Source organism: Actinocorallia sp. A-T 12471 (assembly GCF_033875155.1).
In the GTDB taxonomy this organism is placed as follows: domain Bacteria; phylum Actinomycetota; class Actinomycetes; order Streptosporangiales; family Streptosporangiaceae; genus Actinocorallia.
The window spans coordinates 168,330-267,437 of record NZ_JAWZTE010000013.1 but is presented as its reverse complement, the minus strand read 5'-3'; the positions used below and the strand labels follow the sequence as shown (position 1 = coordinate 267,437).

Below are 99,108 nucleotides of genomic sequence, written 5' to 3'. Positions count from 1 at the left end.
CTCTAGCCGCTCTAGCCGCTCTAGCCGCTCTAGCCGCTCTAGCCGCTCTAGCCGCCCTAGCCGCCCTAGCCGCCCTAGCCGCCCTAGCCGCCCTAGCGTTTCCATTCGCCATAGCAGACCTAGGGGCTCCTAGCACCTCTAGCAGCGCTAGATCCCCTAGCCCCACCAAGGCTCTTACCGGCGCTAGGGGCCCTAGCGTCCCCCGGCGGCCCTGACAAGCCGAGCGTCCCCTAGCGGGCCGAGAAGCCCCTAGGGATCTAGCATCGCTGAGGTCCTAGAGGTCCTAGAGGTCCTAGAGGTCCTAGAGGTCCTAGAGGTCCTAGAGGTCCTAGAGGTCCTAGAGGTCCTAGAGGTCCTAGAGGTTCCGGGCGGCCCCTCGGTATTCCTATTGGGTCTAGCAGGCCCAGCGACCCTAGCGGTGCTAGGGGTTCTATCGACTGTCGCAGACCTAGTGGGCCCAGGAAACCTGGCGGGGCTAGAGGCGCTTTCGAGACTCGCAGTCCTATCGATATGCGAAGTCCTAGCGGGCTTTGAGTTGCTAGTGGGCCTCGCAGTCCTAGCGGGTTTAGAGGGTCTAGTGAGTCTTGGGGTTGCCGGGTGGCGGTGGGGTGGGGGTGTGTTGGGTGTGGTTGGTGGGGGGGGCGAGGGGGCGGGGGCCTGGCGGCGAGGGGGCGGCCGCGGGCGGCCCCAATCCGCCCTGGGCGGCCCCGGGCGGCCCAATCCGGCCCGGGCGGCCCCCGGGCGGATTGGGGGACGCGGGGGTGGGGGTGGGGTTAGGGGGTGAGGAGGCGGGATAGCCAGCGGGCTCGGGCGGCTCGGGCGTCGCGGGACAAGGTGGTGTGGGGGGCGATGCCGTCGAAGCCGTGGAAGCCGCCGGGCCAGACGTGCAGTTCGGCGACGCCGCCGGCCTGCCAGATGCGTGAGGCGTAGGCGACGTCCTCGTCGCGGAAGGTTTCGGCGGAGCCGACGTCGATGAACGCCGGGGGCAGGCCGGACAGGTCGGTCGCGCGGGCCGGGGCCGCGTAGGGGGAGACGTCGGGGCCGCCGCGCGCGTCGCCGAGCAGGGCGGTCCAGCCCGCCTCGTTCGAGGCGCGGTCCCAGACGCCGAGCCCGGCCATCTGGTGCGACGAGGGCGTGTCGTTGCGGTCGTCGATCATCGGGCACATCAGGAGCTGTCCGACGAGCGCGGGCCCGCCCCGGTCGCGGGCGAGCAGCGCGAGCGCAGCGGCGAGCCCGCCGCCCGCGCTCGCCCCGCCGACGATCACCCGCGCGGGGTCGACGCCGAGCTCCTCGGCGTGCTCCACGGCCCAGACGAGGCCCGCGTAGCAGTCCTCGACGGGCCCGGGGTGCCGGGTGCCCGGCGCGAGCCGGTACTCCACCGACACGACAGCCGCGCCGACGCCCTCGGCGAGCTCGAGAGTGTCGGGGAGCCCGACCTTGTTGTCGCCGATGACCATGCCGCCGCCGTGCGTGTGGTAGATCAGCGGGTACGGCGCCTCGACGCGGGTGGGCAGGCAGATCAGCAGCGCGATGTCGGGCGCGCCCTCGGGCCCGGGGACGAACCGCTCCTCGATCGTGTAGGCCCCGTCGCGCGAGAACGACTCGGGCGACGGCTGCTCGACGGCGGCCGCGAACGAGTCCTTGAGCTTGTCGAGGTCGGCGAAGGCGTCCGGCGGGAGCGCCTCGTTCATCACGCGGAGCACGGGCGCGAGCTCGGCGTCGAAGGGCGGCGGCGGTCCGACCGGCGTGCCGGACGCGGAATGTGCTGTAGTCATCGTCGACTCCCAGGGGTGGTGTGACCGGAGTCACCATGGTCGCCGTGCGACGGCCTGAAGTGCGCCCGCCGCGCGGCGGATTCTACCCGCCATCTGGCGGGTCACCCCTCCCCGCCGGACGCCGCCCGCCGTTTGGCGGCGATTCGCGCGGGGATGGTCGAAGGAGAGAACTCGGGGGAGGAACCGTGGCGTCGCAGCACATGCCCCAGCCGGGGGCGACACACCCCCCGTCGACCAACGGAAAAGCCCCACACTCGCGCCCCGACGACGTCACCCGGCACGCCGCCCGCCCAGGCAAGCCCGCCATCCCCGACGACGTCGCCCGCCCGGTCGAACCCGTCGTCCTCGATGACGTCGCCCGCCCCCTCGCCCGCCCGGGTGAGCCCGTGATCCTCGACGGTGTCGCCGGGCACGCCGCGCGCTCGGGCGAGTCCGTCGTCCTCGACGGCGTCGCCCGCCCCCTCGCGCGCCCAGGCGAGCCCGTCATTCCCGACGGCGTTGCCCGGCACGCCGCGCGCCCGGTCCAGCCCGTCGTCCGCGACGCCGCGCGCTTGGGCGAGCCTGTCGTTCTTGACGGAGCGGTCCCGCCGAGGGGGCACGAACTTGGGCAGGGGACCGTGGTCGTTAACCGGGAGCTGGCCGACACCACGGGCCCGCACGCGCGCTCCCGCAGGCACCTGGAGATCGCCCTTCCGGAAGGATCTTCCTACCAGCCGGGAGACTACCTGGCGGTTCTCCCTCGCAACCCTCCGGAGGTCGTGGACCGCGCGCTGGCCGCCTTCGGCCTCGCCCGAGACGCCCCCTTCACCCTGCACGGCATCCCCCTCACCGCGGCCGACCTGCTCACCGCCCACGTGGCCCTGACCGAGCCCGCGACCCCCGCCCGCGTCGAGCGCCTCGCGGTCACGACCCACGCCGTCCTCGCGGCGGCCGAGTCGAGCGGTCGCGCCATGGTCGAGGGGATCAGAGGTGGGAGGGGGGTTACGGTGCTTGAGCTTGTGGAGAGGTTTCCGGGGGTGGATTTTGCGGGGTTTTTGGGGCTGCATGGGGCGCTTGTGGCGCGGAGGTATTCGATCTCGTCGTCGCCGCGGTGGGATCCGGGGCGGGTGTCGTTGACGGTGGCGGTGGTGCGGGATGCGGCGGGGGCGTTCGGGGGGTCGGCTTCGACGTACCTTGCCGGCGTTGTGCCGGGGGAGGCGGTGCGGGTCGGCGTTGTGCGGTCGGGGAAGGCGTTCCATCCGCCGGAGTCCCTTGCGACGCCGATGGTGATGGTCTGCGCGGGTACCGGTGTCGCGCCGTTCCGCGGTTTCCTCCAGGATCGTGCCCTGCGCGCCGCGCGCGAGGGCGTGACGCCCGCGCCGTCACTGCTGTTCTTCGGCTGCGACCACCCCGACGTCGACTTCCTCTACCGCGACGAGTTCGCCGCGTGGGCCGCCGCCGGGATCGTCGAGGTGCGCCCGGCCTTCTCCGCCGCGCCGCGCGACGGCGTCCGCTATGTCCAGGATCGGGTCTGGCGCGACCGCGTGGACGTCATGAACCTCCTGCGCCGCGACGCGGTCTTCTACGTCTGCGGCGACGGCCGCCGCATGGCCCCCGCCGTCGCCGACACGTGCGCCCGCGTCTACGCCGAGGGGACGGGCGCGACGCCCGGCGAGGCCGAGGAGTGGCTGGCGCTGCGCCTCCACCACGGCCGCTACCGCAGCGACGCCTACCTCTGAGCGCGGCATACCCGGCACAATGACCGGAGCCGACCGAGGAGGACAGCAGTGAGCCAGGGCTGGACGCCGCCGTCGTTCTCCTACCGGACCTTCGCCGCGTTCTTCGAGGACCTGGCCGGGCGCGGCGCGCTGCCCGCGCGGCTCGATCTCAGCGCCGTCGCCGGGTATCCGCCGTCGGTCGGCCCGCAGCTGCTCGACCTGCTCGAGCGGATGGGCCTGCTCGACGCCGACGGCACGGTCGCGCCAGGCCCGATGCGCGCGGTCGTCTCCGGACGCACCAAGCGCAGAGACTTCCTACGGGCATGGGCACGCGAGGCGTACGCCGAGCAGCTACGCCTTGTGGAGGCGGGTGCGCCAGAAGAGGAGCTGCACGCGAGCTTCGCCGCGTTCGGCTACCGCTCGCACAAGGTGCCGCGCGCGGTCCGGTTCTTCCACGAGCTGCGCGCCGACCTCGGCCCGCTCACCCGCGTCCGCCCATGATCGGCCCGGGGACGGGCAGGTCGGCGCGTGCCACGTCCTCGGCGGGCCAGTTCACCGACGGTGCGGACAGGCCGTGCGCGTGCCAGTCGTGCACCGAGGAGGTCGGGACGGTCAGCCGGCAGGTCCGGTGGGCGGCCGCCTGGTCGTAGCGCGGCCCGTCGAGGGCGACGCGACGGGTCCAGCCGCGCCCGAGCGCGTCCCTGCACCAGACGGGGTCGCCCGCCGCCACCTGGGGGAGCGGTCCGGTGAACGCGAGGAGTTCCGGCCGGGTCCGGTCGCGTGCCGACGGGCCCGAGCGCGCGGACGGACCCCGCATCGCACCCCCGTCACGTCGTCGCACGCCGGTGCCTGCGCGGGCCGTGTCAAGGGGGCCCGGGCGTGGCAAGGCGAACCTATCTACTACAAGTATGTAGTAGATCATCGGACATGTCGACTGTGCCAGACTTGCGCCACCCCCGGCCGAGAAGGTGAGCATGTTCGACCACTTCGCGTACTCAGTTCTCGTCGCGCCCGCCCTCGTGCTGCTCGGCGCGTGGCTGCTCGCCGACCGGCTGAAACCCGCGGTGGCCGTCAAGGTGTTCGCGTGGTCGGCGGTCACCGCCGCGGCGTGCGCGACGGTGAACGTGCTCGCGTTCGTGCTCAAGGCGGTCTCGGAGCTGTCGGCGGTCGCGGCCTGGGGCGGCTGGTCGGCCGAGGTCGTCAAGGCCGACACCGCGCACGTGCCGTGGGCGACCGGGCTGTCCGTCGTCTGGTTCGCGGTCAGCTCCGTCGCGGTGCTCGTCGGCTGGCGGCGCTACCGCGCGTCGCTGCGCGCGGCGTGGGAGGAGATCGACCACATCGAGGGCCACCTCGAACCCGGCGACCTCGAACCCGCTGACGCCGACGTCGTCGTGCTGCCCGACGACCGCGTCGACGCGTTCGCGCTCCCCGGCAAGTCCGGCGACGAAGGCAGGGTCGTGGTCACGACGGGCCTGCGCGACGCCCTCGCCGCGCCCCAGTTCGCCGCGGTCCTCGCGCATGAGCGCGCCCACCTCGACGGCGGCCACCACCAGCTCGTCTGGTTCACCCGCCTTTCCGCCTACGCGAACCCGCTGCTGTGGCCGCTCGTGCGCCGGGTGTCCTACCTGGTCGAGCGGGCCGCCGACGAGGAGGCCGCGCGCGCCACCGGCAGCCGTGGCGACGTCGCGCGGGCCATCGCGCACGCGGCGCTCGCGGTCAAGGAGACCGGCGCCGGCCCGCGCCCGCCCGGGCTGCTCGCGATGAGTTCGCCGCCCGGGGTGGTGCCGCGCAGGATGGCCGCGATGACCGGCCCCGAGGTGCGCCGCCGCTGGCTGCTCGGCGTGCCGGTGGTGCTCGCCGCGAGCACGATCGTGTGGACCGGCGAGTGCGCCTACGACCTGTACGAGCTGCTCGCCTACTCCTCCGACGAGAACGACTGACGGCCCGGGCACCCCGCCCCCCCCGTCCCTGAAGACCCCCGGTGCCGCACCGGGGGTCTTTCCGTGTGCCCGCCGCGCCCGGAAACGCGGTCGCCGACAGAGCCGGACGGCCCCGGCGCGCCGGTGTTTCCGTCCGGTTTCCTGGCGGGTTGACAGCCGCCGCGCATCCACTACAAGCTTGTAGGAGTTTAGCTTAGCCTTACCTAACCGGCCTGCTCCGTGGCCCGCACGGAGACGGAAACCGGCTGCTTCGCCATGCCGGAAATCCGGTCGTCCCGCCCCCCAGGAGGCACACCCATGTCCACCAACCCCTTCGACGACGAGAACGGCACGTTCCTCGTCCTGGTCAACGCCGAAGGCCAGCACTCGCTCTGGCCGGTGTTCGCCGGGACCCCCGAGGGCTGGACCGCCGCGCACGGCCCCGACACGCGCGCGGCATGCCTGGAGTACGTCGAGCGGAACTGGACGAACATGCGGCCCGCGAGCCTCGTCGCCGCGATGGCCGAGGACCGGACGGCCTGACCCGTCCCGCGCCGCCCGCACCGTTGTCGAAGGCTGAGGTCCCCATGTCCCTGACCCCCTCTCCGTCACCCGATCCGCTCGCCGTCGCGGCCGCGCTCGCCAGGCGCGCGGCAGGGCCGTACGTGGTCTACGAACGGCACGGCGTCTGGACGTTCGCGACCGACGCCGTCGCCGAACTGCGCCTCGACCGGGAGCGCGTGACGCTCGTCCACGGCGCCGCGGTGCGCACCGAGAAGACCGGCCCGCACCCGCTCCGCCAGGTCGCCGCGCTGCTCGCCGAACTCGGCGCGGACCTGCCGTGGCGCAGCGCCTACGGCTGGGCCGCGTTCGAACTCGCCCACCTGCTGCACGGCGAGCCCGCCGCGGCCGGCCCGGACACGCTGCTGCACCTGCTCGTCCCCGGCCGCGAGATCACCCTCCGCCCCGACGGGTCGGCCGCCGTGTCCGACGCGTCAGCGCGGGCCGAGTACGCCGCCGCGCTCGCCGCGCCCGCGCCGCCCGCCGCCGCGCCGCGCGACCCCGCGGTCTTCCGCGACGTCGCCGCCGACGCCTACAAGGACGCCGTGTCCCGGGCCGTCGCCGACATCAACGCGGGCCTCCTGGAGAAGGTCATCCTCTCCCGCGTCGTGCCGGTCCCCGGCGAGATCGACCTCCCGGCCACCTACCCGGCGGGACGGCGCGGCAACGACCCGGCCCGCTCGTTCCTGCTCGACCTCGGCGGCGTCCGCGCCGCAGGATTCAGCCCAGAGACGGTCGTGGAGGTGAAGCCCGACGGGGCCGTCTCCACCCAGCCGCTCGCGGGCACCCGCAGCCTCGTCGGCGACCCGGACACCGACCTCGCGCACCGCCGCGACCTGCTCACCGACCCCAAGGAGGTCTTCGAGCACGCCATCTCCGTCCGGCTCGCCCAGGACGAGCTGCGCGCGCTGTGCAAGGACGGCTCCCTGCACGTCGCGGAGTTCCTCGACGTCAAGGAGCGCGGCAGCGTCCAGCATCTCGCGTCGCGGGTGTCGGGCGTGCTCGCCGACGGCGTCGGCCCGTGGGACGCGTTCGCCGCGCTGTTCCCCGCCGTCACCGCCTCGGGCATCCCCAAGCCGCCCGCGCTCGACCTCATCGCCCGCCAGGAGAGCGAGCCGCGCGGCCTGTACAGCGGCGCGGTCATCGCGCTCGACGCGCACGGCGGCCTTGACGCCGCGCTCGTGCTGCGCTCGGTCTACGCCCGCGACGGCCGCACCTGGCTGCGCGCGGGCGCGGGCGTCGTCGCGATGTCGACGCCGGAGCGCGAGCTCGAGGAGACCAACGAGAAGCTGCTCAGCGTCTCGCGCTTCCTGGTCCCGGCCGCCGCGCAGGGCCCCGACCTTTCCGCCGACTCCCTGCGCGCGCTCGCGGCCCGCCTCACCGAGGAGGAGCCCGAGGACATCGCCCTCGAGGACAACCTGTTCGAACTCGGCCTCGACTCGATCGCGCTGATGAAGCTCGTCGGGACCTGGCGGCAGGCGGGCGTCGAGGTGAGCTTCGCCGACCTGGCCGAGCGGCCGACGCTCGACGCCTGGACCAAGCTGCTCGGCGCGCGCCCGCCCGCCGCCGCGCCGGAACCCGTCGCCGCCTCCAACGGCTCATATGACGGCACCTTCCCGCTCGCCGTCCTCCAGCACGCCTACTGGGTGGGCAGGGGCGCGGGCCAGCGGCTCGGCGGCGTCGCCGCCCACCTGTACACCGAGTTCGACGGCGCGGACGTCGACCCCGACCGGCTGCGCGCCGCGATCGGCCTGCTGGTCGAGCGGCACCCGATGCTGCGGGTCGTGGTCACCGACAACGGCCGCCAGCGCGTCGCGCCGGTCTCGGGCTGGCGCGGGCTCACCGTCCTCGACCTGCGCGACGCCCCCGACGACGAGCGCGCCGCACGGCTGGAAGAGCTGCGCGACGGGTGCTCGCACCAGACGCTCGACATCGAGGCGGGCGAGGTCTTCTCGACCGCGCTGACCCTGCTGCCGGGCGGGCGGACGAGGCTGCACCTCGACGTCGACATGGTCGCCGCCGACGCCGTCAGCTACCGGGTCATGCTCGCCGACCTCGCCCGCTTCTACGCCGACCCCGACGCGGGCATCCCGCCGCTCGCCTACGACTACCGCTCCTACCGCGCCGCCCGTCCCGCCGCGCGCGCCGAGGCCGCCCGCCGCGCCGCCGCCTGGTGGCGCGACAGGCTCCCGACGCTGCCCGGCGCGCCCGACCTGCCGCGTGCCCTGCGCGCGCCGGACGGGCCGCCGCGCGTGACACGTCGCGCGGTCACCCTGACCTCGGGGGAGAAGGCCGCGCTGGAGAACGCGGCGCGCGCCCACGGCGTCACGCCCGCCATGGCCGTGGCCAGCGCGTTCGCCGAGGTGGTCGGCGCGTGGAGCGCCGAGCCGCGCTTCCTGCTGAACGTGCCGCTGTTCGACCGCGAGCCGGTCCACCCCGACGTCGCGGGCCTGGTCGGCGACTTCACCAGCTCGGTCCTGCTGGAGATCGACCTGAGCGCGCCCGAGGCGTTCGTGGACCGGGCGCGACGGGTCCAGGCGCGGATGCACGCCGACGCCGCGCACGCCGACTACACCGGCGTCGAGGTGCTGCGCGACCTCACCCGTCTGCACGGCGAGCAGGTCATCGCCCCCGTGGTGTTCACCAGCGCGCTGGGACTCGGGGAACTCTTCGACGGGAACGTGCGCGGCGCGTTCGGCGAACCGGCCTGGATCGTCTCTCAGGGCCCGCAGGTGCTGCTCGACGCGCAGATCACCGAGCTGAACGGCGGCCTGCTCGTCAACTGGGACTCCCGGGAGGACGAGCTCGCCGACGACGTGGTCGACGCCATGTTCGCCGCGTTCACCGGCCTTGTCCGTCGCCTCGCCGCCGACCCCTACGCCTGGCGCGAGCCCGCCGGGGGGTTCCTGCCGGACGGGCAGCGCGAGCGCCGCGCCGCCGTCAACGCGACGGACCGGCCGCGCTCGGGCGCGCTGCTGCACGACGGGTTCTTCGCCCACGCGGCCGCCGCGCCCGAAGCACCGGCCCTGCTGGGCGACGAGACAGTCTCCTACGGGGAACTCGCTGACCGGGCGCTGCGCGTCGCGGGGGCGCTGGTCGCGCGCGGGGTGCGGCCCGGCGAGCCCGTCGCGGTGACGCTGCCGAAGGGGACCGACCAGGTCGCCGCGGTCCTCGGGACGCTGGCGGCGGGGGCGTCGTATGTGCCGATCGGCGTTGAGCAGCCCGAGGCGCGCGTCGCAAGGGTCGCGGCGCGCACCGGCCACCGCGTGGTCCTCGCCGAGTCCGGCGACGGCCTCGTGCTGCCGGTGGCCGAGGCGCTGACGGCCGAGCCGCTCGCCGCGCCCGTCGCCGTCCCGGAGGAGGCCACCGCCTACATCCTGTTCACCTCGGGCTCGACCGGCGAGCCGAAGGGCGTCGAGGTGCCGCACCGCGCGGCGATGGCGACCATCGAGGACCTCATCGACAGGTTCACGCTCGGCCCCGCCGACCGCACCCTCGGATTGTCGGCGCTCGACTTCGACCTGTCGGTCTTCGATCTCTTCGCCCCGCTGTCCGTCGGCGGCGCGGTGGTGCCCGTCGCCGAGGACCGACGTGACGCCGCGCGCTGGGGCGCGCTCGTCGCCGCGCACGGCGTCACGGTGCTCAACTGCGTGCCCGCGCTGCTCGACATGCTCCTCGCCTCGGGAACACCGCTAGGGCCGACGTTGCGCGCGGTGCTGCTCGGCGGCGACAGGGTCGGCGTGGACCTTCCCGCGAGGCTCGCCGCCGCGGCGCCGGACTGCCGGTTCACCGCGCTCGGCGGCACGACCGAGACCGCCATCCACTCGACGTTCCTCGAAGTGACCGGGCCCGTCCCCGCCGACTGGCACTCGGTCCCGTACGGGGTGCCGCTGGCCAACGTGCGCTGCCGGGTCGTGGACGCCGTCGGCGCGGACCGGCCCGACTGGGTCGCCGGGGAGCTGTGGATCGGCGGCGCGGGCGTCGCGCACGGCTACCGGGGCGACCCCGAGCGGACCGCCGACAGGTTCGTGGCGCACGAGGGCGGCCGCTGGTACCGGACCGGCGACCTGGCCCGCTACCGGCCCGACGGGTGCCTTGAGTTCCTCGGCCGCCGCGACGACCAGGTGAAGATCAGGGGCTACCGGATCGAGCTCGGCGAGGTCGAGGCCGCGCTGGCCGCCGACCCCGAGGCCGCCGCCGCGGCTGCCGCGATCGTCGGGACGGGCGGCGCGCCGGTGCTCGGCGCGGCGGTCGTGCCGGTGCCTGACGCGCCCGACGGCGTCGCCGCGCGGATCGCCGCCCGGGCCCGCGAGCTGCTGCCGCCGCACATGAACCCGAGCCGGATCGTCGCGCTCGACGCGCTGCCGCTCACCCCGAACCGGAAGGTCGACCGCAAGGCGGTCGCCGCCGCGCTCGAGGCCGAAAGCGGCGAGGCCCACGGCCCGGCACCCTCGGGGGCGCTGGAAGAGGTCATCGCGCTGGTCTGGCGGCAGACCCTCGGCCTGGACAGGCTCGGCGCGCGCGAGGAGTTCTTCGCGGTCGGCGGCGACTCGGTGCTGGCCACCGCCATCATCGCCCGGCTGCGCGACATGCTCGACACCGCGTCCCTGTCGGTCCGCGCGCTGTTCGGCGCGCCGACCGTCGCGGGCCTGGCCGCCGCGCTCGTCCGCGACCAGGCCCGGCCCGGACGGCTCGAGGAGATCGCCGAGCTGGTCTGGGAGATCGAGTCGCTGAGTGACGCCGAGGTCGCGGCGCTCATGGACGAGGAGGACGCGGCGTGAGCGGCCTGCTGGAAGGAGCCGCCCCCTGGCCCGAGGAAGCCGCGCGGGCCTACCGCGCGGCGGGGGTGTGGCGCGGCGAGACCCTGGGCGACCTGCTCGCCGCCTGGGCCAAGCGGTCCGGCGACGCCGTCGCGATCGTCTCCGGCGCGGACCGGGTCAGCTACCGGGAACTTGACCTGCGGGCCTCGCGGACGGCGGCCGGGCTGCTCGCGCTCGGCGTCAGGCCGGGCGACAGGTTCGTGGTGCAGCTCCCGAACACCGCCGAGTTCGTGACCCTGCTGTTCGGGATGCTGCGGATCGGCGCGGTCCCCGTCATGGCGCTGCCCGCGCACCGCCGCACCGAGATCCTGCACCTCGCCGAGCTGTCCCAGGCCGTCGGGTATGTCACCGCCGACGCCCGGGAGGGATTCGACTACCGGGACCTCGCCGCCGAGGCCGTCGCGGCGGTGCCGAGCCTCAGGCATGTGCTCGTGCTCGGCGACCCCGGCCCTTACACCGCGCTCGCCGACGTCTCCGCCGACCCGGCCGCGCTCGCCGACGCCGCGCCCGTCGCGGCCTCGGACGTCGCGGTGCTGCTCATCTCCGGCGGCACGACCGGACGGCCCAAGCTCATCCCGCGCACCCACGACGACTACGCCTACAACGCCCGCGCCAGCGCCGAGGTGTGCGGGCTCACCGAGGCCGACCGCTACCTCGTCGCGCTGCCCGTCGCGCACAACTTCCCGCTCGCCTGCCCCGGCGTGCTCGGTGCGCTCGGCGTCGGCGGCACCGTCGTCATGACCGAGAGCCCGAGCCCGGACGCGGCGTTCCCGCTGATCGAGCGGGAACGCGTCACCGTCAGCGCGCTGGTGCCGCCGCTCGCCCGGCTGTGGGCGGACGCCGCCGCGTACGCGTCGCACGATCTGGCGAGCCTGCGGCTGCTCCAGGTCGGCGGGGCCAAGTGCGACGCCGACCTCGCCCGACGGCTGCCCGGCGCGCTCGGCTGCGCGCTCCAGCAGGTGTTCGGCATGGCCGAGGGGCTGCTGAACTTCACCCGCGCCGACGACGACCCAGAGACCGTCGCGACGACCCAGGGCCGCCCGCTCAGCCCGCACGACGAGGTGCGCGTGGTGGACGACGACGGCGACGACGTCGCGTCCGGCGCGATCGGGGAGCTCCTCACGCGCGGCCCGTACACGCTGCGCGGCTACTACCGGGCCGACGCCTACAACACCACCGCCTTCACCCCCGACGGGTTCTTCCGCACCGGCGACCTGGTCCGCCGCACCCCGACCGGCCACCTTGTGGTCGAGGGACGCGTCAAGGACGTCGTCAACCGGGGCGGTGAGAAGGTCCCGGCGACCGAGCTGGAAGACCTCATCCTCGCCCACCCGGCCGTCGGGCTCGCCGCGGTGATCGGGCTGCCCGACGACGACCTGGGCGAGCGGCTGTGCGCCGTCGTCGTCCCGGCCGCCGGAGCCGAGCGGCCGCCCAAGCTGAAGGAACTGAAGGCCCATCTGACGGCGCTCGGCGTGGCCAGGTTCAAGCTGCCCGACCGGCTCGTCGTGCTGCCGGAACTGCCGCTCACCGCTGTCGGCAAGATCAGCAAGCGGGACCTCGTGGCCCGCCTCACCAGCGAGGAAGGGCCCCGTCCGTGAGCACCAAGGACCCCGCGGCGCTGCGCCGCGCGCTGCTGCGCCGCCGTCTCGCCGAACGCGACCTCGCCGACGCGCCAGCGCCCGTCGCGGCGGCGGCGTCGGCGTCGGCGTCGGCCGGAGGAGTGCTGCCCGTCTCCGGAGGGCAGCACCGCATGTGGTCGCTCCAGCAGCTCGACCCGGGCACCACCGGCTACAACGTCAGGATCGCGCTCGACCTCGCCGGGCCGCTCGACGCCGACGCGCTCGTCGCGGCAGTCCACGGCGTGGTCGCCCGGCACGACATCCTGCGGACCACCTACCGGATGGGGGAGGACGGCGGCGTCGTCCAGGTGGTCCACGCCGAGCTGCCGCCCGTGGTCGATCACCGCGACGCGACGCCCGAGACCGTCGGGGAACTCTGCACGGCCCTGGCCGCCGCGCCCTTCGACCTCGCCAACGAATCGCCGCTCAGGATCGGCCTCTACCGGACCGGCGCGGACACCGCCACGTTCCTCGTCGTCGCCCACCACATCGCCTGGGACGACGCCTCCTCCGCGGTCTTCTACGGCGACCTCCTCGCCCTCTACCGGGGCGCGGACCTCCCGCCCGCGCGCCAGTTCGCCGACGTGTCCCGCACCCTCCCCACCCCGGACGCCGCCGCCGGCCTCGCCTTCTGGCGCAGCGCACTCGAACCGCTGCCGGAACCCCTGATCCTGCCCGGCCTCGCCGAGGCCCGGAACACGGGCCAGGAAAGACCCGGCTCCACGCAACCCGAGTTCCCCGCCGAACCCACCGGTGCCCGGGACACGGGCCCGGAAGGCTTCGCCGGGCGGCCCGGGTCCCGGGCCGGAGTCACCGGAATCGAGCGGGAGGGTGCGGATCAGGCGCGGGGGCTGCGGCCCGGTGCGGCCGCGCGGGTGCGCGGGCTTGCGCGGGCGCGGGGGACGACGGTCTTCATGGTGCTGCTCGCGGCCGTCACCGAGCTGCTGCACCGGCACTCGGGCGCGCGTGACGTGGTCGTCGGCGCGCCGGTCGTCAACCGCGACGTTCCCGGCGGCGACGAGGTCATCGGCTACCTCGGCAACACCATTCCGCTCCGGATGACCGTCGAGCCGGACGACACCTTCGGCACGCTCCTCGCCCGCGCCAAGGCGGTCTGCGTCGGCGCGTACGCCTACCAGGACCTCGACCTCGACGAGGTCGCCCGGGCCGTCGACCCCGACCGGACCCGCGCCGCGTCCGGGTTGTTCTCGGTCGTGCTGTCGCTGCGCGCGCCGGTCCTCGACCCGTTCCGCGCGGCGGGCCTTTCCGCGGTCCGCCGTCATGTGCCGGGCGACGACGTCAGGTTCGACCTGACCGTCGCGGTCGAGACCGACGGCGACGACATGTCCGTCGAGGCCAACCACCGGCGGCACGCCGCCGACGCCGTCACCGGAATGCTCGCCCACTTCGACGCGCTGCTCGACGCCCTGCTCGCCGACCCCGACCTGCCGCTGCGCGAGGTCGAGGCGCTGCCCGAGCGGGCGAGGCTGCTCGGCGAGTTCAACGCCACGGGGGACTTCCCGGTCGAGGAGCGGCTGTTCCCCGAGCTGTTCGCGGTGCGCCGAGCGGCCGCGCCCGCCGCCGTCGCGGTCGTGGACGGCGGCGTCGAGACCACCTACGCCGCGCTCGACGCGGCCGCCAACCGGCTCGCCCGGCTGCTCGTCGCGCACGGCGCGGGCCCGGAGACCGTCGTGGCGCTCGGCGTGCCGCGCTCGGCCGCGATGGTCGAGGCGGTGCTCGCCGTCGCCAAGGCGGGTGCCGCTTATGTGCCCGTGGACCCGGCCTACCCGGCCGAGCGGATCGCGCACATGCTGTCCGACGCGCGGCCCGCCCTGCTCGTCACGACCTCAGAGGCCGCCGCGACGCTCCCGCAGGGCCCGCCCGTCCTGCTGCTCGACGCGCCCGAGACCCGGGCGCGCCTCGCCGAGCTGTCCGACGCGGACCTCACCGACGCCGACCGGACCGCCCCCCTGCGGCCCGACCACCCGGCGTACGTCATCTACACCTCGGGCTCGACCGGCACGCCCAAGGGCGTCGTCGTCTCCCAGCGCGCGCTGAGCGCGCACCTCGGGTGGGCGCTGCGCCGCTTCCCCGGCCTCGCCGGACACACCCTCGTGCACTCGTCGCTGTCCTTCGACTTCACCGTCACCCCGCTCCAGGGCACCCTCGCGGCGGGCGGGACCGTCGAGCCGTGCGCGCCCGAAGAACTCGGCGACGCGACGGGCGCGGCGACCTTCCTGAAGATCACGCCGAGCCACCTTCCGCTGCTGCCTTCGGTGCGGTTCGCCGACTCGGGGCCGCGCACCCTCGTCATCGCGGGCGAGGAGCTGCGCGGGGAGGCCCTCGCCGCGTGGCGTCCGCCTGCCGGGCTCGACGTGATCAACGAGTACGGGCCAACCGAGACGACAGTCGGATGCCTGCTGCATCCAGTTTCGCCCGATGTGGGGGCGGGGTCGGTGCCGGTGGGCTCGCCCGTGGACAACACGGTGTGCCACGTGCTCGATGACGCGTTGCGGCTCGTGCCCGTCGGGGCTCCCGGCGAGCTGTACGTCGGCGGGGTGCAGCTCGCGCGCGGGTACCTCGACCGGCCGGGGCAGAGCGCCGCCCGGTTCGTCGCCGACCCGTTCGGGCCTCCGGGCGCGCGGCTGTACCGGACGGGGGACCTTGTGCGGCGGCTGCCGTCGGGGGCGCTTGAGTTCCTGGGCCGCGCCGACGACCAGGTGAAGGTGAGGGGCTTCCGGATCGAGCCGGGCGAGATCCAGGCCGTGCTGGTCGGGCACCCGTCGGTGGCCCAGGCCGTCGTGGCGGCGCGCGATGACGGACCTTCCGGGAGGTATCTCGCGGCTTACGTGGTCGCGGCGGAAGGGGTCGTTCCGGACGCCGAGACGCTGCGCGGGCACGTCGCCGCGGCGCTGCCCGAGCACTGTGTGCCCGCGACCGTGACGGTGCTCGACGCGCTGCCGCTCTCCCCGTCGGGGAAGGCGGACAGGCGGGCGCTGCCCAGGCCGTCGTTCGGGGAGGCGGAACCCGGCGACGCCCCGGCCCGCGAACCCGCGACGACCGCCGAAGCAACGCTCGCCAAGCTGTTCGCCGACGTGCTCGGCCGCCCCTCGGTCGGCCTTGACGAGTCGTTCTTCGCGCTCGGCGGCGACAGCATCGTCGCGATCCGACTCGTCGGACGGGCCCGCAAGGCGGGGCTGAAGATCACCCCGAGGGAGGTGTTCGCGCACCGGACCGTCACCGACCTCGCCCGGGTCGCGGTCCCGCTCGACGCCGCGCCGTCCGTCCCGGCCGCCGACGCCTCGGGGGTAGGGCCCGTCGCGGCGACGCCGATCGTCCGCGCGTTCGCCGAGCGCGGCCCGCTCGGGGACGCGCACCACATGTGGGTGCTGCTGGACCTGCCCGAGCGGCTTGACGCCGCCGCGCTCGAACGGGCCGTCCAGGCCGTCCTCGACCGTCACGACGCGTTGCGCGCGAGGCTCGACAGGTCGGGGCAGTTCGGCGGGACCCTTGAGTTCCGGCCTGCCGGAACCGTCGCCGCGTCGGGGGTGCTGCGCCGGGTGGGCGATCCTTCCGGCGACGCCGTCGCACGGGAGCGTGCCGCCGCCGTGGCCGGGCTCGCGCCCGCCGACGGGCGGGTGTTCGAGGCTGTCTGGCTCGACGGCGACGCCTCGGCGCTGCTGCTCGTCGCCCACCACCTCGTGGTGGACGGCGTGTCGTGGCGCGTCCTTGTCGAGGACCTCGCCGCCGCCTACCGGGACGCGGCAGCGGGCCGCGCGCCCGCGCTCGCACCCGTCACGACATCGTTCCGCACCTGGGCCGACGGGCTCGTCGCCCAAGCGGCCGCCCGCTCGCCCGAACTCCCTGCCTGGCGGGCGATCCTCGACGGGCCCGACCCGTCGCTCGGGTCACGCCGCGCCGACCCGGCCCGCGACACCTGGTCCACCGTCCGGACCACCACGGTTCGGCTGTCGGCCGCGACCACCGAGGCGGTACTGGGCGACGTACCCGCCGCGTTCTTCGCGGGCGTTGACGACGTCCTGCTTTCCGGACTTGCCCTCGCCCTCGCTGAGAGCGGGTCTCCCTCGACCGCCGTCCTCCTCGAAGGGCACGGAAGGAGGGAGGCCGCGGTGCCCGGCGCGGACGTCTCGCGGACCGTCGGCTGGTTCACCGCGCAGCATCCCGTCCGGCTTGACGCCTCGGGCCTCGACGTCGCCGACGCGCTCGCCGGGGGACCCGCCGCCGGAGCCCTGGTGAAGCGGGTAAAGGAGCACCTGCGCTCGCTGCCGGACCACGGCATCGGCTACGGCATGCTCCGGTACCTCGACCCCGACGGCCAGGCCGCGCTCGGGCCCTTGCCTGAGCCGCGCGTCGGCTTCAACTACCTCGGCCGCTTCGACGCCCCCGACGGCGGCTGGCGGATCGCCCGCGACGGACTCGGCGCCGCCTACACGCCCGACATGTCACCACCCGCCGGTCTTGTCGTGAACGCGGTCACCGAGGACACCCCCGACGGGCCGCGCCTGACCGCGCACTTCATGTACGCGTCCGGCGTGTTCACCGACGCCGAGGCCGCGGCGCTCGCGTCCGGTTGGACCCGCGCGCTTGAGGCGCTCGCCTTGCACGCCTCCGGCGCGGGCGCGGGCGGGCGGACCCCGTCGGACCTGCCCCTGATCTCCCTGAACCAGAACCAGCTCGACGCCCTCGAGGCCAAGTGGAGGAAAGCATGACCGCAGGAGGATCGCCGATCGAGGACATCCTGCCGCTGTCACCCCTCCAGAAGGGGCTGCTGTTCCACTCGGTCCTCGACGACGGCGCGGCCGGGGTCGACGTGTACGTCGCGCAGCTCGTCGTGGACTTCGCCGGGCCGTTCGACGCCGCGCGCATGCGCCGCGCGGTGAACGCCCTGGTCGCCCGGCACACCGCGCTGCGCAGCGCCTTCGTGCTGGATGTCGGCGACCCCGTCCAGCTTGTGCTGCGTTCGGTTGAGGTGCCGTGGATCGAGCTCGATGTGAGCGGCCCCGACGCCGAGGAGGCCGCCGACGCATTCGTCGCGGAGGACCGGGCGCGGAAGTTCGACCTCGGGGAACCGCCGCTGCTGCGCGCGGCAGTGCTGCGGCTCGGGCCCGACGCGCACCGCCTCGTCCTCGCCAACCACCACATCGTCATGGACGGCTGGTCGACGCCGCTGCTCATGCGCGACCTTTTCGCCCTTTACGCCGCCGACGGCGGTGACCCCGGCCTGCCGCACGCCGCGCCCTACCGCGACCACCTCGCCTGGCTCGCCGGACGCGACCGCGCCGCCGCCCTCACCGCGTGGAAGAGCGCGCTTGACGGCGTCGAGGAACCGACGCTGCTCGCCCCTTCCGTCCGGGACACGCCGGCCGTGCTGCCCGCCGAGCACGTCGAGACGCTTCCGGCGTCGCTCGGGGGCGCGCTCGCTGGCGTGGCCCGTTCCCTCGGCGTCACCGTGAACACCCTCGTGCAGGTCGCGTGGGGGCTGCTCACCGCCCGGCTGACCGGCCGCGACGACGTCGTCTTCGGCGCGACGGTCGCGGGACGGCCCGCCGACCTGCCGGGGGTCGAGGCGATGGTCGGGCTGTTCATCAACACGCTGCCCGTCCGGGTGCGGCTGCGGCCCGCCGAGTCGCTGGCGGATCTCGCCGTGCGCGTCCAGGCCGAGCAGGCCGACCTGCTGGACCACCAGCACGTCGGCCTCGCCGAGCTCCAGCAGGCCGCGGGCTTCGGCTCGGGCGAGCTGTTCGACTCCCTCGTGGTGTTCGAGTCCTTCCCGTTCGACTCCGCCGCGATCGATGCGGCGCTCAGCGCGGGCGGCCTCCGCGTGACGGGCGTGCGCCGCCCGATCTCGACCCACTACCCGCTGACCCTCATGGTGATGCCGTCGGCCGACGGGCTCGAGGTCACCCTCAAGTACCGGCCTGACCTGTACTCGGCCGCCGAGGCGGGAGACCTCGTCGCACGCTTCCGGCGTGTGCTCGCCGCGCTCATCGCCGACCCGTCCGCCCCCACCGCCGCAGCCGACCCCCTGACCGAGGCCGAGTCCGCCGCTCTCATCGCCCGCGCGCTGGCGGACACCACACTCGACGCCCCCGAGACAACGCTCACCGCAGCTTTCGAGGCAGTCGCCGACCGCACCCCCGACGCCGTCGCGATCGTGGACGGCGACACCACCCTCACCTACGCCGAACTCGACGCCCGCGCCAACGCCCTCTCCGCCCGCCTCGCCGCCCTCGGCGCGGGCCCCGACCACCTCGTCGCACTCCTCCTGCCCCGCTCAGCCGACCTCGTCGTCGCGGCCCTCGCCACCCTCAAAACCGGCGCCGCCTACCTCCCCATCGACCCCGCCTACCCCACCGACCGCATCACCTCCACCCTCCAAGACGCCACCCCCACCGCCCTCATCACCCCCGAAAACTTCATCCTCCCCACCCTCACCCCCACGTCCCCCGAAGGCCACCCACACCCAACCCCCGCCCCAACGCCCCTCGCGCCCCCTGCGGCCCTCGCCGCAGGCCGCGCGGAGCCCGCCGACGCCTCCGCGCCGCCCGCCCCCGCCCCCGGAGGCCGCGCGGCCGATGCGCCGGAAGATCTCGCGCGGCCCGTCGCGGCACCTGTAGGCGGCCCGCACCCCACCGCCCCCGCGCCCCTCGCGCCGCCCGCCGACGCGGCCGCAGGCCGCGCGGAGTCCGCCGATGCGCGCGGAGGTCTTGCGGTCCCCGCTGCCGCGCCGGTTCGTATCGGGCCTGACGCCGGGAGTTCGGCCGTCAGGCTTGGGCGGCGGGGCAGGGCTGATGCGGCCGCGTACGTGATCTATACCTCGGGGTCGACTGGGACGCCGAAGGGGGTTGTCGTGTCCCATCGGGCTGTCAGCGCGCTTATGGAAGCCGCTCGGGCGCGGTTCGCGTTCGGGGCCGATGACGTGTGGACGCTTTTTCACTCGTTCGCGTTCGACTTCTCGGTGTGGGAGACGTGGGGGCCGCTGCTGCACGGCGGTCGGCTTGTCGTCGTCTCGCACGGCGACTCCTGGTCGCCCGCTGATTTCCTCGGGCTGCTGTCGCGGCACGGGGTGACCGTGCTCAACCAGACGCCGTCGGCGTTCTTCCAGCTCGACGCGGCCGACGCCGACCAGCCCGGCACCCCGCTCGCGCTGCGGACCGTCGTGTTCGGCGGCGAGGCGCTCGACCCCGCGCGGCTCGCCGACTGGCACGCGCGCCGTCCGGACGGGCCGCGCCTTGTCAACATGTACGGGATCACCGAGACGACAGTTCACGTCACCTACCGCGCGCTTGACGAGGCGGCCTTGGCGTCGCCGTCGAGCGTCATAGGGCGGGGGCTGCCAGGGTTCGGCGTGCACGTGCTCGACGGCGCGCTGCGGCCCGTCCTGGACGGGGTGCCCGGCGAGCTGTACCTGAGCGGGCCGCAGCTCGCGCGCGGCTACCTCGGGCGTCCGGGGCTGACCGCCGCCCGGTTCGTCGCCGACCCGTTCGGCGCGCCCGGCTCCCGCCTCTACCGGACGGGCGACCGCGCGCGCTGGACCGCGTCCGGAGAGCTGGAGTACCTGGGCCGCGCCGACGACCAGGTGAAGATCCGGGGCTTCCGGATCGAGCTCGGCGAGATCGAGGCGGCCCTCGCGGCGGTCCCCGACGTGACCGGCGCGGCGGTTGCCGTCCGGACCGGGCCGTCCGGCCGCGCGCTCGCCGGGTACTACACCGGCAAGGCCGACCCGCGCGACGTGCGGGCCGCGCTCGCCGCGCGGCTGCCCGAGCACATGGTCCCCGCCTCGCTGACGCCCCTCGACGCCTTCCCGCTGACCGCGAACGGCAAGCTCGACCGTCGCGCGCTTCCCGAACCCGCCCAAAACGCCGTCGCGGGCCGTGCGCCCGCCGACGAGACCGAGCGGCTGATCGCCGGGCTCTTCGCCGAGCTGCTCGGGCACGCGTCGGTCGGCGCGGACGCCTCGTTCTTCGACCTCGGCGGCGACAGCATCGTGTCGATCCAGCTCGTCGCCAGGGCCCGCGCGGCGGGGCTCAGCCTCACCCCGCGCCAGGTGTTCGAGCTGCGCACGGTCGCCGAGATCGCCGCGGTCGCCCGGCCCGTCGCGCAGACCGCGCCGGTCGAGGCGGCGACGGGTGAGACGCCGCTGACGCCGATCATGCGGGCGTTCCTCGAGCGCGGCGGGCCGTTCGAGCGGTTCTCCCAGGCGGTCCTCGTGCCCGTCGCGCCCGGCACGCCCGCCGACGTGGTCGAGGCGGCGCTCCAGGCCGTGCTCGACCGGCACGACATGCTGCGCGCCGTCTTCCCCGACGGGTCCGACCACCTCGTGGTCCGGCCGGCCGGTGCCGTCGAGGCCGCGAGCGTCCTGCGGAGGGTTCCGCTGCCCGCCTCCGACGCCGCCGCGATCCTTCGCCGCGAGCACGCCGACGCCGTCGCCGGGCTCGCCCGCGCCGAGGGCGTCATGGTGCGGGCGACCTGGCTCGACGGCGGCGCCGCGCCCGGCGGCCTGCTGCTCACCTGCCACCACTCGGTCACCGACGGGTTCTCCTGCCGCATCCTCGCCGACGACCTCGCCGCGGCCCTCGCGGCACCCGGCGAGCCGCTGCCCGAGGTGCCGACGTCCTTCCGCGCGTGGGCGCTCGGCCTCGCCGAGGCAGCCGCGGCCCGCGCGGACGAGGCCGACCTGTGGCGCGCGATCGTCGCGGACGGCGATCCCGTGCTCGGCGCGCGCGCCTTCGACCCGCGCCGCGACACCCGCGCGACGGTCAGGACCGTCGCGGTCACCCTCCCGGCCGACCTGTCGGCGGCGGTCGTCGGCGACGTCGCCGCGGCGTTCCACGCCGGCCCGGACGACGTGCTGCTCGCCGCGCTCGGCCTTGCCGTGCGGCGCTGGCGTGCCGCGCGCGGCGCGGACGTCCCTTCGGCGCTGGTGAACATCGAGGCGCACGGCAGGGAACAGCACCTCGTCCCCGACGCCGACCTCTCCCGGACCGTCGGCTGGTTCACCACCCAGTACCCCGCCCGCCTCGACGCGTCCGGAATCGACCTCGACGCCGCCTTCGCCGGCGGCCCCGACGCCGCCGTCATGGTGAAGCGCGTCAAGGAACACCTGCGCGCGCTGCCCGACCGCGGCGCGGGCTACGGCCTCGTCCGCTTCCTCAACGACGCCCCCGGACCCTGGCCCGAACCCCAGATCCTCGTCAACTACGTAGGCCGCGTCACCCCCACCGACTCCGACCCCCTCGGCTTCGCCGCCCTCTCCTTCGGCGGCGTAGCCCCCGCCGCCGACCCCGCCCTCCCCGCAGGCGCAGCCCTAGTCCTCAACATCGCCGCCACCGACACCCCTTCCCACCCACACCCCGAGCCCACAGCACAGGCTTCCGCAGCGCCCGACCGAGAGGTCCTCGAGCCGTCATCCGGGCCCGCAGCGCAGGCCGCTGAGGGCCAGGCCGAGGTTTCCGGGCGGTCGTCCGAGCCCGCAGCACGGGCTTCCGACCGCGCGGTCCCCGAATCGTCATCCGAGCCCGGCACGCGGGCTGCTGAGGCCCTGGTCCCCGGGTCGTCACCGGAGCTCGGGGTGCGGGCCGGTCAGGGTCGGGCCCCAATTTCCGGGCGGTCGTCCGAGCCCGCAGCGCGCGCTGCTGAGGGCCAGGCCGTTTCTTCCGAGCCCCGGGAGTGGGGTCCTGAGGGGCAGGGGCGTGGGCGGTCTGGGACGGAGCTTGTGGTTCGGGCGCAGTTTGCTGAGGCGCTGTTCACGGAGGACGAGGTTGTTGAGCTCGTCGGGCTGTGGCGTGCGGCGCTCGGGGCGGTCGTGCGGGCGGTGCGGGATGGGGGTGGGGGCGGGCGTACGCCGTCTGATCTGGCGCTTGTGCGTGCTGAGCAGGCCGATGTGGAGCGTTGGGAGGCGGTTTATCCCACTCTGTCGGATGTGCTGCCGTTGTCGCCGTTGCAGGAGGGGTTGCTGTTCCATGCGCGGTTCGACGCGGAGGCCGCCGATCTGTACGCGGTCCAGCTCGTCGTCGACCTTCGGGGGCCGCTGGACTTCGCGCGCTTGCGGGGCGCGGCCCGGGCGCTTCTTGACCGGCATCCCGTGTTGCGGACGGCGTTCGCCGACACCGGGGCGGGCGATCCCGTCCAGATCGTGGTTGACGGGGTCGAGCCGAGCCTGCTGCGGCGTGATCTCGCGCCCGCCGACCTCCCGGCGTTCCTCGACGCCGACCGGCGCGCGCCCTTCGACCTGTCCCGCCCGCCGCTCCTGCGGCTGACCCTGCTGCGGCTCGGTGACGACGACCACAGGCTCGTCGTCACCAACCACCACCTCGTGCTCGACGGCTGGTCCACGCCCCTCATCGTCCGCGACCTGTTCGCCCTGTACGAGAGCGCGGACGTGCCGTCGGCGCGGCCGCGTCCGTACCGGGACTTCCTTGCCTGGCTCGCCCGCCGCGACCGGGCCGAGGCGCGCGCGGCCTGGGCCGACGTGCTCGACGGCGTCGCCGGGCCGACCCTCGTCGCGGGCCCGTCGGCGGGGGAGGAGGAGCCGGCCGAGGCGGTGGCGGCGCTCCCCGCCGAACTGACCGCTCAGCTCGACCGCGCCGCGCGCTCCACCGGCGTCACCCTGAACACCCTGCTGAACGCCGCGTGGGGAGTCGTCGTCGGCGGGCTGACCGGCAGCTCCGACGTGGTGTTCGGCGTGACGGTCTCCGGCCGCCCGCCCGAACTCGCGGGGGCGCAGGACATGGTCGGCCTGTTCGTGAACACCGTGCCGGTCCGCGTCCGCTGGTCGCCCGCCGACACCGTCGCCGCGCTGCTGCACAGGCTGCACGACGCGCACACCCGGGTCCTCGACCACCAGTACCTCGGCCTCACCGAGATCCAGGAGGCGGCCGGCGCGGACGGACCCCTCTTCGACACCCTGATGGTCCTCGAATCGTTCCCGCTCGAGACGTCGGGGCTGCTCGACCCGGCCCGCTCGGGCGGCCTGCGCGCGGTCCCCGGCTGGTCGCGCGGCTCGACCCACTACCCGCTGTCCCTCACCGCGCTTCCCGACGGCGACGTCCTCCGGATCAAGATCGAGTACCGCGCGGACGCGTTCCCCCGCGCGGCCGCCGAATCCCTGCTCGCCAGGGTCCACACGGTCCTCGCCTCCTTCGCGGCCGACCCCGACGCCTCTCTTTCCCGCCTTAACGCCCTATCCCAGGACGAACGTGCGCTCGTCGCCTCGTGGAGCGCCGCATCCGCCGCCCCCTCGGGAAGCGGGACGATCACCGCGTTGTGGGATGAACAGGTCGCGTGGTCGGCGGACGCCGTGGCGGTCTCCGGGGAGGGCGGGCCCGTCACGTTCGGCCTGCTCGACGCGCGCGCTGCCGGGCTCGCGGCCCGGCTCGGCGACCTCGGCGCGGGACGCGAAAGCCGGGTCGCGCTCGCGCTGCCGCGCTCGGCCGACGCGTTCGCCGCGATGCTCGCGGTCTGGAAGACCGGCGCGGCGACAGTCCCGCTCGATCCCGCGCACCCGCCGGCGAGGATCGCCGCGATCCTCGGCGCGGCGAGGCCCGATCTCGTCCTCACCACCGCCGACCTCGCCGCGCGGCTGCCCGCCGACGCCCCCGGCACCCGTGTCCTCCTCGACGACCCGGCCTCGTGGACCGGCGAGTCACGTCCGGCGGGGCCCGCGAGCCCGGACGCCGCCGCCTACGTCGTCTTCACGTCGGGCTCGACGGGGACGCCGAAGGGCGTCGTCGCGACGCACGGGGGAGTGGCGAACCTGGTCCGCGCCCACCGGGCGGCCCTCATGGACCCGGCGACGGCGCGGCTCGGCCGTCCGCTGCGGGTGCTCAACATGCTCTCGCTCGCCTTCGACGGCTCGGTCGACGCCCTCACCTGGATGCTGTCCGGCCACGAGATGCACGTCCTGCCCGACGCCCTCATGGGCGACGCCGAAGGGGTCGTGCGGCTGGTCAGGGAGCGGGCGATCGACCTTGTTGACGCGGCCCCGTCGTTCCTTGACGTGCTGCTCGCCGAAGGGCTGCTGACGGGTCCGTGGCGGCCGTCGGTGGTCGTCACCGGCTCCGAGGCGGTCGGGCCCGCGCTGTGGCGCGCGCTGGCCGAGGCGGATGTGACGGCGGTGAACTTCTACGGCCCGACCGAGACGACGGTCGACGCGACCTGGACCAAGATCACCGGAGTTTCCCCGCATATCGGGTGTCCCGTGGCTGGTCTGTCCGGTTACGTGCTGGATGCGGCGCTCACCCCGGTCCCGCCGGGCTGCCCGGGCGAGCTGTATGTGGCGGGCCCGGGTCTGGCGCGCGGCTACCTTGACCGTCCCGGGGAGACCGCCGCGCGCTTCGTCGCGGACCCCTTCGGCAGCGGAGGCCGCCTCTACCGGACAGGCGACCTAGCGCGCTGGACTCCGGATGGAACCCTTGAGTTCCTGGGCCGCTCCGACGACCAGGTGAAGATCCGTGGTTTCCGCGTGGAACCCGCCGAGGTCGAGGCGGCGCTGACCGCGCTGCCCGGCGTCGCACAGGCCGCCGTGGTCGTCCGCACCGACACCGGCCGCGCCCGCCTCGTCGCCTACGCCGTCCCCGACCCCGCGTCGGCCGCCCTCGATCCGGAGTCGCTGCGGAAGAACCTGCGAGCGCGCGTGCCCGACCACCTCGTGCCCGAGGCCGTCGTGCTGCTCGATGCCCTGCCGCTGTCCCCGCACGGCAAACTCGACCGGCGCGCCCTACCCGCACCCGCCGCACAGCACGGAACCGGAGGAAAGCCCCGAACCGCGACCGAAAAACTCGTCGCCGACCTCTTCACCGACGTACTCGGCCTCACCGACATCGGCCTCACCGACAACTTCTTCACCCTCGGCGGCCACTCCCTCCTGGCCACCCGCCTCACCTCCCGACTACGCGCCGCCCTCGGCCACGACATCTCCATCCGCGCAATCTTCGACACCCCGACCATCACCACCCTCGCCACCCACCTGGACACCCTCACCCCCAACACCAACCGCACCACCCCCCTCACCCCACCCGCCGCCACCACCCACCGTGCCGCGCACCCTGCCGCGCTCGCGGCCGACGCGGACCGTGGCGCGCACCTCGACTCGGTTGCCGTCGCCGCCGACCTCGTCGCGCACCCCAACCCGCTCGCGGCCGATGCCGACCGTGCCGCGCTTCTTGACGCGCTCGCCGCCGACTCCGACCGTGCCGTAGGCCCCGACGCCCTCGCGGCTGGTGCCGACCGTGGCGCGCACCTCGACGCGCTCGCGGCCGACGCCGGCGATGCCGCGCACCCTGACCCGCTCGCGGCCGGTGCCGCAGGGGTCGCGCGCCCTGCCGCGCTCGCGGCCGACGCGGACCGTGCCGCGCACCGCGACCCCCTCGCGGCCGATGCCGACCGTGCCGCGCTTCTTGACGCGCTCGCCGCCGACTCCGACCGTGCCGCAGACCCTGACGCCCTCGCGGCTGGTGTCGACCGTGCCGCGCACCTCGACGCGCTCGCGGCCGACGTCGGCGATGCCGCGCACTCTGGTGCCGACGGGGTCGCGAGCCCTGTGGCGCTCGCTGCCGAAGCCGACCGGCTTGCGGGACGGAAGCGTGGGCGGGGGGAGGCTCGGGGCCGTTCGGCCGGGGCGGGGGTTCGGGCTGGGCTTGTGCGGGGGGAGTGGACGGCGGGGCCGCCTGCGTCGTCGGCGCAGCGGAGGTTGTGGTTCCTTGATCGGCTTGAGGGGCCGTCCGCGACCTACAATCTGCCGTTCGCGGCCCGGCTCAGTGGGCCGCTCGATTCCGAGGCGCTGCGCGCGGCGTTCGGCGACGTTGTCGCGAGGCATGAGAGCCTGCGCACGGTTTTTCCCGATATGGGCGGTGTGCCGGTTCAGCGGGTGCTTCCCGAGGTTGACGTGCCGTTCACGGTCGCCGACACGACCGAGGACGCGGTGGGCGGGGAGGTTCGGGCGTTCTGTGCGCGGCCATTCGACCTCGGGGCCGAGCCGCCGCTTCGGGTGCTGCTGTTGCGGCTCTCGGCCGAGGAGCATGTGCTGGCGTTCAGCGTCCACCACATCGCGGGGGACGAGGGGTCGACCGGGCCGCTGCTGCGCGACCTGTCGGACGCGTACGCGGCGCGGCTGTCCGGCGCGGCCCCGGACTTCGCCGAGCTGCCCGTCCAGTATGTCGACTATGCCCTGTGGCAACAGCGCCTGCTCGGCGACCCGGACGCCCCGACCGCGCTCGCCGAGCGCCAGCTCGCCCACTGGAAGGACGCCCTCGACGGGCTGCCCGAGCAGATAGCCCTTCCCGTTGACCGTCCGCGCGGGGCGGTCTCGGGCGGTGCGGGGCGTGTGCGGGCGGAGGTGCCCGCGGCGACGCGCGCGGCGCTGCGTCCGCTGCTCGCCGAGACCGGGGCGAGCGACGCGATGCTCGCGCACGCCGCGGTCGCCGCGCTGCTGCACCGGCTCGGCGCGGGTGACGACGTCCCGCTCGGCGCGCTCATCTCCGGCCGGACGGAACCCGCGCTCGAACCCCTCGTCGGCTTCTTCGTCAACACAGTGGTGCTGCGCGCCGACCTGTCCGGCGACCCGACCCCGCGCGAGCTGCTGCGCAGGGTCCGCGCGGCCGCGCTCGACGCCTACGCGCACGCCGACGTCCCGTTCGAGTCGGTGGTCGAGGCGGTCAACCCCGCGCGCGCGACGGGCCGCCACCCGCTGTTCCAGGTCCTTGTCGACCACTGGACCCCGTCCGGCGACGAACCCGGCCTCACCGGCCTGTCCGTCAGCGCGCTGGAACCCCCGGCCCCGGACGCCGCGAAGTTCGACCTCGCCTTCGGCTTCACCGCCGACCCGGGCTCCGGCGCGCTGCGCGTCTCCGCCGAGTACGCCGCGTCCCTGTTCGACCGCACGACCGTCGCGGGCCTCCTCGAGAGGCTCGCCCGCCTCCTCGCCGCGATGGCCGAGCACCCGGACACCCCGCTGCGCGACCTCGACGTCCTGTCAGACGACGAACGCAGCACCCTCCTGCACACGTGGAGCGGCGCGGCCGACCAGCGCGCGGCGACCGGCACCCTGACGGACCTGTGGGCGGAACGCGTCAGCGCGGCCCCGGACGCCGAGGCCCTGCACGACGCCGACGGCCCGGTCACCTACGCCGAAGCCGACGCCCGCGCAACACATCTCGCCGCCCACCTCGCCTCCCTCGGCGCGGGCCCCGAGGAACGCGTCGCCGTCGCCCTCCCGCGCTCGGCGGACGCCGTCATCGCCATGCTCGCCGTCTGGAAGACCGGCGCCGCGACCGTCCCCCTCGACCCCGCCCACCCCACCGACCGCCTCACCACGATCCTCACCGAATCAAACCCCCGCGCCATCATCACCACCCCCACCCTCGCCACCCCCCTCACCCAAGACGACATCCCCACCCTCCTCCTCAACACCGCCGCCAGAACGACCAACGCACCGGTCGCCGACGGCATACCGGTCGTCCGCCTTGACGCCCCGGCCACGAGTGCCAGCGCGGCGCTCGGCGACGACGTGCCCGACGTCCGCGTTGACGCCCCGGCTAGCCCGCCTAGTCCGCCTAGCCCAGCTAGCGCGGCTAGCCCGGCTAGCCCGGCTAGCGCGGCGGTCGGCGACGGCGTGCCCGTCGTCCGCGTTGACGCCCCGGCTAGCCCGCCTAGTCCGCCTAGTCCGCCTAGTCCGCCTAGTCCGCCTAGTCCGCCTAGCCCGGCTAGTGCGGCTAGTGCGGCTAGCGCGGCGGTCGGCGACGGCGCGCCCATCGTCCGCCTTGACGGCGAGGCAAGGGCGGCCAGCGCGGCGGGCGCTGACGGCGTGCCCGTCGTCCGCGTTGACGCCCCGGCTAGCCCGCCTATCCCGGCTAGCCCGCCTATCTCGGCTAGCGCAGCTATCCTGGCTATACTGCCTAGTCTCGATAGCGCGCCTAGCGCCGCTAGCGCCGCTAGCGCGGCGGGCGGCGATGGTGTGTCTGGTGTTGGGCTTGGTGGGGCGGGGGTGGTGGGGCCTGGGGCGGCGGCCTATGTGGTGTTCACGTCGGGGTCGACGGGGCGGCCGAAGGGGGTTGTGGCGGCGCATGGTGGGGTTGCGAGCCTTGCTGTCGCGCATCGTGCCGCGTTCATGGAACCGGAGAGGGTGCGGCTTGGGCGTTCGTTGCGGGTGTTGAACATGTTGTCCCTTGCGTTCGACGGGTCGGTGGACTCGCTGCTGTGGATGCTCGCCGGGCACCGGATGGACGTCCTGCCCGACGCGCTCATGGGCGATGTCACCGGGATCGTCGCGTATGTCCGCGATCATCGGATCGATGTGGTGGACGCGTCGCCGTCACTGCTGGAACAGCTCATCGCCGAAGGGCTGCTGACGGGTCCGTGGCGGCCCTCGGTGGTCGTCACGGGCTCCGAAGCGGTCGGTACTGCGCTGTGGCGCGCCCTCGCCGAGGCGGATGTGACAGCGGTGAACTTCTACGGCCCGACCGAGACGACGGTCGACGCCACCTGGGCCCACATCACCGGCGAAGCACCGCACATCGGACGTCCCGTAGCCGGACTTGCCTCCTACGTGCTCGACGCGAGGCTGCACCCGGTCCCCGTCGGCGTCCCCGGCGAGCTGTACGTCGCGGGCGCGGGCCTGGCGCGCGGCTACCTCGACCGTCCGGGCGAGACCGCCGCCCGCTTCGTCGCCGACCCCTTCGGCACCGGAGGCCGCCTCTACCGCACAGGCGACCTAGCGCGCTGGACGCCGCAAGGAACCCTCGAGTTCCTGGGCCGCTCCGACGATCAGGTGAAGATCCGCGGCTTCCGCGTGGAACCCGCCGAGGTCGAGGCAGCCCTGACCGCATTGCCGGAGGTCGCCCAGTCCGTCGTCCTCGCCGGTAAGGACGGCGATTCCGTGCGCCTCGTCGGCTATGTCGTGCCCGCACCCGGGACGACCCCCGACCCGGCGACGCTCCGCGCGGCCCTCCGGCCGATCCTGCCCGCGCACCTCGTCCCGTCGGCGGTCGTCGTCCTCGACGCCCTCCCGCACACCCCGCACGGCAAGCTCGACCGTAACGCCCTGCCCGCCCCGTCCTTCACCGGCGGCGGCACCGCCCCGCGCACCCCGTCAGAAGAACTCGTCGCCAGCCTGTTCACCGAGGTCCTCGACGTCACCGCCCCCGGCGCCGACGACTCCTTCTTCGACCTCGGCGGCCACTCCCTGCTCGCGGCAAGGCTGCTGGCGAGGCTGCGCGCCGAGACCGGCCGCACCCTCCCGCTGCGCACGGTCTTCGACGACCCCACGGTCTCCGGCCTCGCCGCCGCGCTCGACGCCGCGACCCCCCAGCCCGTGACCGTCCCGCTCGAACCACGCCCCAGGCCCGCACGGCTCCCGCTGTCCCCGGCCCAGGCCCGGCTGTGGTTCCTGCACCGGCTGGAAGGCCCGTCCGGCACCTATAACGTGCCGTTCGCGGCACGGCTGCGCGGCCCGCTCGACGTCGCCGCCCTCACCGAGGCCCTGGCCGACATGGCGGCCCGCCACGAGACCCTGCGCACCGTCTTCCCGGACGACGACGGCACCCCCTACCAGCACATCCTCCCGCCAGGACCGGTAGCCGCGCCGGTCACCGACATCCCCGAGGAGGAGATCGAGCCCCGCGCGTCGGAGATCGCCGCCCGGCCCTTCGACCTCGAACACACCCCGCCGCTGCGCGCCGAACTCCTGCGCGTAGCCCCCGAAGACCATGTCCTGGTCCTCGTCGTCCACCACATCGCGGGCGACGACTGGTCCACCGGCCCCCTGCTCGCCGACCTGTCCGCCGCCTACCGCGCGCGGCTGTCCGGCGCGGCCCCCGGCTGGGACCCGCTGCCCGTCCAGTACGCCGACTACACCCTCTGGCAGGACGCGGCCCTCGGCTCGGTCGACGACCCGGACAGCGCCCTCACCGCGCACCTCGCGCACTGGAGGTCGGCCCTCGCCGGGATGCCGGAAGAACTCGCGCTGCCCGCCGACCGGACGAGGCGCGGCGGCCCGGGCGGGCTCGTCGCCTTCCCAGTGCCCGCCGAGACCGTCGCGGGACTGCGCGCGCTCGCGCGGGAGTCGGGGGCGAGCGAGTTCATGGTCGTCCAGGCCGCCGTGAGCGCCCTGCTGCACCGGCTCGGCGCGGGCACGGACATCCCCCTTGGAGCGCTCAACGCGGGCCGTGACGACGCCGCGCTGCACGACCTCGTCGGCTTCTTCGTCAACACCGTGGTCCTGCGCACTGACGTCTCCGGCGACCCGACCGCGCGCGGCCTGCTCGCCCGCGTCCGGGAGACCGCGCTCGCCGCCTACGCGCACGCCGCCGCCCCGTTCGACCGGGTCGTGGAGGCGGTCAACCCGCCGCGCGCGGCGGGCCGCCACCCGCTGTTCCAGACGATGGTCGACTTCAGGACCGCCGCGCCCGCCGCACCCGGCCTGCCCGACGTCGAGGTGACGGTGCTGTCCGGCGCAGCCGCCGCTGGCGCGAAGTTCGACCTCGCCGTCAACTTCGGCCCGCTGCCCGACGGCTCCTACGACGGCACCATCGAGTACGACGGCGGCATGTTCGACCACGCGACGGTCACCACCCTCGCCGCGCGGCTCGGCCGCGTCCTTGACGCGTTCGCCGCCGACCCCGACGTCCGCGTCTCCCGGATCGACGTGCTCGACCCGGCCGAACGCCGCCGTCTCGTCGCCGACTGGAACGCCACGGCAGCGCCCGTCCCGGACGCCACGGTCCCCGGCCTGTTCGCCGCGCGGGCCGCCGCGACCCCCGACGCCCCGGCCGTGGTGGACGGCGACCGCGTCCTCACCTACGCCGAACTCGACAGCCGGGCCGACGACGTCGCCGCGGCCCTCCTCGCGCGCGGCGTCGGCGCGGAGGACATCGTGGGCGTCCACCTCGACAGGTCAGCCGAGCTCGTCGCGGTGCTGCTCGGCGTCCAGCGGACCGGCGCGGCGTTCGTCCCGCTGGAACCGGCGTGGCCCGACCGCCGCTACGCCGACGTCCACGCCACCGCGCGGCTGCGCGCGGTCGTCAGCGCCACCGGCGAGGGCCTGCCGGAAGGCGTCCCCGTGCTCCGCACCGACGAGATCGGCAAGGCCGCCGCCCCCGTCGTCCCCGCGCCCCTGCACGGCGACGGCCTCGCCTACGTCATCTACACCTCGGGCTCCACCGGGACCCCGAAGGGCGCGATGATCTGCCACCGCGCGATCGCGGCGCGCCTGCTCTGGCAGGAGCGCATGCTCGGGTTCGGGCCCGGCGACGCCGCCCTGTTCAAGGCCCCGCTCGGCTTCGACATCTCGGTGAACGAGATCTTCCTGCCGCTGGTGACCGGCGCGACGGTCGTCGTCGCCGAGCCGGGCGGGGAACGCGACGTGGAGTACCTGCTCGACCTGATCGTCAGGCACCGGGTGAGCTTCACCTACCTCGTCGCGTCGATGCTCGACATGCTCCTCCAGCTCGACGGGATCGGCGCGGCGGTCCCCACGCTCAAGCACGTCTGGTGCGGCGGCGAGGCCCTGACCCCCGACCTGTTCGCCAGGTTCCGCGCGACCCTCGACGCCGTCATGTACCACGGGTACGGCCCCGCCGAGGCGACGATCGGCGTCAGCCACCAGTTCTATCGGGACGGCGAGGAACGCCACGGCATCAGCATCGGCCGGCCCAACCCCAACACCCGCATCCACGTGCTCGACGCGGCGCTCAACCCGGTGCCGGTCGGCGTCCAGGGTGAGCTGTACACCGGGGGCCTGCCGCTCGGCCGCGGCTATGTGGGCGATCCGGGACAAACTGCCGCGAAGTTCGTCGCCGACCCCTGGACGCCCGGCGAGCGCCTGTACCGGACCGGCGACCTGGCCCGCTGGGCCCCGGACGGCACCCTCGAATTCCTCGGCAGGGCCGACCATCAGGTGAAGATCCGGGGGATGCGGGTCGAGCTGCAGGAGATCGAGGCCGCGCTCGGCGAGCACCCGGCGGTCCGCCAGGCCGTCGTGGTCGTGCTCCGCAACGCGGCGGGGGCCGACAGGCTCGTCGGCTACGTCGTCGCGCGGTCCGGCGCGGAGTTCGACCCGGCCGAGTTGCGGTCGTGGGCGGGCGGACGGCTGCCCGAGCACATGGTGCCCTCGGTGCTCGTGCCGCTGCCCGCGTTCCCGCTGATGCCGTCGGGCAAGGTCGACCGGCGCGCGCTGCCCGAGCCGGAGACCGAGACGACGTCGCGCGCGGCGGGCACCGAGACCGAGCAGCTGGTCTGCGGCGTCGTCGCCGACCTGCTCGGCCTCGACAAGGCGGGGCCCGACGACGCGTTCTTCGCGCTCGGCGGCGACAGCATCGTCTCGATCCGCCTCGTCGCCCTGCTGCGCGCGGCGGGCCTGACCGCCTCACCGCGCGACGTGTTCGAGCACCGCACCCTCGGCGACCTGGCCGCCGCGCTCGCCGCCCGCCCGCGCCGCGCGACCCGCGCCACGAAGACGCTGCCCGCGACGGGCCGGGTCCCGCTCACCCCGCTCATGCGCGAGGTCATGGCCCGCGACGGCCTGCGCGCCCGCTTCGCGCAGACCGCCGTCCTGGAGACCCCGGACGACCTCGACCCAGCCCGCCTCGTCGCGGCCCTCGCCGTCCTGCTGAAGCGGCACGACGCGCTGCGCGCGGTGGTCACGCCCGACGGCGACGGCTGGGCCATGGAGATCCCCGTAGAAGCCCCCGAAGCCGCCTCGCTGCTCCGGCGGGTGGAGGCGGGCGCGTGGGGGACCCCCGAGGCGATCGCCCTCGTCGAGCGGGAGACCGCCGACGCCGTGGGACGGCTCGACCCGGCCCGCGGCGTGCTGCTCCAGGCCGTCTGGTTCGACGGGGGAGCCCACGGCGGACGCCTCGCGCTCGCCGTCCACCACCTCGCGGTCGACGGCGTCTCGTGGGGCGTGCTCGTGCCCGACCTCGCCGCCGCCTACGGGACAGGACCCGACCTCGGCCCGGCCGGGACCCCGTTCCGGCACTGGGCGCTCGGCCTCGTGGAGGCGGCCGCGCGGCCCGCGCGGGTCGCGGAGCTGCCGCTGTGGAAGGCGATGACGGAGGCCGACAGCGCACAGCTCGGCGCGCGGCCGCTCGATCCCGCGATCGACGTCGGCGCGACGCTCGACACCGTACGCGTCGCGGTCCCCGGCGCGACGGCCCGCGCGGTCCTCACCGACGTGCCCGAGGCGTTCTACGCGGGCCCGGACGACGTCATGCTCACCGCCCTTGCCCTTGCCGTCGCCGCGCGCACCGGACGTCCGGCGGTGCGGGTCGCGCTCGAAGGGCACGGCCGCGAGGAGAACGCGGTCCCGGGCGCTGACGTGTCGAGGACCGTCGGCTGGTTCACCGCCAAGTACCCGGTCGCGCTCGATCTAGCCTCCGTCGACGTGCACGACGCGCTCGCGGGCGGGCCGGACGCGGGCCGCGCCGTCAAGGCGGTGAAGGAGACCCTGCGGTCGGTGCCGGACCGCGGCCTCGGCTACGGGTTGCTGCGCCACCTCAACCCCGAGACCGCGCCCGACCTCGCGGCCGCCCCCGAACCGCCGATCCTCGTCAACTACCTGGGCAGGTTCGGCGGAAGCGCGGCAAGCGGCCCCTGGACCCAGTCGGCGGAGTTCGCGGCCCTCACCGGAACCGACGACCCGACGGCCCCGGCCGCCGCGCCGCTGGAGGTAACGATCCTCGCCGAGGACACCGACGACGGGCCGGTCCTGCGCGCCTCATGGACCTACCCCTCCGGGCTGTTCGCGCGCTGGGAGGTCGAGGCGCTCGCCGAGGCGTGGACCGTCGCGCTCGACGGGCTCGCCGCGCACGTCTCCGGCGACGGGCCCGTCGGCGGGCACACCCCGTCGGACATGGCGCTGGTCTCCCTCGACCAGGACCTTCTTGACTCCTTCGACGAAAGGTGGCGCACCCCGTGAGCAGGTCGAACGTCGAGGAGGTCCTTCCGCTCGCCCCCCTCCAGGAGGGCCTGCTGTTCCACGCGCTCACCGCCGCCGAGGCGGGCGGCGCGGCCGACCCGTACACCGTGCAGACCGTCGTGGACCTGGCCGGACCGCTGGACAGGGCACGGTTGCGCCGTGCAGCCGAGGCGCTGATCGAGCGGCACGCGGGACTGCGCGCCGCGTTCGTCACCGGCCCCGCGGGCGCGGTCCAGGTGGTGCTGCGGCGGGTCGCGGTGCCGTGGCGGGAGTGCGACGACCCCGCCGAGGCCGCCGCGCGGATCGCGGTCGAGCGGGCCCGCCCGTTCACGATGGACGAGCCGCCGCTGATCCGGTTCCTGCTCGCCCGCACCGGGCCCGCCGCGCACCGGCTCGCGGTCACCAGCCACCACATCCTGCTCGACGGCTGGTCGGGCCCGCTGCTGCTGCGCGACATGTTCCTGCTGTACGCGGGGGAGAACCCGCCGCGCCCGCGCCCGCACCGCGACCACCTCGCCTGGCTGAAGGCGCGGGACCGCGACGCCTCACGCGCGGCGTGGCGCGCGGCGCTAGACGGGCTCGCCGAACCCGTCATGCTCGTGCCCGAGGCCGCCGACCTTTCGTCCGGGCGGCCCGCCGAGGCGGTGCCCGTCCCGCTCGACGCGCGGACCGCGCACGGCGTCGCGGAGCTCGCGCGGGAGCACGGCGTCACCGTCGCGACGGTCATCCGGGCGGCGTGGGCGGTCGTGCTGGCCCGGCTGACCGGCCGGGCGGACACGGTGTTCGGCACGACGGTGTCCGGCCGTCCCGCCGACCTGCCGGGCGCGGACACGATGCTCGGCCTGTTCGTCAACACGGTCCCGGTGCGGATCACGCTCGACCCGTGGGAGACCGTCGGCGAACTCCTCGACAGGGTGCGCCGCGAACACGCCGCGACGGCCGACCACGAGTACCTGGGCCTCGCCGAGATCCAGTCCCTGACCGGCCTCGACCGCCTCTTCGACACCCTCCTCGTCGTCGAGTCCTACCCCGTGGACGAGGCCGAGATCGCCCACGTCCGCGCCACCGCGGGCGTCACCGTCACCGCCGTCGACACCCGCGACGCCACCCACTACCCCCTCAGCCTCCTGGCCCTTCCCGGCGATCCCCTCACCCTCACCCTCGAACACCGCCCCGACCTCCTCCCCACCTCCCGCGCCACCGAGGCCGCCACCCTCCTCGGGGACGTCCTCACCACCATGACCACATCCCCAACCGCCCTAGTCGCCTCCCTCGCCCGAGACGAAATCCCGACCGCCCCCACCCCGGCAGCCGCCTCCGCGCGGAACGCGACCGCGCCCTTGGAAGGGCCCACATGGGACCCGGTGGCCGCGTCCGTGCAGAACGCGTCCGCGCCGTCGCCCGCGTCGGGCCCGCTGGCCGCGTTCGTGCAGGACGTGACCGCGCCCTTGGAAGGGCCCACATGGGACCCGGTGGCCGCGTCCGTGCAGAACGCGTCCGCGCCGTCGCCCGCGTCGGGCCCGCTGGCCGCGTTCGTGCAGGACGTGAACACGCCCTTGGAAGGGCTCACACGGGGCCCGGTGGCCGCGTCCGCGCCGTCGTCCGCGTCGGGCGCGGTGGCCGGGTCCGCGCTGGGCGCGGGCGTGCTGTCGTCGGGCGGTGGGTTCGGGCAGGGGGGTTGGCAGGGGGTTGTGGAGTTGTGGCGGGGGAGGGTCGCGGGTGCGCCGGAGGCGCGGGCGTTGTCCGGGGAAGGGCCGGGGGCGCTGACGCTCGCGGAAGCGGATGAGCGGGCGGAGAGGCTTGCGCGGCATCTTGTGGCGTGTGGGGCGGGGGCTGAGGGGCGGGTGGCTGTGGTGTTGCCGCGTACGCCTGATGCGGTTGTGGCGCTGCTCGCGGTGTGGAAGGCAGGGGCCGTCGCGGTGCCGATCGATCCGGCGCATCCGGTGGGGCGGGTCGCCGATGTTCTCGCGCAGGCGCGGCCCGTGCTCGTGCTGACCACCGGGAGGCTGGCGGCGGGGCCGCTCGGCGAGGCGTTCGGCGCGCTGCCCGAGGCGCGGATGGACGAGCCGGACTCCTGGACGGGGCGGGAAGCCGCGCGCGGGCCCGTCGGTCCAGACTCGGCCGCTTATGTCATGTTCACGTCGGGTTCGACCGGGCGGCCCAAGGGCGTCGTCGCGACGCACCGCGCGCTGGCGAACCTCGCCGAGGCGCACCGGACCGCCCTCGTGGAACCCCTCGCCGCGTACCTGGGCCGCAGCCCGCGGGTGCTGCACCTGACGTCGTTCGCGTTCGACGCGTCCCTCGACCCCCTCGCCTGGCTGCTCGCCGGCGCCGAGGTCAGCATCCTGCCCGACGCGCTCATGGGCGATCCCGCCCGCGTCGTCGCCGAGACCGCCGCCCACGCGATCGACTTCCTGGAGACCACCCCCTCCTTCGCCGACCTGCTGCTCGCCGAAGGCATCCTCGCCGACCCGGAACCCGCCGACCTGCGGGAGCACAGCCCGGCACACGGGTCCCCGAGCGCCCGGGTGCCGGGCGGGCTCGCCGCCCTCGCCGTCGGCGCGGAGCCCGTGCCCCCGGACCTGTGGGCGCGGCTCAGCGCGCTGGACGGCCGCGCGGTGAACCTCTACGGGCCGACCGAGGCGACCGTCGACGCGACATGGACGCCGATCCGCGCCGACGCCGCCCCGCACATCGGACGGCCCCTCGCGGGCGTCGCCGTCCGCGTCCTCGACGGCTTCCTCCGCGAAGTCCCCGAGGGCGTCCCCGGCGAGCTGTACCTCGCGGGCGCGGGCCTGGCCCGCGGCTACCTCGACCGCCCGGGCGAGACCGCCGCCCGTTTTGTCCCCGACCCCCGGGGCTCGGGAACGCGCATGTACCGGACGGGCGACGTCGTCCGCCGCACCCCGGCCGGGACCCTCGAGTACCTGGGCCGCGCCGACGACCAGGTGAAGATCCGCGGCCACCGGGTCGAGCCCGGCGAGGCGCGGGCCGCCCTGGCCGCGCTGCCCGGCGTCGGTAACGCCGCGGTCGTAGCGCGCGCTGACGGCGGCGTCACCCGCCTCGTCGGCTACCTCACCCCGGCCCCGGGGGCGCGGCCCGACCCCGACGCGCTCCTCGCCGCCCTGCGCACGAGGCTGCCCGACCACCTGATCCCGGCCGCGCTCGTCGTCCTCGACGCGCTCCCGGTCACCCCGAACGGCAAGCTCGACCGCGCGGCCCTGCCCGCGCCCGCGTTCGCCGCCGCCGCGCCGCGCGAACCCGCGACCCCGACCGAGAAGGCCCTGTGCGCGATGTTCGCCGACCTCCTCGGCCTGCCCTCGGTCGGCCCGGACGACGCCTTCTTCGCGCTCGGCGGCCACTCGCTCCTCGCCGCCCGCCTCGCCGCCAGGGTCCGCCGCGACCTCAACGCCGACCTGCCGGTCCGCGCGGTGTTCCACGCCCCGACCCCCGCCGCGCTCGCCGACGTCGTCGAAGGCAGGGTCCCCGCCGACCCCGCCTCGGCCCTCGCCACGGTGCTCCCGCTACGGCGTGGCGAAGGCGTCCCGCTGTTCTGCGTGCATCCGGCGCTCGGCCTCGGCTGGCCGTACGCGGGCCTGCTCCCGCACCTCGGCCCGGACCGTCCGCTCTACGCCCTCCAGGCCACCGAGGCAGCAGGTCCGCAGACCCTCCAGGGGGTCGCCGCGCGCTACGCCGCGGCGATAGCCGACGAGGTGCCTGAGGGTCCCGTCCATCTGCTCGGCTGGTCCCTCGGCGCACCCCTCGCCCACGCCGTAGCGCGCGCGCTTGGCCGCGCCGGACGCGACGTGCCCGTCCTCATCCTCCTCGACGGCTACCCGGGCGTAGGCGAGCCCGACGGCACCACCCCCGAGGAGTTCCTCGCCGCCCTCCGCGCACGCCTAGGCGGCCTCCTCGCGGGCCTGCCTGACGCCAGGGTGCGCGCGGTCGCCGCGAGCCTCCACGCCACCGCGAACCTCGACACCGCCGACGTCGAGGGCGTCTTCCCCGGCCGTGCCGTGCTCATCCAGGCGAGCCCCGACGACCCCGCCCACCCCGTGGACCCGTCCCTCTGGACGCCCTACCTTGCCGAACCCCCACAGATCGCCCGCGTGGACGTCCCCCACGCGGACCTCATGACCCCGGCTGCGCTCGACGCCGTCGGCCCCCTGGTCGCCGCCGCGCTGCGGTCCGGCGACACCCTCTCCCCTGAGATGAAAGGCACCACCCAGTGAGCGACGTGACAGGCCGCTTCGGCGGCTCCCCCCTCACCCGCAGATCCTTCCTCCTCACGCTGTCGGCCGCGGCGCTCACCGCGGCCTGCGGCGGTGGGGAGGACACCCCCGAGACCACGCCGTCGGGCGGGGCGGCCGCGGGCTTCCCGGTGACGATCAACGGCAAGGAGGGCAAGACCGTCCTGCAGTCCGCGCCGAGCCGGGTCGTCAGCGTCGGGTTCCTGCGCGACACCGACGAGGCCGTCTCGCTCGGCGTCGTGCCGGTCGCGGTCACCCCCGCGATCAACTTCCCGTCGGGCCTGCCGCCGTGGGTCGAGGCGAAGCTCGGCGGCAAGGCCCCCGAGCAGCTCGCCTACGAGGACAGCCTCCCGTTCGAGAAGATCGCGGCCCTCACGCCCGACCTCATCCTCGCGACGGACAGCTACGGCCTCGCCGACGACTTCGCCGACCTGTCGGCGATCGCCCCGACCCTGTCGTACGAGAAGGACGTCGCCGAGGACTCCTGGCAGACCCGGGCGACCCGCATCGGCCAGGCGCTCGGCAAGGGCGACGAGGCGGCCCAGCTCGTCAAGGACGTCTCGGACCGCATCACCAAGGTGAAGGAGGACAACAAGGCGCTGTTCGCGGGCAAGACGTTCACCTTCAGCCTGCTCAACGCCGAAGGCTCCCTCGCCACCGTCACCCTGGCCGAGGACGCGTCCGCGAAGTTCCTGTCGGAGCTGGGCCTGACCCTGTCGGACAAGGTGACGAAGCTGCCGCAGGCCGGCCCGGCCGGGCGCGCGGTCGTCTCGCCGGAGCGCACCGACGTGCTCGACGCCGACATCGTGCTGTTCTCGTTCCGCAACGAGGACGAGCGCAAGAAGGTCGAGGGCGACCGGCTCTTCCAGGGCCTGGACGCCGTCAAGCGCGGCGCTTACGTCCCGCTCGACGTCGGGACCGCGCTGTCGATGGCGTTCCCGTCGACGCTGAGCATCCCGTACGCGCTCGACAAGATCGTGCCGCAGCTCGTGGCCGCCGCGGGCAAGGTCTGACCGCACCCGAACACCGCCGCCCGTCCCGCGCGCGGGGCGGGCGGCCCGGAGGACCCATGACGTTCACCACAACACTTCCCCTCGTCGTGGAGGGGACCGGACCCGTCGCCGCGCCGTTGCGCGAGCACCGCGCGAGGCTGCGGGCCGGTCTTGTCGAGCACGGGGCGCTGCTGCTGCGCGGCTTCGACGTCGGCGGCCCCGACGGGCTCGCCGACGCGGTCCGCGCGCTCGCGGGCGAACCGCTCACCTACACCGAGCAGTCGTCGCCGCGCAGCGTCATCAAGGGCAACGTCTACACCTCGACGTCGTACCCTCGGCAGGCGGAGATCCCGCTCCACAACGAGATGTCCTACCAGGCGGTCTGGCCGCTGACGCTGTTCTTCCACTGTGTGGAGCCGCCGCACACCCAGGGCGCGACCCCGCTGTCGGACGTCCGCCGCGTCTACGAGCTGATCGACCCCGACGTGCGCGCGGAGTTCGAGCGCCGCCGCTGGCGCGTCGTGCGGACCTACGGCGACGACGTCGGCCTGCGCTGGCGCACGGTCTTCGGCGCGGAGACCCGCGCGGAGGTCGAGGCGCAGTGCGCGCGCGGCGGCATCACCGCCGAGTGGACCGGCGACGACGGCCTGCGCACCACCGCCGTCCGCGACGCGGTCCACCGCCACCCGGTGACCGGCCTGCCCGTCTGGTTCAACCACATCGTGATCTTCCACGAGAGCAGCCTCGACGCCGACGTCCGCGAGGCCCTGCACGACGCCTACGGCCCCGACGGCTTCCCCCACAACACCTTCTACGGCGACGGCGGCACGATCCCCGACGACGTCGTCGCCCACCTGCGGCACTGCTACCGGGCCGCCTCGACCCGCTTCGACTACCGGCGTGACGACCTGCTGGTCGTCGACAACATGTCCGTGGCGCACGGCCGCGAGCCCTTCACCGGCCCGCGCGAGATCGCCGTCGCCATGGCGGAACCCTCAGGGGAGGGCTGAGCCGGACCCGCGCGTCCGACCCCCGCGACACGAGTACCCCGGTGCCGTCTCCCGGGCCCGTCAGGGCCGTCGGGGCGGTGCCGGGCCGGTGTTCGCGTGCCGGGTCGGACGCGGGGTCCGCTCGGGTCAGGCGGGGCGGTGGGCCGACCAGGCTTGCCACAGGCCCGCGTAGCGGCCGCCGAGCGCGACGAGTTCGTCGTGCGCGCCGCGTTCCACGATCGCGCCGGAGTCGAGGACGAGGATGAGGTCGGCGTCGCGGGCCTGGCTGAGCCGGTGCGCGACGGTGACCGACGTCCGTCCTTCCAGGACCCGGGCGGCGGCGGCTTCGAGCTCGCGTGAGCCGCTGCTCCCCGCCTCGGCGGTCGCCTCGTCCAGCACCGCGATCGCCGGGTCCGCCAGGACGAGCCTGGCGAGCGCGAGGTGCTGTGCGTGCGCGGCGTCGACGGGGTGCGCGCCCTCGCCGACCTCGGTGTCGAGGCCGTCGGGCAGCGCCTTGGCCCACGCGGCGAGGCCCGCGACCTCGAGCGCGTCCCACAGGTCGCGCTCGGCCGCGTCGGGCGCGGCGAGGCGCAGGTCCTCGGCGAGGGTCCCGGCGAACACGTGGACCTCCTGGGTGACCAGCGCGACCGTCGCGCGCAGCCGCGCCGCGTCGAGTTCCCCGGTCGGGACGCCGCCGAGCCGGACGGTCCCGGCGTCGGGCGGGTGCACCCCGGCGATCAGCTTGGCGAGGGTGGTCTTGCCGCCGCCGCTCGCGCCGACCAGCGCCACCGAGCCGCCCGCAGGGACGGTGAAGGACACGTCCTTCAGCACGTCGTGGCCCTCGACGTAGGCGTAGCGCAGCCCGGACACCTCGATCGTGCCCTCGGCGGGCGTCGCGACCGTGTCGGGAAGGCCGTCCTCGGGCAGGTCGGTGACGCCGACGAGCCGCGCGAGGCTCGCGGTCGCCGACTGGAGCACGTCGAGCAGGAACAGCACGGCGTTGATCGGGTTGAACGCGCCGGCGAAGTACAGCGCCGCCGCGCTTGCCGCGCCGATCGAGATCGCGTTCGCGTCGACAAGGACAAAACCGGTGATCAGCACCGCCGAAAGGCCGAGCAGCTCGGCGGCGTTGAGGCGGCCGAAGAAGCGGGTCTGGAGCAGGGTGACGGTCACGACCGCGGTGATCGACCTGTCGACCCGTCGCCCGACGAGCCCGACGTGCGCGTCGGCGAGGCCGAACGCGCGCACCGCGCCGGCGCCGCTGAGCGTGTCGAGGAGCTGCTGTTGCTCCCCGCCCGCCGCCGCCCTCTGCTCGGCGTAGATGGGCGAGGCACGCCGCACGTACCAGCGCGCGGTGTACGCCTGGATAGGCACGGCGATGAGGGCGGCGAGCCCGAACCGCCAGTCGAGCGCGGTGAGCCCGACGAGGGTCAGCGCGAGGATCAGCGCGGCCTGGGCGAACTCAGGGACGGCCTCGCGAACCGCCTCGCCGACCATCGCGATGTCCTCGGTGATGCGCGAGGTGAGGTCGCCCGACCCGCCGCGCTCGATCCGCTCGAGCGGCAGCCCGAGGGCGCGCGCGACGAAGTCCTCGCGGATCGCGGCGAGCACCTGCTCGCCGAGGCGCGCGACGGCCCACAGCCCGGCGAACGCCAGCGCGCCCTGGCCGAGCGCGGCGGCGGCCAGCAGCGCGACGGGCGTGGTCATCGCGCCCGCCGAGCCGGTGACGGCGAGGTCGATGATCCAGCCGAGCAGCGGCGCGGCGACGAGGCTGAGCGCCGCCGCGCCGACCAGGCACGCCGTCGCGAGCGCGACCCTGCCCCGGTGCGGGCGCAGCAGCCCGAGGATGACCGCGCGGGTGCGCGCCGGGTCGGCGATCGGCAGCAGCGCGGGTTCGGGGGCGGTCGTGCTCATGTGAGGACCAGTTCGCGGTAGTCGGGGCGGGTGTCGAGGAGGTCGCCGTGCGGCCCGGCCGCCGCGACCGTCCCGTCCTTGACGAGCAGGACGCGGTCGGCGGCGGCCAGCAGCGCAGGGCTCGAGGTGACGATGATCGTGGTGCGGCGCGCGCGCAGCGCCCGCAGGCCGTCGCCGATGCCCGCCTCGGTGACGGTGTCGACCGCGTTGGTCGGGTCGTGCAGCACAAGCACGGGCGGGTCGGCGTGCAGCGCGCGGGCGAGCGCGACGCGCTGGCGCTGCCCGCCCGACAGGGAGTTGCCGCGTTCGGCGACCGCGGTGGCGAGGCCGTCGGGCAGGGCCGAGGCGACCTCGTCGGCGCGCGCGGCCCGGACGGCGGCGGTGATGTCGCCGCCGCGTCCGGCGTCGATGTTGGCGGCGACGGTGCCCTCGAACAGCGCGGCGCCCTGCGGGACGGCCAGGATCGCGGTGCGCAGCGCGTCGGGCGCGAGGTCGGCGAGGGGACGGCCGTCGAGCGTGACGTCGCCCGCGTCGGGGTCGGCCTGGCGGCCGAGGTAGCGCACGAGCGCGCTCGCGGCGGCCGGGTCGGCGCAGCAGACCGCGACGGTCTCGCCGGGCGCGACGGTGAAGTCCGCGCCCGCGAGGCCGCCTCCGGTGAGCCCGCGCACGGCGACCTCACCGGCGACGGGCGAGACCGGCGCGCCCTCGCCGCCCGGGGTGGCGGGCTCGGCGTGCAGCACGCCGCCGATCCGGCCCGCCGACGCGCGTCCGGCCGCCAGCGCGGCGGTGATGTCGCCGAACACGCCGAGCGGCCCGACGAGGAACTGGGCGAGCCCGACCGCCGACACCAGCTCACCGACCGAGATGGTGCCCGAGGCGGCCATCCGGCCGCCGACGAGCGCGATCAGCGCGAGGAACAGCCCGTTCAGCGTGACGACCGCGCCGGAGTAGACGGCCTGGACGCGGGTCGTGGCGAGCGTCGCGTCGAGCGAGTCGCGGCTGACCGCCCGGTATCTGGCGAGGCCCGCGCGCTCAGCGCCGAGCCCCTTGAGCACCCGGACGCCGCGCACGAGGTCGACCGCGACGGCGGCGGCACGCGCCGCGCGCTCCTGCTGCTCGACCGTGCGCCGCTCGAGCGGCGCGCTCAGCCGGTTCACCAGGAAGAGCAGCGGGGGAGTGCCGAGCAGGATGAGCAGGCCGAGCGGCACCGACACCACGAGCAGCCAGATCCCGGCGACGAGCATGCCCGCGATCGCCGCGACAAGGTGCGGCAGCCGGAAGTTGATCATCGCGGTGCGGCGCACGTCGGCGGTGGCGATGCTGACGAGCGCGCCCGGCAGGTCGGCGCGGCGGCTGCCGCGCGGGTGCAGGGAGCGCGCGGCGACGGCGAGCTTCAGGTCGCGGTCGGCGCGCACGGCGGCCTGGGTGCCGACGCGCATGCCGAACCGCCACGAGAACGACAGCACCGCGAAGTCCACCGCGAGCACGCCCAGCCACAGCAGCAGCGCGCCGACGTCGCGGGGCCCGGTCGCCCGGTCGATGACGACGCCGATGAGCACGGGTACGAGCGCCTCACCCGCCTGGTGTCCGGCGAACAGCGCGGCCGCGCCGAGCACGCGCCAGCGCTGCGCGGAGATCGACGCGCCGAGCACCGACGCCTTGGACGCGCGCACGCTCGCCGCGCTCATGCGGGACACCATCGGGTCACGCTCAGCCTCCCGAAGGAATCCTTAAACTATTGTTAGCCTTACCTTAGTCAACTACAGGGATGTAGGAGAAAGCGGGTCGGGTGTGACAGGACGGACCAGTGCGGCGGTCTTCGCCGCGCCCCCAGCCGACCCGTCAGTCCATCGGGCCGCGCGCGCGTCGGCCCTCGCCGCGGGCCTGCTCGGCGCGGTCGTGCTCCTCGTCGCGCTGTGCGCGCTGAGCCTCGCGGTCGGCGCGCGCGACCTGCCGCTGCACACCGTGTGGGACGCGCTGCGCGCCGACGACGGGAGCGAGGCCGCCCACATCGTCCGGCATCTGCGGCTGCCGCGCACGCTCCTTGCCGTGCTCGTCGGCGCCGGCCTGGGCCTCGCGGGAGCGCTGATGCAGGCGCTCACCCGCAACCCGCTCGCCGACCCCGGCCTGCTCGGCGTCGAGATCGGCGCGGCGATGGCGGTGGTCGTCGCGATCTCCCTGCTCGGCATCACCCAGGCGTGGGTGTACGTGTGGTTCGCGCTCGCCGGCTCGGCCGTCGCGTCGGTCGTGGTGTACCTGCTCGGCGCGAGCGGCCGCGCGGTCAACCCCGAGCGCATGGTCCTCGCCGGAGCGGCCGTCTCCGCCGCCCTCACCGCGTGCGTCGCGGCGCTGCTGCTCCTCGACGGCCAGGCGTTCGACAAGTACCGCTTCTGGGTCGTCGGGTCGCTCGCGGGCCGTGAACTGTCCCTGCTGTGGGAGGTCGGCCCGTTCATCGCGAGCGGCGCGCTCATCGCGTTCGGCCTCGGCCGCGGCCTCAACGCGCTCGCGCTCGGCGAGGAGACCGGCAAGGCGCTCGGCGTCCCGGCGGGGCAGGTCCGCGTGGCCGGGGCGCTCGCGGTGACGCTGCTGTGCGGCGGCGCGACCGCGATCGCCGGGCCGATCGGATTCGTCGGCCTCGCCGTCCCGCACATGGCGCGCCTGGTCACCGGCCCCGACAACCGCTGGGTGCTGCCCTACTCCGCGGTGCTCGCCGCGCTGCTCATCGTCGCCGCCGACGTCCTCGGAAGGATCGTGGCGGCCCCCACGGAAGTTGAGGTCGGGGTGGTCATGGCGTTCCTCGGCGCGCCCGTGTTCATCGCGCTGTGCCGCCGTCGCAGGATCGCGCAGCTGTGACCGGCACGACGGCGAAGACCGCGCGCCCGTCCGGCCGGATGCCCGGATTGACCGTCCGGGTCGCCTCCGGGCGGCTGTCGGGCCGCCTGTCCCCCCGCGCGGTCGCGACGGGCCTGCTCCTGCTCGCGCTGCTGCTGGCCGCCTCGGTCGCCGCGCTGATGACGGGCGACTACCCGGCCACCCCGGCCGACGTCGTCCGCACCGTGCTCGGCGAGGGACCGCCCGGCCTCGAACTCATCGTCGGACGGTTCCGGCTGCCCCGCCTGCTTGTCGCGATCGGCGTCGGCGCGGCGCTCGGCACCGCGGGCGCGATCTTCCAGAGCGTGTCGCGCAACCCGCTCGGCAGCCCCGAGATCATCGGGTTCACCACCGGCGCGGCCACCGGCGCGCTGCTCGCCCTGCTGGTGTTCCCCTCGCTCGCGCTGGGCGCGCCGACCGGCGCGGTGCTCGGCGGCCTCGTCACCGCCGTCGCCGTCTACAGCCTCGCCTTCCGGCGCGGGATGCGCGGCGACCGGCTCGTCCTCGTCGGCATCGGCGTCAACGCGGTGCTCATGGCCGCGAACTCGTTCCTGCTCAGCCGTGCCTCGCTCCAGCAGGCGCAGGACGCCCAGATGTGGCTGATCGGCAGCGTCAGCGGACGCGGCTGGGACGAGGTCGGACCCCTGTGGATCCCCCTCATCGTCCTGCTCGCCGCGACGGTCGCGCTCGGGCGCGGCACGGCGGCCATGGAGATGGGCGACGAGGCGGCGACCGCGCTCGGCGTGCCCGTCGAACGGACGAGGCTCGCCCTCGTGGCCTGCGGCGTCGGCCTCACCGCGACGGCCGTGGCGGCGGCGGGGCCGATCGTGTTCGTCGCTCTCGCCGCGCCCCAGATCGCCCGCCGCGTCGCCCGGCGCGGCGCGCCGCCGCCGATGCTGTCGGCGCTCACCGGCGCGCTGCTGACCGTGGTGGCCGACCTCGTCGGGCAGCGGCTGTTCGCGCCGGTCCAGCTGCCCGTGGGCGTCGCCACGGGCGCGGTCGGCGGGCTCTACCTCGCCTGGCTGCTCAGCCGGGAATGGCGCAAGGGAGGATGACGGTGACGACCACGGTGCCGACCGCCAAGGAGGCGGCGCAGCCAGACGCCCGGTTGCGCGCGCAGAACGTGACCCTCGCCTACGACGAGCGCGTCGTCGCGCGCGAACTCGGCCTCGACGTCCGCGACGGGTCGTTCACCGTGATCATCGGCCCGAACGCGTGCGGCAAGTCGACCCTGCTCAAGGCGCTGGCCCGCATCACCCGTCCGTCGGCGGGCGCGGTCCTGCTCGACGGCGCGGCGATCGCGGCGCTGCCGACCCGCAAGGTGGCCCGCGAGATCGGGCTGCTGCCGCAGACCTCGACCGCGCCGAGCGGCATCATCGTCGCCGACCTCGTCGCGCGCGGCCGCTACCCGCACCAGCGGATGCTGCGCCAGTGGTCGGCCGACGACGAGCGCGCCACGCTCGACGCGATGCGCAGGACCGGCGTCGCCGGTCTCGCCGACAGGTTCGTGGACGAGCTGTCCGGCGGCCAGCGCCAGCGGGTGTGGCTGGCGATGGTGCTCGCCCAGGGCACCCCGATCGTGCTCCTCGACGAGCCCACCACGTTCCTCGACGTCGCCCACCAGATCGAGGTGCTCGACCTGTGCGCCGACCTGCACGAGGAGGGCGGCAGCACGCTCGTGCTCGTGCTGCACGACATTAACCAGGCGTGCCGCTACGCCACCGACCTCGTCGTCATGAGCGAGGGAAGGGTGGTGGCGCAGGGCGCGCCGCACGACGTCGTCACCGCCGACCTCGTGCGCGAGGTCTTCGGGCTGCCGTGCCGGGTGCTGCCCGACCCCGAGACCGGCACCCCGATGGTGGTGCCGCTCGCGAGGGCGGGCCGCGCGGCTCAGGTCAGGTAGCCGCCCATCCTGGTGAAGTGGTCGGCGGCGGCGAGCTCCACGCCGTCCTCGGTGCGGACCCGCTCGACCAGCAGGCCCCGGCTGCGGCCGCGCCGCGCCTCGGCCCCGGCGACGATGACGACGCCGTCGCCCTCGCGGATGAAGATCCGGCCCGGCGTGCCGCCGTACACCCCCTGCGAGACCGACGCCTTGACGATCCTGAGCCGCTTGCCGTTGTGGTGGCAGTACGCGTTCGGATACGGGTCGTACTGGGCCCGGACGAGACGGTCGAGCTCTTCCGCGCTCCAGGTCCAGTCGATGTGGCAGTCCCGGTCGGCGCGCTTGTGGAAGAAGCTCGCCTGGGAGCGGTCCTGCTTGGTCCAGTCGGTGCGGCCGGTGGCGATGAGGTCGAGCGCGTCGAGGGTGATCGGCCCGAACAGCGCGAGGGTCTTGTGGAACAGGTCGGCGGAGGTGTCGCGGTCGCCGACGGGCACCGCGCGCTGCAGGACGATGTCCCCGGCGTCGAGTTCGGCGTCCATCATGTGCGCGGTGACGCCGACCTCCTTCTCGCCGTTGATGAGGGCCCAGATGAGCGGGGAGAAGCCCGCGTACTTGGGCAGCAGCGAGTCGTGCACGTTGAGGGTGCCGAGGCGCGGCAGGTCGAACACCGACGCGGGGATCCAGGTCCGCCAGTTCGTCGCGACGATGACGTCGGCGTCGGCCTCCTTGAGCCTGGCGAGCAGTTCCTCGTCGTCGGGCCGCTCGCGCAGCAGGACCGGGACGTCGTGCGCGGCGGCGAGGTCGGCGACGGAGTCGCCCCAGACCTTCTCGTAGGCCCCCTCGCCGGGCGGATGGGTGACGACGAGGACGACCTCGTGCCGCTCGAGCAGCGCCTCGAGCGTCCGGTGGCCCCAGGTCTGGTAGCCGAACATCACCACCCGCATCAAATGTCTCCTTCTCGGGGTGCGCGCAGGCGCGGGTGCGCCAGGTAAGGTTAGGCTACACTTATTTACTACACCCGTGTAGTAGATGAAGGAGGGGCGGCGGAGGTCAGGCCGTGGCGTCTCCCGGGGTCTCGGGGTCCCTGGCGTCGAGGTCGTCGAGCATGCGGCGCAGCAGCCGCTCGTCGGAGTCGGACAGCGAGCCGAGGAAGCGGGTCAGCACGACCTCGCGGTCGGGCCGCTCGTCAAGGAGCTGGTGCATGCGCCGGACGGCGAGGCCGGTCTCGTCGGCGACCGGGCGGTAGGCGAACGCGCGGCCGCGCCGCTCGCGCTCCAGCACGCCCTTGCCCTCCAGGCGGACGAGGATCGTGAGCACCGTCGTGTAGGCGAGCGCGCCGCCGAGCGCCTCGCGGACCTCGCGCGGCGTCAGCGCGTGGCCGGCCGCCTGCAGCGCCTCCATGATCTCGCGCTCCAGATCACCGGGCGCCCTTCTTCCGCCGCCCATGCGCACCTCCCGCACCGCATCCGATCGCAGCAGTTTTCCACGCCGGCCCCCCTGCTTCGACCGTACGGGCGGGGCCCAGGCGGTGTGATCTGCGGCTCGTTCGGCCGGGCGGCGCGCCCGGCGCGCCGAACACGCGTCCGTTGGCGGAAACGACTTCCCCCGCCGAATCGTTGTCCCGGTGAGCATCCCGACCGCTGCGTCCGGTGGACGGGCCCATCGGACGAGGCGCACCCCCCGAATCTCCTATTACAAATGTAGTAGTAGCCTGGCGCCATCGTCCCCGACAGGAAGGCGGACCCGGCAATGGCGCTGTGGGACCGGATCAAGCAGTCCACCCAGACGATGCAGGACCAGCTCGTCACCAAGAAGAACGAGCTGAAGAGCGGAGCCTTCCGCGACGCGAGCATGGCGATGTGCGCGCTCGTCGCGGCCGCTGACGGCAGCGTCGACCCGAGCGAGCGGCAGCGGGTCGCCGCGCTCATCACGGGCAACGACGTGCTGTCCAACTTCCCCGCCGACGACCTGCGCCGCAGGTTCGAGGACAACTGCGCCCGCCTGGCCGCGGACTTCGCGTTCGGCAAGGTGACCGTCCTGCAGGAGGTCGGCAAGGCGCGCAAGAAGCCCGCCGAGGCGCGCGCGGTGATCCAGATCGGCATCGTCATCGGCGGCGCGGACGGCGACTTCGACGCAGCCGAGCGGGCCGTCGTGCGCGAGGCGTGCTTCGCGCTCGGCCTCGACCCCGCGGAGTTCGACGTCTGAGCGGCGTCGCGCACGCACACCCAGCACACCCGAGCAGCACACCCGAGCAGTACAACCGAAAGGTGGCAGTACATGGCCGTGTCGATGGTCAAGGGTCAGCGGATCTCGCTGGAGAAGCCGGGGGGCGGCGGCCTCACCCGGGTCCGGATGGGCCTGGGCTGGGACGCCGTCAAGAAGAAGGGCTTCTTCGGCTCGCGCGAGCAGGAGATCGACCTTGACGCGACGGTCGTGGTGTTCGCCGGCGACCAGGTCGCCGACGTCGTCTACTTCGGCCAGCTCACCAGCCGTGACGGCTCGATCCGGCACACCGGCGACAACCGGACCGGCGCGGGCGACGGCGACGACGAGACTGTCATGGTCGACCTGTCCCGCCTGCCCGTCCACGTGACGTCGCTGGTGTTCGTCGTCAACTCCTTCCAGGGCCAGACCTTCAACGAGGTCGACAACGCCTTCTGCCGTCTCGTCGACGACGTCGGCGGCGCGGAGCTCGCCCGCTACACCCTCACCGGCGGCGGCGCGCACACCGCGATGGTGATGGCCCGCATCTACCGCAACGGCGACGCGTGGAAGATGAACGCGATCGGCGAGCCCGCGATGGGCCGCACCTTCCAGGAGATCCTGCCGACCCTGTCGGCGCACGCCTGACCGGCTTGGCGGCGGCTCCCCTTCCCCGGAGCCGCCGCACGGCGGGCCTTGATCAGCGCGGTGACGGCACGGGCGCGGGGGCGTCCTCCGGCGTCCAGCCGGGCGGCGCGAACACATACCCGAGCTTGGCGCGCAGGCCGCGCGCGCCGCGCACGTCACGGATGATGTTGCCGTACTCGTGGTACTGGAGTTTCAGCAGGTTGTAGGTCCCGACGGGCTTGGTGAGCCCGTACTTCGGCCGGTGCAGTTCCTCCTGGAAGGTGCCGAACATCCGGTCCCAGATGATGAGGATGCCGCCGTAGTTCTTGTCCAGGTACTCGGGGTCGCTGCCGTGGTGGACGCGGTGGTGTGAGGGCGTGTTGAACACGTACTCGACGGGACGCGGCAGTTTCCCGACGGTCTCGGTGTGCGTGAAGAACTGGTAGATCAGGTTGATCATGAACGCCACGTAGATCGTCCAGGGCGCGAAGCCGAGCAGCGGCAGCGGAATCCAGAACAGCGCCTCCGACCAGGGGTTCCACTTCTGCCGGAGCGCGGTGCCGAAGTTGAAGTACTCGCTCGAGTGGTGGGCCTGGTGCGCGGCCCAGCCGATGCGCACGCGGTGGGAGAAGCGGTGGTTGACGTACCAGGCGAGGTCCACCGCGAGCAGGAGCAGCGCCCAGCTCCACCAGGTGTCGGTGGGGATGTGCCAGGGCGCGAGGTAGGTCCACAGGTACACGTACAGGACGAGGCTCGTGAGCTTGAGCACGAGTGACGACACGAGCGAGCCCGCGCCCATGCTGATGCTGGTGCGGGCGTCCTTCACCAGGTAGCCGGTCGTCTCCGCGCGGTCCCGGTCGCGCAGCGCCAGCGCCTCGACGGCGATCGACACCACGAACACGGGGATGGCGTAGAGCAGGGGTGTGTTGATCTGGTCCCAGATCGCCGACGGCATCGCGCCTCCAAGATTGACCGATGGGTAATTTACCCTTGGGTCAATTCAAGGTCAACGGGTGGCCCCTGCGCGGACGCGCGGGGATCTAGGACAGGACGGTCAGCAGCCGCCTGCTGCGCTCGGTCATCGCCGCCGCCGACTCCTCCGGATGCCGCAGCCACCAGTCCACCAGCGAGCTGACCACGCCCATCCACACGGCGGTGAGCGCGGACACGTCGCCGGGGTCGGTCATGCCGCGACCTTCGAGGAACGCGCCGACGCCGAACTCGGCCTGCTCGGCGATCCGCCGCCGCGCCGCGCGGGCGGCGTCGGCGGCCTGGCCCTCCTCGGGGTGCGAGGCGTCGAACACCACGCGCCACGCGTAGGGCCGCAGCTCAAGGGTGGTGAACACCGCGGTCAGGGTGCGTTCGGCCCGCACGAGCGACGACGCGTGGCCGCCGATCGTCGCGGCGACCTCGTCGATCGCGTCGCCCAGCGCGTCCGAGGAACGCTTGACGCACAGCGTGTACAGGGCGTCCTTGGAGCCGAAGTAGGCGTACACGAGCGGTTTGGACACCCCCGCGCCCGCCGCCACGGTCGCCGGGGACAGGCCCGCGTAGCCGACCCGCGCGATCTCCGCCGAAGCGACCTCGAGGATCTGCTCCTCACGGGCCGCGCGCGGCACCCCCTTGGTCCCCGCGCTCCCCACCCGGTCCACCCCCGCCCTCACCTGTCCGGACCCGCCCCGACGGGCAACTTACCAAAGGGTCAATTCCGGCGGGCGGCTCCGGGCGTCCATAGACTGCGGGAGGCAGGCGTCGGGGGCAAGCGTCGGGGGAAGGGAGGGGGAGCGGTGTCGGGGGATCCGGAGGTCGGGACCAAATCCGTGCTCGGCAAGGTCGCCGCTGTGCTTTACGCGTTCACCGCCGACGACCACGGCGTCAGCCTCGCCGAACTCGGCAGGCGGACCGGCATCGCCAAGGGCACCCTGCACCGGATCGTCGGGGAGATGGTCGACGTCCGCCTCCTGGAACGCGCCGGGCGCGGCTACCGGCTGAGCGGGCAGGTCTTCCAGCTCGGCATGCGCGCCTCGGTCGAGCGCGGGCTCGTGGAGGTCGCGACCCCGTTCATGGAGGACCTGTACGAGCGGACCCATGAGACGGTCCACCTCGGCGTGCTGGAGGGTGCGGAGGTCGTCTACGTGTCCAAGCTCGGCGGGCACCGGCAGGCCACGTCGCCGTCGCGGATCGGCGGGCGGATGCCCGCGCACTGCACCGCGATCGGCAAGGCCCTGCTGGCGTTCGCCCAGCCGGAGACCTTGACCGCTGTCCTCGACGGCGAACTCGTCAGGCGCACCCCGAGGACGATCACCGCGCCCGGGCTGCTGCGCCGCCAGGTCGAGCGGATCGCCGAGACCGGGGTGGCCTTCGAGTACGAGGAGTCGGCCGTGGGGATCGTGTGCGTCGCCGCGCCCGTCCTCGACCCCTATGACCGGCCCGTCGCGGCCGTCAGCGTCACCGGGCCCGTCGCGCGGTTCCGGCCCGAGGCGCACCAGGCGTCGGTGAAGGCCGCCGCCGCGGGCATCGCGGGGACGCTCGCGCGGCGCGCCGCGCTGATCGCCGACCGCGACTGAAGGGCCCGGCCAGCGGGGCGTGCGCGAAAAGGGTTCCGCTGAGTGGAACATCAAGGTGCCACGGGGGCGGTGCGGTCGGTGATCGTGGAGTCATCCCACCTACCCGAGGACCGTGATGACGCACGACGCCACCCCGACCGGCAAGGACCGCGAAGCCGCGGTCACCGCAGCCGCGGCGCGCCTCGCCGCAGCCCAGGACGAGCTCGTCCCCTGCGCGCCAGTACGCGACCTGCTCGGCACGACCGACCTCGCGCTGGCCTACGCCGTCCAGCAGCGGCTCGCCGACGGCCGCACCGCCAAGGGCGCCGTCGTGTCCGGCCGCAAGATCGGCCTGACCTCCCCGGCCGTGCAGAAGCAGCTGGGGGTCGACCAGCCGGACTTCGGCGTGCTGTTCGCCGACATGGACGTCTCCGGCACGGAGATCGCCACCGGCGGGCTGCTCCAGCCGAAGGTCGAGGCCGAGGTCGCGTTCGTGCTGAAGGCCGACCTCGACGGCGAGGTCAACGGCCCCGACGAGGTCCGCCACGCCGTCGACTACGCGGTCGCCGCCCTGGAGATCGTCGACAGCCGCGTCGCGAACTGGGACATCACCATCACCGACACCATCGCCGACAACGGCTCAAGCGCGCTGTACGTCCTCGGGGACAAGCGGCTCGCCCTTGACGACTTCGCGCCGATCGACGTCGTCATGGAGCTGTACGCCGACGACGCCCTGGCCTCCCAGGGCACCGGCGCGGCGTGCCTCGGCGACCCGCTGGCGGCCCTCGCCTGGCTCGCCCGCACCGCCCGCGACCTCGGCGAGCCGCTGCGCGCCGGCCAGGTGATCCTGTCCGGCGCGCTCGGCCCGATGGTCCCCGTCACCCCCGGCAGCGTGATCCGCGCCGAGCTTTCCGCGCTCGGCACCGTCACCGCGGCCTTCGCCAAGTAAGGAGACCCGATGAGCACCGAAGTGAAGAAGCTGAAGGTCGCGGTGATCGGCTCCGGCAACATCGGAACCGACCTGATGATCAAGGTGATCCGGCTGTCGAAGACCCTGGAGATGGGCGCGATGGTCGGCATCGACCCCGACTCCGACGGCCTCGCCCGCGCCCGCCGCCTCAAGGTCCCCACGACCCACGAGGGCGTCGACGGCCTCATCGCGATGGACGGGTTCGCCGACATCGACATCGTCTTCGACGCCACCTCCGCCAAGGCCCACCTCGCCAACGCCGAGGCCCTGAAGCCGTACGGCAAGAAGCTCGTGGACCTCACCCCCGCCGCGATCGGCCCGTACGTCGTCCCGGTCGTGAACCTCGAGGAGCACCTCGAGGCCGACGCCGACAACGTCAACATGGTGACGTGCGGCGGCCAGGCCACCATCCCGATCGTGCACGCGATCTCCCGGGTGACGCCCGTCGCCTACGCCGAGATCGTCGCGTCGATCTCGTCGCGCTCGGCGGGCCCCGGCACCCGGGCCAACATCGACGAGTTCACCGAGACCACGTCGAAGGCGATCGAGCAGGTCGGCGGCGCGGGGCGCGGCAAGGCGATCATCATCCTCAACCCGGCCGAGCCGCCCATGATCATGCGGGACACGGTGTTCGCGCTCATCGGCGACGCCGACCAGGGCGAGATCCGCGCGTCGGTCGAGAAGATCGTCGGCGAGGTCGCCGAGTACGTCCCCGGCTACCGGCTGAAGCAGGAGGTCCAGTTCACGCCGATCGCCGCCGACGAGCCCGTGCACACCCTGCTGCCCGAGGGCGCGCCGCCCGTCACCACCAAGGTCCAGGTGTTCCTCGAGGTCGAGGGCGCGGCCCACTACCTGCCCGCTTACGCCGGCAACCTCGACATCATGACCTCCGCCGCCCTGCGCGCCGCCGAGCGGTTCGCGGAGGTCGCGCGATGAGCACGGAGAACGCGAAGATGGCCCCGAAGCTGTACATCCAGGACGTCACCCTGCGGGACGGCATGCACGCCGTCCGGCACCGGATCGACCCCGAGAACGTCGCGAAGATCGTCGCCGCGCTCGACGCGGCGGGCGTCGACGCCATCGAGGTCGCGCACGGCGACGGCCTCGCGGGCGGCAGCGTCAACTACGGCCCAGGCTCGCACACCGACTGGGAGTGGATCGAGGCCGCCGCCGCGAACATCTCCCGCGCGAAGCTGACGACGCTGCTGCTGCCGGGCATCGGCACGATCGAGGAGCTGAAGCACGCCTACTCCCTGGGCGTCCGCTCGATCCGGATCGCGACGCACTGCACCGAGGCCGACATCTCCGCCCAGCACATCGCGGCGGCCCGCGACCTCGGCATGGACGTGTCGGGCTTCCTCATGATGAGCCACATGGCCCCCGCCGAGAAGCTCGCCGAACAGGCCAAGCTCATGGAGTCCTACGGCGCGCACTGCGTCTATGTGACGGACTCCGGCGGCCGCCTCACCATGGACGGCGTCCGCGACCGGGTCCGCGCCTACAAGCGGGTGCTGAACCCGGAGACCGAGATCGGCATCCACGCCCACCAGAACCTGTCGCTGTCGGTCGCGAACTCGGTCGTCGCGGTCGAGGAGGGCGTCACCCGGGTCGACGCGTCGCTGGCCGGGCACGGCGCGGGCGCGGGCAACGCCCCGATCGAGCCGTTCATCGCGGTGGCGAACCTCCAGGGCTGGCAGCACGGCTGTGACCTGTTCGCCCTCCAGGACGCCGCCGACGACCTCGTCCGGCCGTTGCAGGACCGTCCGGTCCAGGTGGACCGCGAGACGCTGACGCTCGGTTACGCGGGCGTCTACTCGAGCTTCCTCCGGCACGCGGAGGCCGCCTCGGCGCGCTTCGGCATCGACGTCCGGACCATCCTTGTCGAGGTCGGCCGCCGCAACCTGGTCGGCGGCCAAGAGGACATGATCATCGACATCGCGCTCGACCTGAAGGCGCAGGCCGCCGGGGCCTGAGCTCAGTCCGGCTTTCCGACGGGCCCCCGGGGATCTCCCCCGGGGGCCCTTTGAGATGCCGACGGAAGGCCGGGCGGGGCGGGCCTGGCAAACCGTAGGATGTCTCCTGAGTGTTCCTGGATGATGCGGCCGCAAAGTGGCGATTATCCTGGAAGATGCGGGAAGGAGACGGTCTTGGCGGGTGGCGTGCGGATCGGTGGGGAGGTGCGTGCTCCCGGGGTGCTGCGGACCGCTGACCTCAGGGCGCTGCCCCAGCACACGTCAGACCTTGTGTTCTCCTGCGGGAACAAGGGGGAGCGGCCGCACACGTTCAGCGGGCCGCTGCTGCGCGACGTCGTCGCCGCGGCCGACCCCGAGCACGCGTACGGGGACCGGCTGAACCGGCTGCGCTATCTGGTGTCCGTCGAGGCGTCCGACGGGCATCGCGTCGTCCTGTCGTGGGGTGAGCTCGATCCGGACTTCGGTGCGGTGCCCGTCCTGCTCGCGCTCGTCCGCGACGGCGTCGCGCTGGACGACGAGGGCCCGCAGCTGGCCGTGCCGGGGGACCGGTGCGGGGCGCGGAGCCTCAGCGGCCTCACCGCGCTGACCCTGCGCGCGGAACGGTGACGGCGTTCGTGCGCTGCGCGACCCCCGCCGGCGACCCGCTGGGCCGCGTCGAGTACTCAGGACCCGGGCTCGCCGCCGTCCACCCGGCCGCGGGCTCCTCGCTGAGCGTCGTGCAGGCCGTGCCCGGTGAGCCCGTGGCGCTGCTGCGCGACGGGTTCCGCGTCGGCGAGCTGACAGCCGAGCCGCCCGGGTTCACCAGCCGTGTGTTCACCGCGCGCCTCGCCGACGCGGAGCCGTGGACGGTCAAGGCCGACGTCTTCGCCACCCGCTACGTCATCAGCGTGGGGGACCGTCGGCTCGGCGTCGTCCGGCACGGGCTCGCGCGGCGCACCGCAGTGTTCGACCTCGTCGCCGACGCGGACGCCGAGCTGTGCGTCGCGGTCTTCGCCGCGGCGCGGGCGCACCGGAGCGCGTCGTCGGCCTTCGCGCCGTCCTGACGCCGCTCAGGCGGTGCGGGTGGCGCGCCAGGACTCGGCGAGGGCGCGGATCTCGGTGCGGGTGAGCGAGCGGCCCCGGTTGTAGCTCGCCTGGAACTCCTCGGCGGGCAGACCCTCGCGGACCATGGCGGCCTGGCGCGGCGCGTCGAGCGGGTCCATCTCGACGGGGGAGAAGCCGACGCGTGAGCCGTGATGGTCGGCCGCGCCGAGCAGCGTGGCCCCGTCGGCAGGGCGGCCCGCCATGGTGAGCGCGGCGGCGAGGGTGTGCACCGCGACGACCCACGAGGTGACGTCGCCGTTTTCGTCGAGCCGCAGCAGCATGTCCCAGCCGCTGGTGAGGGCGAGTTCCGGCGAGCCGAGATCGAGGTCGATCTTGGCGAGCAGCCATAGCGACGAGCAGTGGATGAACACATATCCGGTCTTGCCCGCCACCTCGACGGACTCGGCGAGATGCGCGCGCGCCTCGGTGATCAGCCCGGCGAACCGCAGCAGCATCCCGACGATCATCAGTCCCTCGGCGACGAGCCAGTCGGCCCGCAGCTCACGCGCCTGCTCAAGGCCCGCGCGGGCCAGGTCGAGGAAGTCGGTCGCGCCGCACAGCGCGTCGAACAGGGCGCGGTGCAGCATCGCCTCGGCGATGACCTCGGGGTCGTCAAGGGCGTGGCCCGCCCGGATGGCGTCGTCGGCGGCGCGGCGCGCGTTCGGGAAGTCGCCCGCGAGATACGACAACCGCGCCTCGGCGAGCAACGTCGGGGCCCGCAGATCGGGTCCGGCCGACGGGCTGAGCTGGATCGCCGACTTGATCCAGCCGAGCCCCTCGGCGACGATGCCCTGCGCGTACCAGAACCAGCTGAGCTGCCCCGACAGCCGCAGCGCGTAGTCGCCGTCGCCGACCAGTAGCGCCGACGTCAGCGCGAACCTGTGCTCGGGCTGCTGCGCGTGCAGCCTGCGCACGACCGCCGCCGACCTGTGCCCGCGCAGCTGCGGCGCGGCGGCCTCGGCCTCGCCGAGCACCCACGCCCGGTGCGCGGCCTGCACGTCGGGGTCGAGCCGTCCGCCGGTGAACTCGCGGATCGTCTCCAGCAGCCGGTAGCGGCGCGGCGCGGTGCCCGCCTCGACGGTGACGAGCGACTTGCGGACGAGCGCGCTCAGCTCCGGCAGGACCTGACGGCCGCAGATCGCGGCGGCGGCGTCGAGGTCGAAGGCGGAGGCGAAGACGCCGAGCCGGTGCAGGACCTTCTGCTCGGCGGGGGTCAGCCTGTCGTAGCTCCACTCGACCGTGGCGCGCAGCGTGCGGTGCCGGTTGGGGCCAGGGCCGTCGCGCAGGACGGCGAACCTGTCGTCCAGCGCCTCGGCGATCTGCCGCACCGAAAGGACACGGCACTGGGCGGCGGCGAGCTCGATCGCCAGCGGCAGCCCGTCGAGCTCCCGGCACAGCGCGCGCAGATGGAGGTCCTCCTCGGCGGACGGCTCCCAGCCCGGCAGCGCCGCGGCGGCCCGCGCGACGAACAGCTCGCGGCCCTCGTCGGCGGGCAGCGGCCGCACCTCGTAGACGGCCTCGCCGGGCAGGTTCAGCGTCTCGCGGCTGGTGGCGAGGACCCGCAGGCCGCCCGCGCGGGTCAGCAGCGCCCCGACCGCCGCGCGTACCTCGGCGACGAGATGTTCGCAGTTGTCGAGCACGAGCAGGAGTTCACGGTCGCCGAGCACGTCGCCGAGCCGTTCGGGGGTGGTCGCCCCGGTGATGCCGAGGACGCCCGCGAGGGTCGCGGCGAGCAGCGTCGGGTCCTCGAGCTCGGCGAGCTCCACCAGCCACGGTCCGTCGGCGTCGGGGCGGGCCCTCGCCGTCTCCAGCGCGAGGCGGGTCTTGCCGATGCCGCCGGGGCCCGTCAGGGTGACCAGGCGGTGCTCGGCAAGCAGCGCTTCGACCTTGGCGGGCTCGCCCGCCCGCCCGACGAACCGGGACAGCGCGTGCGGCAGGTTGCGGCCGCGCGGCGTCGCAGGGGCGGCGGGCTCCGCGCCGACCTGCTCCTCCTGGGCGAGGATCGCGGCCTCAAGGCGGCGCAGCGCGGGGCCGGGGTCGATGCCGAGCTCCTCGGCGAGGACCGCCCGCGCCCTGCGCAGCGCGGCGAGGGCGTCGCCCTGGCGTCCGGCCCGGTACAGGGCGGTCGCCAGCAACTCCCAGCCGCGTTCGCTGAGCGGGTTCTCCAGGGTGTGCTTGTCGAGGTCGCCGATGAGCGCGCCGTGCCCGCCCAGCGCAAGCCGGGCCTCGTACAGGTGTTCGGTGGCGGTCAGTCGCAGTCCCTCAAGACGGGCCCGCTCCGGCGCGGCGAAGGGCAGGTCGCCGAACTCCGCGTAAGGCTCGCCCCGCCACAGCGCGAGCGCCTCGCGCAGCACCGGGACCGCCTTGGCGGCCTCTCCCGCCGCCAGGAGGTCGGCGCCCTCGGTGGCCCGCGCGGCGAACGTCTCGGCGTCGACCTCGGCGGACCCGGGCCGCAGCAGATAGCCGTTGCCCTCCCGGACGATCAGGCGGGCCGCCTCGCCCGAGGCCCTTCCGGGCTCGAGGATTCTGCGCAGGACCGACACGTACGACTTGAGCGTCCCGCTGCCCGGGGGGTCGCCGTCGCCCCACACGTCGGCGAGCAGGCGTTCCTCGGAGACGGCGCGGCCGCCCGCCGCGACGAGCACCGCGAGCACGGCGCGCTGCCGCAGGCCGCCGAGCGCCACTCGCCGCCCGTCGACGCTCGCCGTCATCGGCCCGAGGACCCCGATCCCCACAAGCACGCGCAGCCCCCGCCTCAGCCCGACCGAACCTCCCAAGAATGCCACCGGAGAACTCCCCCAGTCCAGCTCAAAGGCGGCATTGCGGGTCAGCCCGTCGCGACGAGCCGGCGCGTCTCGGCCTCGGGCGCGGGCCGCCGCCCGACGGGTTCGGCGAGCAGCGCCGACGCCGTCGCCGCGAGCAGGACGAGCATGATCGCCGCCACGACGGGAAGGGTCAGCGGCTGGGCGAGGAACAGCGCGCCGACGAGCGCGGCGGCGGCGGGCTCCAGCGCGAGCAGCACGCTGAAGGTCCGCTTCGGCAGCCGGGACAGCGCGGCGAGCTCCGCGACATAGGGGATCGCCGACGCCATGACCGCGATGAGCACCCCGAAGGCGAGGATCGCGGGATCGAGCAGGGCGGTGCCCGCGCTCACCGCGCCGAACGGCAGGGTGATCACCGCCGCGACGCCCATGGCCGCCGCGAGGCCGCCGGGGCCCGTCCCCGTCGCGGCCATCCGCGAGCCCGCGACGACGTACGCGGCCCAGAACAGCCCGGCGAGGAGCGCGAACGCGACGCCCGCCCGGTCGAGCTGGCCCGTCGGCGGGTGCTGGACGCCGAGCAGGACGACGCCCGCGACGGCCGCCGCGACCGGCAGCAGGTCGCGGCCGCGCCGGGACAGCAGCGCGGCGAGCGCGAGCGGCCCGACGAACTGGATCGTGACCGCGGTGCCGAGCGGGATACGGGCGATGGCCTCGTAGAAGAACCCGTTCATCCCGGCCATCGTGACGCCGAGCAGCAGCGCCGACCGCACCCGGTGCCCGTCCCAGCGGCGCACGTCGGGACGGGTGACGGCGAGCAGGAGCAGCGAGGCGAGCGCGAGCCGCAGCGCGGTGGTCCCGGCCGGGCCGACGCGCGGGAACAGCGAGGCCGACACCGCCGCGCCCGCCTGGAGCGACATGACCGACGTCAGCATCAGCGCGACGCCGACGGCTGCGCCGCCACGGGACGGGTGCGCGGGGAGGTTCACGGCTCTGCTTCCTGTCATGGGTACCGGACTGTGGTGCCGCCATCGTCCGATGCCGCGTTAGTTCAGGTCCAGCGCATGTTTCTGCGCTATATCGTTAAGCTGAACTGATGAATGGAGGGGCGGCGTGCTCGACCTGCACAGGCTGCGGCTGCTGCGCGAACTGCGCCTGCGCGGGACGCTCGCGGCGGTCGCCGAGGCGCTGTCCTACAGCCCGTCGGCGATCTCACAGCAGCTCGCCCAGCTGGAGTCCGAGACCGGCGTAGTGCTGCTGGAACGGGTCGGCCGCAGGGTCAGGCTGACCGAGCAGGCCGAGATCCTCGTCCGGCACACCGAGAAGGTCCTCGGCCAGCTCGAACTCGCCGAGGCCGAGCTCGCCGCGTCCCTGCGGGAGATCACCGGGCAGATCAGGGTCGCGGTCTTCCAGACCGCAGCGCTCGCCCTCGTCCCCGCGGCGGTGTCGGCCCTGGCCGTCGCCCATCCGGGGCTGCGCGCCCGGGTCCGCCAGCTCGACCCCGAACAGGCGCTGCCCGCGCTCCAGGCCCGTGACTTCGACCTCGTCGTGGGGGAGGACTACCCCGAGGAGCCGCAGCCGAGACTGCCCGGCCTGACCCTGCGCCCGCTGGACCGCGACCCGCTGCGCCTGGCCGTCCCCGACTCCTTCGCCGCCGACGGCCTCGCCGACCTCGCCGACGCGCCCTGGGCGATGGAACCCGTCGGGACCGCCCCGCGCCGCTGGGCGCAGGGCGTGTGCCGCAGCGCCGGGTTCGAGCCGGACGTGCGGTTCGAGTCGACCGACATGCTGCTGCACGCGCGGCTCGTGGAGACCGGGCACGCCGCCTCGATCCTGCCCGACCTGCTGTGGGCGTCGATCCCCGGGCCGCCCCGGCTGCTCGCCCTGCCCGGCGCGCCTGCCCGCACGATCTTCACCGCCGTCCGCGAGGGCGCGGAGCGGCACCCTGCCGTCACGGCCTTCCGCGCGGCGCTCGCGGACTCCCTTGCCGCCCTGCGCGGCGCGCTGACGCTCGACGGAGCGTGAGCGCCTAGACTTCTCCCCGCGACGGCCCCCGCCGGGGGCGGCGGGCACGAGGGGGACCGCGACCATGCGCCGTCCCGCCCGCATCCAGGACGTGGCGGCCGCCGCAGGGGTCTCGGTGTCCACGGTGTCCAACGTGCTGAACCGGCCCGAGCGGGTGAACGCGCGGACCGTGGAGCGGGTCCTGGCCGTCGTCGCCGAACTCGACTACGTGCCGCACCCCGGCGCGGCCGGGCTGCGCGCCGCCCACGCCCGCTCGATCGGCCTCGTCCTGCCCGACATAGCCAACTCCTTCTACGCGCGCATCGCCCGGGGCGCTGCCGACGCCGCCTACCGGCAGGGGTACGCGCTGTCGCTGTGCCACAGCGGCGACGACCCAGAGCGGGAACGCGAGTACTTCTCGATGCTCGTCGCGCAGCGGGCAAGCGGCGTCGTCGTGGTGCCGCTCGGCGCGGACACCGGACGGCTCGAGCGGCTGCGCCGCAGGGGAGTGCCGCTCGTCCTGGCCGACCGGACCATGCCGACCGCCGAAGGCTGCTCGGTGTCCGTCGACGACGTCGCGGGCGGCGACCTGGCCGTCACCCACCTGCTGGAGACCGGCGCGCGCTCGGTCCTCGTGGTGAACGGGCCGCGTGAGATCCGCCAGTGCGCCGACCGTCACCAGGGCGCGCGCCGGGCCGCCCGCCGCGTCCGGGGCGCGGTCCTCGAGCAGGTCGTGACGGCCCGGATGACGGTCGAGCACGGCTACGAGGCGGGCATGCGGCTCACGGACATCCCGGACGGGATCTTCTGCACCAACGACTTCCTCGCCGTCGGCGTGCTGCGCGCGCTGACCGAGCGCGGGATCGCCGTCCCCGGCGACGTCCGCCTCGTCGGCTACGGCGACCTCGACGCCGCCGGCGTCGCCGCCCTCACCACGATCCGCCAGCCCGTCGAGGACCTCGGCTCCGCCGCGATCGACCTCCTCCTTGACGAGGTCGAAGCGGGCCCCGACCACACCCACGAGTCCCGCGTCTTCGCCCCCACCCTCATCACCCGCACCAGCACCCCCTGACCCCGCACTCCCCGCCCCCAGCGACCTCCGCCCCGCCGACACCGGCCCGCCCCGCCCAGTCCAGCCCGCGCCTCCCTGCCCCGCCCAGCCCCGCGCCGCCCCGCGCCGCCCCGGGTCGCCGAAGGCGTGCCCCATTCAGAAAACGTTTTACATCGCGCTATCGAAGCCATGAGCAGGTCGTTGTCCACGGTCGAGCGTGTTTAGCGGACTCGGCGGCCGGGATCTCGTAGCGTCTTGATCACCCGAGGTGCCATGTGCGTCGAGATCTACCCTTGTAGCCCAGCTCTTGGGTTGTAAAAACGTTCTACATCGCCTAACGTCGCTCACGCCGGGGCGGCGTGTCCGAAAAGTCGGGTTCTGCTGGTCCGGTGGCCGCCCCGCACGCACGAAAGGGAACAGTCTCGATGAGTTCTCCCGCCCGCACCTCAGTCCTCGACCTCCTCGCCCCCGTCAACCGGCGCAAGACCCGGATCGGGCTCGTCGCGGGCGGGCTCGGCACGTACTGGCCGCAGTTCCCCGGCCTGCTGCCGCAGCTCCAGGAGAGCTCGCGGTACGTGGCCGAGCGGTTCAAGGAGATGGACGCCGAGGTGACCGACGTCGGGTTCATCTCCGACGCGCAGGAGGGCGCGGCCGCCGCCGAGCAGCTCCGCAAGGCCGACTGCGACCTGATCGTGCTGTTCCTGACCACGTACCTGACGTCCTCGATGGTCCTGCCGATCGCGCAGCGCTCGAACACGCCGGTCCTGGTGATCGACCTCCAGCCGACCGAGAAGATGGACCACACCGCGTTCGACACCGGCGCGTGGCTCGCCTACTGCGGCCAGTGCCCGGTCCCCGAGGTCGGCAACGTGTTCCGGCGCGCGGGCGTCCCGTTCCGCTCGGTGTCGGGCTGGCTGCGGCAGGAGTCGGCGTGGGAGCGGATCGGCCAGTGGATCCGCGCCGCGCACGTGCGGGCCGCGCTCCGGCACGCCCGCCACGGCCTGATGGGCCACCTGTACCCGGGCATGCTCGACGTCTCCACCGACCTGACGCTGCTGCCCGCGACCTTCGGCTCGCACGTCGAGGTGCTGGAGTTCGACGACCTGCGCCACCGCGTCGAGAAGGTCACCGAGGCCGAGACCAGGGCCCGCATGGACCTCGCCCGCCAGATCTTCACCCTTGACGACACCGTCGTGGAGGAGGACTTCGCGTGGGGCGCGACGGTCTCGGTGGCCCTCGACCGCCTTGTCGAGGATTTCGAGATCGACACCCTCGCCTACTACCACCGCGGCCTCGACGGCGAGCAGCACGAACGGCTCGGCGCGGGCATGATCCTCGGCGCGTCACTGCTGACCGCGCGCGGCGTCCCGGCGACCGGCGAGTACGAGCTGCGCACGACGGTCGCCCAGCTCGCCTCGCAGAGCGTCGGCGCGGGCGGCTCCTTCACCGAGATCCAGGCGCTGAACTTCGCCGACGGGGTCGTGGAGATGGGCCACGACGGGCCCGCCCACCTGGCCGTCAGCGCCCGTGACCCGCTGCTGCGCGGCCTGGGCGTCTACCACGGCAAGCGCGGCTGGGGCGTCAGCGTCGAGTTCGACGTGCAGCACGGCCCGGTCACCCTGCTCGGCCTCGGCCAGGACGCCGACGGCACCCTGTCGTTCATCGCCTCCGAGGGCACGGTCATCCCCGGCCCGCTGCTGGAGATCGGCAACACCACGAGCCGCGTCGACTTCGGCCGCGACCCCGGCGAGTGGGTCGACGCCTGGTCGGCCACCGGCGTCGGCCACCACTGGTCCCTGTCGGTCGGCCACCGCGCCGCCGACTACCGCGCCGCCGCCGACCTCCTCGGCATCCCCTACCGCCACGTCTGATCACGTCGGGCCGCATCCGGATCGCCTCTCCATTGAAGATCGTTCTAGGATGCGGCCCCATGTCCGACCCCTCACCCCCCGGCCGCCGCCTTCTCCGCGCGGTCTCCATCACCCTCGGCGTGTCCCTTCTGGCAGCCGGCATCGCGGCCCTGGCCTACGACCTCACCCGCGCCCCCACCCCCGCCGAGAGCAAGCGGGCGACCGAGCGCGAACTCCACGACCGCTGGCGACGCCTCGACGCGGGCGTCCTGTTCCCCGCCGAGGTCAATTACGGAGCCGACGGCTCGGACGCCCGCGTCGCGCGCCGGGTCGGCATAGCCGAGCCCGCGACCTGCCGCGACGCGCTCGACCCGAAGGCCGCCGACCTGCTCGCCCCCTTCGGCTGCGAAACGGTACTGCGCGCCACATATGTGGACGCCTCGGGAACCGAGGTCGTCACCGTGGGCGTCGCGCCCCTGCGTGACTTGGACGCCGCGCGGCAGCTCGTGCTGGAACTCAGCGCGGCCGGTGGGTCGGGCCTGCGCGCGGTTTCCTTCCCCGGCACGGTTGCCGCGTCCTTCACCGACGCCCGGCGGCAAGCCTCCGCGGTGAGCGTCGCGGGACGGCACCTCCTCTTCCAGACCGGCGGCTGGCTCGACGACCGTCCCGCGCTGGACGGCACCGCCGTCATTACCCGGTTCGACCACGGCGCGGCAGTCCGCGACGGCATCAACGACCTGCTCGTCTGGTCCGCCGACGACGTGTGCAAGGCGGAGGGGTTCAAGTGCTGACCCGTCTCCTGCTCGCGGCCGCGCTCGCCGCCGCACCGCTCGCGCCCCTGCCCGCCCACGCCGCCGAGTCCGTCGAACAGCGGCTGACGGCGTCCTTCGCAGCCGCCCGCCGCGTCACCGACGGCTCGGGGATCACCGTCGCGGTCGTGGACAGCGGGGTGAGCGGCGCGGTGCCCTCACTGCGCGGCCGCCTCCTCCCGGGAAAGAACCTGGTGAAGGACGCGCCGAAGGTCGGCATGTTCGGCACGCTGATGGCCTCGCGCGTCGTCTCCCTCGCCCCTGGCGTGCGGATATTGCCGGTGAGCGCCAAGTGTGGCCTCACGCTCACCGGCAAGGAAGTCGAATGTCGGCACAGGGTCGCCGAGGGCATCGTGTGGGCTGCCGAGAACGGGGCGCAGGTGATCATCACCACCCTCGCCGTCAGGGACCAGCCCGGAGCCCTGGTAGAGGCGGTCGCGCGGGCGCAGCGCGGCGGCGCGGTCATCGTCGCGCCCAACCTGCGCATCTCCTCCGCCACACCCGGTGCGCCGCCCCCGAAGGTTTACGACTGGCGGGCCTACCCTGCGGCGTTTCCCGGCGTCATCGGCGTGGCGCTCACCCGCGCCGACGGCACCGCCGACGCCATCTCGGCCCCCACCGGCGCGTCCCTGGTCGCCGCCCCCGCCCACTCGCAGCGGGTGGAAGGACCGGACGGCATGTGGACCTTCTACGGGACCCCTCCGGCCGTCGCGTCGGTCGGCGCGGCGGCGGCGCTCGTCCGCGCCGCCCACCCCGACCTGTCTCCGCAGCAGGTGGTCCGTGCCCTGACCACCTCAGCGAGGCACCCGAAGCACGGTTACGACACTTCCGTGGGCTTCGGCCTCATCGACCCGGCGAAGGCCCTGAAGGCCGCCGCCTCCCCTGCCCCGTCCGCCGCGCCGACGAGCACCGAGGGCGCGAACCCCGCCGAGCCCTTCGGCGAGCCGCTGCCCGACCTCGACGTCGTCGTGCACTCGCGCCCCCTCGTGGCCGGGGGATCGGCCGCGGTCGTCGCCGGGGCCGTCCTCGTGCTGCTCCCGCTCATCCTGCGCGCACGCGGAAGGAAGAAGCGGCCGGTCCAGGAGCCCGAGCCACAGGAGGCCCCCGTGTGAGGCCCCCGCCCGCCGCCGTGAGCCCCGGCGGCGGGCCTACGCCGCGTCGGCAGGGCCGACGGGGGTGACGGGCTCACCCCGGCCGGGGCGGCGAGGGTCGGGTCCGGGGGTGATACTTGGCGGGTCGGGGTGAGGAGGAGTCGGGTGAGGGTCGGGCGGACGCAGGAGGAGATGCGGCAGCGGCATCTGTCCGAGGTGTTGCGGCGGGTCCACGCCGAGGGGCCGTTGACGCGGGCCGCGCTGGGGGAGCGGCTCGGGCTGAACCGCAGCACGATCATGAGCCTGATCGCCGACCTCGCCGGGGCCGGGCTCGTCAGCGAGGAGAAGCCCGCCGAGACGGGCAGGGCCGGTCGGCCGTCGCTGGTCGTCACGCCGGAGCCCGAGCGGATCTACGGGCTCGCGTTCGACGTCGCCGTCGACGGGGTCACCGCCGCCCGGGTCGGGCTCGGCGGCCGCATCCTCGCGCGGCGTGCCGCGCCGAGGCCGCGCGCCGTCCTCGACCTTGACGACGTCGTGGCGGTCCTCGCCGAGTTCGGCAGGGACCTCGCGGCCGACGCCGGACCGGACGCGGTGTGCGTGGGGGTCGGCGCGTCCTACTGCGGCATGGTCCGCCCGGACGGAACGGTCCGCTACGGGCCGTTCCTCGGCTGGGCGGATCAGCCGTTCGGCCAGGACCTGGCCGCGCGGCTCGGCCTCGGCCTGCCGGTCGAGGTCGGCAACGAGGCGCACCTGGGCGCGGTCGCCGAGCACACCAGGGGCGCGGGCACCGGCCTTGACGACCTCATCTACCTGCACGGCGACGTCGGCGTCGGCGGCGGGATCATCGTCGGCGGCAAGCTGCTCGACGGCGCGGGCGGCTACGGCTGCGAGGTCGGCCACATGGTGGTGAACCCGTTCGACGGGCGGCGCTGCCTGTGCGGGTCGCGCGGCTGCCTTGAGGCGGAGGTCGGCGAAGAGGCCCTGCTCGACTACGCGGGACGCGCCCACGACCTCGTCGGACGTGACGGCATCCGCGAGGTCGTCGCCCTCGCCGAGGCGGGGGACGCCCGCGCGGCCGAGGCGGTCGACCGGATCGGCGACTGGCTCGGCGTCGGCGTCGTCAACCTCATCAACCTGTTCAACCCGGCGGTCGTCGTCTTCGGCGGCATGCTCCGCGACCTGTTCGACGGGACCTCCCCGCGCGTCCGCGCAAGGATCGAGGCGCACGTGCTCCCGGTCTCCCGCGAGCGCGTCCGCCTCGCCACCGCCGCGCTCGGCGACGACACGACCCTCGTCGGCGCCGCCGAGCTGGCCTTCGCCGAGTTGCTGACCGACCCGCTGACCACCCTCGAGGCCCGCACCGCGCAGGCCGCGCGGCTCAGCCGACGGGCCTGAGCCCCGGCGCGCGCCGCCAGGGGGCGAGGGCCGCGACGACGAGCGCCCCGCCCATGAGGGTGAAGCCGCCACCGCCGCCGAGCAGCGCGTCGCGCAGCAGCAACGTCGTCGACGAGCTGGTCAGATCGAGCGGGAACAGCAGGTCGGCGAGCCAGAGCTCGCCGGTCATGTGCAGGATCTCCCGGACGCCGAGCATGAGGATCGGCAGCCCGGCCACCAGCGCCGCCGTGCGCGGCAGCCGCCGCGACGACGCGAGGTAGCCGAGGACGACCCCGGCCGCCGTGAGCAGCAGGGCCCCCGCCACGTCGCCGAGCGGCACCGCGCCGAGGAACAGCCCCCACGCGACGACGAGCCCGACAAGGCCCACGGGGATACCGGCCCACCAGCGCAGCGTCCGGACCGGCCGGGCGCGCAGCGCGGTGAGCGCCCCGGCCGTCAGCGCCGCGCCGAGCAGCAGGTAGACGCCGCCGTCGAGCAGGAGCCGCGCGCCGAGGTCGGAGTCGCCGAGGCCCATCTCGCCCGCGCCGTTCGCCGGCGGGTACTCCGCGATGGCCCGCGAGGTGTCGGGGAACAGCTGCGCGGTGAGTCCCGCGCCCGCGATCGGCAGCCCGACAAGGAGCCCGAGGACGGGGGAGAGCCGCCCGGCCGCCAGTACGAGCCCCACGACGACGGCGGCCACGAGGAACATGAACAGCGCGTCCCATTCCCACGGGTGTGTGCTGATCTGTCCGGCGACGGAGCCGACGTCGAAGTGCTCGATGTCCGCGCCGCTCGGGAGGGCCTGCGGCGTCATCTTCCGGTAGAGGTTGAGTTGTCCGCGCGCGGGCGCGTACCAGGCGAGGACGAGGGCGGGCAGCGCGAGCGCCACCGCGACGAGATGACGGACCAAGGCTTCCTCCACGGGGCGAAACCCCCGCAGGCTACGGGCCGTCCCGCCCGTCCGCACGGGACCGGGGTCCCCTCCGGCCCGGGAGCCGTCCGGCCTGCGCGGGGGCGCTTTTGTGACGCGCCAGGGATGCTGACCGGGGGAAACGGCCCGGGAGGTGGGCGGGGCCCACTAGGCTCGTTGCGAACAAACGAGCGAAAGGGTGAAAGAGCACAGTGGCTACCAAGACCATCGTGGTGGACGACGTCGACGGGTACGACGGTGAGGACGTCGCCCGGAGAGAGTTCGAGCTTGGCGGCTCGAAGTACGCCATCGATCTCGGCGACGCCAACCACAAGGTGCTCACCGACCTGCTGGCGTCCCTCGCCCCCTTCGTGGAGCGGGCCGCCGAGGTCAAGCAGGCGGGCCGGTCGCGCAGGTCGGCCGCCGAGGCCGCGCCGCGCCTGCAGGGCTACACCAACACCGACGTGCGCGAGTGGGCGGTCGCCCAGGGCATCGAGGTGAGCGTCCGCGGCAAGATCGCCGACGAGGTGTACGAGCAGTTCGTCGTCGCGCACCCCGACGCCAGGCCCGACCAGGGCTGATCACGGGCCTGACGGTCCCCGAGGCGGCACGGAGCTTCCGTGCCGCCTCGTCGCGTCTCAGCCCGCGAGCCAGGCGGCGATCCCGGCGAGCGCGCCGTCCTTGACGGCGTCGGGCGCGGCGCTCGCGGTGACCGAGGTACGGGCGCAGGCGGCGAGGGCGGCGTCGTCAAGCCCGAGCCCGGACCGCGCCACCTCGTACTCGGCGAGCAGCCCCGGCCCGAACAGCGTCGGGTCGTCGGCGTTGATCGAGCAGGCGACGCCCGCCGCGAGCAGGCCGGGCAGCGGATGGTCGGCCAGCGACGGGAACACCCCGAGCAGCACGTTCGAGGTCGGGCAGACGTCGAGGCACACCCCGCGCGCGGCGATCTCCGCGACGAGCGCCGGGTCCTCGACCGACCGGACGCCGTGCTGGACCCGGTCCGCGCCGAGCACGTCGAGCGCCTCGCGCACCGACTGCGCCCCGACGAGTTCGCCGGCGTGCGGGACGGCCAACAGCCCCGCCTCCTTCGCCAGCGCGAAGGGCTCGCCGAACCAGGCGGCGGGGAAGCCGCGCTCCTCGGCGTGCAGGCCGAGCCCGACGACGCCGCGCCCGGCGAACTTCACCGCGGTCGTGGCCATCGCCATGGCGTGTTCTGGCCCCGCGGTCCGGTCGATCGCGACGATCACCCCGGCCCACAGCCCGTGCCGCGCGGCGGCCTCGGCGGCGTACCCGCAGATCGCCTCCACGGCCGCCTCCGCCGACCCGTACATGTCCTCGTACCAGGTCGGCGTGGTGGCCAGCTCGATCGCGACTGCCCCGTCGGCGGCGGCGTCCGCGACGGCCTCGGCGACGACCCTGGCCAGCCGCTCGGGGGAGTCGATCAGCGCGGCGAGCGCCAGATAGGACTCGATGAACTCGGTGAAGTCGGCGAACTCGATCGTGGTGGGCACCGGCACGCCGGACGCGGCGGCGAACTCCGCGAGGGTGCCGGGCCGTACCGTCGCCTCAAGGTGGATGTGCAGGTGCGCTTTCGGCAGCGCGCGCAGGTCGCGGCTCACAGGGGTCTCCTTCGTTCGTTCTTGGGTTCATGGGTTCAGGGGATGCGCACGGGCAGGGACACGACCGCCGTCAGCGCCTCGGTGACGTGCCACACGGGCGGCCCTTCGGCGCGCAGCCCGGGGAAGCGCTCGGCGAGGTAGCCGACCGCCTCCTCGATCTCGACCTGCGCGAGTCCCGCCCCGATGCAGTAGTGCGGCCCGCCGCCGAACACCAGCGACCGGCGCTGGTCGGCGCGCGCCGGGTCGAACACGTCGGGATCGGCGAACACCCGCTCGTCGTGGTGGCCCGACAGCACCGAACACCTGATCCACACGCCCCGCTCGAGCGCGAGCCCGTCGATCACGGTGTCGCGCACCGCGTGCCGGTTCACGAACCCCACCCGCGGACTCACCCGCTCCGCCTCCACCGCCGCCCGCGCCGCAAGCGCCGGATCAGCCGCCACCACCCCCCACAGCCCCCCGACCTCCCCCGACTCCGTCGGGGTGGGGTCGGTGAGGAGGTGGGCGAGGGTGGTGGCGAGTTGGCCTGTGGTGTTGTCGGTGCTGGCGGCGAGCAGTTCGACGGTCAGCGCGACGAGTTCGGCGTCTTCAAGCCGTCCTCCGTCGTGGTGGGCGAGCAGGGAGGACAGCAGGTCAGCGCCCGGGGCGGCCCGGCGTTCGGCGAGCTGCCCGGTGACGTAGTCGTGCAGCTCCTCCCCGGCGGCGATGACGCCGTCGCGGTGGGCGGGGTCCTGGTCGAACAGCCGGATGACGGCGTCGGAGCGGGCGCACAGGTCGGCGGCGTCGGCGTCGGGCGCGCCGATCATCCTGGCGAACACCACACCGGGCAGCGGCGCGCACAGCAGCGGCACGAGGTCCACGACGGCGCCGGGCGCGGGGTCGCCGACGAGCGCGGCGCACACGTCGCGGATGACGGGCCGCCACGCGGCGAGCCGGGCGGGGGAGAAGTGCGCGGCGGCGGCCCCGCGCAGCCGGGTGTGGTCGGGCCCGTTCGCGCCGAGCATCCCGCCGGCCATGTGCGCGCCGACGGCGGTGCCCGCGAGCCCGGCGGCCTCCACGACCCTGCCTATGTCGGGCACGAGCGCGCGGTCGGTGAGGAACCTCCACACCTGCTCGTGCCGGATGATCTCCACCCCGCGACGGCTGCGGAACGCCCAGTCGCGCGCGCGGTGCTCGGCGAGGAAGGCGAGGGGGTCGGCGGTGAACCTGGGGTCGTCCACGTCCATCCACGGAAGGTCGGCGACGGTCCTGACCGTCGCCGCCGCTGCGGATTCTTCTGTCATCTGCTCCACGACAACAAAAAACACCGGCATTGTGTCGGAAACCGTCCCCGATTGTTTCGTGGAAGTAAACGTGATCGAGCTGTGCCAGCATGGGCGCGTGGACGAGACCGACGCACGCCTCACCGCAGCCCTCGCCCGCGACGGCCGCGCCTCGTTCCGCGACCTCGCCGAGGCCGCGGGCGTCTCGCCGACTGCCGCGCGCGCCCGCGTCGCCAGGCTGCTCGGCGATGGCACGGTCCGGGTCGTCGCCAAGGCCCACCCCGCCGCGCTCGGCCAGCCCGTCGTCTACCTGGTGACGCTGCGCTCGCGCACCGGCGAGTTCCCGCCCGTGGACGAGGTCGCCGAGCTCGACGGCTCCGCCTGGATCGCCCGGGTCACCACGGCCCCCGAACTCGTCTTCCAGATGGCCGTCCCGAGCCTTGACGACCTCTACGCCCACCTGCGCGCGCTTGAGGCGCTGCCCTGGGCCGAGACCGCGCACAGCACCCTGTACCTGCGGCTGCACGCCGGCACGGGCCCGGGCGGCGCGGCGCACACCGACCCGGGGCCGTGGCGGGTCGCCTCCACCCGCCCGCTCGACGCCGCCGACCGCGCCCTGGTCGGCCTGCTGCGCGCCGACGGCCGCGCCGCCTACACCGCCCTCGCCTCGGCCGTCGGCCTGTCGGTAGCGGCGACGCGCCAGCGGGTCCTGCGCCTGCTGGAGACTGGCGCGATCCGCCTCACCACCCTCGTGGGCCGCGCGGACGGCACCGGCGAGCAGGCGATCGTCACGCTGCGCGCCGACGGCCACCGCAGGCGCGGCGTGATCGAGGCGCTGACCGCCCTGCCGGGCGTCGACTACATCGGCGAGACCACAGGCCCGCACGACCTGCACTGCTCCCTGGTCGCCCCGACCCTGCCCGCCCTCGCCGCCCTGACGGCCACCGCGACGTCCCTGCCCGGCGTCCTGGCCCACACCGTCGAGCCGATCCGGGTCCTGCGCCACCGTTTGGCCTGGACCACCCACCCCGTCGAGGAGGACCTCGCCCCCTGAGGGAACCTTACTGCGTAAAGGCGGCGGGCCGGTTCGTCCGGGTTTGCCGAGAGCGGACCGGGGATCTCGCGCGTCATGTCCCGTCCCGGGTACGCCTGGCGGAGTGGACGCCGAGCGGCGTCACGAGGAGGGGAGCGCCCAGATGTCGGAGTGGACCAAGGACGAACTGCGCACGATCGGCGACGCGGAGGAACTGCACATCCAGTCGCAGCACGCCGACGGATCACTGAGCCGTCCCACGACCATCTGGGTCGTCCGCGACGGCGACGAACTGTACGTCAGGGCCGTCAACGGGCCCGACGGCAAGTGGTACCAGGGCGCGCAGGAACGCCACGAGGGGCACATCGAGGCCGACGGCGTCGGCAGGGACGTCGAGTTCGAGGAGGCCGACCACGCCGTCGACGCCAAGATCGACGCCGAGTACCGGGCCAAGTACCGCGGCTACTCCGACGACATCGTCGGCACCGTCGTCACCGACAAGGCCAAGGCCGCCACCCTCAAACTCGTCCCGCACTGAGCGCACGCCGGCGGTCGTCGCACGCCCCGTCGGACACGGTAAGATCGGACCCTGGGCCGAGAGGCGCTGCAACGGGCGAGAAGCGCCCGCCACGCTCGACCTGGATCACGACAGCAAGGGCGCCTCCCGACAAGCAGGGAGGACACCCGGGATGACGGCATCGGCGACCCAGACGCGCGCGGAGCGCACGCGGCGGCTGCGGGAGATCCTTGACGAGCGGATCGCCGTCCTCGACGGCGCGTGGGGCTCGATGCTCCAGAACGCCGCGCTCAAGCCCGAGGACTACCGCAGCGCCAGGTTCGCCGACCACCCGATGGACGTCACCGGCGACCCCGACCTGCTGAACATCACCCGCCCGGACGTCATCCTCGACATCCACCGCCAGTACCTCGCGGCGGGCGCGGACATCACCACCACCAACACCTTCACCGCGACGAGCATCGCCCAGGCCGACTACGGCCTTGAGGCGTACGTCCGCGAGATGAACGTGCAGGGGGCGCGGCTTGCCCGTCAGGCGGCCGACGAGGCGGGCGGCAGGTTCGTCGCCGGGTCGGTCGGCCCGCTGAACGTCACGCTGTCGCTGTCGCCGAAGGTCGACGACCCCGCCTACCGGGCTGTCTCCTTCGACAAGGTCAAGGCGTCCTACGCCGAGCAGATCTCCGCGCTCGCCGAGGGCGGCGTCGACCTCCTGCTCATTGAGACGATCTTCGACACCCTGAACGTCAAGGCGGCGATCGCCGCGGCCGCCGAGGTGGCCCCGGACCTGCCGCTGTGGATCTCGGTGACCATCGTCGACAAGTCGGGCCGCACCCTGTCGGGCCAGACCGTCGAGGCGTTCTGGAACTCCGTCAAGCACGCCAAGCCCCTGGTCGTGGGCGTCAACTGCTCGCTGGGCGCCGAGGAGATGCGCCCGCACGTGGAGGACCTGGCCCGCATGGCCGGCACCTACACCGCCTCGCACCCGAACGCGGGCCTGCCGAACGCGTTCGGCGGCTACGACCAGACCCCGCCAGAGACCGGCGCGCTGCTCGAGCGGTTCGCGCTCGACGGCCTGGTCAACATCGCGGGCGGCTGCTGCGGCACGACCCCCGCGCACATCGCCGAGATCGCCAAGGGCGTCGCGGGCAAGGCCCCCCGCAAGATCGCCCAGCCGCCCAGGCGGAGCCGCTTCTCCGGCCTCGAGACCTTCGAGATCGGCCCCGACACCGGCTTCGTCATGATCGGCGAGCGCACCAACGTGACGGGCTCGGCGCGGTTCCGCCGCCTGATCGAGGCCGACGACTTCCAGGCCGCCGCCGACGTCGCGCTCGAGCAGGTGCGCGGCGGCGCGAACCTCCTCGACGTGAACATGGACGCCGACCTGCTGGAGTCCGAGCAGGCGATGACGACGTTCCTCAACCTGATCGCGACCGAGCCGGAGATCGCGCGCATCCCCGTCATGATCGACAGCTCGCGGTGGAGCGTGCTGGAGGCGGGCCTCAAGTGCGTGCAGGGCAACGGCGTCGTCAACTCCATCAGCCTCAAGGAGGGTGAGGAGCAGTTCCTCGAGCAGGCCCGCAAGGTGAAGGCGTTCGGCGCGGGCGTCGTCGTCATGGCCTTCGACGAGCAGGGCCAGGCCGACACCGCCGACCGCAAGGTCGCCATCTGCGGCCGCGCCTACGACCTGCTCGTCCACAAGGTCGGGTTCGCCCCCGAGGACATCATCTTCGACCCCAACGTGCTCGCCGTCGCCACCGGCATGAGCGAGCACAACTCCTACGCCAAGGAGTTCATCGAGGCGCTGCCGCGCATCAAGGAGCGCTGCCCGGGCGCGCTCACCTCGGGCGGCATCTCGAACCTGTCGTTCTCCTTCCGGGGCAACGACGTGGTGCGCGAGGCGATGCACTCGGCGTTCCTGCTGCACGCGGTGCGGGCGGGCCTCGACATGGGCATCGTCAACGCGGGACAGCTCGCCGTCTACGCCGACATCCCCGCCGATCTGCTCGAACACGTCGAGGACGTGCTTTTCGACAGGCGTCCCGACGCGACCGACCGGCTGATCGAGTTCGCGCGGACGGTGTCGGGCAGCGGCACCAAGCGCGAGATAGACCTGTCGTGGCGTGAGCTGCCCGTCGCCGAGCGGCTGTCGCACGCGCTGGTGCACGGCATCACCGACTTCGTGGAGGAGGACACCGAGGAGGCGCGGCTGGCGCTGCCGCGTCCCCTCGACGTCATCGAGGGCCCGCTGATGGACGGCATGAAGGTCGTCGGCGACCTGTTCGGCTCGGGCAAGATGTTCCTGCCGCAGGTCGTCAAGAGCGCGCGGGTGATGAAGCGTTCGGTCGCCTACCTTGAGCCGTTCATGGAGGCGGAGAAGGAGAAGGCGATCGCCGAGGGGCGCGATTCGGGGCGCAGCGGGCAGGGCAAGGTCGTCATGGCGACGGTGAAGGGCGACGTCCACGACATCGGCAAGAACATCGTCGGGGTCGTGCTGGGCTGCAACAACTACGAGGTCGTTGACCTGGGCGTCATGGTCCCGGCCGCGACGATCCTGGACACCGCCGTCGCCGAGGGCGCGGACGCGATCGGGCTGTCCGGGCTGATCACCCCGTCGCTTGACGAGATGGTCGCGGTCGCGGCCGAGATGGACCGGCGCGGGCTGAAGCTGCCGCTGCTGATCGGCGGTGCGACGACGTCGCGGCAGCACACCGCCGTGCGGATCGCGCCCGCCTACACCGGGTCGGTCGTGCACGTGCTCGACGCCTCGCGCGTCGTCGGCGTCGTGTCGGACCTGCTTGACGACGAGCGGGCCGAGGTGCTGGACACCGCGAACCGGGCGGAACAGCAGAAACTGCGCGAGGCGCACGAAGGGCGCAGGTCGCAGCCGCTGCTCACCATCGAGCAGGCCCGCGCGAACGCCGAGAAGCCGTCGTTCGAGAACCTGCCGGTGCCGGAGTTCACCGGGCTGCGCACGGTCACCCCGACGCTCACCGAACTGCGCGAGCTGATCGACTGGCAGTTCTTCTTCCTCGCCTGGGAGCTGAAGGGCAAGTTCCCGGCGATCCTCGACCAGCCCGTCGCGCGCGAGCTGTACGACGACGCGCAGACCATGCTTGACGAGATCGTCGCGGCTGGCTCGCTGCGCGCCGAGGGCGTCCTGGGGTTCTGGCCCGCGCACGCCGAAGGCGACGACCTCGTCGTCGAGGACTCCGCGGCGGTGCCGGGCGGCGCGCGCATCCCGATGCTGCGCCAGCAGACCGCCAAGCCCGAGGGCCGCCCGAACCGGAGCCTCGCCGACTACGTCGCCCCGTCCGGGGACCACCTCGGCGGGTTCGCGGTCGCGGTGCACGGCGCGGACGCGCTCGCCGCGCGCTACGAGGAGGCCAAGGACGACTACCGGGCGATCATGGTCAAGGCCCTGGCCGACCGGCTCGCCGAGGCGTTCGCCGAGCTGATCCACCTGCAGGCGCGCCGCGCCTGGTTCGAGCCGGACGCCGACCCCGCCCTCGCCGACCTGCACGCCGAACGGTTCCGCGGGATTCGTCCCGCGCTCGGCTACCCGGCCTGCCCGGACCACAGCCGCAAGGAGACCCTGTTCGACCTGCTCGACGCGGGCGAGCGCGGCATCGCCCTCACCGAGTCGTTCGCGATGACCCCCGCCTCGGCCGTCAGCGGCCTGATCTTCGCCCACCCCGACTCCCGCTACTTCACCGTCGGCCGCCTGGGCCGCGACCAGATCGAGGACTACGCCACCCGCACCGGCCTCACCCTCGCCGAAACCGAACGCTGGCTCCGCCCCAACCTCGCCTACGACCCCCAACCCTGACCCACCCGGCGGATGCCCCGGCCCTCCTCACGGAGCACCGGGGCATCCGCCTCCCACCGCACGCGCCCACCGCCGACGGCGGGGCAATCCCAGGAGCCGCCCCCCCGCCCCGCTCTGCCCGACAAGAGCCGGGGACGTCAGGTCTCGGGTTCCCCGATGCGGGAGGAGAGGCGTTTGGGGGCGATGAGGCGGTAGCTGTCCTCGATGAGGTCGGCGATCTCGGCCCAGTCGAGGGGCGCGTCGAGGCGTGCGCCGATCCAGCCTTTTGAGCCGACGTAGGGCGGTACGAAGAACTGGTCGGGTGCGTCGGCGACCAGCGCCTCCTGCACGCCGGGGCCGCCCTTGAACGTCATGCTGAGCCCGTCCTCGCTGGTCATGACGAACAGCTTGTCGCGCACCCGGAACGACGGCGCGGTGTGCCCGCCGAACGCCTTCTCCTCAACCTCCGGCAGCCTTTGACAAATCTCCCTGACCCGCCCGATCACACTCTCGTCCATCCCGCCACCCTAGGCCGCCCCACCGACAGAACCCCGCAGCGAACCCGCCGCAGAACCCGTCCGACCTCACCCTCAGGCGAGCGGCAACGCCGGATCTCGCGGATCGCTGTCGAGTATCTTCCCGGCCTCGTCCGTGCGGAGTGGCGGTCTTTGGGGGCGGAGGGTTGGTGATCTTTGGTACGGTTTCGGCTCTCTTGGAGAGGGGTGTTGGTGATGGTGTTGGTGCGTGGGAGGGAGCGGTGGGGGGTGGCCGCGGAGGTGGTGCGGGTTGTGTTGTTCCTTGTGGTGCTGGGCGGGGGAATGATGGCGTCGCAGTATCGGATGGCGGGGGACGGGTCGCTGGCGGAGTTGCATAAGGATCTGGGTGAGGGGCGGGTGGGGGCCGTCGAGTATCTGTATGAGGTGCGGGGCGGGCGGTATTGGCTTGATGTGCGGTGGTCGACGGGGCCGTTCTCGTGGTCGGAGTTCAATGAGGGGGGTGGGCTTGAGGTTCCGCGGATGATCGAGGAGGCGTTCCCCGAGGAGTACGGCACGCCGTTGCAGGGGCACACGTTCGAACGGGATCTGCGGGCGGCGATCGGCGACCGGGATGTGGACGTCCGGGTGCTGACCGACACGCGGCCCCGTGACCGGTTCCTGGGCTGGGTGGTTCCGTTCGGTTGGTTCTCGGTGGTGTACGGGGCCGCGTACCTCGCGATGTTCGGCGTCATGTTGCGCCGGGGAGGGCACCGTTTCGCCAACCGTTGGGCGTGGACGTGGTTGTTCCTGACCAGTCCTGTCGGGGTGCTCGCCTACCTGGGGCTGGAGCGGCGGCCGTTCGCTCCGGACCTTCCGGCCCGGGCGAAGCCACCCGTCGGGGGAACCGTCGGTTTTCTGCTCGCCGTCCTGGCGCCCGTGGCCTTCTCGCTGCTCGCCCTCGCCTTCTGAATACCGAACTTACTTTGTAAAGGCGGCGGGCGAGCGTGCCGCCCGCCGTCCGGCCAGAAGAACAAAAGGACTGAAGGCTCAATAACCGGGATTCAGACGATCTTCTGGTCGTGCCGGGCGGCAAGGGGGGCGAGGGCCGGGTCGCCGAGGGTTTCGCGGAGGTGGTGGAACCTGGCGACCTTGTCGTCGCCGAAGCGGGCGACGCGGGCGGCGTAGGTCTCGGGGGAGACGAACGTCGGCGGGGTGGACTTGGAGTGGAACTTGTCCGCGTACATGACGAGGAGTTCCTCGGGCGTGGCGGGCACGTAGTCCGCGACGGGGATGGGCAGGGCCTGCCGGGTCACGTCGGCCCTGGTGACGCCCATGCCGGTGTGGCAGGAACAGAACCTGCACAGCTCCTCAGGGAAGCCCTCCTCGCGCAGGATCTCGTGCCCGAGGACGCCGTGCCGGATGTACTGGCCGTAGTCGACGGCCCCGTCGCGGTACAGGCGGTAGACGCCAAGGTCGTGCAGCAGGCATCCGGCGCGGACGAGCGCCATGTCCACCGGCTCGGGGGAGTGCGGGACGAGTTGCTCGGCGATCTCGCAGACGATCACACAGTGCCGGTAGACCGACTCGAACGCCTCGGGGGTCGGCGCGTACTTCTCGTGGAGCGCGCGGATGTCCTCGTCGGAGGGGATCATGGCCTGCCTTGGCGTTGAGCGGACGGTGATCTCCAGCCTAGGACCCGGGCGATCCCCGGTACCCCCGAGGGGTTGCCCGGCGTCGTGCGAGCCGGACCACGAGGGGGAGTCGACTCGCGCGGAATACCCTACGGGGGTATGGTGTTGACCAAGGCGTCGGACCACGGGAGGAGGGAAGGGCCGTGCACGGATACAGCGACACCGCCGAGGAGCACCTGAGGCGGCTGCGGCGGATCGAGGGGCAGATCAGGGGCCTCCAGCGGATGGTCGAGGAGGACAAGTACTGCATCGACATCCTCACGCAGGTGTCCGCGGCCACCAGCGCGCTACGGTCCTTCTCGCTCCAGCTCCTGGAACAGCACCTTGCCCACTGCGTCGCCGAGGCCACCGCCAAGGGCGGCCCCGAGGCGCAGGCGAAGGTCAAGGAGGCGTCCGACGCCATCGCGCGGCTCGTCCGCTCGTGATCGTGCTGCGACCCCCACCGGTTTGAGAGGAAGATCCAGACATGGCAACGACCGAGACCTTCACCGTCAAGGGCATGACCTGCGGGCACTGCGTGAGTTCGGTGCGCGAGGAGGTCGCCGAGGTGCCCGGGGTGACCGGGGTCGAGGTGGATCTCGCGCGCGGGCTGCTGACCGTCACCGGTGACGGCCCGGTGGACGCCGCCGCGGTCGGCGCGGCGGTCGCCGAGGCGGGTTACGCGGTGGTGGAGCCGTCATGAGGACTCCGGCGAAGGTCGGCGTTTACGCGGCGGGGCTCGTCGCGGTGTTCGTCGCGGCTTACGGGCTCGGCGGCCTGGTCGGCGACGGCGGTCCGGCGAAGGAGCCCGCGACGCACCATGGCGCGTCCGGGCCGTCCGGGGCCGCCGCCGATACCCCCGGGGGGCTTCAGGTCTCCTCGGGCGGCTACACCCTCGATCTTGAGACGGCCAGGGCGGCGGCCGCCGGCGAGACCCCGGTGCGCTTCACGATCCGTGACGCGTCCGGCAAGCCCGTGACGGCCTATGAGACAGTCCACGACAAGGAGCTCCACCTGATCGTCGCCGACCGTGACCTTCGGGTGTTCCGGCACGTGCACCCGACGCGTGACGGCGCGGGCGTCTGGAGCACGACGGTGGATCTGCCTTCGGCGGGCAGCCACCGGGTGTTCGCCGACTTCACCCCCGAGGGCGGCCAGGGTCTGACGCTGGGCGCTGATCTCGCCGTCCCGGGGGAGTACCGTCCGGCGGCGCTGCCGGAGCCGTCGGCGAAGGCCGAGGCGGACGGCTATACCGTGGAGATGCGGGGGAATGTCGCGGCCGGGTCGTCGAGCACCGTGACGTTCGCGGTGCGCAAGGACGGCAGGCCCGTCGCGGGTCTTGAGCCGTACCTCGGCGCTTACGGCCATCTTGTGGCGCTGCGGGCGGGTGATCTGGCCTACCTGCACGTGCACCCGGCCGAGGAGGCGGGCGCGGGCGTCTCGGACTCGCCGGAGGTCGCGTTCGCGGTCTCCGCGCCGAGCGCGGGCGCCTACCGGCTGTTCCTCGACGTCAAGATCGACGGTGTGGTCCGTACTGCGGCGTTCACCTTGGTGACCGGCCAGGCTACGGTCTCGCCGTCGCCGGTACCTTCGGTGTCCGACGGGCACGGCGGCCATGGCGACCACACCCACTGACCGCGCGGACGTGCGGAAAGGAGAGCTGATGTCCCCCCTGACCGACGCGCCTCCCGGAGGCTCGGTCGAGCTGCTGATCGGCGGCATGACGTGCGCGTCGTGCGCGAACCGGATCGAGCGCAAGCTCAACAAGCTCGACGGCGTCACCGCGACGGTGAACTACGCGACGGAGAAGGCGAAGGTGGCCTTCCCTGCGGAGCTCGACCCGCGGACGTTGATCGAGACTGTGGAGAAGGCCGGGTACACCGCGGCGCTTCCTGAGCCGCCGCGTGAGGAGGCCGAGGCCGTCGAGCCCGTGGACGAGACGCGTCCGCTGCGGCAGCGGCTGATCACGGCGGTGGTGCTGAGCGTCCCGGTGATCGTGCTGGCGATGGTCCCCGCGTTGCAGTTCACCTACTGGCAGTGGCTTTCGCTGACGCTGGCCGCGCCCGTCGTCGTCTATGCGGGCTGGCCCTTCCACCGGGCGGCGTGGACGAACCTGCGGCACGGCGCGGCGACCATGGACACCCTGGTGTCCCTGGGGACGCTCGCGGCGTTCGGGTGGTCGCTGTGGGCGCTGTTCCTCGGAACGGCCGGTGAGCCGGGCATGACGCACCCGTTCGAGTTCACGATCAGCCGTGGCGACGGCGCGGGCATGATCTACCTCGAGGCCGCGGCCGGCGTCACGGCGTTCCTGCTGGCGGGCCGGTACTTCGAGGCGCGGTCCAAGCGGCGGGCGGGCGCGGCGCTGCGGGCGCTGCTCGAGCTCGGCGCGCGTGACGTGGCGGTGCTGCGCGACGGCCGTGAGGTGCGGGTGCCGACGGGTCAGCTGAAGGTCGGCGACGTCTTCGTGGTCCGTCCGGGCGAGAAGATCGCGACGGACGGGGTCGTCGAGGACGGCTCGTCGGCGGTTGACGCGTCGATGCTGACGGGTGAGTCGGTGCCGGTGGAGGTCGGTCCCGGTGACGCGGTGACCGGCGCGACGGTGAACGCGGGCGGCCGGCTCGTCGTGCGGGCGATCAGGGTCGGCGCGGACACCCAGCTGGCGCAGATGGCGCGGCTGGTGGAGGAGGCGCAGACCGGCAAGGCCGAGGTGCAGCGGCTGGCCGACCGGATCTCCGGGGTCTTCGTGCCGATCGTGATCGCGTTGGCGCTGGGCACGCTGGGGTTCTGGCTGGGTTCGGGCGCGGGCGCGACAGCGGCGTTCACCGCTGCGGTGGCGGTGCTGATCATCGCCTGCCCGTGCGCGCTGGGCCTCGCGACGCCGACGGCGCTGCTGGTCGGCACGGGACGCGGCGCGCAGCTGGGGATTCTGATCAAGGGCCCCGAGGTGCTGGAGTCGACGCGCGCGGTGGACACGATCGTGCTGGACAAGACGGGCACCGTCACCGAGGGCAGGATGACGCTGGTCGAGGTGCATCCGGCCGACGGCGAGTCCGAGGACGAGGTGCTGCGGCTGGCCGGCGCGTTGGAGCACGCGTCGGAGCACCCGATCGCGCGGGCCGTCGCGCGGGGCGCGCAGGAGCGGGTGGGTGAGCTGCCCGTGCCCGAGGACTTCGCGAACGTCGAGGGCCTGGGCGTCCAGGGGATCGTGGACGGCAGGGCGGTGCTCGTGGGGCGGCCCCGGCTGCTCCAGGAGTGGTCGCAGCGGCTTCCGGCGAACCTGCAGGACGCGCTTGAGCGGGCCCAGGCGGGCGGCCGTACGGCGGTCGCGGTCGGCTGGGACGGGGCGGCGCGCGCCGTGCTCGTCGTGGCCGACACCGTCAAGCCGACGTCGGCGCGGGCCGTCGCGGAGCTGCGTGCGCTGGGGCTGACGCCGGTGCTGCTGACGGGTGACAACGAGGCGGTGGCCAAGGCCGTCGCGGCGGAGGTGGGGATCGAGCGGGTGATCGCCGACGTGCTGCCGCAGGACAAGGTCGCCGAGATCGTCAGGCTGCAGGAGCAGGGCCGGGTCGTGGCGATGGTCGGCGACGGCGTCAACGACGCGGCCGCGCTCGCCAAGGCCGATCTGGGGCTGGCGATGGGCACCGGGACGGACGCGGCGATCGAGGCGTCCGACCTGACCCTCGTGCGCGGAGACCTGCGCGCGGCCGCCGACGCGCTGCGGCTGTCGCGCCGGACGCTCCGCACGATCAAGGGCAACCTGTTCTGGGCGTTCGCCTACAACGTGGCGGCGCTGCCGCTGGCGGCGGCGGGGCTGCTGAACCCGATGATCGCGGGCGCGGCGATGGCGTTCTCCAGCGTCTTCGTCGTGACCAACAGCCTGCGGCTGCGCTCGTTCAAGTAGCCAGGGGAAATTCGCGATGAACTTGTGGTTGCCGTTCTTCGCACTTCCCGTGAAATCACTCAGCTATTTCGCGTGATGGGTGATCCGGGATCGGCGCCGAGCTGATCTGCCGATCGTCATGCCCTATGCTCTTCCGGAGCCGGAGAGCATAGGGCATTCATCCGGGGGCAGCCATCGGTACGCGGAGTTTGTCGTGAGTCGTCCTTCCAGCCGTGACGCGTACTTCGACAACGCGAAATTCATCATCGGCGGCCTTGTCTTCGTGGGCCATGTCATGACCCATATTCCGCTCAGCCATCACTTCGAGGTCCTCGAGGCGATGGGGGCGACGTTCCGGATGCCGGTGTTCGCGTTCCTCGTCGGGTATTTCAGCCAGGGTTTCCTGCGCTCGACGGGACGCGCGCGCCGGCTCGTCGCGAAGATAGCGCTCGCGTATCTGATCTTCGATCTGCTCTACCAGGTTTTTGAGTTCTCCCTCGGGCGGCTTCCGCTCGAATACACGCCGCTGACCCCGTACGCGCATCTGTGGTTCCTTTTCGCGATGTTCCTGTGGCGGGGGAGCGCGCCGATCTGGTGGCAGGTGCGTCATCCGTTCGCGGTGGCGGTCTTCGTCTCGCTTGTGGCGGGCCTTTCCGAGATGGGCGTCTTCAGCAGGGTCCTGTCGATGCTGCCGTTCTTCGTGCTGGGGCTTTTGGTGAAGCGCGAGCATTTCGCGATGCTGCGTCAGCGGACTGTGCGGTGGGCGGCGTGGGGGTCCTCGCCGTCGAGTTCGTCGTCCTGTGGTTCCTGGTGGGGGAGTTCAAGGTGCCGGGGTTCCTCAGGGACGTGTGGAAGCGCTCCTATGAGGGGTCGGGCTTCTCCGAGCCGCTCGGCATGGGGGTGCGGCTCGCGGTGATCTTCGGGACGATCGTGGTGGGCGCGGCCGTTCTGTCGCTGATCTCCGAGCGCTCGGGCGTCATCTCCCGGCTCGGGACCCGCTCCCTGTACATGTACGTGCTGCACTACGGAATCGTCATGTTCGCCCTTGCCGTCGGCTGGTTCGACCTGGTCCCCGAGGGCGACCTGTGGACGATCCTGGTGATCCTCCTGTGCTTCGCCCTCGGCGCGATTCTGTGCAGCCGCCCCACCCAGCTCATCTTCCACCGGCTCCTTGAACCCCCCACCGACTGGCTGTTCAAGTCCCGTCCCAACCGCCCACCCGTAAAGAAGACCACCCCTCCGACGAGTGACGACCCCCGGGTGGCCGCGTCACGCACATGATCTTGACATATCGAAAGTCGTTGGTATCGAATATCGCTACCCCCATCGTCTTTCGATATGGCAGGACCCCCCCTTGTCCCAGTCCCGCGACCCCCTGCAGCCCTTCTCCCTCGTGATCCGCCTCATCTTCGGCGGCCTCGTCGCCGTCTGGCTCGTCGGCCTCGTCGCCGCGGTGTTCTCCGAGAACTTCAGTTTCGGCGGGGTCGACAAGGCCGTCCTGTGCGTCGAGCCCGAGGTGCGGGTCGCCGGAGGGGAGTACGAGGAGGCCCTCGCGTCGTACTGGGCGACGCTGCGGGAGATGACGGTCAAGCCGGGCTCGGAGCTGCTGGTGACGGGCCTGCGCATGTGCGACTTCACGCCCTCGGTGGAGCAGCGCGCGCTGAGCGGCCTCGCGTCCTTGCCGTCCGCGCTGGTGTATCTCGTGATCTTCTTCCTGTTCTACCGGCTTGTGCGCGCCGCCGCGACGCGGGGCCCGTTCGCCCCGGACGTCGCGGCACGGCTGCGCACGATCGGCTGGACCCTGATCGTCGGCGGCTACCTCGGCAGTGCCGTCGGCGACGCGGCGACCCTCGCCCTCCAGAACACCTTCACGATGCCCGGCACCGACTTCCACCACGGCCCCGTCTTCATCCTCCTGGGAGGCGTCCTCTCGTTCTCCCCGACCGAGGCGCTGACCGGCCTCGGCCTCCTGACGATCGCCCGCCTCATGCGCGTCGGCGCGCGCATGCACGAGGACCTGAGGGGAACCGTCTGATGCCCGACGAGCCCGAACACCGCGTCCGCGTCCACCTTGACCGCCTCCTGGCCGAGCGCGGCATGACCCTCGCCGAACTCGCCCACCGCGTCGGCATCACCCCCGTCAACCTCTCCATCCTCAAGAACGACCGCGCCCGCGCCATCCGCTTCACCACCCTCACCCGCATCTGCGACGCCCTCAACTGCCAACCCGCCGACCTCCTCACCCTCGACCCCCCACCCCCAACCTCAAACAACTGATCTAGCGGCACAAGGACGGGCACGTGCGCGGTCGCCCGTGGGCTCGGCAGTCCTGCGGCGAGTTCGGCGACCTCCTTCCCCCGCTCGGCTGCTGGTGCCTGGGGATGGCTGGCGTCGGTGGTTACCTTACTGTGTAAAGGCGGGGGCTGGGACGGGACCCAAGAAAGCGGTGAAGCTGTAAGGACTAAAGGCTCATCATCGGGTAAAACGGAAGGGGGAGTGACGGGTGGGTTGCGGTGAGTGGGGGTCGCGGGGGGTTTGGGGTGCGGGATACTGGGTGGGGCTTGGGGGAATCGGGCGGTGTTCGGTCTTCTGTGAGCCGTTGGCTTGATCGTCGGGAGGGACGCCGCCGTGGGAATCGTCATCGCCGTTGTCGTCGGGATCGTGGTGCTCGGGGTGTTCGCCGGGCTGCACAGGTATGTGTGGGTGCGCGTCGTGCGGGAGACGACGTCGCCGGGGACGGTGTGGCGGCGTCTTGGCACCGTGCTGTTCGCGGCCGGGCCTGTGCTGATGCTGACGGCGTTCATCGGGGCGCGGACTGGGTTGCCGTTCTGGCTTGTGCAGATCATCGCGTGGCCCGGGTACCTGTGGGTGGCGCTGGCGCTGTACCTGCTGCTCGGCGTGCTCGTCGGGGAGGCGGTGCGGCCCGTGCTGCGGTGGTGGCTGGGGCGTCGGGACCGCGCGCGGGACGGTGACGCCGTCGTCGAGGCTCCGGTGGAGCTGCCCGTGACGGTGCCGGATGACGCGCCCGATGACGCGCCGGGTGCGGAGGTCGGCGTGGGTGCGGCTGAGGCGGCCGTGGAGGCGTCGGGCGGGCAGGAGTCGCGGCGGGTGTTCGTCGCGCGGCTCGTGGGCGGTGCGGCGGCGGTGGCGGCGGCCGGGACCGTCGGGTACGGGACGTACGGGGTGTTGCGCGGGCCGTCGGTGCGGCGGGTGACCGTGCCGTTGGCGAAGTTGCCGAGGTCGGCGCACGGGTTCCGGATCGCGGTGGTGAGCGACGTGCACCTGGGGCCGATCCTGGGGCGCGGGTTCGCCGAGCGGGTGGTGGCGACGGTGAACGCGACGCAGCCCGATCTGATCGCGGTGGTGGGCGATCTTGTGGACGGGACGGTCGAGGAGTTGGGGTCGGCGGTGGAGCCGATCGGGGGGTTGCGGGCGCGTCATGGGGCGTTCTTCGTGACGGGTAATCATGAGTACTTCTCGGACGCCGACGCGTGGGTGGAGCATGTGCAAGGGCTCGGTTTGCGGTTGCTGGCGAACGAGCGGGTGGAGCTGCCGGGCTTCGACCTGGCGGGGGTGAACGACGTGGTCGGCGAGGGGTACGGGGCGGGTCCGGATCTGGCGGCGGCGCTGGCGGGGCGTGCGGCGTCGCGGGCGTCGGTGTTGATGGCGCATCAGCCGGTGTTCGTGCATGAGGCGGTGGAGCACGGGGTGGATCTGCAGTTGTCGGGGCACACGCACGGTGGTCAGTTGTGGCCGATGAACCTTGTGGCGGGGTTGGCGAATCCGACGGTGGCGGGGTTGGAGCGGTTCGGGGACACGCAGTTGTATGTGACGCGTGGTGCGGGTGCGTGGGGTCCGCCGACGCGGGTGGGTGCTCCTTCGGATGTGACGGTTGTGGAGTTGGCGTCGCGGCAGGCTTAGGTCGCGGCAGGCGTACGGGTCAGGCGCGTGCGTGGGGGTGGCGTGGTTGGAGCGCGTCTCCCCCGCGTGCGCGTGAGGTGAGGTAGAGGGCCCAGGCGACGAGGGGTTCGATGATGTCGAGGTAGAGCGGGGGGCCGATGTTGCCGGGTTTGGTGTTGTCCTGGGCGAGCCAGTAGTAGAGGTGGCCGCCGGCGTCGCCGAGGTACTGGATGGACATGACGATGATGACGGCGAGCCAGAAGTTGCCGCGGAACCAGATGCAGAGGATGCCTGCGACGCCGATGGCGAGGTCGCCCATGGCGTTTTCGAACTGGAAGCCGCCGTCGCCGCGGGTGTAGCCGATCATTTCCGCGGTGGCGGGTCCGTCGAAGAGGTGGGCGCAGGCGCCGATGACGCCGCCGACGCCGATGGCCACGGCGAGCCACCAGGTGAGGAAGGTGTCGGCGGCTTCGCCGGCGTAGGTGGTGTGGCGGCGTTTGCGGGCCCAGTGGAGTGCCGCGCCGATGAGGGCGATGGCGACGATGAAGACGAGTTGCATGGCGTTCCCCCCGGCGGACGTGCTGTAGTGTTGATGTTACTTTCGGTGTTGTCGGGTGTGCGGGGTGGGGTGTTGGGGGTGGGTTCGGTGAGGTTGCCGTGGTGGGCCTGCCATGCGGCGACGAGGACGAAGGAGAGGGCTAGGGGCATGTGGTAGCGGGCGGTGCCGACGGTGAAGTGGACTGTGGTCTTCCAGGTGGCGGCGATGAGGAGGAGGGCGAGGAGGATGCGGGCGTCGGGGAGGAAGTGGTGGGTGAGGAAGTTGGTGTAGATGGCGGCGGCGACGAGGGCTGTGGCGGTGGTGCGGTAGTGGGTGAGGCGGAGGTGGAGGATGCGCCAGGCGCGGCAGACGTAGCTGCCGACGGCGGCGTAGAGGAAGCCGCTGTAGAGGGGGACGCCGTTGATTTTGGTGAGGGCGTCTTCTGGGTAGCTCCATGAGCCGAGTTTGACTTTGACGATTTCGAAGAGGAGTCCGATGAGGTGGAATCCGGCGATGACGCGGATTTCGGCTGCGGTTTCCCAGCCGAGTGTGTAGAAGAGTGCGGTGATGGCGAGGGCGTAGAGGAGGAGGGCGTCGTAGCGTGGGAGTGGTGTTGTGGTGAGGGTGAGGGCGGCGAGGCCGAGGAAGAGTGCGATGGCGAAGGCGCAGGCTTGGGTTTCTGCCCAGGCGAAGCGGAGGAGTTGGGTGGTGAGGTGTTTCATGGTCTGTCCGACCGTGGTGGTCGGGTGATGGTTCGGGGGGATTGGGTGGGGGGAGGTTGTGGGGTTTTGGGGGTGGCGGGTGGTGTTCTGCGCTAGCGTGACTGTGTCGTCACTGAGCGGAAGGGTGTCCTGATGTTCGATTTTGTGGTGGTGGGTGCTGGTTCGGCGGGGTGTGTTCTGGCGGCGCGGCTGTCGGAGGACCCGAGGGTGAGCGTGTTGCTGGTGGAGGCGGGCGGGTCGGATCGCAGTCCGATGTTCCACATTCCGAAGGGGTTCGGAGTGGCGATGACCGATCCGAAGGCCGCGTGGTTGTATCCGACGACGCCGTTCGGTCCGCGTGGGGTGAGTGAGGTGTGGCCGCGGGGTCGGGTGCTGGGGGGTTCGAGCGCGATCAACGGGATGGTGTACAACCGGGGGCAGCGGGCGGATTGGGATGCGTTGGCGGGGTTCGGGGATGGGGAGTTCGGGTGGGAGGCGATTTTGGGGGCGTTCCGGGCGATGGAGGATCACGCGTTGGGGGCGTCGGAGGTGCGGGGTGCGGGTGGTCCGCTGAAGGTGGGTGGTCCTGCGGGGCCTGAGCCGTTGTGTGAGGAGATGATCGCGGCGGGGGCGGCGGTGGGGTTGCGGGTGACCGAGGACCCTAATGACGCCGATGATGAGCGGATCGGGTACACGGTGGCGACGATTCACCGGGGGCGGCGGGTGAGTGCGGCGCGGGCGTTTTTGCGGCCGGCGTTGGGGCGGCCGAACTTGAAGGTGGTGACGGGTCAGACGGCGACGCGGTTGGTGTTCGAGGGTGAGCGTGCGGTGGGGGTGGAGGTGCGGGATCGGCGGGGTGTGGTGCGTGAGGTGCGGGCGCGGCGTGAGGTGGTGTTGTCGTTGGGGAGTTTGAACACGCCGCGGCTGTTGCAGCAGTCGGGGGTGGGTCCTGCCGCGGTGTTGAAGGAGGCGGGGGTCGAGGTGCGGGTGGAGCGTGAGCTGGTGGGTGCGGGGTTGCGGGAGCATCGGTGTCTTGTGGCGAAGTACCGGCTGCGTGATGACGTGGGCTACAACCGGCATCTGTCGTCGGTGTGGCGTCAGGCGGTGACGGGGGTGCGGTATCTGGCGACGCGGCGTGGGCCGTTGGCGACGCCGGCGTATGACGTCGTGGCGTTCGTGAAGTCGCGGGAGTCGTTGGAGCGGCCGGATGGGCAGTTGTTGTTGGGTCCGATGTCGCCGCGGACGTTCGAGCAGGGTGAGAAGGTGTCGGTGGAGCGTGAGCCGGGGTTGAGTTGTGTGGGTGTGGTGTTGCGGCCTGAGGCGACGGGTCGGGTGGCGATCACGGGGTCGGATCCGGATGGGCCGTTGCTGGTGGATCCGAACTATTTCGGTGACGCGCGGGATCGGGAGACGGGTGCGGGGGTGTTCCGGCGGATGCGTGCGTTGTTCGAGGCGGAGCCGATCGCGTCGCGGATCGCTTTTGAGACGTCGCCGGGGGCTGAGGTGCGGTCGACGGAGGAGATCGTTGAGGCGTCGTTGGACCGTGGGTACTGCGGGTATCACGCGGTGGGGACGTGTGCGATGGGTCGGGGTGAGGAGGCGGTGGTGGACGGCAGGTTGCGGCTTCGGGGGGTGCCGGGGGTGCGGGTGGTGGACTGTTCGGTGTTGCCGACGATGGTGGCGGGCAATCTGAACGGTCCGGTGATGGCGTTGGCGTGGCTTGCCGCGGAGATGGTCCGGGGGTAGTCACCGGTCGGCGCGGCGGGGGTGCGGCCAGGGGTTGGGGCGGCAGCCGAACAGGGATTTGGTCTGTTGGACCATGACGGGTGCGGGGCGGTCTGGGCCGGGGCATGTGGTGTGTCCGTGGCCCAGGCCGTGTCCGACTTCGTGGTTGATGAGGTATTCGCGGTAGGTGGCGATGTCGCGGCCGTAGGAGGGTGCGCCGGTGTTCCAGCGGTCGGCGTTGATGACGGCGCGGCCGGCTTGGAAGCAGGACAGGGTGAGGCCGACGTCGAGGGGGAGGCAGCGTTGGCGGGTTTCTTTGGGGCTGGTGAGGGAGACGCGCAGGTCGGCGGGGCCGTGGGCGACGCGGATGAAGCGGTGGGGCCAGCCGCGTGGGTCGTTGAGGATGGTGTGGACGGCGGTGGCGAATTCGGCGGGGGTGTAGGGCAGGCCGTGTTCGACTTCGACGAGGTAGCGGATGGTGGTGCCGGTGCGTCGTGGGGAGGGGTCGGTGCCGGGGGCGGTGCGGTAGGCGCCGTCGGCGTGGCGGGGGATGGTGCGTGGGAGGGGTTGGCGGCGTCCGGCTGCGATGGTGGGGGTGGGTGTGGGGCGGGGGTGTGTGGTGGATTGTGCGGTGGGGGTGGGTGTGGGGGTGGTCGGGGTGGGGGTTGTGGCGTCGGGGAGTGCGATGAGGGTGGCGGTGGCGGTGGCGGCGAGGGCCAGGGCGATTCCGGCCGGGAGCCGCAGGGAGCGCAAGTGGGTCTTTCTTTCTGTTCGATCACGGAGCGTCAGTGATCTTACCGGTGGGGGTGGGGTGCGCGGGCCGGAAGGACGCCGGTGGGTGTGGTGGGGCCGCGTCGGGTGTGCGTGGTGGCGCGGGAGCGGGCAGGATGGCGGTGATCAGTCCGGTTCGCCCGTTTTTCCAGGGAATGGAGTTGCCCGTGCCCGAGGTCGTCATCACCGATGTGCCCGAACGTGAGCGGTTCGAGGCTCATCTCGACGGGGTGCTCGCGGGGTTCGCCGAGTACATGCGCGGCCCGTCGCTCGTCGTCTATCCGCACACGGTCGTGCACAGGGAGTACGAGGGGAAGGGTGTGGGGTCGGCGTTGGCGCGTGCGGTGCTGGATGACGCGCGGGCGAGGGGGTTGAAGGTGTTGCCGACGTGTCCGTTCATCGCGGCGTGGATGTTGCGGACGCCGGGTTATGCGGAGTTGGCGTATCAGGCGCGGAGCACGGTGTCTGATTAGCGCTGTTTTTCGGCGGTGACGACGGCGGGGGCGGCGGGTTCGGTCGTGGGGTGGGGTCGTCGGGGGATGGCCAGGACGGTGAGGGCGGCGGCCGCGGCCATGGCGGCCGCCATCACCAGGACGGTGCGCAGGCCCTGTGCGGAGGGGACGGTGAGGTCGCCGACCTGGACGGTCATGTGGGCGAGGACGACGCCGACGACGGCTGAGCAGGTGGAGGTGCCCAGGGAGCGGGCGAGGGAGTTGAGGCCGTTGGCGGCGGCGGTCTCGGAGAGGGGGACGGCGGCCATGATGAGGGCGGGCATGGCGGCGAAGGCGAAGCCGACGCCGACGCTGATGACGAGGGAGAAGATGACGACGCCCCAGGGCCAGGCCATGAGGGGCAGGGCCAGGAGGTAGCCGCCGCAGATGACCAGCGCGCCGACCAGGAGGGAGGTGCGTGCGCCGTAGGTGCGTGACAGGCGTGCGGCGAAGGGTGAGACGGCCATCATGCCGAGGCCGCCGGGGGCCATCCACAGGCCCGCTTCGGTCATGGACAGGCCGAGGCCGTAGCCGGTGGCGGGGGGTAGTTGGAGGAGTTGGGGGGTGACGAGGGACATGGCGTACATGGTGAAGCCGATGAGGATGGAGGCGAGGTTGGTGACGAGGACCTGGCGGCGTGCGGTGGCGCGGAGGTCGACGACGGGGGAGGGGACGCGTAGTTCCCACCATCCCCAGATGGTGAGGGCGGTGAGGGAGAAGGCGAACAGGGTGAGGGTGAGGGGGTCGGTCCAGCCCCAGTCGCCGCCTTTGGAGATGGCGAGGAGGAGGGGGAGGAGTCCGGCGGCGAGGCCGAGCGCGCCGATGACGTCGAATCTGCCGCCGGCGCGTAGGGGGGATTCGGGGACGCAGAGGGCGATGAGGGCGGTGATGAGGGCGCCTGCGCCGGCGGAGATCCAGAAGAGGGCCTGCCAGCCGGTGTGTTCGGCGATGACCGAGGCGATGGGGAGGCCGAGTGCGCCGCCGACGCCCAGGGAGCTGCTCATGAGGGCCATGGAGGTGCCGAGGCGCTCGGGTGGCAGGACGTCGCGCATGACGGAGATGCCGAGGCCGATGACGGGGAGGCCGAGTCCTTGGAGGGTGCGGCCGATGACGACGGGCCACAGGGATGCGCCGATGGCGCAGACGAGGGAGCCCGCGGTGAGCAGGAAGGTGCAGGCGAGGAGGATGCGGCGTTTGCCGTAGAGGTCGCCGAGGCGGCCTGCGACGGGGGTGGCGACGGCTCCGGCGAGGAGGGTGGCGGTGATGGCCCATGAGGCGTTGGCGGCGCTGGTGTGCAGGATGCGGGGGAGGTCGGGGAGGATCGGCACGATCAGCGTCTGCATGAGCGAGACGGTGATGCCCGCGCCGGCCAGGACGGCGACGATGGCGCGGGGTCGCGTCGCGGCGGGGGTGGGCTCGCTCAAGGTGGCTCCACGGGTGGGGGGTTCGCGCGGACCGCGCCATCCTATGCATGATGCATATCTCGTCGGTAAGCGGGTCCGTGCTGGGCTGATGGTGCTTTACACTGGTGGTCGCGAAGGGGAGTAGTCCCGCGATACCGGTGTGTCGACATACTGGCCGCTTTTGTGGCCCGGCCATCGGGCCATCCTCGGATGGTGGACGAGACCTTCGGCAAGGTACAACGGCGCCCGCCGCCCGGTGGGTGCTGCTCGTTGTGCCGGGCCGAGGTGTGCCGTCCTCCCGGGGAGCATTCCGTCAGGTCCGGTACCTGCGGAAAGACGGCGCATGTCCTTCGATCTCGTGGCGGTTCTCACCGCTTTCGGGCTGATCTTCCTGGCTGAGCTCCCCGACAAGACGATGTTCGCGTCCTTGGCGATGGGTACGCGGATGCGGCCCCTGTATGTGTGGTTCGGGACGTCGAGCGCGTTCATCGTGCATGTGGCGATCGCGGTGGGGGCGGGCAGTCTGCTGGGGTTGCTGCCGGACCTGCTGGTGAAGCTGGTGTCGGCGTCGTTGTTCGCGTTCGGCGCGTTCCTGTTGTTGCGCGGGGGCGCGGATGATGAGGCCGACGCGGCGGGCGGCGGGATCGTCAAGGGTTTCTGGCCGGTGTACACGACGGCGTTCATGGCGGTGTTCATCAGTGAGTGGGGTGATCTGACGCAGATCACGACGGCGAATCTCGCGGCGACGAACGGGGTGGCGGCCACGGCGGTCGGGTCGGCGGCGGCGTTGATGACGGTGTCGGCGCTTGCGTTGCTGGCGGGCAGGTTCATCGCCAAGCGTGTGCCGTTGCAGGTGGTGCAGCGGATCGGCGGCGTGTGCATGGCGGGATTGGCGCTGTGGACGCTGGCCGAGGCTTTCCTGTAGGCGCCGGATTTGCGGGAATCTTGGCGGTGCGGGGGGCGTAGCGCGCCCGCGCGGCGGCGAGGGAATCCCGTATGAGCGAGCGGGACGCGCCGGAGGCGCGCGACGAGTTCGGGATCGGCACGCCCGGGGAGCGCAACCCCGGGCGCGGGCCGGGACGGGGCGGGGGGTTCACGTTCCGTCCCGACACCCATCCGACGGCGGGGTGGGGTGCGGCGCGTGCCGTCGGCGAGGTCCTGGCGCGCACCCGCGAGCCCCTGGCGGGGACGGGTGCGATCTTGAAGATGAACCATGAGGACGGCGGGTTCGACTGTCCCGGGTGCGCCTGGCCCGACGACCAGCACGGGCTGCGGCTGGACATCTGTGAGAACGGGGTGAAGCACGCCACGTGGGAGATGACGCACCACCGGGCGGGGCCGGATTTCTTCGCCGCGCACACCGTCGCGGAGCTGCGGACGTGGAGCGACCACGCGCTTGAGGCGGCGGGGCGGCTCACCGAGCCGCTGGCCTACGACCCGGCGAGTGACCGGTATCTGCCGGTGGGGTGGGACGCGGCGTTCGCGATGGTCGGGGAGGCGTTGCGGGGGCTGGATTCGCCGCGGCAGGCGGCGTTCTACACCTCGGGGCGGCTGTCGAACGAGGCGTCGTTCCTGTATCAGCTGTGGGTGCGGGAGTTCGGGACGAACAATCTGCCGGATTGTTCGAACATGTGCCATGAGGCGAGCGGGAAGGCGTTGACGGCGTCGATCGGCACGAACAAGGGCACGGTCGACCTGGATGACTTCGACAAGGCCGACGCGATCTTCCTGATCGGCTCGAACGCGGCGTCGAACGCGCCGCGGATGCTGACGGCGTTGGCCAAGGCGTACCGGCGTGGCGCGCAGATCGTGCACGTGAACCCGATGGTGGAGGCGGCGTCGCGGCGGACGATCGTGCCGCACGAGTTCGTGGCGATGGGCACGTTGCACGCGACGCCGACGGGGACGATGTCGATCCAGCCGAGGATCGCGGGGGATCAGGCGCTGTTGCGGGGGATGGCCAAGGCGCTGCTGGAGATGGCCGAGAGTGATCCTGCGGCGTTGGACACCGAGTTCCTTGCCAGGCACACCGACGGGCTGGCGGCTTACCGGTCTTTGGTGGCGGCGACGCCGTGGTCGTTGCTGGTGGAGGAGTCGGGGGTGCCGGAGGCGGTGATCCGGGCGGCGGCGCGGGTGTACCGGAGGTCGCGGCGGACGATCATCGCGTGGTGTCTTGGTGTGACGCAGCAGGAGCACGGGGTCGACACGATCCGGGAGATCGCGAACGTGCTGCTGTTGCGCGGCAACATCGGGACGGAGGGGGCGGGGGCGTGTCCGATTCGGGGGCACAGCAATGTCCAGGGGAACCGGACGTGCGGGATCGACCATCATCCCGGTGACGATCTTCTGGATCGGCTCGGTGAGGTGTGCGGGATCACGCCGCCGCGCGGGCCGGGTCTTGACGTCGTCGGGACGCTCAGAGCTATGCGTGCGGGTGATCTGCGGGTGTTCGTGGCGCTCGGCGGGAACTTCGCGCTCGCGGTTCCCGACACGGTCCGGACGGCGGAGTCGCTGCGGGGGCTTGAGCTGACGGTGCAGGTGAGCACGAAGCTGAACCGCAGCCATCTCGAGCACGGGCGGGCCGCGTTGATCCTGCCGTGTCTGGGCCGTACCGAGCGTGATGTGCGGCCGTCGGGGCCGCAGGGGGTGACGGTCGAGGACTCGATGAGCATGGTCCACTTCTCGGTCGGCAGGCGCGAGCCCGCCTCCGACCGGTTGTTGTCGGAGCCGGCGATCATCGCGGGGATGGCGCGGGCGACGCTGCCGGGCAGCGCGACGCCGTGGGAGACCTACGCCGACGACTACGACCGCATCCGCGACACGATGTCGCATGTGCTGTACGGGTTCGAGGACTTCAACCGGCGGGTGCGCCGCCCGCACGGTTTCCGGCTCGCGCAGCCCGCGCGTGAGCGGGTGTGGCGTACGCCGAGCGGGCGTGCGGAGTTCCACGCCGCTCCCCTCACGCCGGCGGTTCCGCCGCCCGGTCATCTGGTGCTGGCGACGGTCCGCTCGCACGACCAGTGGAACACCACGATCTACACCGACAACGACAGGTATCGGGGGTTGGCGAACCTGCGGACCGTGCTTTTCTTGAACCGTGCCGACATGGCCGAGCGGGACCTCGCGCCGCATGCGCTGGTCGACATCACCTCGATCGCGCGTGACGGGACCCGTCGTACCGTCCACGGTTATACGGCGCTGCCTTATGACCTGCCGCGCGGCAGTGCCGTCGGGTACATGCCGGAGTTGAACGTGCTGTGCGCGGCGGACGATTACAGCTCGCAGAGTGATCAGCCGTTGATGAAGCATGTGCTGATCACGCTCGAGCCGTCGCGCGCGGGCGTGGGCGCGGAGGCGTTGGCGGCCGAGCGGGTGGGCGGCCTGGAGTAGGTCAGCTGGGTGGCCGCCAGCCTCGGGTGAGGATGTCGAAGATCGCGGCGACGGCGGCGGGCCGGTCGGTCTCGCCGCGTGCGAGGGCGGGGATGTCGAGGACGAACCGGGCGAGGGCCCGTGCGGTGAGGTCGTCGGGTGGTGCGCCGTGTGCGGCGGCGATGGCCGCGCCGAGGGCGTCGGCGTGGCGGGTCCACATGCGTTCGGCGTAGGCGCGCAGGGCGGGGGTGGTGTCGACCAGGCGGTTGAAGTCGGCGCGCAGGGGGTGGTCCTCCAGCGGCGGCCAGGTCCGCAGGACGTAGTCGCGTAGCGCGTCGAGGACGCTCTGGCCGGTCTGGCGGTCGCGGACGACGGCGACGAGTTCGGCTTCCCTGTCGCGTTCCTCGTCGAAGACGAGTGCTTCTTTGCCGGGGAAGTGCTTGAACAGGGTGGGGGGTGAGACGTCGGCGGCGTCGGCGACGTCGCGGACGCTCACCTGGTCGTAGCCGCGCTCGAGGAACAGGCGCAGGGCCGCGTCGGCGATCGCCTGTCGGGTGGCCGCCTTCTTGCGTGCGCGGCGGCCGACGGTCTGCTCGGTCATGCCCCCACGCTACCAAACCTTAATCCGCTCTAAAAGTTGACTCGTTTAACTAATTAACTTACTCTCCGGTCGTCGGGGTGGAGCCGTCCGCCCCCGAACTGAAGGAACGACCATGAGAGCTCCCGCGAGGATCAGCATCATCGGCGCCGGGCCCGCGGGCCTGACCTGCGCCCGCGTCCTGCACCGCCACGGCATCCACGCCACCGTCTACGACCGCGACGCGAGGCCCGACGCCCGCGACCAGGGCGGCAGCCTCGACCTCAACGCCGACCACGGCCAGGCCGCCCTGCGCGAGGCCGGTCTGCTCGAGGACTTCGCGCGGGCGTCACGGCCCGAAGGACAGGAGATGCGCCAATACGACACATCCGGCCAGTTGCTGTTCCACCACGTCCCCGAAGAAGGCGAGCGCTTCAAACCGGAGATCGACCGCGGCGACCTGCGCGCCCTGCTGCTGCGCTCACTGCCGCAAGGGACCGTCGTGTGGGGCAAGGCGCTCACCGAGGTCGCCGGACCCGCCGACGGGCCCAGGACGCTGCGGTTCGCCGACGGCACGAGCGTCGAGACCGACCTGGTCATCGGCGCGGACGGCGCGTTCTCCCGCGTCCGCCCCGCAGTCTCGGCCGCCGTCCCCCACTACAGCGGCATCAGCTTCCTGGAGGCGTGGTTCAGCGACGTCACCGCGCGGCACCCCGACCTGGCCGATCTCGTCGGCGAGGGCAGCGCCGCCGCGGCCGACGGGCAGCGCGGCATGTTCGCCCAGCGCAACGGCGGCGACCGGGTGCGCGTCTACCTCATCCAACGCACCCCCGCCGACTGGACCGCCGGACAGGACACCGACGCCCTGCGCGCCCGTCTCCTCGACGCCTACGCCGCCTGGTCCCCGCGCTTTCGCCGGATCATCACCGACAACGACGGCCCGTACGTCAACCGGCCGATTCACGCGCTGCCCGTCCCGCACCTGTGGCAGCACCGGCCGACCGTCACGCTGCTCGGCGACGCCGCCCACCTGATGCCGCCGCTGGGCGTCGGCGTCAACCTCGCGATGCGCGACGCCGCCGACCTCGCCCTGGCCCTGGCCGCCGAGCCGACGGTCGCGGCCGCCGTGCGCGCCTATGAGGCGACGATGCTGCCGCGCGCCGCCGAGATCGCCAAGTCCCTGGAGGGCGGCGCGGAGTTCCTCATCTCCGACGACCTGCCGGACTTCGCCACCGCCTGAGGCGCGCGGGTGGGAGTGCGGCCGCACAAGTCCGCGCGGTGTTCATTGACCGCCTGCAACATTCCGCTATACGTTGCAGACCTCGCGGCCGAGGCCACCGGAAAGGACCCCCCATGCCCGAAGACGTGCAAGGAACACACGACCCCCGCTTCGCCGAGCTGCGCGAGGTGTTCGCCGAACACCTCGCCGGCGACGAGGTCGGGGCCGCGATCGCGGTCGACGTCGACGGCGAGACCGTCGTGGACCTGTGGGGCGGGCACGCCGACGCCGCCCGCACCCGGCCGTGGCAGGCCGACACCCTCGTCAACGTGTGGTCGTCCACCAAGTCCGTCACCTCGCTGGCCGCGCTCGTCCTTGTCGAGCGCGGCCTGCTCGACGTGTTCGCGCCGGTCGCCGACTACTGGCCGGAGTTCGCCGCGGGCGGCAAGGAGCACATCGAGGTCAGGCACCTCATGGCGCACACCTCGGGCGTCGCGGGCTGGGAGCGGCCGTTCGCGCTGGAGGACATGTTCGACTGGGCGCACGCCACAGGCAGGCTCGCCGCCCAGAAGCCGTGGTGGGAGCCCGGCACCGCGTCGGGCTACCACGCGGCAGCCCAGGGCCACCTCGTCGGCGAGGTCGTCCGCCGTGTCACCGGAGTGCCGCTCAAGCAGTTCGTCCGCGAGGAGATCGCCGGACCGCTCGGCGCGGACTTCCAGATCGGCGCGCTTCCGCAGGACGCGGGTCGCGTCGCCGAGATCATCCCGCCGCCGCCCCTGCCCGTCGACCTCGGGTCGCTCGACCCCGACCTGCCCGTGGTCAAGACGTTCACCGGCCCGGTCCTGGACGCCGCCCGCGCCAACGACGCCGACTGGCGGGCCGCCGACCTCGGCGCGCTCAACGGCCACGCCAGCGCCCGCGGCCTCGCCCGTATCCTGTCGCCGATCGCGCGCGGCGGCACCGCCAACGGCGTCGCGCTCCTCAGCCCGGCGACGATCGACCTGATCTTCCAGGAGCAGGCGCGCGGCGTCGACCTCGTCCTGGGCGTCCCGCTGCGCTGGGGCATCGGCTTCGGCCTGCCCGAGCCCGCCACCCTGCCCTACCTGCCGGACGAGCGCATCGCGTTCTGGGGCGGCTGGGGCGGGTCGATGATCATCACCGACCCGGCGCGCCGCCTCACGATCGCCTACGTGATGAACCGGATGGCGCCCGGCATCATCGGCTCCGACCGCTCCGCCGCCTACCTCACCGCCATCTACCAGGCCCTCACCTAGCCGGACGGCAGCCCAGCAGCGCCCCGATCGCGGCCTCGGCCTTGGCCGCGTCGGGCTCGTCACCGGTGATGGAGTCGGCGTAGATGAACGACTCGACGATCCGGACCAGCAGGTAGGCGAGGTCGTCCACGGCCATCGGCGGCTCAAGGTCGCCGCGGTCGGCCTCCTGCCGGATCAGCTCCGCGAACGCCCCCACCACATGCTGCTGGAGCGGGCTCGCCTTCGTCGTGATCAACCGCAACGCCCGCTCGGCCTCCCGCCGCAGGAACACCCGGTAGTACGGCGCGTCGATCAGCGCCTGGGCGTAGATCCCCGCGATCCGGGCGATCCGCGCGCCGCCCGTCCCGGACGCCTGCTCGGCCGCCGCCCTGATCGACGGATCGGCCAACGACGTAAGGATGCGCACCAG

General features: G+C 73.3%; 69 protein-coding genes, 1 pseudogene and 1 riboswitch (1 of these 71 cut by a window edge). Of the genes and pseudogenes, 47 read left to right on the top strand and 23 right to left on the bottom strand.

The features are described 5' to 3' along the window. Positions 1-773: 773 nt before the first annotated feature. Positions 774-1,775, bottom strand: a complete 1,002-nt coding sequence (locus tag R9X44_RS30025; RefSeq protein WP_319817699.1) for an alpha/beta hydrolase — start codon at positions 1,773-1,775, stop codon at positions 774-776. A 101-nt stretch (positions 1,776-1,876) separates the two neighbouring features. Continuing rightward, positions 1,877-2,374, bottom strand: coding sequence for a hypothetical protein (locus tag R9X44_RS30020; protein ID WP_319817698.1), 498 nt, complete (start codon positions 2,372-2,374; stop codon positions 1,877-1,879). A gap of 18 nt (positions 2,375-2,392) precedes the next feature. Here R9X44_RS30020 and R9X44_RS30015 point away from each other — a divergent pair, with 18 nt between their 5' ends. Both R9X44_RS30015 and R9X44_RS30010 read left to right on the top strand, forming a co-directional pair. Next, complete coding sequence (locus R9X44_RS30015; RefSeq protein WP_319817697.1) at positions 2,393-3,493, top strand: hypothetical protein; 1,101 nt, start codon at positions 2,393-2,395, stop codon at positions 3,491-3,493. 48 nt (positions 3,494-3,541) lie between these two features. Further along, on the top strand, positions 3,542-3,973 hold the full coding sequence (locus R9X44_RS30010; protein ID WP_319817696.1) for a hypothetical protein: 432 nt from the start codon (positions 3,542-3,544) through the stop codon (positions 3,971-3,973). Here R9X44_RS30010 and R9X44_RS30005 read toward each other — a convergent pair. Beyond that, complete coding sequence (locus R9X44_RS30005) at positions 3,954-4,289, bottom strand: hypothetical protein (protein WP_319817695.1); 336 nt, start codon at positions 4,287-4,289, stop codon at positions 3,954-3,956. The genes R9X44_RS30010 and R9X44_RS30005 overlap by 20 nt on opposite strands. 157 nt (positions 4,290-4,446) lie before the next feature. Here R9X44_RS30005 and R9X44_RS30000 point away from each other — a divergent pair, with 157 nt between their 5' ends. From R9X44_RS30000 to R9X44_RS29960, 9 genes are all read left to right on the top strand, one after another. Then, a complete protein-coding gene (locus R9X44_RS30000; protein WP_319817694.1) occupies positions 4,447-5,412 on the top strand; it encodes a M48 family metalloprotease in 966 nt (321 codons plus the stop codon). A gap of 297 nt (positions 5,413-5,709) precedes the next feature. Further along, complete coding sequence (locus R9X44_RS29995) at positions 5,710-5,934, top strand: MbtH family protein (RefSeq protein WP_319817693.1); 225 nt, start codon at positions 5,710-5,712, stop codon at positions 5,932-5,934. Positions 5,935-5,978: 44 nt separating this feature from the next. Continuing rightward, the gene (locus R9X44_RS29990) at positions 5,979-10,733 is read left to right on the top strand and encodes a salicylate synthase (RefSeq protein ID WP_319817692.1); all 4,755 of its coding nucleotides are present in this window, start codon (positions 5,979-5,981) and stop codon (positions 10,731-10,733) included. After that, on the top strand, positions 10,730-12,370 hold the full coding sequence (locus R9X44_RS29985; protein WP_319817691.1) for a (2,3-dihydroxybenzoyl)adenylate synthase: 1,641 nt from the start codon (positions 10,730-10,732) through the stop codon (positions 12,368-12,370). The genes R9X44_RS29990 and R9X44_RS29985 overlap by 4 nt, the downstream gene beginning before the upstream one ends. Continuing rightward, a complete protein-coding gene (locus R9X44_RS29980; protein ID WP_319817690.1) occupies positions 12,367-17,121 on the top strand; it encodes a non-ribosomal peptide synthetase in 4,755 nt (1,584 codons plus the stop codon). Before R9X44_RS29985 ends, R9X44_RS29980 begins: the two co-directional genes overlap by 4 nt. After that, positions 17,118-34,322: a non-ribosomal peptide synthetase gene (locus R9X44_RS29975; RefSeq protein WP_319817689.1), complete on the top strand. Its 17,205-nt coding sequence runs from the start codon at positions 17,118-17,120 to the stop codon at positions 34,320-34,322. Before R9X44_RS29980 ends, R9X44_RS29975 begins: the two co-directional genes overlap by 4 nt. Then, a complete protein-coding gene (locus tag R9X44_RS29970) occupies positions 34,319-38,554 on the top strand; it encodes an amino acid adenylation domain-containing protein (RefSeq protein WP_319817688.1) in 4,236 nt (1,411 codons plus the stop codon). The genes R9X44_RS29975 and R9X44_RS29970 overlap by 4 nt, the downstream gene beginning before the upstream one ends. Further along, positions 38,551-39,585, top strand: a complete 1,035-nt coding sequence (locus R9X44_RS29965) for an ABC transporter substrate-binding protein (RefSeq protein WP_319817687.1) — start codon at positions 38,551-38,553, stop codon at positions 39,583-39,585. Before R9X44_RS29970 ends, R9X44_RS29965 begins: the two co-directional genes overlap by 4 nt. A 56-nt stretch (positions 39,586-39,641) precedes the next feature. Then, complete coding sequence (locus R9X44_RS29960; RefSeq protein ID WP_319817686.1) at positions 39,642-40,574, top strand: TauD/TfdA family dioxygenase; 933 nt, start codon at positions 39,642-39,644, stop codon at positions 40,572-40,574. A gap of 126 nt (positions 40,575-40,700) precedes the next feature. Here the strand turns inward: R9X44_RS29960 and R9X44_RS29955 are convergent, their stop codons facing one another. Beyond that, the gene (locus R9X44_RS29955; RefSeq protein ID WP_319817685.1) at positions 40,701-42,467 is read right to left on the bottom strand and encodes an ABC transporter ATP-binding protein; all 1,767 of its coding nucleotides are present in this window, start codon (positions 42,465-42,467) and stop codon (positions 40,701-40,703) included. Next, on the bottom strand, positions 42,464-44,155 hold the full coding sequence (locus R9X44_RS29950) for an ABC transporter ATP-binding protein (RefSeq protein WP_319817684.1): 1,692 nt from the start codon (positions 44,153-44,155) through the stop codon (positions 42,464-42,466). The genes R9X44_RS29955 and R9X44_RS29950 overlap by 4 nt, the downstream gene beginning before the upstream one ends. Before the next feature lie 103 nt (positions 44,156-44,258). Between R9X44_RS29950 and R9X44_RS29945 the strand changes: the two genes are divergently transcribed. Genes R9X44_RS29945 through R9X44_RS29935 form a run of 3 tightly spaced genes read left to right on the top strand, consistent with a single transcriptional unit; the run spans position 44,259 to position 47,241 of the window. Then, positions 44,259-45,320 (top strand): iron ABC transporter permease, encoded by a 1,062-nt coding sequence (locus tag R9X44_RS29945; RefSeq protein WP_319817683.1) that lies wholly within the window; start codon positions 44,259-44,261, stop codon positions 45,318-45,320. Continuing rightward, on the top strand, positions 45,317-46,393 hold the full coding sequence (locus tag R9X44_RS29940; RefSeq protein ID WP_319817682.1) for a FecCD family ABC transporter permease: 1,077 nt from the start codon (positions 45,317-45,319) through the stop codon (positions 46,391-46,393). The genes R9X44_RS29945 and R9X44_RS29940 overlap by 4 nt, the downstream gene beginning before the upstream one ends. Beyond that, positions 46,390-47,241, top strand: coding sequence for an ABC transporter ATP-binding protein (locus R9X44_RS29935; protein WP_413774998.1), 852 nt, complete (start codon positions 46,390-46,392; stop codon positions 47,239-47,241). The genes R9X44_RS29940 and R9X44_RS29935 overlap by 4 nt, the downstream gene beginning before the upstream one ends. Here R9X44_RS29935 and R9X44_RS29930 read toward each other — a convergent pair. Both R9X44_RS29930 and R9X44_RS29925 read right to left on the bottom strand, forming a co-directional pair. Further along, positions 47,229-48,164: a methionyl-tRNA formyltransferase gene (locus R9X44_RS29930; protein ID WP_319817681.1), complete on the bottom strand. Its 936-nt coding sequence runs from the start codon at positions 48,162-48,164 to the stop codon at positions 47,229-47,231. The two genes, R9X44_RS29935 and R9X44_RS29930, sit on opposite strands and share 13 nt — an antisense overlap. Before the next feature lie 106 nt (positions 48,165-48,270). Then, on the bottom strand, positions 48,271-48,666 hold the full coding sequence (locus R9X44_RS29925) for a BlaI/MecI/CopY family transcriptional regulator (protein WP_319817680.1): 396 nt from the start codon (positions 48,664-48,666) through the stop codon (positions 48,271-48,273). A gap of 303 nt (positions 48,667-48,969) precedes the next feature. Between R9X44_RS29925 and R9X44_RS29920 the strand changes: the two genes are divergently transcribed. Both R9X44_RS29920 and R9X44_RS29915 read left to right on the top strand, forming a co-directional pair. After that, entirely contained in the window at positions 48,970-49,425 is a 456-nt protein-coding gene (locus R9X44_RS29920; protein WP_319817679.1) for a TerB family tellurite resistance protein, read from the top strand. A 72-nt stretch (positions 49,426-49,497) separates the two neighbouring features. Beyond that, on the top strand, positions 49,498-50,070 hold the full coding sequence (locus R9X44_RS29915; RefSeq protein ID WP_319817678.1) for a TerD family protein: 573 nt from the start codon (positions 49,498-49,500) through the stop codon (positions 50,068-50,070). Between the two features lie 52 nt (positions 50,071-50,122). On the opposite strand, the gene R9X44_RS29910 is transcribed toward R9X44_RS29915, so the two are convergent. Both R9X44_RS29910 and R9X44_RS29905 read right to left on the bottom strand, forming a co-directional pair. Then, entirely contained in the window at positions 50,123-51,004 is an 882-nt protein-coding gene (locus R9X44_RS29910; protein WP_319817677.1) for a sterol desaturase family protein, read from the bottom strand. 85 nt (positions 51,005-51,089) lie between these two features. After that, on the bottom strand, positions 51,090-51,701 hold the full coding sequence (locus R9X44_RS29905) for a TetR/AcrR family transcriptional regulator (protein WP_319817676.1): 612 nt from the start codon (positions 51,699-51,701) through the stop codon (positions 51,090-51,092). Positions 51,702-51,836: 135 nt separating this feature from the next. Here R9X44_RS29905 and R9X44_RS29900 point away from each other — a divergent pair, with 135 nt between their 5' ends. The 6 genes from R9X44_RS29900 (at position 51,837) to R9X44_RS29875 (ending at position 56,581) form a co-directional block, all read left to right on the top strand. Beyond that, complete coding sequence (locus R9X44_RS29900) at positions 51,837-52,616, top strand: IclR family transcriptional regulator (RefSeq protein WP_319817675.1); 780 nt, start codon at positions 51,837-51,839, stop codon at positions 52,614-52,616. A 115-nt stretch (positions 52,617-52,731) separates the two neighbouring features. Then, on the top strand, positions 52,732-53,544 hold the full coding sequence (locus R9X44_RS29895; RefSeq protein WP_319817674.1) for a 2-keto-4-pentenoate hydratase: 813 nt from the start codon (positions 52,732-52,734) through the stop codon (positions 53,542-53,544). Between the two features lie 9 nt (positions 53,545-53,553). Further along, the gene (locus R9X44_RS29890; protein ID WP_319817673.1) at positions 53,554-54,501 is read left to right on the top strand and encodes an acetaldehyde dehydrogenase (acetylating); all 948 of its coding nucleotides are present in this window, start codon (positions 53,554-53,556) and stop codon (positions 54,499-54,501) included. Beyond that, positions 54,498-55,538 carry a 4-hydroxy-2-oxovalerate aldolase gene (gene dmpG, locus R9X44_RS29885; protein ID WP_319817672.1) on the top strand — a complete coding sequence of 347 codons (1,041 nt, stop codon included), beginning with the start codon at positions 54,498-54,500 and terminating at the stop codon, positions 55,536-55,538. Before R9X44_RS29890 ends, dmpG begins: the two co-directional genes overlap by 4 nt. A 174-nt stretch (positions 55,539-55,712) precedes the next feature. After that, on the top strand, positions 55,713-56,144 hold the full coding sequence (locus tag R9X44_RS29880) for a hypothetical protein (protein ID WP_319817671.1): 432 nt from the start codon (positions 55,713-55,715) through the stop codon (positions 56,142-56,144). After that, positions 56,141-56,581 carry a hypothetical protein gene (locus R9X44_RS29875; protein WP_319817670.1) on the top strand — a complete coding sequence of 147 codons (441 nt, stop codon included), beginning with the start codon at positions 56,141-56,143 and terminating at the stop codon, positions 56,579-56,581. The genes R9X44_RS29880 and R9X44_RS29875 overlap by 4 nt, the downstream gene beginning before the upstream one ends. 6 nt (positions 56,582-56,587) lie before the next feature. Here the strand turns inward: R9X44_RS29875 and R9X44_RS29870 are convergent, their stop codons facing one another. Both R9X44_RS29870 and R9X44_RS29865 read right to left on the bottom strand, forming a co-directional pair. Next, the gene (locus R9X44_RS29870) at positions 56,588-59,407 is read right to left on the bottom strand and encodes a BTAD domain-containing putative transcriptional regulator (protein ID WP_319817669.1); all 2,820 of its coding nucleotides are present in this window, start codon (positions 59,405-59,407) and stop codon (positions 56,588-56,590) included. Positions 59,408-59,448: 41 nt separating this feature from the next. Beyond that, positions 59,449-60,387 (bottom strand): EamA family transporter, encoded by a 939-nt coding sequence (locus R9X44_RS29865; protein WP_319817668.1) that lies wholly within the window; start codon positions 60,385-60,387, stop codon positions 59,449-59,451. Positions 60,388-60,493: 106 nt separating this feature from the next. Between R9X44_RS29865 and R9X44_RS29860 the strand changes: the two genes are divergently transcribed. The 6 genes from R9X44_RS29860 (at position 60,494) to R9X44_RS29835 (ending at position 67,580) form a co-directional block, all read left to right on the top strand. Beyond that, positions 60,494-61,405, top strand: coding sequence for a LysR family transcriptional regulator (locus R9X44_RS29860; protein ID WP_319817667.1), 912 nt, complete (start codon positions 60,494-60,496; stop codon positions 61,403-61,405). A 64-nt stretch (positions 61,406-61,469) separates the two neighbouring features. Beyond that, positions 61,470-62,456, top strand: coding sequence for a LacI family DNA-binding transcriptional regulator (locus tag R9X44_RS29855; RefSeq protein ID WP_319817666.1), 987 nt, complete (start codon positions 61,470-61,472; stop codon positions 62,454-62,456). Positions 62,457-62,860: 404 nt separating this feature from the next. Further along, entirely contained in the window at positions 62,861-64,306 is a 1,446-nt protein-coding gene (locus R9X44_RS29850; RefSeq protein WP_319817665.1) for an L-fucose/L-arabinose isomerase family protein, read from the top strand. Between the two features lie 59 nt (positions 64,307-64,365). Then, positions 64,366-65,076 (top strand): hypothetical protein, encoded by a 711-nt coding sequence (locus R9X44_RS29845; protein WP_319817664.1) that lies wholly within the window; start codon positions 64,366-64,368, stop codon positions 65,074-65,076. Continuing rightward, positions 65,070-66,206 (top strand): S8 family serine peptidase, encoded by a 1,137-nt coding sequence (locus tag R9X44_RS29840; RefSeq protein ID WP_319817663.1) that lies wholly within the window; start codon positions 65,070-65,072, stop codon positions 66,204-66,206. The genes R9X44_RS29845 and R9X44_RS29840 overlap by 7 nt, the downstream gene beginning before the upstream one ends. A gap of 144 nt (positions 66,207-66,350) precedes the next feature. Further along, a complete protein-coding gene (locus R9X44_RS29835) occupies positions 66,351-67,580 on the top strand; it encodes an ROK family transcriptional regulator (protein WP_319817662.1) in 1,230 nt (409 codons plus the stop codon). On the opposite strand, the gene R9X44_RS29830 is transcribed toward R9X44_RS29835, so the two are convergent. Then, on the bottom strand, positions 67,564-68,481 hold the full coding sequence (locus R9X44_RS29830) for a hypothetical protein (protein WP_319817661.1): 918 nt from the start codon (positions 68,479-68,481) through the stop codon (positions 67,564-67,566). The genes R9X44_RS29835 and R9X44_RS29830 overlap by 17 nt on opposite strands. Before the next feature lie 200 nt (positions 68,482-68,681). On the opposite strand from R9X44_RS29830, the gene R9X44_RS29825 reads away from it, so the two are divergent. Next, positions 68,682-69,050, top strand: a complete 369-nt coding sequence (locus tag R9X44_RS29825; protein ID WP_319817660.1) for a histone-like nucleoid-structuring protein Lsr2 — start codon at positions 68,682-68,684, stop codon at positions 69,048-69,050. Between the two features lie 57 nt (positions 69,051-69,107). Here R9X44_RS29825 and add read toward each other — a convergent pair whose 3' ends face one another. Further along, the gene (gene add / locus R9X44_RS29820) at positions 69,108-70,088 is read right to left on the bottom strand and encodes an adenosine deaminase (protein ID WP_319817659.1); all 981 of its coding nucleotides are present in this window, start codon (positions 70,086-70,088) and stop codon (positions 69,108-69,110) included. Positions 70,089-70,123: 35 nt separating this feature from the next. After that, a complete protein-coding gene (locus R9X44_RS29815; protein WP_319817701.1) occupies positions 70,124-71,371 on the bottom strand; it encodes a cytochrome P450 in 1,248 nt (415 codons plus the stop codon). 97 nt (positions 71,372-71,468) lie between these two features. Between R9X44_RS29815 and R9X44_RS29810 the strand changes: the two genes are divergently transcribed. The 3 genes from R9X44_RS29810 to metH all read left to right on the top strand — a co-directional run bounded on the left by R9X44_RS29810 (position 71,469) and on the right by metH (position 76,726). Beyond that, positions 71,469-72,404, top strand: coding sequence for an Lrp/AsnC family transcriptional regulator (locus tag R9X44_RS29810; RefSeq protein WP_319817658.1), 936 nt, complete (start codon positions 71,469-71,471; stop codon positions 72,402-72,404). Positions 72,405-72,546: 142 nt separating this feature from the next. Then, positions 72,547-72,921 (top strand): DUF2255 family protein, encoded by a 375-nt coding sequence (locus R9X44_RS29805; protein ID WP_319817657.1) that lies wholly within the window; start codon positions 72,547-72,549, stop codon positions 72,919-72,921. 52 nt (positions 72,922-72,973) lie between these two features. Then, positions 72,974-73,053: riboswitch (S-adenosyl-L-homocysteine riboswitch) on the top strand. A 19-nt stretch (positions 73,054-73,072) separates the two neighbouring features. After that, positions 73,073-76,726, top strand: a complete 3,654-nt coding sequence (metH, locus tag R9X44_RS29800) for a methionine synthase (RefSeq protein WP_319817656.1) — start codon at positions 73,073-73,075, stop codon at positions 76,724-76,726. Positions 76,727-76,863: 137 nt separating this feature from the next. On the opposite strand, the gene R9X44_RS29795 is transcribed toward metH, so the two are convergent. Continuing rightward, positions 76,864-77,223, bottom strand: coding sequence for an MmcQ/YjbR family DNA-binding protein (locus R9X44_RS29795; RefSeq protein WP_319817655.1), 360 nt, complete (start codon positions 77,221-77,223; stop codon positions 76,864-76,866). A 246-nt stretch (positions 77,224-77,469) separates the two neighbouring features. Between R9X44_RS29795 and R9X44_RS29790 the strand changes: the two genes are divergently transcribed. Further along, positions 77,470-78,150: a hypothetical protein gene (locus R9X44_RS29790; protein WP_319817654.1), complete on the top strand. Its 681-nt coding sequence runs from the start codon at positions 77,470-77,472 to the stop codon at positions 78,148-78,150. Between the two features lie 92 nt (positions 78,151-78,242). On the opposite strand, the gene R9X44_RS29785 is transcribed toward R9X44_RS29790, so the two are convergent. Then, positions 78,243-78,833, bottom strand: coding sequence for an HD domain-containing protein (locus tag R9X44_RS29785; protein WP_319817653.1), 591 nt, complete (start codon positions 78,831-78,833; stop codon positions 78,243-78,245). Positions 78,834-79,015: 182 nt separating this feature from the next. On the opposite strand from R9X44_RS29785, the gene R9X44_RS29780 reads away from it, so the two are divergent. The 4 genes from R9X44_RS29780 to R9X44_RS29765 are packed head-to-tail and all read left to right on the top strand — an operon-like array spanning position 79,016 to position 82,752. Beyond that, positions 79,016-79,297: a metal-sensitive transcriptional regulator gene (locus R9X44_RS29780; protein WP_319817652.1), complete on the top strand. Its 282-nt coding sequence runs from the start codon at positions 79,016-79,018 to the stop codon at positions 79,295-79,297. Between the two features lie 41 nt (positions 79,298-79,338). Next, complete coding sequence (locus R9X44_RS29775; protein ID WP_319817651.1) at positions 79,339-79,554, top strand: heavy-metal-associated domain-containing protein; 216 nt, start codon at positions 79,339-79,341, stop codon at positions 79,552-79,554. After that, positions 79,551-80,486 carry a hypothetical protein gene (locus R9X44_RS29770; RefSeq protein WP_319817650.1) on the top strand — a complete coding sequence of 312 codons (936 nt, stop codon included), beginning with the start codon at positions 79,551-79,553 and terminating at the stop codon, positions 80,484-80,486. The genes R9X44_RS29775 and R9X44_RS29770 overlap by 4 nt, the downstream gene beginning before the upstream one ends. 28 nt (positions 80,487-80,514) lie before the next feature. Further along, positions 80,515-82,752: a heavy metal translocating P-type ATPase gene (locus tag R9X44_RS29765; protein ID WP_319817649.1), complete on the top strand. Its 2,238-nt coding sequence runs from the start codon at positions 80,515-80,517 to the stop codon at positions 82,750-82,752. A 157-nt stretch (positions 82,753-82,909) separates the two neighbouring features. Here R9X44_RS29765 and R9X44_RS29760 read toward each other — a convergent pair whose 3' ends face one another. Further along, the gene (locus R9X44_RS29760) at positions 82,910-83,461 is read right to left on the bottom strand and encodes a hypothetical protein (RefSeq protein WP_319817648.1); all 552 of its coding nucleotides are present in this window, start codon (positions 83,459-83,461) and stop codon (positions 82,910-82,912) included. Positions 83,462-83,490: 29 nt separating this feature from the next. Between R9X44_RS29760 and R9X44_RS29755 the strand changes: the two genes are divergently transcribed. The 4 genes from R9X44_RS29755 to R9X44_RS29740 all read left to right on the top strand — a co-directional run bounded on the left by R9X44_RS29755 (position 83,491) and on the right by R9X44_RS29740 (position 86,652). Then, complete coding sequence (locus R9X44_RS29755) at positions 83,491-84,012, top strand: hypothetical protein (RefSeq protein WP_319817647.1); 522 nt, start codon at positions 83,491-83,493, stop codon at positions 84,010-84,012. Between the two features lie 73 nt (positions 84,013-84,085). Then, positions 84,086-84,766, top strand: coding sequence for a DUF2975 domain-containing protein (locus R9X44_RS29750; RefSeq protein ID WP_319817646.1), 681 nt, complete (start codon positions 84,086-84,088; stop codon positions 84,764-84,766). After that, positions 84,766-85,008, top strand: coding sequence for a helix-turn-helix transcriptional regulator (locus tag R9X44_RS29745; RefSeq protein WP_319817645.1), 243 nt, complete (start codon positions 84,766-84,768; stop codon positions 85,006-85,008). Before R9X44_RS29750 ends, R9X44_RS29745 begins: the two co-directional genes overlap by 1 nt. A gap of 351 nt (positions 85,009-85,359) precedes the next feature. Further along, positions 85,360-86,652, top strand: a complete 1,293-nt coding sequence (locus R9X44_RS29740) for a metallophosphoesterase (RefSeq protein ID WP_319817644.1) — start codon at positions 85,360-85,362, stop codon at positions 86,650-86,652. A gap of 19 nt (positions 86,653-86,671) precedes the next feature. Here the strand turns inward: R9X44_RS29740 and R9X44_RS29735 are convergent, their stop codons facing one another. Together R9X44_RS29735 and R9X44_RS29730 are read right to left on the bottom strand one after the other, a co-directional pair. Then, the gene (locus R9X44_RS29735; RefSeq protein ID WP_319817643.1) at positions 86,672-87,190 is read right to left on the bottom strand and encodes a DUF6790 family protein; all 519 of its coding nucleotides are present in this window, start codon (positions 87,188-87,190) and stop codon (positions 86,672-86,674) included. Between the two features lie 173 nt (positions 87,191-87,363). After that, a pseudogene (locus R9X44_RS29730) lies at positions 87,364-87,891 on the bottom strand (DUF817 family protein); the annotation flags it as partial. 132 nt (positions 87,892-88,023) lie between these two features. Between R9X44_RS29730 and R9X44_RS29725 the strand changes: the two are divergent. Then, positions 88,024-89,616, top strand: a complete 1,593-nt coding sequence (locus R9X44_RS29725) for a GMC family oxidoreductase (RefSeq protein ID WP_319817642.1) — start codon at positions 88,024-88,026, stop codon at positions 89,614-89,616. On the opposite strand, the gene R9X44_RS29720 is transcribed toward R9X44_RS29725, so the two are convergent. Continuing rightward, positions 89,617-90,348: a DUF3152 domain-containing protein gene (locus R9X44_RS29720; protein WP_319817641.1), complete on the bottom strand. Its 732-nt coding sequence runs from the start codon at positions 90,346-90,348 to the stop codon at positions 89,617-89,619. A gap of 185 nt (positions 90,349-90,533) precedes the next feature. On the opposite strand from R9X44_RS29720, the gene R9X44_RS29715 reads away from it, so the two are divergent. Beyond that, on the top strand, positions 90,534-90,839 hold the full coding sequence (locus tag R9X44_RS29715; RefSeq protein ID WP_319817640.1) for a GNAT family N-acetyltransferase: 306 nt from the start codon (positions 90,534-90,536) through the stop codon (positions 90,837-90,839). On the opposite strand, the gene R9X44_RS29710 is transcribed toward R9X44_RS29715, so the two are convergent. Next, complete coding sequence (locus R9X44_RS29710; protein ID WP_319817639.1) at positions 90,836-92,281, bottom strand: MFS transporter; 1,446 nt, start codon at positions 92,279-92,281, stop codon at positions 90,836-90,838. The genes R9X44_RS29715 and R9X44_RS29710 overlap by 4 nt on opposite strands. 322 nt (positions 92,282-92,603) lie before the next feature. On the opposite strand from R9X44_RS29710, the gene R9X44_RS29705 reads away from it, so the two are divergent. Together R9X44_RS29705 and R9X44_RS29700 are read left to right on the top strand one after the other, a co-directional pair. After that, positions 92,604-93,185, top strand: a complete 582-nt coding sequence (locus R9X44_RS29705; protein ID WP_319817638.1) for a TMEM165/GDT1 family protein — start codon at positions 92,604-92,606, stop codon at positions 93,183-93,185. 71 nt (positions 93,186-93,256) lie between these two features. Next, a complete protein-coding gene (locus R9X44_RS29700) occupies positions 93,257-95,650 on the top strand; it encodes an FdhF/YdeP family oxidoreductase (protein ID WP_319817637.1) in 2,394 nt (797 codons plus the stop codon). A 1-nt stretch (position 95,651) separates the two neighbouring features. Here the strand turns inward: R9X44_RS29700 and R9X44_RS29695 are convergent, their stop codons facing one another. Then, on the bottom strand, positions 95,652-96,230 hold the full coding sequence (locus R9X44_RS29695; RefSeq protein WP_319817636.1) for a helix-turn-helix domain-containing protein: 579 nt from the start codon (positions 96,228-96,230) through the stop codon (positions 95,652-95,654). Between the two features lie 112 nt (positions 96,231-96,342). Here R9X44_RS29695 and R9X44_RS29690 point away from each other — a divergent pair, with 112 nt between their 5' ends. After that, the gene (locus R9X44_RS29690; protein ID WP_319817635.1) at positions 96,343-97,446 is read left to right on the top strand and encodes an NAD(P)/FAD-dependent oxidoreductase; all 1,104 of its coding nucleotides are present in this window, start codon (positions 96,343-96,345) and stop codon (positions 97,444-97,446) included. A gap of 113 nt (positions 97,447-97,559) precedes the next feature. Next, on the top strand, positions 97,560-98,699 hold the full coding sequence (locus R9X44_RS29685; RefSeq protein ID WP_319817634.1) for a serine hydrolase domain-containing protein: 1,140 nt from the start codon (positions 97,560-97,562) through the stop codon (positions 98,697-98,699). On the opposite strand, the gene R9X44_RS29680 is transcribed toward R9X44_RS29685, so the two are convergent. After that, positions 98,692-99,108, bottom strand: the 3' portion of a protein-coding gene (locus R9X44_RS29680; RefSeq protein WP_319817633.1) for a QsdR family transcriptional regulator. The gene runs 180 nt beyond the window's last position; 417 of the gene's 597 nt are visible here — the last part of the coding sequence; the start codon falls outside the window, past its right edge; it ends in the stop codon at positions 98,692-98,694. The two genes, R9X44_RS29685 and R9X44_RS29680, sit on opposite strands and share 8 nt — an antisense overlap.

Excerpts from the sequence above, each read along its gene's own strand:
- R9X44_RS30025 (WP_319817699.1), bottom strand. The coding sequence starts at position 1,775 with ATGACTACAGCACATTCCGCGTCCGGCACGCCGGTCGGACCGCCGCCG.
- R9X44_RS30005 (WP_319817695.1), bottom strand. The coding sequence starts at position 4,289 with ATGCGGGGTCCGTCCGCGCGCTCGGGCCCGTCGGCACGCGACCGGACC.
- R9X44_RS30000 (WP_319817694.1), top strand. The coding sequence starts at position 4,447 with ATGTTCGACCACTTCGCGTACTCAGTTCTCGTCGCGCCCGCCCTCGTG.
- R9X44_RS29995 (WP_319817693.1), top strand. The coding sequence starts at position 5,710 with ATGTCCACCAACCCCTTCGACGACGAGAACGGCACGTTCCTCGTCCTG.
- R9X44_RS29990 (WP_319817692.1), top strand. The coding sequence starts at position 5,979 with ATGTCCCTGACCCCCTCTCCGTCACCCGATCCGCTCGCCGTCGCGGCC.
- R9X44_RS29975 (WP_319817689.1), top strand. The coding sequence starts at position 17,118 with ATGACCGCAGGAGGATCGCCGATCGAGGACATCCTGCCGCTGTCACCC.
- R9X44_RS29960 (WP_319817686.1), top strand. The coding sequence starts at position 39,642 with ATGACGTTCACCACAACACTTCCCCTCGTCGTGGAGGGGACCGGACCC.
- R9X44_RS29955 (WP_319817685.1), bottom strand. The coding sequence starts at position 42,467 with ATGAGCACGACCGCCCCCGAACCCGCGCTGCTGCCGATCGCCGACCCG.
- R9X44_RS29950 (WP_319817684.1), bottom strand. The coding sequence starts at position 44,155 with ATGAGCGCGGCGAGCGTGCGCGCGTCCAAGGCGTCGGTGCTCGGCGCG.
- R9X44_RS29935 (WP_413774998.1), top strand. The coding sequence starts at position 46,390 with ATGACGGTGACGACCACGGTGCCGACCGCCAAGGAGGCGGCGCAGCCA.
- R9X44_RS29930 (WP_319817681.1), bottom strand. The coding sequence starts at position 48,164 with ATGCGGGTGGTGATGTTCGGCTACCAGACCTGGGGCCACCGGACGCTC.
- R9X44_RS29925 (WP_319817680.1), bottom strand. The coding sequence starts at position 48,666 with ATGGGCGGCGGAAGAAGGGCGCCCGGTGATCTGGAGCGCGAGATCATG.
- R9X44_RS29920 (WP_319817679.1), top strand. The coding sequence starts at position 48,970 with ATGGCGCTGTGGGACCGGATCAAGCAGTCCACCCAGACGATGCAGGAC.
- R9X44_RS29915 (WP_319817678.1), top strand. The coding sequence starts at position 49,498 with ATGGCCGTGTCGATGGTCAAGGGTCAGCGGATCTCGCTGGAGAAGCCG.
- R9X44_RS29910 (WP_319817677.1), bottom strand. The coding sequence starts at position 51,004 with ATGCCGTCGGCGATCTGGGACCAGATCAACACACCCCTGCTCTACGCC.
- R9X44_RS29895 (WP_319817674.1), top strand. The coding sequence starts at position 52,732 with ATGACGCACGACGCCACCCCGACCGGCAAGGACCGCGAAGCCGCGGTC.
- R9X44_RS29890 (WP_319817673.1), top strand. The coding sequence starts at position 53,554 with ATGAGCACCGAAGTGAAGAAGCTGAAGGTCGCGGTGATCGGCTCCGGC.
- dmpG (WP_319817672.1), top strand. The coding sequence starts at position 54,498 with ATGAGCACGGAGAACGCGAAGATGGCCCCGAAGCTGTACATCCAGGAC.
- R9X44_RS29865 (WP_319817668.1), bottom strand. The coding sequence starts at position 60,387 with ATGACAGGAAGCAGAGCCGTGAACCTCCCCGCGCACCCGTCCCGTGGC.
- R9X44_RS29855 (WP_319817666.1), top strand. The coding sequence starts at position 61,470 with ATGCGCCGTCCCGCCCGCATCCAGGACGTGGCGGCCGCCGCAGGGGTC.
- R9X44_RS29850 (WP_319817665.1), top strand. The coding sequence starts at position 62,861 with ATGAGTTCTCCCGCCCGCACCTCAGTCCTCGACCTCCTCGCCCCCGTC.
- R9X44_RS29845 (WP_319817664.1), top strand. The coding sequence starts at position 64,366 with ATGTCCGACCCCTCACCCCCCGGCCGCCGCCTTCTCCGCGCGGTCTCC.
- R9X44_RS29815 (WP_319817701.1), bottom strand. The coding sequence starts at position 71,371 with ATGACAGAAGAATCCGCAGCGGCGGCGACGGTCAGGACCGTCGCCGAC.
- R9X44_RS29805 (WP_319817657.1), top strand. The coding sequence starts at position 72,547 with ATGTCGGAGTGGACCAAGGACGAACTGCGCACGATCGGCGACGCGGAG.
- metH (WP_319817656.1), top strand. The coding sequence starts at position 73,073 with ATGACGGCATCGGCGACCCAGACGCGCGCGGAGCGCACGCGGCGGCTG.
- R9X44_RS29795 (WP_319817655.1), bottom strand. The coding sequence starts at position 77,223 with ATGGACGAGAGTGTGATCGGGCGGGTCAGGGAGATTTGTCAAAGGCTG.
- R9X44_RS29785 (WP_319817653.1), bottom strand. The coding sequence starts at position 78,833 with ATGATCCCCTCCGACGAGGACATCCGCGCGCTCCACGAGAAGTACGCG.
- R9X44_RS29775 (WP_319817651.1), top strand. The coding sequence starts at position 79,339 with ATGGCAACGACCGAGACCTTCACCGTCAAGGGCATGACCTGCGGGCAC.
- R9X44_RS29770 (WP_319817650.1), top strand. The coding sequence starts at position 79,551 with ATGAGGACTCCGGCGAAGGTCGGCGTTTACGCGGCGGGGCTCGTCGCG.
- R9X44_RS29765 (WP_319817649.1), top strand. The coding sequence starts at position 80,515 with ATGTCCCCCCTGACCGACGCGCCTCCCGGAGGCTCGGTCGAGCTGCTG.
- R9X44_RS29760 (WP_319817648.1), bottom strand. The coding sequence starts at position 83,461 with ATGCTCGCGCTTCACCAAAAGCCCCAGCACGAAGAACGGCAGCATCGA.
- R9X44_RS29745 (WP_319817645.1), top strand. The coding sequence starts at position 84,766 with ATGCCCGACGAGCCCGAACACCGCGTCCGCGTCCACCTTGACCGCCTC.
- R9X44_RS29735 (WP_319817643.1), bottom strand. The coding sequence starts at position 87,190 with ATGCAACTCGTCTTCATCGTCGCCATCGCCCTCATCGGCGCGGCACTC.
- R9X44_RS29725 (WP_319817642.1), top strand. The coding sequence starts at position 88,024 with ATGTTCGATTTTGTGGTGGTGGGTGCTGGTTCGGCGGGGTGTGTTCTG.
- R9X44_RS29705 (WP_319817638.1), top strand. The coding sequence starts at position 92,604 with ATGTCCTTCGATCTCGTGGCGGTTCTCACCGCTTTCGGGCTGATCTTC.
- R9X44_RS29700 (WP_319817637.1), top strand. The coding sequence starts at position 93,257 with ATGAGCGAGCGGGACGCGCCGGAGGCGCGCGACGAGTTCGGGATCGGC.
- R9X44_RS29695 (WP_319817636.1), bottom strand. The coding sequence starts at position 96,230 with ATGACCGAGCAGACCGTCGGCCGCCGCGCACGCAAGAAGGCGGCCACC.
- R9X44_RS29690 (WP_319817635.1), top strand. The coding sequence starts at position 96,343 with ATGAGAGCTCCCGCGAGGATCAGCATCATCGGCGCCGGGCCCGCGGGC.
- R9X44_RS29685 (WP_319817634.1), top strand. The coding sequence starts at position 97,560 with ATGCCCGAAGACGTGCAAGGAACACACGACCCCCGCTTCGCCGAGCTG.